The 114,024-nt window shown below is 72.1% G+C and carries 104 protein-coding genes and 3 tRNA genes (2 of these 107 cut by a window edge); 53 read left to right on the forward strand and 54 right to left on the reverse strand.

Annotation, left to right across the window (positions count from 1 at the left end; all coding sequences use genetic code 11):
• Positions 1–46, reverse strand: the 5' portion of a protein-coding gene (locus HUT12_RS00525; protein ID WP_131051717.1) for a DUF6458 family protein. 224 nt of this gene lie to the left of the window's left edge; the window shows 46 of its 270 coding nt (coding positions 1–46); the start codon lies at positions 44–46; its stop codon lies off the left edge, out of view.
• Positions 47–214: 168 nt separating this feature from the next.
• On the reverse strand, positions 215–754 hold the full coding sequence (locus HUT12_RS00530) for a histidine phosphatase family protein (RefSeq protein ID WP_131051718.1): 540 nt from the start codon (positions 752–754) through the stop codon (positions 215–217).
• A gap of 114 nt (positions 755–868) precedes the next feature.
• On the opposite strand from HUT12_RS00530, the gene HUT12_RS00535 reads away from it, so the two are divergent.
• The gene (locus HUT12_RS00535; protein WP_131051719.1) at positions 869–1,153 is read left to right on the forward strand and encodes a DUF6458 family protein; all 285 of its coding nucleotides are present in this window, start codon (positions 869–871) and stop codon (positions 1,151–1,153) included.
• Between the two features lie 67 nt (positions 1,154–1,220).
• Here HUT12_RS00535 and HUT12_RS00540 read toward each other — a convergent pair whose 3' ends face one another.
• Positions 1,221–1,898 (reverse strand): hemolysin III family protein, encoded by a 678-nt coding sequence (locus tag HUT12_RS00540; RefSeq protein WP_131051720.1) that lies wholly within the window; start codon positions 1,896–1,898, stop codon positions 1,221–1,223.
• Positions 1,899–2,232: 334 nt separating this feature from the next.
• Between HUT12_RS00540 and HUT12_RS00545 the strand changes: the two genes are divergently transcribed.
• The 3 genes from HUT12_RS00545 to HUT12_RS00555 are packed head-to-tail and all read left to right on the forward strand — an operon-like array spanning position 2,233 to position 4,635.
• On the forward strand, positions 2,233–2,973 hold the full coding sequence (locus HUT12_RS00545) for an allophanate hydrolase subunit 1 (protein WP_176095604.1): 741 nt from the start codon (positions 2,233–2,235) through the stop codon (positions 2,971–2,973).
• Positions 2,974–3,011: 38 nt separating this feature from the next.
• Entirely contained in the window at positions 3,012–3,902 is an 891-nt protein-coding gene (locus HUT12_RS00550; protein WP_176095605.1) for a biotin-dependent carboxyltransferase family protein, read from the forward strand.
• On the forward strand, positions 3,886–4,635 hold the full coding sequence (locus HUT12_RS00555) for a LamB/YcsF family protein (RefSeq protein ID WP_176092229.1): 750 nt from the start codon (positions 3,886–3,888) through the stop codon (positions 4,633–4,635). Before HUT12_RS00550 ends, HUT12_RS00555 begins: the two co-directional genes overlap by 17 nt.
• Before the next feature lie 68 nt (positions 4,636–4,703).
• On the opposite strand, the gene HUT12_RS00560 is transcribed toward HUT12_RS00555, so the two are convergent.
• The 8 genes from HUT12_RS00560 to HUT12_RS00595 form a co-directional block, all read right to left on the reverse strand.
• Positions 4,704–6,539 carry an NHL domain-containing thioredoxin family protein gene (locus HUT12_RS00560; protein ID WP_176092230.1) on the reverse strand — a complete coding sequence of 612 codons (1,836 nt, stop codon included), beginning with the start codon at positions 6,537–6,539 and terminating at the stop codon, positions 4,704–4,706.
• Between the two features lie 101 nt (positions 6,540–6,640).
• Complete coding sequence (locus tag HUT12_RS00565; RefSeq protein WP_176092231.1) at positions 6,641–9,268, reverse strand: hypothetical protein; 2,628 nt, start codon at positions 9,266–9,268, stop codon at positions 6,641–6,643.
• A gap of 341 nt (positions 9,269–9,609) precedes the next feature.
• Complete coding sequence (locus HUT12_RS00570; RefSeq protein ID WP_162854370.1) at positions 9,610–9,747, reverse strand: hypothetical protein; 138 nt, start codon at positions 9,745–9,747, stop codon at positions 9,610–9,612.
• A 212-nt stretch (positions 9,748–9,959) separates the two neighbouring features.
• Positions 9,960–11,414, reverse strand: coding sequence for a dihydrolipoamide acetyltransferase family protein (locus HUT12_RS00575; RefSeq protein WP_176095606.1), 1,455 nt, complete (start codon positions 11,412–11,414; stop codon positions 9,960–9,962).
• Between the two features lie 5 nt (positions 11,415–11,419).
• On the reverse strand, positions 11,420–12,409 hold the full coding sequence (locus HUT12_RS00580) for an alpha-ketoacid dehydrogenase subunit beta (RefSeq protein WP_131054130.1): 990 nt from the start codon (positions 12,407–12,409) through the stop codon (positions 11,420–11,422).
• Positions 12,409–13,584 carry a pyruvate dehydrogenase (acetyl-transferring) E1 component subunit alpha gene (gene pdhA, locus HUT12_RS00585; RefSeq protein WP_131054131.1) on the reverse strand — a complete coding sequence of 392 codons (1,176 nt, stop codon included), beginning with the start codon at positions 13,582–13,584 and terminating at the stop codon, positions 12,409–12,411. The genes HUT12_RS00580 and pdhA overlap by 1 nt, the downstream gene beginning before the upstream one ends.
• A gap of 639 nt (positions 13,585–14,223) precedes the next feature.
• Positions 14,224–15,009: a hypothetical protein gene (locus HUT12_RS00590; RefSeq protein WP_176092232.1), complete on the reverse strand. Its 786-nt coding sequence runs from the start codon at positions 15,007–15,009 to the stop codon at positions 14,224–14,226.
• Between the two features lie 67 nt (positions 15,010–15,076).
• A complete protein-coding gene (locus tag HUT12_RS00595; RefSeq protein WP_176092233.1) occupies positions 15,077–15,781 on the reverse strand; it encodes an NUDIX domain-containing protein in 705 nt (234 codons plus the stop codon).
• 74 nt (positions 15,782–15,855) lie between these two features.
• On the opposite strand from HUT12_RS00595, the gene HUT12_RS00600 reads away from it, so the two are divergent.
• Positions 15,856–16,917, forward strand: coding sequence for an SPFH domain-containing protein (locus HUT12_RS00600; RefSeq protein WP_176092234.1), 1,062 nt, complete (start codon positions 15,856–15,858; stop codon positions 16,915–16,917).
• On the forward strand, positions 16,914–17,855 hold the full coding sequence (locus tag HUT12_RS00605; RefSeq protein WP_176092235.1) for a hypothetical protein: 942 nt from the start codon (positions 16,914–16,916) through the stop codon (positions 17,853–17,855). Before HUT12_RS00600 ends, HUT12_RS00605 begins: the two co-directional genes overlap by 4 nt.
• 5 nt (positions 17,856–17,860) lie before the next feature.
• Here HUT12_RS00605 and HUT12_RS00610 read toward each other — a convergent pair whose 3' ends face one another.
• The 3 genes from HUT12_RS00610 to HUT12_RS00620 all read right to left on the reverse strand — a co-directional run bounded on the left by HUT12_RS00610 (position 17,861) and on the right by HUT12_RS00620 (position 22,660).
• Positions 17,861–19,081, reverse strand: coding sequence for a hypothetical protein (locus HUT12_RS00610; RefSeq protein WP_131057778.1), 1,221 nt, complete (start codon positions 19,079–19,081; stop codon positions 17,861–17,863).
• A 73-nt stretch (positions 19,082–19,154) separates the two neighbouring features.
• Positions 19,155–20,834, reverse strand: coding sequence for a GTPase (locus HUT12_RS00615; protein WP_176092236.1), 1,680 nt, complete (start codon positions 20,832–20,834; stop codon positions 19,155–19,157).
• A gap of 5 nt (positions 20,835–20,839) precedes the next feature.
• Positions 20,840–22,660, reverse strand: a complete 1,821-nt coding sequence (locus HUT12_RS00620) for a GTPase domain-containing protein (RefSeq protein ID WP_176092237.1) — start codon at positions 22,658–22,660, stop codon at positions 20,840–20,842.
• A 219-nt stretch (positions 22,661–22,879) separates the two neighbouring features.
• On the opposite strand from HUT12_RS00620, the gene dnaK reads away from it, so the two are divergent.
• The 5 genes from dnaK to HUT12_RS00645 all read left to right on the forward strand — a co-directional run bounded on the left by dnaK (position 22,880) and on the right by HUT12_RS00645 (position 27,765).
• The gene (gene dnaK / locus HUT12_RS00625; protein WP_176092238.1) at positions 22,880–24,772 is read left to right on the forward strand and encodes a molecular chaperone DnaK; all 1,893 of its coding nucleotides are present in this window, start codon (positions 22,880–22,882) and stop codon (positions 24,770–24,772) included.
• 48 nt (positions 24,773–24,820) lie between these two features.
• Positions 24,821–25,582: a nucleotide exchange factor GrpE gene (gene grpE / locus HUT12_RS00630; RefSeq protein WP_131055102.1), complete on the forward strand. Its 762-nt coding sequence runs from the start codon at positions 24,821–24,823 to the stop codon at positions 25,580–25,582.
• Positions 25,583–25,667: 85 nt separating this feature from the next.
• Entirely contained in the window at positions 25,668–26,846 is a 1,179-nt protein-coding gene (gene dnaJ / locus HUT12_RS00635) for a molecular chaperone DnaJ (protein ID WP_131055104.1), read from the forward strand.
• A 28-nt stretch (positions 26,847–26,874) separates the two neighbouring features.
• Positions 26,875–27,312, forward strand: coding sequence for a heat shock protein transcriptional repressor HspR (locus tag HUT12_RS00640; RefSeq protein WP_131055105.1), 438 nt, complete (start codon positions 26,875–26,877; stop codon positions 27,310–27,312).
• Positions 27,313–27,492: 180 nt separating this feature from the next.
• A complete protein-coding gene (locus tag HUT12_RS00645) occupies positions 27,493–27,765 on the forward strand; it encodes a hypothetical protein (RefSeq protein WP_131055107.1) in 273 nt (90 codons plus the stop codon).
• 290 nt (positions 27,766–28,055) lie between these two features.
• Here the strand turns inward: HUT12_RS00645 and HUT12_RS00650 are convergent, their stop codons facing one another.
• The 3 genes from HUT12_RS00650 to HUT12_RS32615 all read right to left on the reverse strand — a co-directional run bounded on the left by HUT12_RS00650 (position 28,056) and on the right by HUT12_RS32615 (position 30,040).
• Positions 28,056–28,484 (reverse strand): hypothetical protein, encoded by a 429-nt coding sequence (locus tag HUT12_RS00650; protein ID WP_131055109.1) that lies wholly within the window; start codon positions 28,482–28,484, stop codon positions 28,056–28,058.
• Positions 28,485–28,671: 187 nt separating this feature from the next.
• A complete protein-coding gene (locus HUT12_RS00655; protein ID WP_176092239.1) occupies positions 28,672–29,880 on the reverse strand; it encodes a cation:proton antiporter in 1,209 nt (402 codons plus the stop codon).
• 7 nt (positions 29,881–29,887) lie between these two features.
• On the reverse strand, positions 29,888–30,040 hold the full coding sequence (locus HUT12_RS32615; RefSeq protein WP_236145907.1) for a hypothetical protein: 153 nt from the start codon (positions 30,038–30,040) through the stop codon (positions 29,888–29,890).
• Positions 30,041–30,071: 31 nt separating this feature from the next.
• On the opposite strand from HUT12_RS32615, the gene HUT12_RS00665 reads away from it, so the two are divergent.
• The gene (locus HUT12_RS00665; RefSeq protein ID WP_131055113.1) at positions 30,072–31,187 is read left to right on the forward strand and encodes a hypothetical protein; all 1,116 of its coding nucleotides are present in this window, start codon (positions 30,072–30,074) and stop codon (positions 31,185–31,187) included.
• Here HUT12_RS00665 and HUT12_RS00670 read toward each other — a convergent pair.
• Complete coding sequence (locus tag HUT12_RS00670; protein WP_236145908.1) at positions 31,141–31,446, reverse strand: GntR family transcriptional regulator; 306 nt, start codon at positions 31,444–31,446, stop codon at positions 31,141–31,143. The two genes, HUT12_RS00665 and HUT12_RS00670, sit on opposite strands and share 47 nt — an antisense overlap.
• A 95-nt stretch (positions 31,447–31,541) precedes the next feature.
• Here HUT12_RS00670 and clpB point away from each other — a divergent pair, with 95 nt between their 5' ends.
• The 9 genes from clpB (at position 31,542) to HUT12_RS00715 (ending at position 40,165) form a co-directional block, all read left to right on the forward strand.
• Positions 31,542–34,133 carry an ATP-dependent chaperone ClpB gene (gene clpB, locus HUT12_RS00675; RefSeq protein WP_176092240.1) on the forward strand — a complete coding sequence of 864 codons (2,592 nt, stop codon included), beginning with the start codon at positions 31,542–31,544 and terminating at the stop codon, positions 34,131–34,133.
• A 79-nt stretch (positions 34,134–34,212) separates the two neighbouring features.
• Positions 34,213–34,593 carry a hypothetical protein gene (locus tag HUT12_RS00680; RefSeq protein ID WP_176092241.1) on the forward strand — a complete coding sequence of 127 codons (381 nt, stop codon included), beginning with the start codon at positions 34,213–34,215 and terminating at the stop codon, positions 34,591–34,593.
• Positions 34,594–34,662: 69 nt separating this feature from the next.
• Positions 34,663–35,721, forward strand: a complete 1,059-nt coding sequence (locus HUT12_RS33110) for a hypothetical protein (protein WP_303393472.1) — start codon at positions 34,663–34,665, stop codon at positions 35,719–35,721.
• Between the two features lie 71 nt (positions 35,722–35,792).
• Entirely contained in the window at positions 35,793–36,386 is a 594-nt protein-coding gene (locus HUT12_RS00690) for a DUF4178 domain-containing protein (protein WP_176092242.1), read from the forward strand.
• 215 nt (positions 36,387–36,601) lie between these two features.
• Positions 36,602–37,435 carry a hypothetical protein gene (locus HUT12_RS00695; protein WP_131055687.1) on the forward strand — a complete coding sequence of 278 codons (834 nt, stop codon included), beginning with the start codon at positions 36,602–36,604 and terminating at the stop codon, positions 37,433–37,435.
• A gap of 90 nt (positions 37,436–37,525) precedes the next feature.
• Positions 37,526–38,212, forward strand: coding sequence for a hypothetical protein (locus HUT12_RS00700; RefSeq protein ID WP_131055685.1), 687 nt, complete (start codon positions 37,526–37,528; stop codon positions 38,210–38,212).
• 8 nt (positions 38,213–38,220) lie between these two features.
• Positions 38,221–39,030, forward strand: a complete 810-nt coding sequence (locus tag HUT12_RS00705; RefSeq protein WP_131055683.1) for an SDR family oxidoreductase — start codon at positions 38,221–38,223, stop codon at positions 39,028–39,030.
• 169 nt (positions 39,031–39,199) lie between these two features.
• Positions 39,200–39,730, forward strand: coding sequence for an orotate phosphoribosyltransferase (locus tag HUT12_RS00710; protein WP_131055681.1), 531 nt, complete (start codon positions 39,200–39,202; stop codon positions 39,728–39,730).
• Positions 39,731–39,787: 57 nt separating this feature from the next.
• Positions 39,788–40,165, forward strand: a complete 378-nt coding sequence (locus HUT12_RS00715) for a helix-turn-helix transcriptional regulator (protein WP_007454255.1) — start codon at positions 39,788–39,790, stop codon at positions 40,163–40,165.
• 51 nt (positions 40,166–40,216) lie between these two features.
• Here HUT12_RS00715 and HUT12_RS00720 read toward each other — a convergent pair whose 3' ends face one another.
• The 4 genes from HUT12_RS00720 to HUT12_RS00735 all read right to left on the reverse strand — a co-directional run bounded on the left by HUT12_RS00720 (position 40,217) and on the right by HUT12_RS00735 (position 45,749).
• Positions 40,217–41,155, reverse strand: coding sequence for a DUF368 domain-containing protein (locus HUT12_RS00720; protein ID WP_176092243.1), 939 nt, complete (start codon positions 41,153–41,155; stop codon positions 40,217–40,219).
• Between the two features lie 96 nt (positions 41,156–41,251).
• Complete coding sequence (locus tag HUT12_RS00725) at positions 41,252–43,777, reverse strand: polynucleotide kinase-phosphatase (protein WP_176092244.1); 2,526 nt, start codon at positions 43,775–43,777, stop codon at positions 41,252–41,254.
• Between the two features lie 88 nt (positions 43,778–43,865).
• A complete protein-coding gene (locus HUT12_RS00730; protein ID WP_176095607.1) occupies positions 43,866–45,290 on the reverse strand; it encodes a 3' terminal RNA ribose 2'-O-methyltransferase Hen1 in 1,425 nt (474 codons plus the stop codon).
• A 246-nt stretch (positions 45,291–45,536) separates the two neighbouring features.
• On the reverse strand, positions 45,537–45,749 hold the full coding sequence (locus tag HUT12_RS00735; RefSeq protein ID WP_176092245.1) for a hypothetical protein: 213 nt from the start codon (positions 45,747–45,749) through the stop codon (positions 45,537–45,539).
• Positions 45,750–45,917: 168 nt separating this feature from the next.
• Between HUT12_RS00735 and HUT12_RS00740 the strand changes: the two genes are divergently transcribed.
• On the forward strand, positions 45,918–46,301 hold the full coding sequence (locus HUT12_RS00740; protein ID WP_131055186.1) for a phage holin family protein: 384 nt from the start codon (positions 45,918–45,920) through the stop codon (positions 46,299–46,301).
• Between the two features lie 224 nt (positions 46,302–46,525).
• Positions 46,526–47,551 carry a class II fructose-bisphosphate aldolase gene (gene fbaA, locus HUT12_RS00745; RefSeq protein WP_131055184.1) on the forward strand — a complete coding sequence of 342 codons (1,026 nt, stop codon included), beginning with the start codon at positions 46,526–46,528 and terminating at the stop codon, positions 47,549–47,551.
• Positions 47,552–47,674: 123 nt separating this feature from the next.
• Here fbaA and HUT12_RS00750 read toward each other — a convergent pair whose 3' ends face one another.
• On the reverse strand, positions 47,675–48,955 hold the full coding sequence (locus HUT12_RS00750) for an LOG family protein (protein ID WP_176092246.1): 1,281 nt from the start codon (positions 48,953–48,955) through the stop codon (positions 47,675–47,677).
• A gap of 251 nt (positions 48,956–49,206) precedes the next feature.
• On the opposite strand from HUT12_RS00750, the gene HUT12_RS00755 reads away from it, so the two are divergent.
• Positions 49,207–49,635 carry a DUF3151 domain-containing protein gene (locus HUT12_RS00755; protein WP_176092247.1) on the forward strand — a complete coding sequence of 143 codons (429 nt, stop codon included), beginning with the start codon at positions 49,207–49,209 and terminating at the stop codon, positions 49,633–49,635.
• A gap of 70 nt (positions 49,636–49,705) precedes the next feature.
• On the opposite strand, the gene HUT12_RS00760 is transcribed toward HUT12_RS00755, so the two are convergent.
• Entirely contained in the window at positions 49,706–52,042 is a 2,337-nt protein-coding gene (locus tag HUT12_RS00760; protein WP_176092248.1) for a chromosome partitioning protein, read from the reverse strand.
• 71 nt (positions 52,043–52,113) lie between these two features.
• A complete protein-coding gene (locus tag HUT12_RS00765) occupies positions 52,114–53,112 on the reverse strand; it encodes a hypothetical protein (protein ID WP_176092249.1) in 999 nt (332 codons plus the stop codon).
• 125 nt (positions 53,113–53,237) lie between these two features.
• On the opposite strand from HUT12_RS00765, the gene HUT12_RS00770 reads away from it, so the two are divergent.
• Positions 53,238–54,527 (forward strand): adenylosuccinate synthase, encoded by a 1,290-nt coding sequence (locus tag HUT12_RS00770; RefSeq protein WP_131056071.1) that lies wholly within the window; start codon positions 53,238–53,240, stop codon positions 54,525–54,527.
• A gap of 16 nt (positions 54,528–54,543) precedes the next feature.
• Here HUT12_RS00770 and HUT12_RS00775 read toward each other — a convergent pair whose 3' ends face one another.
• Positions 54,544–55,905, reverse strand: coding sequence for an IS4 family transposase (locus HUT12_RS00775; protein WP_176092250.1), 1,362 nt, complete (start codon positions 55,903–55,905; stop codon positions 54,544–54,546).
• A 368-nt stretch (positions 55,906–56,273) separates the two neighbouring features.
• Here HUT12_RS00775 and HUT12_RS00780 point away from each other — a divergent pair, with 368 nt between their 5' ends.
• The 7 genes from HUT12_RS00780 to HUT12_RS00810 all read left to right on the forward strand — a co-directional run bounded on the left by HUT12_RS00780 (position 56,274) and on the right by HUT12_RS00810 (position 68,310).
• On the forward strand, positions 56,274–57,182 hold the full coding sequence (locus HUT12_RS00780) for a type IV toxin-antitoxin system AbiEi family antitoxin domain-containing protein (RefSeq protein WP_176092251.1): 909 nt from the start codon (positions 56,274–56,276) through the stop codon (positions 57,180–57,182).
• A 158-nt stretch (positions 57,183–57,340) separates the two neighbouring features.
• Complete coding sequence (gene purD / locus HUT12_RS00785; RefSeq protein WP_176092252.1) at positions 57,341–58,591, forward strand: phosphoribosylamine--glycine ligase; 1,251 nt, start codon at positions 57,341–57,343, stop codon at positions 58,589–58,591.
• Positions 58,592–58,961: 370 nt separating this feature from the next.
• A complete protein-coding gene (locus HUT12_RS00790; protein WP_176092253.1) occupies positions 58,962–59,585 on the forward strand; it encodes a sigma factor-like helix-turn-helix DNA-binding protein in 624 nt (207 codons plus the stop codon).
• A gap of 103 nt (positions 59,586–59,688) precedes the next feature.
• Positions 59,689–60,288, forward strand: a complete 600-nt coding sequence (locus HUT12_RS00795) for a hypothetical protein (RefSeq protein WP_176092254.1) — start codon at positions 59,689–59,691, stop codon at positions 60,286–60,288.
• Between the two features lie 121 nt (positions 60,289–60,409).
• A complete protein-coding gene (locus HUT12_RS00800) occupies positions 60,410–61,042 on the forward strand; it encodes an OB-fold-containig protein (RefSeq protein ID WP_176092255.1) in 633 nt (210 codons plus the stop codon).
• A 178-nt stretch (positions 61,043–61,220) separates the two neighbouring features.
• Positions 61,221–63,242 (forward strand): flotillin family protein, encoded by a 2,022-nt coding sequence (locus tag HUT12_RS00805; protein ID WP_176092256.1) that lies wholly within the window; start codon positions 61,221–61,223, stop codon positions 63,240–63,242.
• The gene (locus HUT12_RS00810) at positions 63,235–68,310 is read left to right on the forward strand and encodes a DNA repair ATPase (protein WP_254876691.1); all 5,076 of its coding nucleotides are present in this window, start codon (positions 63,235–63,237) and stop codon (positions 68,308–68,310) included. Before HUT12_RS00805 ends, HUT12_RS00810 begins: the two co-directional genes overlap by 8 nt.
• Positions 68,311–68,427: 117 nt before the next feature.
• On the opposite strand, the gene HUT12_RS00815 is transcribed toward HUT12_RS00810, so the two are convergent.
• The 4 genes from HUT12_RS00815 to HUT12_RS00830 form a co-directional block, all read right to left on the reverse strand.
• On the reverse strand, positions 68,428–68,709 hold the full coding sequence (locus HUT12_RS00815) for a hypothetical protein (protein ID WP_131054693.1): 282 nt from the start codon (positions 68,707–68,709) through the stop codon (positions 68,428–68,430).
• A gap of 186 nt (positions 68,710–68,895) precedes the next feature.
• Positions 68,896–70,458: an AMP-binding protein gene (locus HUT12_RS00820; protein ID WP_131054694.1), complete on the reverse strand. Its 1,563-nt coding sequence runs from the start codon at positions 70,456–70,458 to the stop codon at positions 68,896–68,898.
• A gap of 138 nt (positions 70,459–70,596) precedes the next feature.
• Positions 70,597–71,811 carry an acyl-CoA dehydrogenase family protein gene (locus tag HUT12_RS00825; protein WP_176092257.1) on the reverse strand — a complete coding sequence of 405 codons (1,215 nt, stop codon included), beginning with the start codon at positions 71,809–71,811 and terminating at the stop codon, positions 70,597–70,599.
• A 1-nt stretch (position 71,812) separates the two neighbouring features.
• Positions 71,813–72,265: an SCP2 sterol-binding domain-containing protein gene (locus HUT12_RS00830; protein ID WP_131054696.1), complete on the reverse strand. Its 453-nt coding sequence runs from the start codon at positions 72,263–72,265 to the stop codon at positions 71,813–71,815.
• A gap of 66 nt (positions 72,266–72,331) precedes the next feature.
• On the opposite strand from HUT12_RS00830, the gene HUT12_RS00835 reads away from it, so the two are divergent.
• Complete coding sequence (locus tag HUT12_RS00835) at positions 72,332–72,970, forward strand: TetR/AcrR family transcriptional regulator (RefSeq protein ID WP_176092258.1); 639 nt, start codon at positions 72,332–72,334, stop codon at positions 72,968–72,970.
• A 45-nt stretch (positions 72,971–73,015) separates the two neighbouring features.
• On the opposite strand, the gene HUT12_RS00840 is transcribed toward HUT12_RS00835, so the two are convergent.
• From HUT12_RS00840 to HUT12_RS00870, 7 genes are all read right to left on the reverse strand, one after another.
• On the reverse strand, positions 73,016–73,645 hold the full coding sequence (locus HUT12_RS00840; protein WP_131054697.1) for a DedA family protein: 630 nt from the start codon (positions 73,643–73,645) through the stop codon (positions 73,016–73,018).
• A 25-nt stretch (positions 73,646–73,670) separates the two neighbouring features.
• The gene (locus HUT12_RS00845) at positions 73,671–74,936 is read right to left on the reverse strand and encodes an adenylosuccinate synthetase (RefSeq protein WP_254877015.1); all 1,266 of its coding nucleotides are present in this window, start codon (positions 74,934–74,936) and stop codon (positions 73,671–73,673) included.
• Between the two features lie 140 nt (positions 74,937–75,076).
• On the reverse strand, positions 75,077–76,036 hold the full coding sequence (locus tag HUT12_RS00850; RefSeq protein ID WP_131057759.1) for a hypothetical protein: 960 nt from the start codon (positions 76,034–76,036) through the stop codon (positions 75,077–75,079).
• Between the two features lie 10 nt (positions 76,037–76,046).
• Complete coding sequence (locus HUT12_RS00855; RefSeq protein ID WP_176092260.1) at positions 76,047–77,021, reverse strand: serine/threonine protein kinase; 975 nt, start codon at positions 77,019–77,021, stop codon at positions 76,047–76,049.
• Complete coding sequence (locus HUT12_RS00860; RefSeq protein WP_176092261.1) at positions 77,018–77,776, reverse strand: NUDIX domain-containing protein; 759 nt, start codon at positions 77,774–77,776, stop codon at positions 77,018–77,020. Before HUT12_RS00860 ends, HUT12_RS00855 begins: the two co-directional genes overlap by 4 nt.
• 80 nt (positions 77,777–77,856) lie before the next feature.
• Positions 77,857–78,723 (reverse strand): MaoC/PaaZ C-terminal domain-containing protein, encoded by an 867-nt coding sequence (locus HUT12_RS00865; protein ID WP_176095609.1) that lies wholly within the window; start codon positions 78,721–78,723, stop codon positions 77,857–77,859.
• Entirely contained in the window at positions 78,723–80,093 is a 1,371-nt protein-coding gene (locus tag HUT12_RS00870) for a 3-oxoacyl-ACP reductase (RefSeq protein ID WP_176092262.1), read from the reverse strand. Before HUT12_RS00870 ends, HUT12_RS00865 begins: the two co-directional genes overlap by 1 nt.
• Positions 80,094–80,146: 53 nt before the next feature.
• Here HUT12_RS00870 and HUT12_RS00875 point away from each other — a divergent pair, with 53 nt between their 5' ends.
• Positions 80,147–81,439: an acetyl-CoA C-acetyltransferase gene (locus HUT12_RS00875; RefSeq protein WP_131056420.1), complete on the forward strand. Its 1,293-nt coding sequence runs from the start codon at positions 80,147–80,149 to the stop codon at positions 81,437–81,439.
• Positions 81,440–81,501: 62 nt separating this feature from the next.
• Positions 81,502–82,926, forward strand: a complete 1,425-nt coding sequence (gene purB / locus HUT12_RS00880) for an adenylosuccinate lyase (RefSeq protein ID WP_131056418.1) — start codon at positions 81,502–81,504, stop codon at positions 82,924–82,926.
• Between the two features lie 144 nt (positions 82,927–83,070).
• Here purB and HUT12_RS00885 read toward each other — a convergent pair whose 3' ends face one another.
• Positions 83,071–83,634 (reverse strand): YbjQ family protein, encoded by a 564-nt coding sequence (locus tag HUT12_RS00885; RefSeq protein WP_131051410.1) that lies wholly within the window; start codon positions 83,632–83,634, stop codon positions 83,071–83,073.
• A gap of 23 nt (positions 83,635–83,657) precedes the next feature.
• Positions 83,658–84,338 carry a DUF1986 domain-containing protein gene (locus tag HUT12_RS00890; protein ID WP_131051411.1) on the reverse strand — a complete coding sequence of 227 codons (681 nt, stop codon included), beginning with the start codon at positions 84,336–84,338 and terminating at the stop codon, positions 83,658–83,660.
• 451 nt (positions 84,339–84,789) lie between these two features.
• On the opposite strand from HUT12_RS00890, the gene purS reads away from it, so the two are divergent.
• From purS to HUT12_RS00910, 4 genes are all read left to right on the forward strand, one after another.
• Positions 84,790–85,053, forward strand: a complete 264-nt coding sequence (gene purS / locus HUT12_RS00895; RefSeq protein ID WP_131051412.1) for a phosphoribosylformylglycinamidine synthase subunit PurS — start codon at positions 84,790–84,792, stop codon at positions 85,051–85,053.
• Positions 85,050–85,733 carry a phosphoribosylformylglycinamidine synthase subunit PurQ gene (gene purQ, locus HUT12_RS00900; RefSeq protein WP_131051413.1) on the forward strand — a complete coding sequence of 228 codons (684 nt, stop codon included), beginning with the start codon at positions 85,050–85,052 and terminating at the stop codon, positions 85,731–85,733. Before purS ends, purQ begins: the two co-directional genes overlap by 4 nt.
• Before the next feature lie 67 nt (positions 85,734–85,800).
• Complete coding sequence (gene purL, locus HUT12_RS00905; RefSeq protein ID WP_131051414.1) at positions 85,801–88,638, forward strand: phosphoribosylformylglycinamidine synthase subunit PurL; 2,838 nt, start codon at positions 85,801–85,803, stop codon at positions 88,636–88,638.
• A 4-nt stretch (positions 88,639–88,642) separates the two neighbouring features.
• Positions 88,643–89,395, forward strand: a complete 753-nt coding sequence (locus HUT12_RS00910; RefSeq protein WP_131051445.1) for a 2-phosphosulfolactate phosphatase — start codon at positions 88,643–88,645, stop codon at positions 89,393–89,395.
• 123 nt (positions 89,396–89,518) lie between these two features.
• On the opposite strand, the gene HUT12_RS00915 is transcribed toward HUT12_RS00910, so the two are convergent.
• Positions 89,519–91,705, reverse strand: a complete 2,187-nt coding sequence (locus tag HUT12_RS00915) for a carboxypeptidase regulatory-like domain-containing protein (RefSeq protein WP_343232747.1) — start codon at positions 91,703–91,705, stop codon at positions 89,519–89,521.
• A gap of 204 nt (positions 91,706–91,909) precedes the next feature.
• Between HUT12_RS00915 and HUT12_RS00920 the strand changes: the two genes are divergently transcribed.
• The 5 genes from HUT12_RS00920 (at position 91,910) to amcA (ending at position 96,705) form a co-directional block, all read left to right on the forward strand.
• Positions 91,910–92,272, forward strand: coding sequence for a sterol carrier family protein (locus HUT12_RS00920; RefSeq protein WP_131051416.1), 363 nt, complete (start codon positions 91,910–91,912; stop codon positions 92,270–92,272).
• A gap of 163 nt (positions 92,273–92,435) precedes the next feature.
• The gene (gene purF / locus HUT12_RS00925) at positions 92,436–93,989 is read left to right on the forward strand and encodes an amidophosphoribosyltransferase (RefSeq protein WP_236145569.1); all 1,554 of its coding nucleotides are present in this window, start codon (positions 92,436–92,438) and stop codon (positions 93,987–93,989) included.
• Between the two features lie 64 nt (positions 93,990–94,053).
• On the forward strand, positions 94,054–95,205 hold the full coding sequence (gene purM, locus HUT12_RS00930; RefSeq protein ID WP_131051417.1) for a phosphoribosylformylglycinamidine cyclo-ligase: 1,152 nt from the start codon (positions 94,054–94,056) through the stop codon (positions 95,203–95,205).
• A gap of 191 nt (positions 95,206–95,396) precedes the next feature.
• On the forward strand, positions 95,397–96,515 hold the full coding sequence (amcB, locus tag HUT12_RS00935; RefSeq protein WP_303393511.1) for a cyclophane-forming radical SAM peptide maturase AmcB: 1,119 nt from the start codon (positions 95,397–95,399) through the stop codon (positions 96,513–96,515).
• Positions 96,469–96,705 carry a multiple cyclophane-containing RiPP AmcA gene (gene amcA / locus HUT12_RS00940; RefSeq protein ID WP_176092264.1) on the forward strand — a complete coding sequence of 79 codons (237 nt, stop codon included), beginning with the start codon at positions 96,469–96,471 and terminating at the stop codon, positions 96,703–96,705. The genes amcB and amcA overlap by 47 nt, the downstream gene beginning before the upstream one ends.
• A gap of 142 nt (positions 96,706–96,847) precedes the next feature.
• Here amcA and HUT12_RS00945 read toward each other — a convergent pair whose 3' ends face one another.
• Positions 96,848–97,057 (reverse strand): DUF3073 domain-containing protein, encoded by a 210-nt coding sequence (locus HUT12_RS00945; protein WP_131051420.1) that lies wholly within the window; start codon positions 97,055–97,057, stop codon positions 96,848–96,850.
• Between the two features lie 297 nt (positions 97,058–97,354).
• Positions 97,355–98,437, reverse strand: coding sequence for a Glu/Leu/Phe/Val dehydrogenase (locus HUT12_RS00950; RefSeq protein WP_131051421.1), 1,083 nt, complete (start codon positions 98,435–98,437; stop codon positions 97,355–97,357).
• Between the two features lie 274 nt (positions 98,438–98,711).
• Between HUT12_RS00950 and HUT12_RS00955 the strand changes: the two genes are divergently transcribed.
• Positions 98,712–99,551: a hypothetical protein gene (locus tag HUT12_RS00955; RefSeq protein ID WP_131051422.1), complete on the forward strand. Its 840-nt coding sequence runs from the start codon at positions 98,712–98,714 to the stop codon at positions 99,549–99,551.
• A gap of 252 nt (positions 99,552–99,803) precedes the next feature.
• Positions 99,804–100,013 (forward strand): BldC family transcriptional regulator, encoded by a 210-nt coding sequence (locus HUT12_RS00960; RefSeq protein WP_007073996.1) that lies wholly within the window; start codon positions 99,804–99,806, stop codon positions 100,011–100,013.
• Positions 100,014–100,113: 100 nt separating this feature from the next.
• On the opposite strand, the gene HUT12_RS00965 is transcribed toward HUT12_RS00960, so the two are convergent.
• Positions 100,114–100,494 carry a PPOX class F420-dependent oxidoreductase gene (locus tag HUT12_RS00965; protein ID WP_117229983.1) on the reverse strand — a complete coding sequence of 127 codons (381 nt, stop codon included), beginning with the start codon at positions 100,492–100,494 and terminating at the stop codon, positions 100,114–100,116.
• 55 nt (positions 100,495–100,549) lie between these two features.
• On the opposite strand from HUT12_RS00965, the gene HUT12_RS00970 reads away from it, so the two are divergent.
• Positions 100,550–101,326, forward strand: coding sequence for a bifunctional 2-polyprenyl-6-hydroxyphenol methylase/3-demethylubiquinol 3-O-methyltransferase UbiG (locus HUT12_RS00970; RefSeq protein WP_176092265.1), 777 nt, complete (start codon positions 100,550–100,552; stop codon positions 101,324–101,326).
• Between the two features lie 106 nt (positions 101,327–101,432).
• On the opposite strand, the gene HUT12_RS00975 is transcribed toward HUT12_RS00970, so the two are convergent.
• Complete coding sequence (locus HUT12_RS00975; protein ID WP_131051424.1) at positions 101,433–101,729, reverse strand: hypothetical protein; 297 nt, start codon at positions 101,727–101,729, stop codon at positions 101,433–101,435.
• Positions 101,730–101,922: 193 nt separating this feature from the next.
• On the opposite strand from HUT12_RS00975, the gene HUT12_RS00980 reads away from it, so the two are divergent.
• Both HUT12_RS00980 and HUT12_RS00985 read left to right on the forward strand, forming a co-directional pair.
• The gene (locus HUT12_RS00980) at positions 101,923–102,855 is read left to right on the forward strand and encodes a 3-hydroxyacyl-CoA dehydrogenase family protein (protein ID WP_176092266.1); all 933 of its coding nucleotides are present in this window, start codon (positions 101,923–101,925) and stop codon (positions 102,853–102,855) included.
• The gene (locus tag HUT12_RS00985; protein WP_131051426.1) at positions 102,852–103,598 is read left to right on the forward strand and encodes an enoyl-CoA hydratase/isomerase family protein; all 747 of its coding nucleotides are present in this window, start codon (positions 102,852–102,854) and stop codon (positions 103,596–103,598) included. The genes HUT12_RS00980 and HUT12_RS00985 overlap by 4 nt, the downstream gene beginning before the upstream one ends.
• Positions 103,599–103,664: 66 nt before the next feature.
• Here the strand turns inward: HUT12_RS00985 and HUT12_RS00990 are convergent, their stop codons facing one another.
• Positions 103,665–105,002 carry an ABC transporter substrate-binding protein gene (locus HUT12_RS00990; protein ID WP_131051427.1) on the reverse strand — a complete coding sequence of 446 codons (1,338 nt, stop codon included), beginning with the start codon at positions 105,000–105,002 and terminating at the stop codon, positions 103,665–103,667.
• 154 nt (positions 105,003–105,156) lie between these two features.
• On the opposite strand from HUT12_RS00990, the gene HUT12_RS00995 reads away from it, so the two are divergent.
• A complete protein-coding gene (locus tag HUT12_RS00995) occupies positions 105,157–105,546 on the forward strand; it encodes a hypothetical protein (RefSeq protein ID WP_131051428.1) in 390 nt (129 codons plus the stop codon).
• A 50-nt stretch (positions 105,547–105,596) separates the two neighbouring features.
• Here HUT12_RS00995 and HUT12_RS01000 read toward each other — a convergent pair whose 3' ends face one another.
• A complete protein-coding gene (locus HUT12_RS01000; RefSeq protein ID WP_131051429.1) occupies positions 105,597–106,109 on the reverse strand; it encodes an SRPBCC family protein in 513 nt (170 codons plus the stop codon).
• Positions 106,110–106,294: 185 nt separating this feature from the next.
• Between HUT12_RS01000 and HUT12_RS01005 the strand changes: the two genes are divergently transcribed.
• Positions 106,295–107,209 carry a hypothetical protein gene (locus HUT12_RS01005; RefSeq protein ID WP_176092267.1) on the forward strand — a complete coding sequence of 305 codons (915 nt, stop codon included), beginning with the start codon at positions 106,295–106,297 and terminating at the stop codon, positions 107,207–107,209.
• Between the two features lie 78 nt (positions 107,210–107,287).
• Here HUT12_RS01005 and HUT12_RS01010 read toward each other — a convergent pair.
• The 8 genes from HUT12_RS01010 to HUT12_RS01045 form a co-directional block, all read right to left on the reverse strand.
• A tRNA-Phe gene (locus HUT12_RS01010) sits at positions 107,288–107,361 on the reverse strand.
• Between the two features lie 102 nt (positions 107,362–107,463).
• A tRNA-Asp gene (locus tag HUT12_RS01015) sits at positions 107,464–107,537 on the reverse strand.
• 33 nt (positions 107,538–107,570) lie between these two features.
• Positions 107,571–107,643 (reverse strand) — tRNA-Glu (locus tag HUT12_RS01020).
• A 153-nt stretch (positions 107,644–107,796) separates the two neighbouring features.
• Positions 107,797–108,579 carry a polysaccharide deacetylase family protein gene (locus HUT12_RS01025; protein WP_131051431.1) on the reverse strand — a complete coding sequence of 261 codons (783 nt, stop codon included), beginning with the start codon at positions 108,577–108,579 and terminating at the stop codon, positions 107,797–107,799.
• A gap of 155 nt (positions 108,580–108,734) precedes the next feature.
• Complete coding sequence (locus HUT12_RS01030) at positions 108,735–109,670, reverse strand: MerR family transcriptional regulator (RefSeq protein WP_131051432.1); 936 nt, start codon at positions 109,668–109,670, stop codon at positions 108,735–108,737.
• Entirely contained in the window at positions 109,660–110,238 is a 579-nt protein-coding gene (gene idi / locus HUT12_RS01035; protein ID WP_131051433.1) for an isopentenyl-diphosphate Delta-isomerase, read from the reverse strand. The genes HUT12_RS01030 and idi overlap by 11 nt, the downstream gene beginning before the upstream one ends.
• Positions 110,239–110,254: 16 nt before the next feature.
• Positions 110,255–111,736 carry a phytoene desaturase family protein gene (gene crtI, locus HUT12_RS01040; RefSeq protein WP_176092268.1) on the reverse strand — a complete coding sequence of 494 codons (1,482 nt, stop codon included), beginning with the start codon at positions 111,734–111,736 and terminating at the stop codon, positions 110,255–110,257.
• Between the two features lie 14 nt (positions 111,737–111,750).
• Positions 111,751–112,905, reverse strand: a complete 1,155-nt coding sequence (locus tag HUT12_RS01045) for a polyprenyl synthetase family protein (protein WP_131051435.1) — start codon at positions 112,903–112,905, stop codon at positions 111,751–111,753.
• A gap of 65 nt (positions 112,906–112,970) precedes the next feature.
• Here HUT12_RS01045 and HUT12_RS01050 point away from each other — a divergent pair, with 65 nt between their 5' ends.
• Entirely contained in the window at positions 112,971–113,882 is a 912-nt protein-coding gene (locus tag HUT12_RS01050) for a phytoene/squalene synthase family protein (RefSeq protein WP_131051436.1), read from the forward strand.
• A protein-coding gene (locus HUT12_RS01055; RefSeq protein ID WP_176092269.1) for a deoxyribodipyrimidine photo-lyase crosses the window boundary here: on the forward strand, positions 113,879–114,024 show its start. The gene runs 1,177 nt beyond the window's last position; only the first 146 of its 1,323 coding nucleotides appear in the window; the start codon lies at positions 113,879–113,881; the stop codon falls past the right edge of the window. Before HUT12_RS01050 ends, HUT12_RS01055 begins: the two co-directional genes overlap by 4 nt.

Below are 114,024 nucleotides of genomic sequence, written 5' to 3' on the forward strand. Positions count from 1 at the left end.
GGATCGCGCCGATGGCGATCAGGAAGATTCCACTACCAATGCCCATGTGCGCGGCACTCCCCCGTGCGGTTGCTCTGGGCGTACTCGGACTGGTCAGCGACGGTTACCCGTCCGGCGCGGGGTTACCCGCGCTGTCGACCGGCGAACACGACCCGGCGCGCGGCGCGGTGGTCGGGTGATCCGGCCTTCACTAGTGCGGTGTCGCCCCGGCTGGTCAGCCGCGTGCGGTGTGCCGGACGTCGATCGGGGCCGTACCCCGTCCCAGTTCCGCCCAGGACACCGTGGGTCGGTGCCGGACCATGTCGCTGGTGCGCAGCCCGTCCGGGGCGGCGCCCTGCGGATCGAGCGACTCGGACAAAAGCGAGATGCCGGGATTGTGGGCGATCAGCAGGACGGTGCCGATGGACGGTTCGACCCGGCGCAGCAGGGTCAGCAGGTCCTCCGGATGCGCCTCGTACGCGTCCGTCTCGTAGCGGACGACCGGAAACGGCCCGGTGGGTCCACCCTCCGGCGGCGAGCCGGTCATGCCCATCTCGACGTGGTGCCAGGTCTGCCGCGTACGCAGTGCGGCGGAGCAGATCACCAACTCCGGCAGCAACCCGTGCCGGGCGAGCCACGCCCCGGCAGCCGCCGCGTCGGCACGGCCCCGTGCGCTCAACGGTCGCTCGATGTCCGGTCCGTCCGCCGTGGGCTGTTCGGCCTTGGCGTGCCGTAGCAGCACGAGCGTGCGTTGCTGTCCCGAGGCGTCCGTCATGCCACCAGCTTGCCCGATTGGCGATCTCCGTGCCGGGGTAAGTCCCTCGATGCCGCAACCTCATCCATGGCCGCGGCGAAGTGGAATGCAGCTTCGAGCCGAGGAGACGACGACATGGGCATCGGTGGCAGTATCTTCCTGATCGCGCTGGGCGCGATCTTCGCGTTCGCCGTGGAGGCGGATCTGGGCTGGCTCAACCTGAGCGTCGTCGGCTGGGTGCTGATGCTCGCCGGTGTCGCTGGCCTGCTCGTCACCCTCTACTTCTGGAACTCCCGGCGTCGTCCGGTCGTCGCTCCGGTCCGTGAGGAGCGCGTGGTCGCCGAGCGCGCCGTTCCCGTGCAGGACAACCGGGTGGTGCAGGAGTACCGCGAGGTGCGCCGACCCGACCCGATGGTCTGACCCGTACGAGACACAACGGGGTGGCGGGAACGATCCGCCACCCCGTTGTCGTGCCGTCCGCCTCGGCTCAGGCGAACAGCGCGAAATAGATCGCGATGTGATGGCAGATCGCCGCGACCAGCGTGCAGGCGTGGAAGAACTCGTGATGGCCGAAAACGGTGGGCCACGGGTTCGGCCGACGCAGCGCGTAGAAGACCGCGCCGACGGTGTAGATGCCGCCGCCCACGGCCAGCAGCACCAGGGCGGTGACCCCGCCGTGGTGCAGGATGTCCGGCAGCATTCCCACGGACACCCAGCCGAGCGCCAGATAGAGCGGAGCGGAGAGCCACCGTGACGCGTGCGGCCAGATCAACTTCAGTGCCACGCCGCCCAGGGCGCCGCCCCAGACCACCGAGAGCATGATCACGGCGGCGCGGGTCTCCAGCAGCAGAACACAGAACGGTGTGTATGTGCCGGCGATGAACAAGAAGATCATCGAGTGGTCCATCCGGCGCATCACCTGGTACCCGCGTGTCGACCACACTCGACGGTGATAGAGCGCGCTGGTGCCGAAGAGGCCGCAGACGGTGAGGCTGTAGACGCCGGTACTGACCAGGGGTGTCCAGCCGGGGCGGGCGGCGGCGATCGAGCAGAGCACGATGCCGCAGATCAGTGCGACGAAGAACGCGTACGTGTGCAGCCAGCCGCGCATCCGGGGTTTCCCGATGTCGACCGGCTTGAGCCGGGGACGTGCTGAGGTGGTCACGGAATCAGGTTACGACAGCGTAGGTTACCTTCGGGTAGTGCAACGCGTCACGCCGTCCGACCAGCAGTCGACGCGCCGGTGGGCGACCGTCGGTCAGGATGGCGGGATGCGGATCAGACCGGTCGGCGCGCACGCCCTTTTGCTCGACCTCACCCCACCACCGCCCCCCGAACCCGGCGGCGCCGCAGACCCGAGCGGCGATGTCGGCAACGGCTCCCCGACGGACGGCCTTCCTTCCGGTGGCTCCCCGACCGGTGGCTCCCCGACCGGTGGCTCCCCGGCGGAGGGATCCGCGGCGGGCGAATTCCCGACTGGCGGCGGGACGGTCGTCGACCTGGTGGAGGCGTGGCGAGCCGAGCTGTGGCGTCGCCGCGATAGAGGTGACCTGGTCGCCGAGGAGATCGTCCCGGCGGCCACGACCGTTCTGCTCGACGGCGTGCCGGACCTTGAGGCAACCGCCATCCGCATAGCCGACTGGACCCCCACCCTCCGACCCGCGCCCGCGCCCGCGCCCGGCCTCGCGCCCGCGCCCGGCGCGGACACCCCCACTGCACCGCGTCGATCATGGAGTTGTGGTGGGGACAAAGAGTCACATAACAGGACAGGCTATCGACCACCACTCCATGATCGACGCGGTGAGGCCGCGATGGAGCGTGAGGCCGCGATGGCGGATGCGGCGGGGTGGGGCGGGGGTGGTGGGGTGGTCGAGGTACCGGTCAGCTTCGACGGGGAGGATCTGCCTCGGGTCGCCGAACTCTGGCGGGTGGACGTGCCGGCGGTGGTACGTCGGCTGCGGGAGACCGAGTTCCGGGTGGCGTTCTGCGGCTTCGCGCCCGGATTCGGGTATCTGACCGGGTTACCCGCCGGACTGGCGGTGCCCCGGCTGGCCACACCCCGTGCCCGCGTTCCGGCTGGTGCGGTCGGGCTGGCCGGGCCGTACGCCGGAATCTATCCGACCGCCTCGCCCGGCGGTTGGCTGCTGGTCGGACGGACCGGGCTGACCCTCTTCGACGTGACGGCCGATCCGCCCGCTCTGTTGACGCCCGGTACCCGCGTCCGGCTGGTGCAGGCATGACCGGCGGACCGCCGCTTACGCCGGCCGTGACCGGTGGGATGCCGCTCGCAGGCGGTGTACCGGCGGTGTCACTGCGAGGGGAGATCGAGGTGCTGCGGGCCGGGGCGTTGACCACGGTGCAGGACCAGGGGCGCGTCGGATGGGCCCATCTCGGGGTGCCGCGTTCCGGTGCGCTCGACCCGGCGGCGTTGCGGCTGGCCAACCGGCTGGTCGGCAATCCGGAGTCGGCGGCCGGACTGGAGATCACGCTGACCGGCTGCGACCTGCGGGTGGACCGGGCCACCACGGTCGCGGTGGTGGGTGCCGAGGCGGACATCTGGATCGGTACGCGGCCCGGCGACACCGGACGCCCGCTGGCCGTACCGGGCGGAACGGTGCTCCGTACAGGTCCCGCCCGACGGGGTCTGCGGTGCTGGCTGGCGGTGGCCGGGGGCATCGCGGTCGACCCGGTGCTGGGCAGTCGTGCCACGGACACGCTCGCCGGGCTCGGACCGGCACCACTGCGCGACGGCGATCTGCTGCCGCTCGGTGTCGTGCCGGATCCACCCGCGCCGGTCGACTTCACGGTGCCACCGCCGTTCCCGGCGGAACTGCACCTGACGGTGCGACTCGGCCCACGGCATGACTGGTTCACCCCGGTCGCGCTGGACCGGCTGCTCGGCACGGCGTACCAGGTGAGTCCGTTGAGCAACCGGGTCGGTGCGCGGCTGTCCGGTGCGCCGCTGCCCCGCGCGGTGGCCGGGGAACTGCCGAGCGAGGGCATCGTCCTCGGCGCGGTGCAGGTGCCGGCGGACGGCCAACCGTTGGTCTTCCTCGCCGACCATCCCACCACCGGTGGCTATCCGGTCATCGCGGTGGTGGACGACGTGACCCCACTCGCGCAGGCCCGTCCAGGCACTACGGTCAGGTTTCATGGACCTGAACGCTGACCTCGGTGAGGGATTCGGTATCTGGCCCCTCGGCGACGACGAGGCTCTGCTCAATCTGATCACCTCCGCCAACGTCGCCTGCGGCTTCCACGCCGGGGACGCGCCCACGATGCGCCGGGTCTGCGCCACGGCGGCGCAGCGTGGCGTGGCGATCGGTGCGCAGGTCGGCTACCGGGACCTCGCCGGTTTCGGCCGGCGGGCGATCGCGTACGAGTTCGCCGAGTTGCGCGACGAGGTGCTCTACCAGATCGGCGCGCTCCAGGCGTTCTGCCGGGCGTACCGCACCCGGGTCCGCTACCTGAAGCCGCACGGGGCGCTCTATCACGCGGCGGCGTGCGAGGAGATGCCGGCGGCGGCGATCGTCGCGGCGGTCGACGACTTCGATCGGGACCTGCCGCTGCTCTGCCCGCCCGGCTCGGTGCTGGCCCAACTCGCCCAGGGCGCCGGGATGCGCGTGGTGGCCGAGGGGTTCGCGGACCGCAACTATCTGCCCAACGGTCGACTGGTGCCGCGTACCTCGCCCGACGCCCTGGTCACCGACCCGCAGGAGGTGGCGAACCGGGCGGTGCGGATGGCCACCGAGCGGGCGGTGACGGCCGTGGACGGGAGCGCGATCCCGTGTGTCGTCGAGTCGATCTGCCTGCACGGCGACAGTCCCGGCGCGGTGGCCGCCGCGGAACTCGTCCGCGCCGCACTCATCGATGCCGGAGTGACGCCGACCGCGTTCGGCTGAGAGGTTTGTTAGCAGGGGTCCCCTGCTATACCGCAGGCGTTAACAAGGGGCCCTTCCTTTCACCTCAGTCAGCCGGCGTCCATGCCGCGCAGCACCAGCGGCAGGCGGGTGGGGCCGTCGGCGACCACCCGCACCGGAACTCCCCAGTCCTGCCTGGTCAGGTGGCAGGCCGCGTGCTCCACGTCCGCGTCGCAGGTCGCCGCCTGGGCGGTCACCTGGAGCACGCCGTCGGTCACCGCGCCGTCGATCACCAGCCGGCGGGACAGCTCGGTGCCGGTGCCCGCCCCCTCGACCAGCAGCTCCGGCGGTGACGCGGAGACCACCAGCCGGGTCGACGGACCGTACGTCTCGTCCAGCTTCTGTCCTGGCGCCGGAGTGAAGACGACGTCCAGCACGACCTCCCCGGCGGCCAGGTCGGTCGGCTTGCGTTCGGTGCGGTGCCGGGGGCCGTCGACGGTGTCCGCCCCGGCCGCCGAGAGCGCACCCGGGGCCAACCGGGTGATCCGGTGCGCGGACGACTCCACCACCAGCACCGCACCGTCGGGCGTGAGCACCAGGTCGCTCGGCTCGCCGAGTTCGGTGGCCACCGTGGAGACCTGGTCGGTCGCGGGGTCGTAGCGGCGTACCGCACCGTTGTAGGTGTCCGCGACCAGCACCGACCCGTCGGGCAGCGCGCAGACGCCGAGCGGGTGCTGGAGCAGGGCCTGCGCCGCCGGGCCGTCCACGTGACCGAAGTCGAACAACCCCTGACCCACGGCGGTACCCAGGATGCCGTTCTCGACGTACCGGACGGCGCTGGTCTCGCTGTCGGCCACCCAGAGGCGGGTGCCGTCGGCGGAGACCGAGAGCCCCGACGGCTGCGCCAGCCACGCCTCGGCCAACGGGCCGTCCCGCAGTGCCTCCACGGTGGTGCCGGCGTACATGCCGACGGTGCGCTTGATCGGGTCGAACCACCAGAGCTGGTGGATGCCGGCCATGGCGATGACGATCCGGTCGTCGTACCAGGCGAGGTCCCAGGGGGAGGAGAGGTCGATGGAGAGCGCGTCGTGCGCGTGGTCGTCGACCGTGGAACGCCACTGCCGACCCGTGCCGGCCACGGTGACCACCTCGCCGGTGGCGAGCCGTACGCCGCGCAGCAGGTGGTTGACGGTGTCGGCGACCACCAGGTCGTAACCGGCGACCTCGGCGACGTGCTCGGGCAGCAGGGACAGACCCTGCGGCTCGGAGAAGGTGGCGGCCTCGGCCGGTCCGTCGCCCCGACCCCGGCTCCCGGTGCCGATGGTGCGGGTCACGGTCTCGCCGTCGTCGGCCAGCTCGACCACCCGGTGCCGGGCCGAGTCCGACACCAACAGGCCACCGCCGGGCAGGGCCACCGCCTTGCCGGGGAAGCGCAGCGTCGTCCGCGGCTCGGCCGGCGGCACGTACGGGCCGTCGCCCCGGCGCAGGGTGCCCTTGGCCTCGTGGGTGGCGATCAGGTCGTCGATCAGCCGGGCCAGCCCCTCGGCGTGACCCTCGCCGGCCATGGTGGCCACCACGTACCCCTCCGGGTCGACCACGGCGAGGGTCGGCCAGGCGCGGGCCGCGTACTGCTGCCACATGTCCAGCTCGGGGTCGTCGAGCACCGGGTGGTGCACGCCGTACCGCTCGACGGCGGCGGCCAGGGCGTCGGGGTCCTTCTCGTGCTCGAACTTGGGCGAGTGCACGCCGATCACGACGAGGACGTCGGCGTACTTCTCCTCGAGTGGACGCAGCTCGTCCAGCACGTGCAGGCAGTTGATGCAGCAGAAGGTCCAGAAGTCCAGGACGGCGATGCGACCCCGCAGATCCGCCAGACCCAGGTCCTTGCCGCCGGTGTTCAGCCAGGCCCGGCCCCGCAGCTCGGGTGCCCGTACGCGTGCACTCATGCACCCCATCGTGCCCTACCGGCTGGACCTCGGTGTCGTCCGCGCACACGAACACCGAGGGCGGGACACGGTGACCGTGCCCCGCCCTCGGTGTGACGTGGTCAGCTCCCGGTCGCCGGTTTCAGGCAGAGGAACGGGTTCGAGGAGACGCCGCGAAGCTCCACCAGCGGCATGGTCGGGTCGGGGCAGCTGTCCTTCGTCTCGACCTTGGACACCACCGTGAACGCCTCGTTGTCGCCGCACTGTGCCTCGACGGCGCTGTTGCCGGACCGCTTGACGCAGGTGCCGACCGCCGGGTCGAAGGCCCCTGCCTCGTTCGATCCGCCGATCTTGCCGAGGAGCAGCAGCAGACCGAGCGGGATGGCCAGGATGAGCACGGCGGCGACCAGTACTGCGGCGAGGACCCGACCGTTGCGGACCTTCGGCACCGGAGTCTCCGGAGCCGGTTCGGCCACCGGTTTGAAGGAGTCGAAGCGGCTCTGGTCCGGGTCGGACGGACCGGAGCCGGTGCCGGCGTTCGCGCCCCACGGCGGCGGCGACTGTCCCGGCGGCGGGAACGCCGCGGTGTGGTCGGCGCCCGGCTCGGGGCGCTTGGCACCGTAGGTGCCGCCCGAACGCTCGGACGGGCCGCCGAAGGGCTCGCCGCCCGGAGCCCCGAAACGGTCGCCGCCGGGCGGACCGCCGAAGGGGTCGTTGCCCTGACCGCCGAAGCGGTCACCGGGTGCGCCACCGAAGGACGGAGCGGCACCCGGTCCACCGAACGGGTCGCCACCGGGGTGGCCGCCGAAGCGGTCGCCACCGGGCGGGCCGCCGAACGGGTCGGCGGGACGCTCCGGCTCCGGGTGCGGCTTGGTGCCGTTGACCGGACGGTTGGTCGGCGGAGAGTCGGCGAAGGAGGGCATCCCCGCCGGGAAGGCCGGCGGCGCCGCCGGGGAGCCGGGAGCAGCCGATCCGGAGTAGGAGCCCGGCCCGCCGGCCGGCGGCTCGTGGTCGGCGAAGTGCGGCTCCGGGTTCTGGTCGAACCGGGGTGCCGGCGGCTCGTCCCGTTCCGGGGTCGACTCGCCGGACTCGGAGCGGGCGGGGCGGCCGTACACCCGCGACTGCGGGGCGGGCGGCCCGGCGGGGTGCGGCGGGTGGTCGGCGGGCGGCGTCACCCGGCTGGCCAGCGGCACCGACGCGCTCGCGGAGACCCCACCGGCGGCGGCCGTCGGCGGGGCGGACCAGTCGGCCTCGGGGGAGGTGCGGGGCGCGGGTATGACCGGCGCGGCCGAGGCCTGCGGGTCGTCGTACCGCGGCTCGGGCTGACCCCAGGCCACGCCACCGCCCTGCTGGTCCCCGGGGTGGCTGGTGGGTCCGGACTGGTCGACGCCGTACGCCGCCGGCTGGCCGTAGTCGGCGGGCGGCCCGGCGGCCAGGCTGGCACCGGGCACGCGCTGCTCCTGCGGCGGCAACGGCAGCATGTTGTTCGGGGAGATGCCCGGGGCCGGCGCGGGCTGGTAGATCGGAGCGTCTCCGGCCCGACCCGTCGCGGGCTCGACGTCGGCCCGGTCGGAGCCGGCCTCCGCCGCGCCGCTGTTGCCCCACGCCTCGCCGGGCGCCCACGGCTGCACGTCGGTCAGCCCGGGTCGGTCGGCGGCGGTACGCGAGGGCAGCGGTTCTCCACCGGGTGCCCAGGTCGGGGGCGGACCGGCGTCGGTGGGGCGGGCCGATCCGGTGGCGGGCTCGGACGGGGCCCACGCCGGGGCGGACTGCTCCTGAGGCGGCGTCGACCACTGCGGCCGCTCCTCGGCTGCCGCCCGGGTGCCCGCCCAGTCGGCTGGTGCCTCCGGGTGCGGGGTGGCCCAGTCGGGCTGCGCCGGCCGGTCACCGCCCGGGTGCCAGCTCTCGGCCTGCTGGTCGCCGGGCCAGCCGGCGGCGGGTTCGCGCTGCTGGCCGGTGGCCCAGGCGGGTTGCTCCTGCTGCTCGGGCTGCCACGCGCCGGGTCGGCCCGGCTCGTCGACGCCGGGCTGGTGCGGTGCCAGGTTGGGCGTCGGCACCTGCGCGGTGGCCCGGGCCGGCGGCTCGGCGCGGACCGGTGCCGGCGGGTCGGCCGGCGCCCAGTCGGGCTGGGCCGGCTCGGGCGGGGTCGCCGTGGCGGCCCAGCCCGGAGTGTGGTCGTCGCCTCGTGGCGTGGTGGCCCACTCCGGCTGCTGACCGGCACCCCAGCCGTTGGCCGGGCCGGAGGTCGGCTGGCCGGAGGTCGGTTGGGCGGTGGCCCAGTCGGGCTGCCCGGACGTGGGCTGGTGGGGCGCGGGCTGCTGGGGCGTCCACTCCGGCTGTTGGGGGGCGTCCGATGTGGCGGGGGCGCCCCAGGCCGGGTTCGGCTGTCCGCCGGTGGCCCAGGCGGGCTGGTCCGGAGTGGACTGCGCGGCGGGCGTCGCCCAGGCCGGTGGGGCCTGCTCGGCCTGGCCCGGCCACTGCTGCTGAGCCTGGTCCCAGTTGCCGGGGGGCGGGGAGTCCGCCTGTCGGGTCGCCTGCGCGCTGCCCCACTGGGTGCCCTGCTGGTTCGCCCAGGAAGGCGCGGGTGCGTCGGGTCGCGCGGGCGGTGGGGGTGCCCAGCCGAGGTCGGGGGCGGTTGCGCCGTACCCGCCGTCCGGCTGAGCCGATCGGTCGCCGTATGGCGCCGGTCCGCCGCCCGGCGGCGCCTCGTCCGGCTCCTGGCCGGGGCGGTGCGGGCCCTCGGACGTCATGTGTGCCCCTCCTCCATCACATGTCGGCCGCCGTCGCCGATGGTCTCGGCAGGGCAGCCGGCGGTGCCGGCGTGCCGGCCGTGCCGGCTCCCCGCACCGTATCCCGGTGGCCGCCGATGGGCTCCCGGGGAGCGTTCGTCGTCACCGTCCGTTGTCGATCGGTGTCGAGGTGCTTCTATCGCCTCGACCTCTCTCGGCCGTGGACGACGACCGTGCCCCACCGTACCGGGCGCTGCGGCGGGGCGGTATCCCGGTGTCAATGGCCGGTCGAACGCCGACGACCCGCCCGGGTCACCCGGGCGGGTCGTCGATCTGGAGGAGGTGGTTAACGTCGTGTGGCGTCAGTGCATGTGACGCTGGGCGATGACGAGGATCTCGTCACGGACCGCGGGCGAGTTGGCCGAACGCAGGGCCCGCTCGATGGCACGGGCGCGGCGGCTGGCGTCGCGGCGGCTACGGATTCGCTCGATCATGCTCATGGGGGTTCTCCTCCTGCTATTCGGTTGTCGGCCCCTCGATGCCTCTATTCAACCGCACGCAGGGCGTAAATTCCAGCGATTAGAAGGTGAGCTGAGCCACCAGCCTACGAATCATAGGTCGACTGCCTTCTGTGAAGAGGGTTTCGTCAACCAACGGCAACGGCCGGTGTGCCGGGCGTTCACCCGTGGCACACCGGCCGTCGTGGAGCCGATCAGGTCCAGGCGAGCAGTGCCGCCTCCGGGTCGGCGAGGAAGTCGCCGATGTCGCGCAGGAACTTCGAACCCAGCTCACCGTCGATGATGCGGTGGTCGAAGGAGAGGCCGAGCGTGGTGACCAGACGCGGCTTGACCTTGCCCTTGTGCACCCAGGGCATCTCCCGGACCGCACCGAAGGCCAGGATCGCCGACTCACCCGGCGGCAGGATCGGCGTACCGGTGTCCACCCCGAACACCCCGACGTTGGTGATGGTCAGGGTGCCGCCGGACATGTCGGCCGGCGAGGTCTTCCCGGCCTTGGCGGTCTGCACCAGGTCGGTCAACGCGTCGGCCAGCTCGCGCAGCGTCAGTCGACCGGCGTCCTTGACGTTCGGCACGATCAGGCCCCGCTCGGTGGCCGCCGCGATACCGAGGTTGACGTACTCCTTGACGACGATCTCGTCACCGGCCCACGTCGAGTTGACCATCGGGTGCCGCTTGACCGCCAGCAGCACCGCCTTGGCGACCAGCAGCAACGGCGAGACGCGTACGTCCCGCCACTCCCGCCGCCCGCGCAGCCGGTCCAGCGCCTTCATCGCCCGGGTCACGTCCACGGTCAGGAACTCCGTGACGTGCGGTGCGGTGAACGCGGACCGGGACATGTTCTCGGCGGTGAGCTTGCGTACCCCCTTGACCGGGATGCGCTGCTCGCGGTCGGCGCCGAAGCTCGCCGCCGCCGTGCCCGGGGCGCTGACCGTGAGCGGCTCCGCCGCGGCCGGTGCCGCCGCCCGCTGCACGTCCTCGCGGGTGATCGAACCCGACGGCCCGGACCCGGTCAGGGTGGCGAGGTCCACGCCGAGGTCCTTGGCGAGTTTGCGCACCGGCGGCTTGGCCAGCACCGCACCCGCGAGCCGGCCGTTGCCGTTCACCGTCGGGGCCGGCGCCACCGGAGCCGCCACGGGCGTGACCGGTGCCGGTGCGACCGGGGCGACGGTGGCCTGCGCCGGGACGACGCCCTTGCGGGGACGGCGTTTGGCCGTGGTGGTCCGGGGGCCGTATCCGACCAGGACGGCGGTCCGCCCACCCGGTGCCGGGCCGCCGATCAGGCCCGGTTCCACCGCGCCCTCGGCGGGTGCCACCTCGACGGCGGCCAGCGAGGCCGCCGAGGGGGTGGGCAGGTCGTCGGCGGGCGCGCCGGTCGTCGACGACGCGATCGGCCCGGCGCCCGGGTCGGTGTCGATCGCGATGATCGGCGCACCGACCTCGACCGTGGTGCCCTCCGGGTGGAAGATCGCGTGCACCTGACCGGCCCACTTCGCCGGGATCTCCACCGCCGCCTTGGCGGTCTCCACCTCGACGATCGGCTGGTTCAGCTCGATGGTGTCGCCCACCTTGACCAGCCAGCCGAGGATCTCGCCCTCGGTCAGGCCCTCGCCCAGGTCGGGCAGGTTGAACTCCTTGATCCGGGACATGTCGCTCACCAGCCGAAGGAGCGGTCGACGGCGTCGAGCACCCGGTCGAGGTCGGGAAGGTAGTCCTCCTCCACCCGGGCCGCCGGGTAGGGGGTGTCGAAGCCGGCCACCCGCAGCACCGGGGACTCCAGTGAGTAGAAGCACTCCTCGGTGATCCGGGCCGCGATCTCCGCGCCGAGGCCCACGTTGGACGGTGCCTCGTGCACCACCACCGCGCGGCCGGTGCGCCGCACCGACTCGTACACCACGCCGAGGTCCAGCGGGGAGAGCGTGCGCAGGTCGATGACCTCCAGCTCACGGCCGTCCTCGGCGGCGGCGGTCGCCGCGTCCAGGCAGGTCCGCACCATCGGGCCGTACGCGAGCAGGGTGACGTGGCTGCCGGACCGGACCACCCGTGCCGAGTGCAGCGGGTACGCCTCGGACAGCGGGGCGTCCAGGTCGACCTGCCCCTTCTCCCAGTAACGCCGCTTCGGCTCCAGGAACACGATCGGATCGTCCGAGGCGACGGCCTGCTGGATCATCACGTACGCGTCCTGCGGGTTGGCGCAGGAGACGACCTTCAGCCCGGCGGTGTGCGCGAAGTACGCCTCGGGCGACTCCGAGTGGTGCTCCACCGCGCCGATGCCGCCGCCGAACGGGATCCGGATCACCATCGGGATGTTCAGCTTGCCGCGCGAGCGGTAGTGCATCTTCGCCACCTGCGACACGATCTGGTCGTACGCCGGGTAGACGAAGCCGTCGAACTGGATCTCGCAGACCGGGCGGTAGCCGCGGATGGCCAGGCCGACCGCGGTGCCGATGATGCCCGACTCGGCCAGCGGGGTGTCGATGACCCGCTGGTCGCCGAAGTCCTTCTGCAACCCGTCGGTGATCCGGAAGACGCCGCCGAGCTTGCCGACGTCCTCGCCCATGATGACGACCTTCGGGTCGTTCTCCAGGGCGCGGCGCAGACCGGTGTTGAGGGCCTTGCCGAGGGTGAGCGTCTCCGTGGCCATCAGTGCGCGCTCCCCTCGAACGACTCCAGGTACCGGCTGAACTCCGCACGCTGCTCGTCCAGCAGCGGCGAACCGTTGGGGTAGACGTGCTCGAAGAGCGTGGTGGGCTCCGGGTCCGGCATGGCCAGCACCCGCTCCCGCAGATCCACGGCCTCGCGACGGGCCTGCTCGTCGACCTCGGTGAAGAAGCCGGCGTCGGCGATCTGCTCGCGCTCCAGGAACGCCTTCACCCGGGCGATCGGGTCCTTGGCCTGCCAGGCCTCGACCTCGCTGGCGATCCGGTAGCGGGTCGGGTCGTCGGAGGTGGTGTGCGCCCCCATCCGGTAGGTGTACGCCTCGATCAGGCTCGGGCCCTGCCCGTGCCGGGCGTTGTCCAGCGCGTGCCGGGTCACCGCGTACGTGGCCAGCACGTCGTTGCCGTCCACCCGGATGCCGGGGAAGCCGAAGCCGGCGGCGCGCCGGTACAGGGGGATGCGGGTCTGCCGTTCCAGCGGCTCGGAGATGGCGTACTGGTTGTTCTGGCAGAAGAACACCAGCGGGGCGTTGAACACGCCGGCCCAGACGAACGACTCGTTGACGTCGCCCTGGCTGGTGGCGCCGTCACCGAAGTACGCGATGACCGCCTCGCCGTCGTCGGTGCCGGTCTTGCCGTCCATCGCGACGCCCATGGCGTACCCGGTCGCGTGCAGGGTCTGCGCCCCGATGACGATCGTGTACATGTTGAACTTGAACTCGTTCGGGTCCCAGCCGCCCTGGTCGACTCCCCGGAACAGACTCAGCGGCATGATCGGGTCGATGCCCCGGCAATAGAGCACGCCGTGCTCGCGGTAGGTGGGGAACGCCATGTCCTGGGTGCGCAGCGCCCGACCGGAACCGACCTGGGCCGCCTCCTGGCCGAGCAGGCTCGCCCAGATGCCCAGCTCGCCCTGCCGTTGCAGGGCCGTCGCCTCGGCGTCCAGCTTCCGCACCAGCACGAGGTCGCGATAGAGGCCGCGGTACTCCTCGTCGGTGAAGTCGACGCGGTACTCGACGCCGTCCGGGCCGGTCACACTGTCGACGCGCGCACCCTCGGGGGTGAGCAGTTGTACGAGTTCCGGGTCGCCGGTCGCGGCTTTCCTGGATCGGGGTGCGGCTCGCCGGCCGCGGGGGCCGGCCCCGGGGTCGCCCTTTGCCATCCGTCTCTCCCTGTCGTGTCTGCGTCGGCACCGGGGGGTCACCCGGCCGCGCGACTCGTGCGCCGGCCCCGGCTGGTGCCGGGATCGGTTCCTGGCGGCCACGCTCAGCCCCGGTGGGGGTTGCCGCGCGGCGTGAGCCGGATTCTTGACCGAACCCGGTTCGGGAGCGCCGACGCCCAGTCGCGCCTACCGCGTGGGTGCGCGGAGGTCCCGGCTGCGCTGCCGTCGTGGCTCCATATTCGCATCAGAGGTGAGTCGTCCCACACTCCACCTGCCCCGCGTCTCAGGACGGGTCCGCTTCGTTACCTGAAATACCGGAGTGCCGGGTCGAACGACGCGCGACCGATCCGGTGATGGTTTGCCACCATTCGGGCAGATAAGCGTGTCGACACGCGGTGTGGGGTTGGCTGACGCAGAGTCACTGAACCACGCTGGTCGCGCGGGCCTCCGAAGCAGCTCAGGCGGTCCGCCGGGGCCGCGTCGACGGCCCCGGCCAGGGGTCGACGACGAGGAGTGCGTGGTGTCCGAACCAGGTGAGGGGCCCGGGGGGCCGATCCTCGGCCGGCACCGGGCACCCGGCGGCTACCGCCGGGTGGTGGGCGCCCACCGTGCCGCGCGTGCCGCAACGCCGACGCGGGGTTACCTACTGACCGTGGCGCTGCTCGCCGGGACGGCCTCGATGCCGGTGCTGGCCGCGATCAGCACCGGGTCGGCGACGGTCGGCAGCACCGCACTGCCGGGCAGCAGCACGCCGCCGTTCATCCCGACGCCCTCGGTCGGCCCGGTGGTGATCCCGCCGCCGCCCGCGGGCACCCCGACGACCGGGGTGCCCGCGCTGCCGTCGGTCGGCCCGGCCGCCCCGCCGGGCGACCCCGGGCCGGAGCGGCTCCCGATGCCGGCCGCCCTGCCGTTCGCGCCACCACCGGGCCACCGTCCCGCGCCGCCGGCTCCGATCCCGGCGCCCCGACCGCCCGCCACCACGCCGGCCCCGGTGCCCGCACCGATCCCGGTACCGAGCCGTACGCCGAGGCCCACCCCCTCGCCGAGCCCGTCGCCGCCGACCGCGTCGCCCTCGCCGTCGCCGACCGACGCGCCGTCGCCGACCGACGCGCCGTCCTCCCCGACGACCTCGGCCGATCCGAGCATCTCCACCGACCCGGGCACCACGCCGGACCCGTCGGAGTCCACCGACCCGACCGCCTCGACCGATCCGACCGCCTCGACCGATCCGACGGAGTCGGGTGACCCGCCCTCGGGCGGCCCGACCACCTCGGGTGACCCGCCGTCGGCCGGTCCCACCTCGGAGGGCCCGGCCGATCCGACGGACCCGCCGTCCCGCCTGCTGCCCGAACCGGTGCTGCCGCCCTCCGGCGGCAACGGCAGTGCCCGGTCGCGTGCCCGGATCCGGCTGCGGGGGCGTCGCACGTCTGAGGCGCACGGGTGTACGCCGGAGACCGCCGGGCCCGCGTCCGGGCGCTGAGGACCGGAGGCGTCAGCCCCTGCTGGTGCGGGGTGGGTCGGGTCGCAGCATCGGCGGGTGCAGCATCGCGGCCGGGCCGCGCCGGAACAGTTGGGCCGGTCGGCCGCGTTCGCCCTCGGTGGAGCGGCCGACCGGGACCAGGAAGCCCGGTGTGCTGGTCACCTTGCGGTGGAAGTTGCGCGGGTCGAGGGAGGTCCCCCAGACCGTCTCGTAGACCGCCCGGAGCTGCGCCACCGTGAACTCGGGTGGGCAGAAGGCGGCGGCCAGCGGGGTGTACTCCAGCTTGGCCCGAGCCCGTTCCAGCCCGTCGGCCAGGATCCGCTCGTGGTCGAAGGCGAGCTGACCGGGGGAGAGGCGCGCCAGCGGGAGCCAGTCGGCCGAGGCGGCGTCCGTGCCGGCCACCGGGGTGGCCTGGTCGGGCAGGAGCGCCAGCCAGGCCACGGTGACGACCCGGCCGCGCGGGTCCCGGCCGGGACGGCCGTACGTGCCGAGCTGCTCCAGGTGTCCGGCCGGCTCGGCCAGGCCGGTCTCCTCGGCCAGTTCCCGGGTGGCGGCGGCGGCCAGGTCCTCGTCGATCCCGACGAACCCGCCGGGCAGCGCCCACCTGTGCAGGTACGGCTCGATGCCGCGTCGGACCAGCAGGACGCAGAGCTGCTCCGCGCGCACGGTCAGCACGACCAGGTCTGCGGTCACCGCGAAGGGCGGGTACTCGGCCATCTCTTTATCACCACCTTGACGACAAAGTAGCAGACCCTTTATCGTCGTGTAGACGACAAAGGGAGGCGAGAGTCATGGCCGACGTGACGAGGCGACTGTTCCTGCGCCACCTGCGCGGCACCCCGACCAGCTGGGTGCGTCTGCACGTGGGCGGTCGGGTCCGCCGGGAGGGAGTGGGCCAGTCCTTCTGGTACCGCCCGCTGCGCGCCGTGCTCAGCGAGGTGCCGGTGGACGACCGCGAGCTGCCGCTGCTCTTCCACGCCCGCACCGGCGACTTCGCCGACATCACCGTGCAGGCCACCGTCACCTACCGGGTCGCCGACCCGGCGCTGGCCGCCGGTCGGCTCGACTTCTCGGTCGACCCGCGCACCGGCAGGGCGCGGGCCCGCCCGCTGGACCAGGTGGCCACCCTGCTCGCCGAGCTGGCCCAGCAACCCGCCCTCGACCTGCTCGCCCGGGTGCCGCTGGCCGAGGCGCTGACCACCGTCGCACCGGTCCGCGAGGCGGTCTCCGACGCGCTGGCCACCGAGGCACGGCTGGCCGACATCGGGGTGGCCGTGGTCAGTGCCCGGGTGGTGGCGATCCGGCCCGAGCCGGAGCTGGAACGCGCCCTACAGACCCCCACCCGGGAGGCGGTGCAGGTCCAGGCCGACCGGGCCACGTACGCCCGCCGGGCACAGGCCGTCGAGCAGGAACGCGCGATCGCCGAGAACGAACTCCAGAACAAGATCGAGCTGGCCCGGCGCGAGCAGCAGCTCGTCGAGCAGCACGGCGCGAACACCCACCGCCGGGCCGAGCTGGAGGCCGCCGCCGAGCTGGCCGCCGCCCAGGGCCGGGCCGACCGGGACAAGGTGGCCGACGCCGCTGCCGCCGACCGGGCCCGGGTGCTCGCCGCCGCCGAGGCCGAGAAGGACCGGCTGCTGGCCGCCGCCAAGGCCGAGGGCGTACGCGTCGTCGGGCACGCCGAGGCCGAGGCGGAGGCGGCCCGGCTGGCCGCGTACGCGGAGCTGCCGCCGGACGTGCTGCGGGCCCTGACCGTCCGGGAACTCGCTGGTCAGTTGCCGCAGATCGGTCAGCTCACCGTCACTCCGGACATGCTGACCGACCTGCTCGGCCGGCTGGCACCGGGCCGATGAGCGCGGGTCGGGGGCCCGACGGGTGGGCCGGGCCGGGGCTGGCCCCCCGGGTGGTGGTGGTCAGCCGGCGCAGTGAGCTGGACGAGTTGCTGGCCCGGCACGGCACCCGGGCCGCCGCCGAGTGGTACCTGGCCGCCCGGGGACGGTCGCTCACCGAGGTGATCGACCGGCACGAGGCACTGGCGGCGGCGCTGACCACGGTCGGTGCCGCCGTGCCGGCCGACTGGCGACGCGGCGCGGTGGACCGCGACGACCTGCCGCGCTTCCTCTTCGCGCCGGAGGACGTCGTCGTCGCCGTCGGGCCGGACGGCCTGGTCGCGAACGTGGCGAAGTACCTGACCGGGCAGCCGGTCATCGGCGTCGACCCGGAGCCGGGCCGCAACGCCGGGGTGCTGGTCCGGCACCGGGCGGACGGGCTGGCCGCGCTGCTGCCGGCGGTGGCGGCGCAGCGCGCGGCGACCCGTTCCCGGGCGATGGTCCGCGCCGCGCTCGACGACGGCCAGGAGCTTCTCGGCCTCAACGAGGTGTACGTCGGCCACGCCTCCCACCAGTCCGCCCGCTACCTGCTCTCGGTGCCCGTGGAGGGGCGGGAGCGCCGGGAACGGCACTCCTCCTCCGGCGTGGTGGTGGGCAGCGGTACGGGCGCGACCGGCTGGTGCGCGTCCATCGCGCGGGACCGTCCGGGGGCGCCGCGCCCACCCGCGCCGGAGGAGGCGGCCCTGTGCTGGTTCGTCCGGGAGGCGTGGCCGTCCCCGGTGACCGGGGTGAGTCTCACCGCCGGCCGCCTCGACGACGGCGACCGGCTGGAGTTGACCGCCGAGTCCGACGGTCTGGTGGTCTTCGCCGACGGGCTGGAGGCCGACCGGCTCACGCTCGACTGGGGGCAGCGCCTCACCGTCGACGTCGCACCCCGCCGACTCACCCTGGTCGAGCCGTGAGGCGGTCAGCCGTCGTCGGCGAGACGGTGCCGGTTCGCCTCGATCCAGGCGTCCAGGGCGGCCGGGTCGTCCGGGTCGACGCCGTCGGCCATCAACTGGGCGACGGCGGCGGTCGCCGGGCTGCGCCGCTCACCGGTGGCATAGAGCCGGACGAACTCCGGCACCATCTCCTCGATCGCGGTGTCCGTCGCGCTCGCCCCCGACTGCGGCAGTCCCCGCTTGCGGGCCGCGTACGCGGTGAAGGCGCGCAACACCCGGGGCAGCATCGCCGCGTCGTCCATGTCCAACACGGCCCGCCGGTGCACCCAGTCGAGCAGGAACAGCCCGGCCACGGTGGGGCTCCACCGCAGCGGGTCGGCGTCCGGGAAGGTGGCCGCGTGGTCGAGCAGCAGGCCCAGGCAGAAGTGCAGGGAGGCGAGATCCCCGCCGTCGATGGTGTCCAACCCGGCCTGCGCCGCCTCCGGCGAGGCCAGGAAACGCCGGATCAGGTCGGACCGCTCGGCCTCCGACAGCGGCTCGCCGTCGCCCCGATCCGGTGCCGACGGGGTGGCCGGTAGCACCGCCAGTCGGGCACCGACCAGGGCACGGTCGGTGGCCAGCGAGCCCGCGCCGGGCAACTGCCCCAGACCGTCGGTCACCGCCAGGTGCCGGCCCACCTCGGCACGCATCCGGGTCGGGTCCTCCTCCCGGAACCAGGTCAGCTCGTCGTCGGCGCAGAGCTGCCGGACCTGGTCGAGGATCCGCGCGGCCGGCCCGCCGACGAAGACGTCCTTGGTGATGCCGATGTTGTGGTCGACCAGGGCCACCAGCGCGTGCTCCGGGCCGCCGGTGGCGTCGTCGTAGGCGAAGGTGGCCAGGTAGGAGGTCTGGTCGCCGTACACGTCGCCGTACGCCCAGGTGCCGGTGAGGTGCACCTTGCCGAGCTGGCCGGACCAGGCCGGTGCGGTGGCGCCCGGGCGTACCCGGTCGGCGCCGGTGGCGTCCGGGACCAGGGCGGCGAAGACCGCGCGGACGGTGGTCGCCGCGGCGGTCCGTCGTCGCGAGGTGGCGGCGAGGAACCCGCCCACGAACTCGCGTATCGCCGTCTCTCGGTCGGTCTCGGCCACCTCGTAGACGCTGCCCAGCAGCGCCGCGCCGAGCATCTCCGCGTCCAGCGCCGTATCGAGCTTGGTCACGTCGCGAGCGGCGTGCAGCACCGCGTCGTAGGGGGTCTGTGGCGTGGCCATGACCCGACACTACGCCGCCGCTCGCGCGGGCAGGTGCCGAGCCAACCGACCGGCGTGGCCGGGGCGCCGGCGCTCAGCGGTGCCGGGCGACCTCCAGCACGGTGCGGGCGTCGGCGTGCGCGGCGATGACGGCACGCACCGGCGACAGCACGTACTCCTCGCCGACCTGGCTCATCGCCCTGGTCAGCCGGGCCTCGGCCCGGCGGCGCGCCCGGCCGGCGGCCCACCGGCTGATCGGTCGGGTCAGGGCGGCCAGCAACAGCCCGGCCAGCAACCCGCCGAGCAGCAGCAGCGTCGGCACCGGCACCTCGCCGACCATCGGATGCTCCAGCTCGGGCAGCCCCAGGATCCGCAGCGCGTAGCCGAGGAGCAGCCAGCCCAACCCGGCCACGGCCGCGACGGTCACCACCCACTGCAACCCGCCGACCAGACGCCACCACGTGCGGGGACGGCTCACCCCCAGGTCGGTGCCGGCCAGCGCGTGGTCCAGCGCGTCCGGCAGGTCGGCGAGGCGCGAGCGGGCCGCCGCGCTCACCGCCGCCGGCCAGGCGCTCGGCAACCCCTCCCCGGCCCGCTCGGCCACCGTACGCAGTGCCAGGGCCAGCGCCGACTTGTCGGCCGCACCGGGCTCGGGCACGGACGTCGCGGCGGCCAGAGCCCGCTCGGGATCGTCCGCGACGGGCTGCGGACCGGGCAGGTGCAGCCGACGCAGCGGATCGGGTCGCAGCCGCCGCCAGAACCGCACCAGCGGCCAGCCGGTGCGCGACGCGGCCCGGTGCCGGTATGCCTGCTCGACCGCACTGAGCACGGTCGGCACCCCGGCCACCGCGCTCAACGCCCGGTCCAGCTTGGCCACCGCCGGATCGTCGGCCGGGAGGGCCGACCGGGGTGCCCCGACCATCCCGTCCAACGCGTCGACGACCGCGTCCAGGTCGCCGGTGAGTCGACGCAGTGCCGCCTGCCGCTCGACGACCGTGCGTTCCAGTTCCGCCCGCAGCACCTCGGGGCCGCTCGGGTCGACGATCGTGGTGGCCAGCAACGGCACCCCGTCCAGCCCGTCCGCGTCGAGCAGCCGGCGCAGGTCGGCCAGCACCCGGGGGACCTCGGCCGGGGGCAGCCGGTCGGCCTGGTTGAGCACGACCAGCGTGACGTCCCGGTGCCGCTGGAACTCGCGCAGGTAGGCGGCGTGCACCACCCGGTCGGCGTACTTCTCCGGGTCGACCACCCAGACCACCAGGTCGACCAGGCCGAGCAGCCGGTCCACCTCCAGGCGGTGCGAGTGCTGCACCGAGTCGAAGTCCGGCAGGTCGAGCAGGATCAGCCCGTGCAGGGTGGACTCGTCGTCGCCGTCGAGCAGGCTCTCCCGCACGAAGCGGTGCTTGGGCAGCACACCGAGCCAGTCGAGCAGCCGGGTGCCGCCGTCGAGCGGACCCCACACGCAGGCGTGGGTCACGCCGGTGGTGGGACGGCGTACCCCGACCGGCGACAGGTCCATCCGGGCCATCGCGTTGAACAGGCTCGACTTGCCGCTGCCGGTCGCCCCGGCCAGCGCGACGACGGTGTGGTCGCGGGAGAGCGACAACCGGGTGCCGGCCCGCTCCACCAGGGTGCGTGCCGGGCTCAACGGGGTGTCCGGCAGGTATCCGTCGACCAGGCCGAGGAAGCGGTGCACCGCCTCCAGGCGGGCGACCAACTGGTCCGCGTCCACCCGTCCGTCGCTGATCCGCAACGCCTCGCGGAGGCGTCCCCCCATGCCCATCACGCCGCCGCCCCACTGCGATCGTCCGTGGCGAAGCCGCTGCGCGTCCGGGCCGCCTCCACCTGAGCGGCCGCCTCGCGCAGCGCCGTCGCGTGCCGGGCCGCCGGCCGGGCCTGGTCGGTCCGGTCCAGGTATCGGGCGGCCTCCTCGTCGAGCAGCGCGTGTACCCGGTCCAGCAGGTCCTCCCGAGCCTTCGCGGCCAGCGTCCGCACCGCCTGGTCGCCGAAGATCGCCTGGAGTACGGCCTGCCCGGCGACGGTGGTCCCGGCCCCGGTGGCGACCTCCAGGCCGGTCGGGATGAACGCCGTCGAGGCGAACACCGCGATCATGACGGCCAACCCGGTGGCGTTGACCGCGTACGCCGCCGTACGGGCCACGAAACGCCGGTCACCGCCCTCGGCCCGGACCAGTTCCAGCACCCCGCGTTGCCAGTCCCGGACCAGCCGCTCGGCCCGTTCGGGCAGGTCGGCCGCGTGGTGTGCCAGATCCGGTGTGAGTAGTGCGGCACCCGCCGGATGCGCCTTCCACCCGGTGTACGCGTGCTCGGCCGCCTCGGCGGCCACGCCCCGCAGCAACGTCGTCAACTGGGACTCGATGGCGTCGCGCAACTCCACGGCCGGGGCCGGGCGTCGGCTGAACGCCGCCGTGAGGCGGTCACGCAGCCGTCCGATCCGCGCCTCCAGGCTGCGGAAGAGGTCACTGGTGCCGATGAACTCCTGCCACCGGGCCAACACCTCGCCCCGGAGCAGCCGTCCGTCGCGCAGACCCTGCTCGACCATCCGGTTCGCCGCCCGGTAGGCGGCCAGCACCCGTTCGTCCAGAGCGTCGGCGGCGGTGACCTGCTCGTCGGCGGCGACGGCCAGACTCTCGACCGACGGCGCCAGCGCGGCCAGCGCGCCGCCGAGGGTCTGCCGGACCACCGCCGCGCGGGCGTCCGCGTCGGCGGCCAGCCGGGCGAACCAGTCCGCCAACGGCGCGGTGACCCGGTCCGGCAGCAGCCCCTGGCCGTCGACCCAGGTCTCCGGCAGGACGAACAGCGGCGCCGCGCCGAGATCCTGCTCGGCCAGCATCTCGGCGAGGTGGGCGGCGACCTCGTCGGTGGCCTCGGCGGGCACCCGGTCGAGGACCAGCGCGATGACCGCGCCCCGGGCCCGCGCACCGTGCAGCAGTTCCCAGGGCACGGCGTCGGCGTACCGGGCGGCGGTGGTGACGAAGAGCCAGAGGTCGGCGGCGGCGAGCAGTTGGTTGGCCAGCGCGCGGTTGGCGTCGACCACCGAGTCGATGTCGGGAGCGTCCAGGAACGCCAGCCCGGGGGCCAGGGCCGGGGCGGTGACCAGGTGCAGCGAACGCGGGTCGTCGCTGGGCTGGTTGGTGCGGGTCAGCCCGGGCAGCAGTTCGCCGCGACGGAACCAGGGCGAGTCGGCCGGATTGCAGACCAGGACCGGCGAGCGGGTGGTCGGGCGCAGCACCCCGGCGGCACTGACCCGCGCCTGGACCAGGCTGTTGACCAGGGTCGACTTGCCGGCGCCGGTGGAACCGCCGACCACCACGAGCAGCGGCGCGTCGAGGCGGGAGAGCCGCGGCAGCAGGTAGTCGTCGAGCTGGTCGGCGAGAGCGGCGGCCGTCCGTCCGGCGGGCTCCGCCGAGGGCAGGACCAGCGGGAATCGCGCCGTTCCGATCGCGGCCCGCAGGCTGGCCAGCACGGCGGGCAGGGCGTCGTCCCCGATTGCCGCGGGCCGGTCCTCCCCGCCGGTGGAGCCGGTGCGGGCTGCGACGGCGGGCGTGCCGAAAGGTGAGGCGGAATCGCCGTTCGTCGTCACCGCTAAAGCGTGCCCGACCGACACAAGGTAAGACAACCAGTCGGTATCGAACGGTGACTTGCGCCAACCCGACTCAACCTCGACTTGACGATTCCGGGGGGCGTGGCACTATTGAGTCACGTTCACTCAACTTGAGGTGGGGTCGCTGTGGGCGACACCGCCGGTCAGGGCGACGGGGGGCCCGTCACCTGCACAACGTTACGAAGCGAGGAAGCGAAGATGGCACGTGCGGTCGGTATCGACCTCGGCACGACGAACTCCTGCGTCAGCGTCCTGGAGGGCGGTGAGCCCACCGTCATCGCCAATGCCGAGGGCTCGCGGACGACCCCGTCGATCGTCGCGTTCGCCCGCAACGGCGAGGTGCTCGTCGGCGAGGTGGCCAAGCGCCAGGCGGTGACGAACCCGGACCGGACGATCCGCTCGGTCAAGCGGGAGATCGGCACCAACTGGTCCGTCGACATCGACGGCAAGAAGTACACCCCGCAGGAGATCTCGGCCCGGACGCTGATGAAGCTCAAGCGGGACGCCGAGGCGTACCTGGGCGAGCAGATCACCGACGCGGTGATCACCGTCCCGGCGTACTTCAACGACGGCCAGCGTCAGGCCACCAAGGAGGCCGGCGAGATCGCCGGCTTCAACGTGCTGCGGATCGTGAACGAGCCGACCGCGGCCGCCCTGGCGTACGGCCTGGACAAGGGTTCCAAGGAGCAGACCGTCCTGGTCTTCGACCTCGGTGGCGGCACCTTCGACGTGTCGCTGCTGGAGTTGGCCGAGGGCGTCATCGAGGTCAAGTCGACCAGCGGTGACAACCTGCTCGGCGGCGACGACTGGGACCAGCGGATCATCGACCACCTGGTGAAGACCTTCCGGGGCGAGCACGGCATCGACCTGTCGCAGGACAAGATGGCGTTGCAGCGACTCAAGGAGGCCGCCGAGAAGGCCAAGATCGAGCTGTCCGCCGCCACCACCAGCAACATCAACCTGCCGTACATCACCGCCGGTTCCGCCGGCCCGCTGCACCTGGACGTCACGCTCAGCCGGGCCGAGTTCCAGCGCATGACGCAGGACCTGCTGGACCGCTGCAAGGGCCCGTTCGAGCAGGCCGTCAAGGACGCCGGGATCAAGGTCTCGGACGTCGAGCACGTGATCCTGGTCGGCGGCTCGACCCGGATGCCGGCCGTGACCGACCTGGTCAAGCAGCTCACCGGCCGCGAGCCCAACAAGGGCGTCAACCCGGACGAGGTCGTCGCCGTCGGCGCCGCCCTCCAGGCCGGTGTGCTCAAGGGCGAGGTCAAGGACGTCCTGCTGCTCGACGTGACCCCGCTGAGCCTGGGCATCGAGACCAAGGGCGGCATCTTCACCAAGCTGATCGAGCGCAACACCACCATCCCGACCAAGCGGTCCGAGGTGTTCACCACCGCCGACGACAACCAGCCGTCGGTGCTGATCCAGGTCTTCCAGGGTGAGCGCGAGATCGCCGCGTACAACAAGAAGCTCGGCACCTTCGAGCTGACCGGTCTCCCGCCGGCCCCGCGTGGCGTGCCGCAGATCGAGGTCACGTTCGACATCGACGCCAACGGCATCGTCAACGTGCACGCGAAGGACCTGGGCACCGGCAAGGAGCAGAAGATGACCATCACCGGCGGCTCCTCGCTGCCGAAGGATGACATCGAGCGGATGCGCCGGGACGCCGAGGAGCACGCCGAGGAGGACAAGCGCCGTCGCGACGAGGCCGAGAGCCGCAACGTCGCCGAGGCCCTCCAGTGGCAGACCGAGAAGTTCCTCGCCGAGAACGGCGACAAGCTGCCCGCCGAGAACCGCGACAAGCTGAACGAGGCGCTCGGTGAGCTGCGCGGCGCGCTCGGTGGCAGCGACATCGATAAGATCAAGTCGGCACACGAGCGGCTGGCGCAGGTCTCGCAGGAGGCGGGCTCGCTGCTCTACGCGCAGCAGGCCGAGCAGCCCCAGGGCGGCGAGGCGGGCGGCGCGGCCGGTGCGGGCGCCGGTGCCGGCGCGGCTGGTGCCGGCGCCACCGGCGGTCCGGCCGGCGGCGCGCGGCCCGGCGCGGACGACGTGGTCGACGCGGAGATCGTGGACGAGGACAAGAAGTGACGGTCCTGGCCGAGCCGATCTCCACGGGCAGAGGGATGAGGTAGTCGCATGACGGAGAAGCCACGAGCCGCCGACCCGGGCAGCACCGGGTCGGCGCCGGGTGGCTCGGCGTCCGAGCCGACCACCGGCGAGACGCCGCGTGTCGTCATCCGTAACAACCGCAAGATCAGCCAGAGTCACGAGCCGGAGGGGACGGCGGCGGACGCCGGCTCCGACACGTCGGCCGAGGGGCTGGTCGAGGACGCCGAGGTCGTGGTCGACGCGATCGAGGTCGAGACCGAGGCGCTGAGCGAGCCGACCACCGAGGGCCCGCCCGTGGTGGACTCCCCGGCCAAGCCGGTCGGAAAACCGTCCGAGGCGGCCGGTCGCGGGCTCGGCGCCGAGGTGGAGGCGCTCCGCGCCGACCTGGAGGAGCGCACTCGGGACCTGCAACGGGTCACCGCCGAGTACGCCAACTACCGCAAGCGGGTCGAGCGGGACCGTGCTCTGGTCACCGAGCAGGCGACCGGCTCGGTGCTGGCCGCGCTGCTGCCGATCCTGGACGACCTGGACCGGGCCCGGGAACACGGCGACCTGGTCGGTCCGTTCGGTTCGGTGGCCGAGCAACTCACCACCGCGCTCGGCAAGTTCGGGCTGACCCAGTTCGGCGAGCAGGGTGACCCGTTCGACCCGACGCTGCACGAGGCCGTGGCGCACCAGACCTCGGCCGACGTCACCGAACCCACCTGCGTGCAGGTGATGCGTCGGGGCTACCAGATCGGTGAGCGGCTGTTGCGACCCGCGATGGTCGCGGTCGCCGACCCGGAATAGTGCACGACGGTGACCGGGCCGTCCCACCCGCCGAACTCCGGTGGGCGGGACGGCCCGGAGCCGGAGGTGGGGAGGAGGTGGACGGTTGAGTTCCAAGGACTGGATCGAGAAGGACTACTACGCGGTCCTGGGCGTGGCGAAGACCGCCTCCGCTGACGAGATCAAGAAGGTGTACCGGAAGCTCGCCCGCGAGTCGCACCCGGACCACAACCCCGGCGACCCCAAGGCCGAGGAGCGCTTCAAGTCGGTCTCCGAGGCGTACGCGGTGCTCGGTGACGACGCCAAGCGCCGCGAGTACGACGAGATGCGCTCGCTGTTCGGCTCGGGCGCCTTCCGGCGCGGTGCCCGCCAGGGTGGCCAGCCCGGCGGCATGCCGTTCGACGTCTCCGACCTGTTCGGCAACGCGCAGTCGGCCGGTGGTGGCCGGTTCGCCGGTGGCGGCATCTCGGACCTGTTCAGCTCGATCTTCTCGGGCGGCGCGGGTGGTGGCGGTGCCACCGGCCCGGCCCGTGGTCGCGACATCGAGACCGAGGTGGCGCTCGACTTCGACGACGCCGTCCGAGGGGTCACGCTGCCGCTGACCCTGCGGGCACCGGGAGTCTGCGACACCTGTCACGGCAACGGTGCGAAGCCGGGCACGGTGCCGAGGACCTGCCAGGTCTGCCACGGCGCCGGGGTGAACCACCGCAACCAGGGTGCGTTCAGCCTCGCCGAGCCCTGCCGCAACTGCCAGGGCGCCGGGACCGTGGTCGACGAGAAGTGCCCGGAGTGCCAGGGCACGGGCGGCGTCACCAAGGCCCGTACGCTCAACGTCCGTTTTCCGGCCGGAGTGGCCGACGGGCAGCGGATCCGGCTGGCGGGCCGGGGCGAGCCGGGCGAGCGCGGCGGCCCGGCGGGGGACCTGTTCGTGCACGTCAAGGTGCGTCCGGACGAGCTGTTCGGGCGCTCCGGTGACGACCTCACGCTGACCGTGCCGATCACCTTCACCGAGGCGGTGCTCGGCACCGACCTGCGGGTGCCGACGCTCGACGGCGCGGTGACCCTGCGGGTGCCCGGAGGTACGCCGAGCGGGCGGATCCTGCGGGCCCGGGGCAAGGGCGTGAGCCGTCGGGACGGGCAGACCGGGGACCTTCTCGTCACGCTCGACGTGGTGGTGCCGGCCCGGGTCTCCGACGAGGCACGCGCGGCCCTGGAGACGTTCGCCGCACAGACCCCGCCGGCGGCGCGAGAACATCTCGACGCGCGGGTGCGTCGGAGCGGATGATGGGTGTAGCGGTGCGGAGGTGAACGGGATGGACGGGTTCGTCGGTTCGGATGACCCCACCTATGAAGCCAAGGTGCTCATGATCTCGGTCGCGGCGCGGATGGCGGGGATGCACCCGCAGACGTTGCGCCAGTACGACCGGCTCGGCCTGGTGCAGGCCGGACGGGCGGCCGGTGGCGGTCGCCGCTACAGCGTGCGGGACGTGGTCCTGCTGCGCGAGGTGCAGCGGCTCAGCCAGGACGACGGTGTCAATCTGGCCGGGATCAAGCGGATCATCGGCTTGGAGCGGCTGTTCGAGCAGGCACAGCAGCGGGTCGCCCAGTTGGAGGCCGAGCTGGAGGCCGCGTACCGCCGGTTGGCCGAGCTGGAGTCGCTGGCCCGCTTCCCCGGGCGCGACCTGGTGCCGACCAACCAGACCTCCACGGCCCTGGTGGTCTGGCGTCCCCGACGCAGCCCCGGCCGCTGACGATCGAGACGGCCCCGGTGCGGTGACAACCGTGCCGGGGCCGTCTCGTGTCTGCGTCGGGGCGGCATCGCGTTCGCGGTCCGCACCCTGCGGATTCCGCCCCGTCCCCGGCCCGTCTCCGTTACCCTGGAATCAGGTCCAAACAACTCAATCCGGACTTCGGCGCTGGCAGGGGGAGCCATGACGGACGAGGCGAAGCAGGTGGCCGAGCAGGCGGAACGCCGGCTCGACCGGTTGGCCGAGAACGTCCAACGGCGCTTCGACCGGATCACCAAGGGGCGGTTCGCCGATCAGATCCGCAGCGGCCGGTTCAGCGGCCGGAGCGGCCGGTCCACCGGACCCGCCCCGTCGGGCGGTCGGTCCGCCGGCCCAGGTCAGGGCCGAGCCGGTCACGGCGCCGGTCGGGTACGGACCGACCAGCACCGCCGCGAGCACGGCGGCCCGCCCCGCTGAGGGGCCACAACGTACGGGCCGGGAGCCACGGGGGCTCCCGGCCCGTTCCCGTTCCCGTTCCACCGCACGTCAGGCCCCCGGCCCGTCCGCACCCCACCGCAAGTAACGCCGCCGCCCGGCCCCTCCGACACACGTCAACCCTCCCGAGGCCGGCAGGCGACGGCACGTCCGCCAGTCAGGTGTGGCCCTACCGTGCCCGGCGCAGGGATCAAGCCTGACCGCCCGGAGCCGGGCACGGTAGGGCCACACCCCCCACGGCAACGGTAGGGCCCCACCCCCACAGCAAGCAGCTAAAGCCGCCGCCCCTCGCGCACCAACCCGCCTTCGCACCACTCGCGGTACACGAACAGCTCCGGTCGGGACAGCAGCACCCGGCTGTTGTGCGACCAGGTGCGCATCATCTCGTCGCCGTTGCGCTCGGCCTGGTCGACGAGCTTGCGGAAGCGACGCTTCGGGTGGGCCCGGAAGTTCGTCCGGATCCCGTCGGCGGCATAGATGTAGAGGCAGTGCAGCGCGAACCGGCGGGCCGGGCAGTGCGCGTCCATCGCCAGGTCGAACAACGTCATGATCAGGCGGTCGCCGGAGACGAGCAGGTCCCAGTCGGGTGGCATGGACGTCAACGGCACCGAGTCGGGCTGGTACGCCCACGATCGCAACTCCGCCGGACTCGGGTCGACGGGGTTGGCGAAGCCGTGGAACGTTGATTCCTGCACGCTCACCGGCCAACCTTCCGCTCGCGTCGGCACCGAGGCGTCCGCCCCCCGCGAACCCCGGCTGCTGGGGCGAAACGGTAACGCGGTACCCGTGAGTACGGGTAGCCCCTACGGAAAGCAATTCGGCATCGGTTGCCTGGCCGGGGTGGTCCGGACGGCCGACGATCACTTTCAGTCCCTGTGTCGTCACCGGTCACGGTCGATCCGGCGCTGCCGACCCGGCCTGCTGCGTCGCCGCCCGTTGTCGCGACCAGCGCCTGAACCAGGTGGCGTCGGGCAGTCGGGCCAGCACAGGCCCGGTCACCACGGTGATCAATACGTACGTGGCGGCCAGGGCGGCCAGCTTCGGCGAACCACTGCCGGCGCTCACCGCGAGGCCGGCGATGACGATGGAGAACTCCCCCCGGGGTGTCAGGGTCAGTCCGGCCCGCCAGCGTCCCGGTTCGGTGATGCCGACCCGCCTCGCGGCCAGGTAACCGGTCGCCGTCTTGGTCGCCGTGGTGACCAGTGCGAGCAGTACCGCGGGCAGCAGCACCGGCGGGATGTGCCGAGGGTCGGTGGCGAGCCCGAAGAAGACGAAGAAGACGGCGGCGAAGAGGTCGCGCAGGGGCGTCAGCAGTTCGGTGGCGTGGTGGGCCACCGGCCCGGAGAGCGCGATGCCGACCAGGAAGGCACCGACCGCCGCCGACACCTGGAGTTTCGCGGCGACGCCCGCGACCAGCAGGGTCAGACCGAGTACGCCCAGCAGCAGCGACTCGGGGTGGTCGGCGGACATGGCCCGGGAGACGAGATCGCCGTAGCGGAGTGCCACCACCAGCACGACGACCACCGTCAGGACGGCGACGCCGAGAGCGACCCCGCCTTTGACCAGCCCGACCCCGGCCAGCAGCGCGGTCACCAGTGGCAGATAGAACGCCATCGCGAGGTCCTCGACCACCAGCACCGACAGGACCACCGGCGTCTCCCGGTTCCCGAGCCGGCCCAGGTCCGACAGGATCTTGGCGATCACGCCGGAGGACGAGATCCAGGTGATCCCGCCGAGCACCACCGCCGCCACCCAGCCCCACCCCAGCAGCAGCGCGAACGCGGCACCCGGCAGCGCGTTGAGCACCGCGTCGAGCACCCCTGCCGGTGCCGCCGCCCGCAGGTTGCCGACCAGTTCGTCGGCGGAGTACTCCAGGCCGAGCATCAGCAGCAGCAGGATCACGCCGATCTCCGCACCGATCGCGAAGAACTCCTCGCTGGCGTGCAGCTCCAGCACGCCGCCGTGACCGAGGACCAGACCGGCCAGCAGGTACAGCGGGATCGGGGAGAGCCCGATCCGCCGGCCGAGCCGGCCGAGTAGCCCGAGCAGGAACAACAGCGCGCCGACCTGGATCAGCAGGGTGGTGAAGTCGTGCATCCGAGGCTCAGGCGACCGCTGCGCGTACGGCGGACGACCGGGACGCGCCGAGGGCGTCCCGGCGGCGGGAGGGTGCCCCCAACGAGCGGCCGAGTTCCGTCATCATGTCGTGGCGTACGCCGGTGCCCGGTTGAGCGGTCTGCTCGACGCGTGCTCGCACGGGCTCAGGCTACTCTCGCGACGGAGGCCGTATGACCGCCCGACGAACTCGTTGCCTGGCAGTTCTCCCGCTGTTCACGCTGCTGGCGGGATGCTCGATCGGCGACATCCGGCGCAGCGCCCCCGAACCGCCGCAGGTCACCGCCACCCCCGCGCCGGTCGCGGAGACCCGCACCACCCGCTTGGCCGTCCCGCAGCGGTACGCCCCGCCGCAGATCGAGTTCGTCGACGCCGAGAACGGCTACGCCCTCTTCGCCTCCTGCGACGACCAGACGACCGCTCCGGACTGCCCGGCCCTGCTCTGGTCGACCCGGGACGGTGGCCGCTCCTGGCAGCAACTGCGCCACCCGCAGCCGGACACCACCCAGCAGCGGGACGGCGACGTCCAGCAGCTCTACACCGCCGAAGGGATCCTGGTCCTGCACGCTTCGCCACACGGATGGTGGACGTCCACCGATCGCGGAGACACCTTCCGACACACCCCCGGTGAGGCCCCGCCCCGGGAGTGGCAGGCGGCCCAGGGACGCTTCCAGCTCATCGAGAGTTCGGGAAAGGTGGGCCGCTGGACGGGACGCACGCTCCGCCCGCTGCCGGTCCAGCCGAAGCTGCCGGTGGTGCAATCGGTGTTGGAGAGTGACTGGCGGATCTTGGGTCCGGACGGGGAGCACCGTGGTCCGGTGGTGGCAGCCGGAGTGGACGACGACGGCCGAACGTACGCGGCGCTCTCCCTCGACGAGGGACGGAGTTGGCGGCCGACCCCGGTGGAGTTCGACGGTGCAGTGGGTGTGCTCCGGGTGGTGCGCGTACAGAGTGAGCTGTGGCTGGTCGGCGAGCGGCCCGATCGCACCGGGTTTCCGGCGGTGTGGCGGCATGGTCCCGCCTGGGAGAGGGTGCCTGCCGAGGGGCATCCGGGGACGGGGCAGGCCGTCCCGCTGAGCGACGGAGTGGTGGCGGTGGTCAGCCCGCGAGGTGCGGGCGCGCTGGTCGGTGGCCAGTACGTAGACCTGCCCTGGCCGCTGACCGACAGACATCACCTGCGGATACTCCCCGACGGCACGGCCTTCGCCACAGGGCCTGAGGGCGTCCTGCTCGGCACGGGCTTCATCGGCGACCAGGTCTGGACTGCGGTGACCATCGAGACGGAGTGATCCGCTCCAGAGTCTCGGTGAGTCCGGTCGCGCGCAGGATCATCATGGCCTTGCCGACGACGGTGTCCGAGACGCCGTACTCCTTGCAGAGCTGGGCTCTGCTCGGCAGCTTCGTGCCGGGCGGCCACTCACCTGACTGCCCCTGTGCGGCCCGTCTGCCGCGTTGACAGCACAGGCGGTTCAGCTCGACAGGGCTCCCGGCACACGTTGACCAGTGGCGGAGGATCAGGACGTGAGCAGCGCCCGGTGTCCACCGCACGAAGGAGTGTCGGATGTCACACCTCTGAGGTTGAGTGGAATAGGCTCAACTCTGGTTCTGTCGGTACCAGTGGACACACCGATCCAGGGGAGCCCATGAACACCGAACGCCTCACCACCAAGAGCCGCGAGACCATCACCGGTGCCGTCGCCCTGGCCAACCAGCGCGGGCACGCCACCGTGGAGCCGTGGCACCTGCTGCTGTCGCTGCTGGACACCGAGGGCTCGACCGCTGCCGGCCTGCTGCGCGCCGTCGGGGCCGACCCCGCCGAGCTGCGCCGGGCCGCCCAGCGTGCGGTCGACGCGCTGCCCGCCGCGCGCGGCTCCAGCATCGCGGAGCCCACCCTGGCCCGCGAGTTCGTCAACGCCATCGGTGCCGCCGAGCAGATCGCCCGGCCGCTCGGCGACGAGTACACCTCCACCGAACACCTGCTGGCCGGGCTGGCCCGGGTCGGCGGTGCCGTCTCCGGTGCGCTCACGTCGGCCGGCGCCACCGAGGAGACGCTGGTCGCCGCGTTCCCGACCGTGCGCGGTGGGGACCGTCGGGTCACCACGGCCGACCCGGAGCAGACCTACCAGGCGTTGGCCAAGTACGGCGTCGACCTGACCGCGAGCGCGCGGGACGGCAAGATCGACCCGGTGATCGGGCGGGACTCCGAGATCCGCCGGGTGATCCAGGTGCTGTCCCGGCGTACCAAGAACAACCCGGTGCTGATCGGCGAGCCCGGTGTCGGCAAGACCGCCATCGTCGAGGGCCTGGCCCAGCGGATCGTCGCCGGTGACGTGCCCGAGTCGCTGCGGGACAAGAAGCTCGTCTCGCTCGACCTCGGTGCGATGGTCGCCGGTGCGCAGTACCGGGGTCAGTTCGAGGAGCGCCTCAAGTCCGTCCTGGAGGAGATCAAGAACTCCGACGGCCAGGTCATCACGTTCCTCGACGAACTGCACACGGTGGTCGGCGCGGGCAAGGGCGAGGGCTCGATGGACGCCGGCAACATGCTCAAGCCGATGCTGGCCCGGGGCGAGCTGCGCATGGTCGGCGCGACCACGCTGGACGAGTACCGCGAGCACATCGAGAAGGACCCGGCCCTGGAGCGGCGCTTCCAGCCGGTGCTGGTCGGCGAACCCACCGTCGAGGACACCATCGGCATCCTGCGGGGGCTCAAGGAGCGCTACGAGGTCCACCACGGCGTACGCATCACCGACGCCGCCCTGGTCGCCGCCGCCGCGCTCTCCGACCGGTACATCACCGACCGCTTCCTGCCGGACAAGGCGATCGACCTGGTCGACGAGTCGGCGTCCCGGCTCCGGATGGAGATCGACTCCCGGCCGGTCGAGGTGGACGAGATCGAGCGGGCGGTACGCCGGCTGGAGATCGAGGAGATGGCGCTGGCCAAGGAGCCGGACGCCGCCTCCGCCGTACGCCTGGAACGGCTGCGCAAGGAACTGGCCGACAAGCGTGAGCAGCTCACCGTGCTCTCCGAGCGCTGGCACCTGGAGAAGAGCCACATCACCAAGCTCTCCACCGCCAAGGAGGAGTTGGAGCGGTTGGGTGGTGAGGCGGAGCGGGCCGAGCGCGACGGCGAGTTGGAACGCGCCGCCGAGCTGCGCTACGGCCGCATCCCGGCGCTCCAGACCGAGCTGACGAAGGCCGAGGAGGAACTGGCCCGGTTGCAGTCCGCGGGCGCGATGCTCAAGGAGGAGGTCGGCGCGGACGACATCGCGGCGGTCGTCGCCTCCTGGACCGGCATCCCCGCCGGCCGCCTGCTGGAGGGCGAGACCGCCAAGCTGCTCCGGATGGAGGAGTCGCTGCGCGAGCGGGTCGTCGGCCAGGCCGAGGCGGTGGGCGCGGTCTCCGACGCGGTACGCCGTGCCCGTGCCGGTGTCGCCGACCCGGACCGCCCGACCGGCAGCTTCCTCTTCCTCGGCCCGACCGGGGTGGGCAAGACCGAGCTGGCGAAGGCGCTCGCCGAGTTCCTCTTCGACGACGAGCGGGCGATGGTCCGCATCGACATGAGCGAGTACGGCGAGAAGCACTCGGTGGCCCGGCTGGTCGGCGCTCCGCCCGGCTACGTCGGCTACGAGGAGGGCGGCCAGCTGACCGAGGCGGTGCGTCGTCGGCCGTACTCGGTGATCCTCCTCGACGAGGTGGAGAAGGCCCACCCGGACGTCTTCGACATCCTGCTCCAGGTGCTCGACGACGGCCGGCTCACCGACGGTCAGGGTCGTACCGTCGACTTCCGCAACGCGATCCTGATCCTCACCTCGAACCTCGGGTCGGCGGTGATCAGTGATCTGACGCTCGCCGAGGAGCAGCGCCGGGAGGGCGTCCTCGCGGTGGTCCGGTCGCACTTCAAGCCGGAGTTCCTCAACCGGCTCGACGACATCGTGGTCTTCGCCGCACTCCGGGGCGACGACCTGCGCTCCATCGTGGACATCCAGTTGGCCCGCCTGCGCAAACGGCTGGCCGACCGCCGGCTCTCGCTGGACGTCACCGACGCGGCGCGGGGCTGGTTGGCCGAGCACGGGTACGACCCGATCTACGGCGCCCGGCCGCTGCGCCGACTGGTCCAGTCGGCGATCGGCGACCAGCTCGCCAAGGCGCTGCTCGCCGGCCAGATCCGCGACGGCGACACGGTGCGGGTGGAGCTCGCCGACGCCAAGGACGGCCTGTCGGTGAGCACCGCCTGACCCGTACCCACGATGCCGGAGATCCCCGCCGCCCCCGCCTCAGCGGGCGGCGGCGGGCCGTCCGGGTGAGGATGGAGACATGTTCGGGATCGGGCGCAGGAAGGACCCGGAGCTGACCGCTGCCGTCGCGGCCCTGGCCGCCGCCGGCCGCGTCGCCTTCGGCGGGGTCGGGATCGCGGGCGCGACGCTGCCGGAGACCGAGGCATACCAGCGCGTCGCGGCGATCGCGGCCGACCACCCCGACGAGGTACGCGGGCAGCTCGACCGCCTGCTCACCACCGGCTCCCCGGCAGCCCGGGTGTACGCCGCCACGCTGCTCGAACAGCTCGACGCGGCGGCCGGGCGGACGGCCTGGACCAGGCTGCGTTCCGATCCGGCGGAGGTGGACACCGCCGTCGGGTGCGTGCTGGACCGCACCACGGTCGGCGAGTACGCCGCCCGACGACTCGACGATTCGTGATCCGACGGCCGGTCGGCTCCGTCCGATCGGTGCTGCCGGATCTTGTCCGATCCTCCTACGCTCCGTGCCATGACCGCGACCGCCGAAGATCCGGCCGCCGTACCCCCGCCTCGACCACCCCGCCCCGGCACCGTCACCGTGGCCTTCTGGTTGCAGCTCACGATCGCGCTGATCCTGTTCGGACTCGTCGCGCTGGTGGTCGTCGAGGCGTTCCAGTGGGACGCCGCGATCGACCGGGCGGCGCGCCAGGTGCCCGACGCCGACCCCGACGAGGTACGCGCCGAGCGGGTCAGCAGCGTGACCATGTCGCTGGTCCTCGGCATCCCCGCCCTTGCCCTGGGGCTCTGGATGGCGCTGACCGCGGTCGGCGTCCGCCGGGGCAGCAACGTCGCCCGGGTCATGGTCTTCGCGGCCGGTGGTGCCGAACTGCTGCTCTGCTTCTTCCAGGCGTGCGCCGGTTTCTTCTTCGTCCCGTTCATCGCGTTCGCGGCGTCCGGGGCGGTCGAGATGGAGGAAGGCCCACCACCGGACGACTTCTGGCAGGAGTCGGACTTCTTCGAGGCGCTGTACGGCGAGCCGCGCCTCTTCGAGACGGTGTTCTTCCCGCTGGCCGGTCTCGGCGTCCTGACGGTGGTGACCCTCACCGCGGTGGTCGTGCTGATGTTGGCGATTCCGCCGGCCAACCGCTGGTTCGTGCCGAAGCCCGAGCCGGCCGGGCCGCTGACCGCCGGAGGCGACATCCCGAACGCCTACCTCGCCGGCTACCCACTCCCGACGCCCTACTACCCCGCCCCCGGCTATCCGCTGCCGCCGGGCTATCCGGTCCCGCCCGGCCATCCCGCGCCGTTCGGCGGTCCCGTCCCGACCGGCTACGTCGTGCCTCCCAGCTTTCCGCTGCCGCCCGGCTACCCGGTGCCGCCCGGCTACCCCGTGCCGCCCGGCTACCCCATGCCCGTGCCGCCCGGTTATCCCGTCCCGCCCGGTTATCCCGTGCCGACTGGGCAGCCCGCACCGGCAGGCGAACCACCTGCGTCGTCGGGTGAGCAACCACCGCCGTCGGACGATGACCCGGGTGAAACCGGCCAGGGCGACCGATCGGCCCCGGATCCGGGCGGGAACGGACGATAGTCGACCGGCGACGGCTTAACCCGCGCCGGTCACGGCTACCGTCGTCACCGAAATACCTGGGGAGGTGACGGGTGGACGACGTGACGGCGTACCTGGTGATCGCGCTCGGGTGTCTGCTGGCCGGGCTGGCCGTCGTCGTGCTCGTGGCGCGGCGGCGGGGCCGGCCGACGACCGCGCCCGGTCGGCGCGTCGCGGCCGGGCCGTCGACGGACCCGCGTCGCATCGAGGTCGGTGACATCGTCGAGATCGGTGACCTGTCGTACCGGGTACGCGGATCGATCCGGCTGGTCGAGGGCGAGTGGAGTTGGGCCGAGCACCTGCTCGACGACGACAGCGGGCGTCCTCGCCTGTCGGTCGCCGAGAGCCCGGAGTTCGCGCTGGTGCTCTGGGAGCCACAGCCGGGAAGGGTGCGGACCGTCGGTGTCCCGGCGGTCGATGTCGCCGGGCGACGGTACGACTGGCACGAGTCCGGCCAGGCCCGGTACACCGCGACCGGGCTGACCGGGCTCCCCCCGACCGGGACGATGCGGTACCACGACTACCGGGCACCGGGCGGGGCGCGGCTCACCTTCGAGGCGTACGGCGAGGCGGGCTGGGAGGTCGCGCTGGGCCGCCGGCTGGATGAGGGCGACGTGACGGTGCACCCGCAGGGACGCGGATCGTGAGAGCGACACCGGTTCGGCTCGACAGCGACCCGCGCCGACATCACCGAGGGCGGATCTGGGTACACCGCTCCCGAGCCGGGCGGCTGGTGCGTCCGCTCACCTGCTCAGCGCCGATCCTGGCGTTGCGGAGGAGGACGCGCCGTCCAGACGGCGTCGTGTCGTGCCGGGTTGGCCTGTTGCCGATACGGTGAGTCGCGTTCCAGGGAGGGAGAAAGATGGTCGACCCGAAAAACACCCCGGCCCGGCAGCGGCCGGGTGTGGTGACGATATCCACCTACTTGCTGTTGCTCTTCGCGATCTGCCAACTGATCAGTGTGGTCGTGTCGCTGGCCACGATCGGCACCGTCCGTGAGGTGATGGACGAGGCGTACCGCGATTCCACGGTCGAAGGAGCGGAGAGCCTCGGCGACTTCACCGTCGTCCTCGGCGTCGCCACCGCAATCTTCCTTCTCGTCGTGGCGCTCGCGCTGTTCGGCCTGGGCCTGCTGAACCTGCGTGGCAAGAACGGCGCCCGGATCGCCACCTGGGTGGTCGGCGGCATCATGCTCTGCTGCACCGGTTTCAGTCTGCTCAGCGGGCTGGCCGGCGGCCTCACCACGCCCGGTGCCGAGACCAGCGGCGACATGCCGAGCACCGAGGAGGTCCAGCGCCGGCTGGAGGAGGCGCTGCCCGGCTGGGTCACCCCGGTCAGCCTCCTGCTCGGTGTGATCAGCCTGCTCGCGCTCCTGGCCGCGCTGATCCTGCTGGCACTGCCGAAGGCGAACGAGTTCTTCCGCAAGCCGACCCAGCAGTGGGAGCCGCCGATGCCCGGCGGCAGCTACCCGAGCCAGCCCGGCTACCCGCAGGCACCGGGCTACCCGGGCACCTCGCCGCAGTCCGGCGAGCCGGGCTACCCGGGCACCTCGCCGCAGTCGGCCGAGCCGGGCTACCCGCCCACTCCGGGTCAGCCGCCCGCCGGCGGGCCGGGCGACGGTCCGGGTGGACAGCCTCCCCAGTACGGCGGTCCGGGCCAGCCCGGCGACCAGCCGCCGACCGACCGGCCGAACTGATCGGTCGAACCGACCGCCGGTGAGTTAGGCGCGACTGCGACGGTCCCTCCGAGTAGGTTGCAACCCGAACACCTACCGGAGGGACTCGTCGTGTCGTACCCCGAACAGGCGCCGCCCCGCCGGCCGGCCGTGGTCGTGACGGCCGTGGTGGTGCTGGTCGTGATGGCGGTGGGTGCGTTCGGGTACGCCGTGACCGGCCTGAGTGCCGTCGGCGGCACGGTGTCCCGGTTCCGTGCGGCGGCCGTCGGCACGTCGGCCGACTCCGCCCAGGTCGACGCGATGGTGACCCTGCTGCGGGGTGTGGTGGTGGGAGCGGCCGTGCTGAGCGTGCTCGCGGCCCTGCTCCTCGCCGGCCTCGCGGTGGGCCTGGCCGGCCGGCGACCCGCCGCACGGGTGTCCACGTGGGTGGTCGCCGGTCTCGGGGCGCTCCTCGGTTGCTGCGGCATCGGGGCCCTGCTGATCCAACGCGCCACGCCCCTGGACTTCGGCGACGACCAGGCCGCCGCCGAACTCGTCGCTCTGGTGGCGGACGCCTACCCGTCGTGGTGGATTCCGGTCACTACCACCCTTTCGGTCGGGCAGGTGCTCGGTTACCTTGTGGTAGCCGTACTGCTGGCGATGCCGTCCGCCAACGCCTGGTTCCGTCGCCACCCGGTGCCCCCGCACCACCCCCACCCGCCGCACCACCCGCCGTCCGCGTACCCGCCGCCGGTCGCGCCGCACCAGACCTATCCGCCGCCCGGGGCGCCGCCGTCGTCCCCGTACCCACCGAGGTGAACAGACCCGTGACGCCCGACCAGCCGAGCACCGAGCGATGGGCGTTGATCACCGGGGCGAGCGCGGGAATCGGGGCGGCCTTCGCCGACCGGCTCGCCGCCGACGGATGGCACCTGGTGCTGGTCGCCCGGGACGGTGACCGACTGGCGGCGCAGGCCGCCGAGCTGACCGGCCGGTACGGCGTCGAGACCGAGATCCTGCCGGCCGACCTGTCCACCGACGACGGCTGTGCCGAGGTGGAGCGACGGCTCGCCGCCGCACCGCCGATCGGGCTCCTGGTCAACAACGCCGGCATCAGTCTGAACAAACCGTTCCTCAGGTCGAGCCTCGACGACGAGACCCGCCTGCTCCGGCTCAACGTGCACGCGGTGATGCGTTTGACACTCGCTGCGCTGCTCACGATGACCGAACGGCGGGATGGGGCAGTGATTAATGTCTCTTCCGTCGCGGGTTTCGGTGCGATCATGCCGGGATCGACGTACTCCGCCAGCAAGGCGTGGGTCACGAACTTCAGTGAGTCCGTCGGCCAGTCCGCCCGCCCCTTCGGCGTCCGCGTGATGGCGCTCTGTCCCGGCTACACGCGGACCGAATTCCACCAGCGAGCCGGCATCGACATGTCGAAAACTCCCGAGTGGTTGTGGCTCAACGCGCCCGCCGTGGTGGAAGAAGCCTTGCGTGACCTGCGAAAAGGCAAGTTGGTCAGCGTTCCATCGTGGAAGTACAAGCTGGCTGTCGCCGGTCTGCGGCACGCCCCGCGCGGGTTGCTGGACCGGGTCGCCCGCGACACCCGTGGACGCATCGGCCGCGATCGCGGTTGACCGCGACACGTCGTCGACCGGTACGGCGGCGACGGGTGCGGCATCACTCGATCCGAACCGCAGGTCAACGTAGCGTAGTCGGACATCGCCACTCATCTGTCCCCCGGAAGGGTTGCCCAGGGTGGCCCGTCCACCCGGCACACAGACTTGCGCAGTACCCTCTATCGCCATGGGGGACCACGACGACCTGCGTAAATTCATCTCCGACCTGGCTGTGGTCCATGGCCGGGTAGTGCTCTCCTCCGGGCAGGAGGCCGACTGGTACGTCGATCTGCGTCGCATCACGCTCCATAACCGGGCGGCCCCCTTGGTCGGTCGGGTGATGCGGGAGTTGACCGCCGACTGGTCGTACGACGCGGTCGGTGGCCTGACATTGGGCGCCGACCCGATCGCCATGTCGATGCTGCACGCGACCGGCCGTCCGTTGGACGCGTTCGTGGTGCGGAAAGCGGGCAAGGCGCACGGGTTGCAACGCCGAATCGAAGGCCCCGACGTGACCGGACGTCGGGTGCTGGCGGTGGAGGACACCTCCACCACCGGCGGAAGTGTGATGACCGCCGTCGAGGCCCTTCGCGAGGCCGGGGCCGACGTGGTGGGGGTGGCGGTTATCGTTGATCGTGGTGCCGGCGACGCGGTGCGAGCCGCCGGATTGCCCTATCGGGCGGCCTATACGTTGGCTGACCTCGGCCTTGTGGCGTAAAAGTCTGCCGATTCGGATCTGCTGATATGCAGCCGGATCGATGCTGCTGGTGGAAGGATGGAATACGTGGGAACTGCGTTGGCCGAAATGACTATGCCTCAGATCTCGCCGCTTGCCGGCGAGCCGATCGAACGTGCCGACGCCGAGCGGCTGGCAGGGGTCCTCAAGGCCCTTGCCGACCCCGCCCGGCTGCGGCTGCTCAGCCTGATCCAGTCGGCGCCCGAGGGCGAGGCGTGCGTGTGCGATTTGACCGCACCGCTCGGTCTCTCGCAGCCGACCGTCAGCCACCACCTGCGTATCCTCACCGAGGCCGGCTTGCTGGAGCGGGAGAAGCGTGGTGTGTGGGCCTACTACCGGCTGGTGCCGAGTGCGATCGCGACGATCGCCGACCTGCTGACTCCGCCGCGGAAGCGGGCCACCAAGAAGGCTCGCTGAACCGGAACCGCTTGGTGGCCGCCCAGCCGGGCAGCCACCAAGCGGTGGACGTCAGCGCACCTGCGTCGGCTCGTCGTCGTACGCCTCGGTGAGCGCGCGGGCGGCCCGGTTCACCCGGCGTCGCTCGGCTACCACCATGGCCAGGACCACGGCGAGGCCCAGCAGGAACAGCGCGGTGATGGGCAGGATGCCGTCACCGGGCGCCTGCAGGGTCCGGTCCTCGGACTGCCATGGCCAGAGCGAGCGCAGGCTGCCGATCAGGGCGCCGGACATCACCGCCAGAGTCATCCGACGGTGCTTGTCCAGCAGCCACTGGAGCAGCTTGACGAAGAGCGCCAGGCCGATGACCATGCCTGCGGCGAAGATTGCCAGATAGCCGAAGTCCCGGTCGTTGACGGCGGCGATGGTCGGTTCGTAGAGACCGACGGTGAGCAGCAGAAATGATCCGGAGACACCGGGCATCACCAGCGCGCAGACCGCGAACGCCGCCACGATCAGCAGGATCAGCGGGTGCGGTTCGAGGGTGGCCTGCGGTAGGCCGGTGAGCGTGAACGTGACCGCCACGGCGACCACCAGGGCCACCACCTCTCGGGCGCGCCACGGCTTGCCGACCATCGAGACCGGCACCAGCACCGAGGCGAGCACCAGGCCGAGGAAGAGGCCACGGGTGTGCTCGGGGTAGCCGGTCAGTAACGGCTCCAGCAGCTTCGCGGCGAGCAGCAGGCCGGGCACCATCCCGATCATCAACGGGATCACCACGTCCCAGTGGGCCTGCCGCATCTGGTGTCCCGCCCGCGTCCAGCCACGTCCACGCGGTACGTCCGACGTCGCGTACCGGACGGCGTTCACCACGTGACCGGCGGACACGATCAGCCGTTCGTACACCCCGGTGACCAGCGCGATGGTGCCACCGCTGACCCCTGGCACGGCTTCCGCCACCCCGATGGCCCCACCGCGTAGGACATGGCCTACCCGTTCGCCCAATGCCATGAAGAATCCGTCTCCTGCCTCGCTCGCCCGGTCGCCGGAGCGGCGCCCGCCACGGCCGCCCAGGCTACCGGGATCGCGAGCAATGCCCGGTTGGCGTCAGAGACGGGGGTCCACCGGCTCGGACTCGCAGGCCAGGATCGCGAAGACCAACTCGTGCCGACGCCACAGCGGGGCACCGTCGACCAACGCGTCCACCGCGGCCAGTCCCAGCCCGTGCTCACGCAGCGCCATCCCGCGTTTGCGTCCCAGGGAGCGCTTGCGCAGCGCGGCCAACTCCTCCGGCTCGGTGTAGCCGGGACCGTAGATGATCCGCAGGTACTCCCGTCCCCGGCACTTGATGCCCGGCTGGAGCAGCGAGCCCCGTTCGCTGCGGGCCGCCGGACCGGCGTACGGCTTGACCACCATGCCCTCGCCGCCGGCCCCGGTCAGCTCCAGCCACCAGTGGGTCGCGGTCTGCACCGCGTCCGGGTCGCCGAGGTCGACCACCTGGCGTCGGGTCGGCGTGAAGAACTCCGGGTCCGCCGCGCAGAGCCGGTCGGCCTGGGCCAGGTGCCAGCCGTGGTCGCGGTCGGCGTACCCGGCGGAACCGCCGGCCAGCACCGCGAACGGGGCCAACGTCACCCCGCGTAACCCGTCCGTGGGTCCCACGTACGCCCGGTAGGCGGACGTGTAGGCGAGCACGTCGTCCCGGCGACGGGCGGTCCGGTCGCGCAGCGCGGTCACGTCCAGCCCGCGCGCGGCGGCGGCGTCCAGCGAGTCCAGTGCCGCCGGCAGGGCCGCCCGGCCGGCGGCACCGACCCCGGCGTACTGCTCCCGGATGAGGCCACCGGCCTTCGCCGACCAGGGCAGCAGTTCACAGTCGAGCAACAGCCAGTCGGTCTCCATCTCTGCCCAGAGCCCGGCGGCGGTCACCGCCGCGCGGACCCGGTCGAGCAGTTCGGTGTCGAGCGGTTCGCCGAAGAACGGCCGTCCGGTGCGGGTGTGGACCACCCCGCCGCCCGGTCCGAACGGGCCACCGTTCGGCTCCCGGCAGACCAGCACCACCGCGCGGGAGCCCATGTGCTTCTCCTCGCAGACCACCCGGTCCACCCCGGCCGCCCGGTAGTCGGCGAACGCCTCCGTCGGGTGTTCCAGGTAGCCGTCGACGCGGGACGTCGAGCAGGGCGCCATGGTCGGCGGCAACCAGACCAGCCGGCGCGGGTCGACCGCGAAGCGGCTCATCACCTCCAACGCGGCGGCGGCGTTCTCCGCCGGCACCGTCAACGAGCCGTACGTGTGCTCCACGTGCCGCCGCCCGGCCACGTCGGTCAGCTCCAGCACCTCGTCGGGGCGGGACGGAGCGGCGACGAGCGGGCGCACCGGGGCGTACCACTCGCGTTCCGCCGGCACCGAGACCAGCTCGCGTTCCGGGTAGCGCAGCGCGGTCAGCCGCCCACCGAAGACGCACCCGGTGTCGACGCAGATGGTGTTGTTGATCCACTCGGGCTCGGGGGTGGGGGTGTGGCCGTAGACGACGGTGGCCGCACCCCGGTACTCGCGGGCCCACGGGTAGCGCACCGGCAGGCCGTACTCGTCGGTCTCGCCGGTCGTCTCGCCGTACAGCGCGAAGGCGCGTACCCGGCCGGAGGCGCGGCCCTGGTACTCCTCCTTGAGCCCGGCGTGCGCGACCACCAGCCGGCCGCCGTCGAGCAGGTAGTGGCTGACCAGCCCGTCGACGAAGGTGGCCACCTCGGCGGTGAACTCGGCAGGCTCGGCCGCCAACTGGTCCAGCGTCTCGGCCAGGCCGTGCGCCACCTTCACGTTGCGCCCGCGCAGCTTGCGCAGCAGCTTCTGCTCGTGGTTGCCGGGTACGCAGAGCGCGTGCCCGGCCGCGACCATCCCCATCACCAGGCGGAGCACCCCGGGCGAGTCCGGGCCGCGGTCCACCAGGTCACCGACGAACACGGCGGTACGCCCCGACGGGTGGGTCGCGTCCACCGGGCGACCCGCCTCGTCGTGGTGCAGCCGCCAGCCCAGCCGGAGCAGCAACGTCTCCAGTTCCGCCCGGCAGCCGTGCACGTCACCGACGATGTCGAACGGCCCGGTCAGCTCCCGGCGGTCGTTGAACATCCGCTCGTACCGGATCTCGGCGCGGTCGATCTCGTCGGTGCCGCGCAGGACGTGCACCTTGCGGAAGCCCTCCCGGGCCAACTGGCCGTAGCTGCGACGCAGGTCGCGTGACATCCGGGCGAGCACCTGCCGACCCAAGGTGCGGTCGCTGCGCGCCTCCGTACGCTCCCAGGCCAGCGCCTCCGGCACGTCCAGCACGATCGCCACCGGCAGCACGTCGTGCTCCCGGGCGACGCGGACCAGGCCGGCGCGGGCGTGCGGCTGGAGGTTGGTGGCGTCGACCACGGTGAGTCGACCGGCACGCAGCCGCTTGGCGGCCACGTAGTGCAGCGCGTCGAAGGCGTCGGCGGAGGCGGACTGGTCGTTCTCGTCGTCGGCGACCATCGCCCGGAACGCGTCCGAGGAGAGCACCTGGCTGGGCGCGAAGTGCCGGCCGGCGAACGTCGACTTGCCGGAGCCCGAGACTCCGACCAACGCCACCAGCGCCAGCTCGGGGATGTCCAGGACGCTCATGATCGCTCCTTGGAATAAGGAAGGGCACCTTGTTAACGCCTCCGGTAGAGCAAGGGCCCCCTATTAACTTTCAGATCCGGGTGAACGCTCAGATCCGGGTGAACACGGCGAGCTGGGTGGGAGCGCCCACCTCCGGGTCGTCGTCGCCGACGCCGGACGAGGCGGCCGTGTAGCCGTACGTCGCGCAGACTCGACGTACCCAGTCGGCGAACTCGGCGCGGGACCACTCGAACCGGTGGTCGGGATGCCGGAAGGCACCCGGCGTCAGCCCCTCGTACCGCACGTTGTGCTCGACGTTCGGCGTGGTCACCACGACCGTCGTCGGTCGGGCGTACCCGAACACGCTGTCCTCCAGCGCCGGCAGCCGAGGCGGATCGACGTGCTCGACCACCTCCATCAGCACCGCCGCGTCGTACCCGCGCAACCGGTCGTCCCGATAGGTCAACGCGGACTGCCGCAGCGTCACCCGGTCGCGCTGGCGCTCGGGCAACCGGTCCAGCCGCAGCCGCCGGGCGGCCGACGCGAGCGCCTGGGCGGAGACGTCGGTGCCGACGATCTCGGTGAACCGCCGGTCCCCGATCAGCGTCGCCAGCAACGTGCCCCCGCCACAGCCCAGGTCCAGCACCCGATGCGCACCGGCAGCCACCAGCGCGGCGTGCACCGCCGTCCGGCGGCGCGCGGCCAGCGACGCCCGGGCCCCGCCCGCGCGGGCCGGCACCTCGTCCACGTCGTCGTCCGCCGTCGGCTCGTCGACGGGCCGCTGGGCGGCCAGCCGCTCCAACGCCGCACCGGCCAGCGCCCGCCGGTGCGCCAGGTAGCGGCGGGCGATCAGCGCTCGCTCCGGGTGGTCACCGAGCCAACCCGCGCCCGCCCGCAACAGCTTGTCGACCTCGTCCGGCGCCACCCAGTAGTGCTTCGCGTCGTCCAGCACGGGCAGCAGGACGTACAGGTGGTTGAGCGCGTCGGCCACCCGCAGCGTGCCGGTGAGGGCCAGATCGACGTACCGGCTGTCGCCCCACTCCGGGTACGCCTCGTCGAGCGGGACGGCGGTCGCGGTGACGGCCCAACCGAGCGGAGTGAAGAGGCGTACGGCCACGTCGGCGCCGCCCCGGCAGCGCAGCACCGGCACCCGTACCTCCAGCGGGATGGCCGTACCCGCCAACTCCGGGCGGTCCCGCGACTCGCCGCGCAACGCCGACCGGAACACCCGCGACAGCGCCGAGGCGAGCAGGCTGGACGCGGCGTACTGCCGGTCGTTGACGTACCGCCCGAGGGTGAAGGTCTCCGGCGTGGTGGCCGAGTGGCGGCCCCGACCCCGGCCCTGCGCGGCGAGCTTCGCCGGGTCGACGTCGAGCAGCAGCGCGGCGGTGCAGCGCCGCTCCCCGGCCTCGGGATAGAAGACGTGCGCGGTGCCGACGGGCACGTCGAAGGTGTGCGTGCGGTCGGGGTGCTTGACCAGGAGATGGCCCAGGTCGGTCGCGGGGTGGTGCGTGGTGGTCAGGGTGAGCAGCACGCGGCTCATCGTGCCAGGTTGGTCGATCTTGTGCTCTTGGGTTTTGGCGTTGTCTCGGGGTGGGTTTCCGGGGAGCCCCACCCGCTCCGGGCGGTCAGGCTTGATCCCTGCGCGGGTGGGGCTCCCCGGAAACCTGACGTGTGCATGCGCCGTCGGAGGGCGAGGGGGGCGTGCTGCTCAGAGGGGGAGCTTGCGGGGTGGGCTGCTGGTCAGCGGGGAGTCCAGGGGGAGGGGTGGTGCGGGAGGTCAGCGGTAGTCGTCTTCGTCGGGGGCTACTACGCGGGCCTGCTCCATGGCGTCCCAGTCGGCGACCTCCAGGCCGCGGTGCGGTTCGTCCTCGACCTCGGCGGGGTTGACCACCGTGGCCTGCTCGACCGCGTCGGCCGGCTCGGCCTCCAGGTCGCGTTCGTCAGCGCTGAGGTGGTCGCCGGGGGCGAAGTCCTCGCCGGGCTGGCCCATTCGGTGCCTCCGGGATGTCGGTGGACGGTACCGCTCCACGGTACGGGCTGTGCCGGTGTCGCGCTGGGAACCGGCACGCCACCCGGCGGGGCGAAGAGCGCACCCGGGGTACGGCCGAGTCGGGCGAATCGGCCCACCGGCGGGCCGCCCCGATGCCAGGATGGTCCCGTGGGCTTCCTCATCCGGCTGGTGACGACCGCCGTCGCACTGTGGATCACCACGCTGATCGTGCCGGGGGTCGAGGTGACCGGGCGCACCGGCTACGACACCGTGTTCACCCTGTTGATCGTGGCGTTGATCTTCGGGGTGATCAACGCGGTGCTCAAGCCGTTGATCAAAGTGGTGGGCTGCGTCTTCTACCTGCTGACCCTCGGCCTGTTCGCGCTGGTGGTCAACGCGCTGTTGTTCCTGCTGACGGACTGGATCGCCGGCACCCTCGACCTGCCGTTCCACGTGGACGGCTTCTGGGCCGCCTTCTGGGGAGCCATCGTGATGGCGGTGGCGACCTGGCTGATCAGCGTCGTGGTGCCGGACCGTGCGGACCGTCGGTGAGCCGTCCGGCGCCGGGCCGGTTGTGCCGGGCTGGTCCAGCTACGGGATACTGCCCGCGTAGGACAGCGCGGTCCGGCGCACCAATGGCGATCAGGCGGCCATCCGGCCGACCGCCAACGGAGTTTCGCGCGGCTGCCCGGCCGACCGTCGACAGGCGGCCGAACGGCCGGCGCACGAAGAGCGGCGGCCGCACGGCCGTCAGCGGCAAGTAAGGAGCGTTCGACATGCCCATCGCTTCCCCCGAGGCTTACGCCGAGATGCTGGACCGCGCCAAGGCCGGCCGGTACGCGTACCCGGCGATCAACGTGACGTCGTCCCAGACGCTCAACGCGGCGCTCAAGGGCTTCGCCGACGCGGAGAGCGACGGCATCATCCAGGTCTCCACCGGTGGCGCCGAGTACCTCTCCGGCCCGTCGGTGAAGGACATGGTCACCGGCGCGGTGGCGTTCGCCGCGTACGCGCACGAGGTGGCCAAGAAGTACCCGGTCAACATCGCGCTGCACACCGACCACTGCCCGAAGGACAAGCTGGACAAGTTCGTCCGGCCGCTCATGGCCATCTCGCAGGAGCGGGTCAAGAACGGCCAGGAGCCGCTGTTCCAGTCGCACATGTGGGACGGCTCGGCCGTGCCGGTCGCGGAGAACCTGGAGATCGCCGAGCAGCTTCTCGCCGAGGCCGCCAAGGGCAAGATCGTCCTGGAGATCGAGGTCGGCGTCGTCGGCGGTGAAGAGGACGGCGTCGAGAACGCCATCAACGACAAGCTCTATACCACGGTCGAGGACGGACTCGCCATGGTCGAGTCGCTGGGCCTGGGCGAGAAGGGCCGCTACATGGCCGCCCTGACCTTCGGCAACGTGCACGGCGTCTACAAGCCGGGCAACGTCAAGCTGCGGCCCGAGGTGCTCAAGCAGATCCAGGACGCCGTCGGCGCCAAGTACGGCAAGGACAAGCCGCTCAGCCTGGTCTTCCACGGTGGATCCGGCTCGCTGCTGTCCGAGATCCGCGAGGCGCTGGACTACGGCGTGGTGAAGATGAACATCGACACCGACACGCAGTACACCTTCTCCCGGCCGGTGGCGGACCACATGTTCCGCAACTACGACGGCGTGCTCAAGGTCGACGGCGAGGTCGGCAACAAGAAGCTGTACGACCCCCGGGTGTGGGGCAAGGCCGCCGAGACCGGCATGGCCGCCCGGGTCGCGGAGGCCTGCGAGCACCTGCGCTCGACCGGTACCACGATGACCAAGTGACGTCCTGACGTCGCCGCCGACGGCGGCCGGTTCCTCCCACGGGGCCGGCCGCCGTCGCGTTTCTGGGCTTCGTGCAAGGAGGGGTCCCCTACTAACGCCTGGTGTATAGCAGGGGTCCCTTCCTTACACCGAGAACGGAGCTTTCTCCGCCGACGGTCGGAGGAGCAGACGGACCGCCTCGTGCACGTCGTCGGTGAGGTGCACGGTGCCGGAGAGGTCGCCGAACGGCGACGTGGACAGCAGGGGCTTCAGCAGTGACTCCACCGGCAGTTCCGAGGTCCAGTACTCGCGGTCCAGGAACACGTACGCCCCGCTGGCCCCGTCCGTGCCGTAGTAGGTCTTCGTGGCCGCCTGGAACACCTCCTGCACCGTGCCCGCGCGGCCGGGTGCGAAGACGATCCCGCCCCGGGCCAGCCGCAGGATGGTGTCCTCGCGGATGGCGTTGGAGAAGTACTTGGCGATCCGGCCGGCGAACAGGTTCGCCGGTTCGTGGCCGTAGAGCCAGGTCGGCACCGCCAGCCCGCCACAGTTGGCCCAGTCCAGGTCGCCGGTGGTCAGCGCGGCGGAGTCGGCCCGGTACGCGACGGCCGGTTCGCCGTCGTCCTCCGGTGGTGGCGTGACCGAGCGGCCGAACAGCTCCCGGACCCGCAGCGCCGCCGCCGTGTAGCGGTCGTGGTCGGTGAAGTCGGGTGCGGCGGCGAGCAGGTCGATGGCGGCGGTGAGGTCCTCGGCCGACCGGGTCGACAGGTACGCGCCCAGGTTGGCGGCCTCCATCACACCCGGGCCGCCGCCGGTCACCACCAGGCGGTGGGCCCGCGCCAGCTCCCAGCCCAGCACGGCGGCCGTCCGGTACGGCGCGCTGCCTCGGCGTACGGCGTGCCCGCCCATCACCCCGACGACGGACTGCGGTCCGTGCGTGGCCAGCCAGGCCCGGGTGGCGTCGGCCAGCGCGTTGTCCACGCCGTGGTCGTGCAACCGCTGGCCGAGCGCTTCGCGTACGTCGGGGAGTGCCCCGCCGTGCGCGCGGAAGTGCGCGTACACGCGGCTGTCGTACATCGCCTCGAAGCCGCCCTCGGTGAAGCCGGCGGCCAGTTCCTCGGGGGTGTAGAGGTGCGGTGGCTGGGTCGGGTACGGCAGCCCGGAGAAGGGCGGCACCACGTTCGCGCCGCGCCGGACCAGGTCCGCGCCGACCTGCCGGGAGGCGAAGCGGCAGCCGACGAAGAGGGCTCCGGCGACCTCGATGTCGCTGAGGTCGGGGACCGGGTCCAGGTCCAGCCGGAGCCCCTGGACGGTCAGCCCGACCAGGGTTCCGTCGGCGAGCCGTTGATCGAGTTCGGCCCGGGTCTGGATCTCGTTCAACCAGGTGTGCGGCTCGATGACGTCCGCGGGGGGTGGGGTCGGCACCCGGCCATCCTGCCCGGTTGCCGCAACCGTGCCCGAGCTGACCCCGACCGGCTGGGAAAGGTGGCGGGAGCCCGGCGGCCTGGCCGAGCTCCCGCAACTCCGGTTCCTGGGGAGGCTCCGGTCTTTTAGTTGTAGTGGAAAGGACCGGGCGGTGGCATGGGCCGCAGGCGTGACGGACCTCTCGGCCGTTCAGCCAGCCGGCTCGCCGGACCCCCTCGCGGGCCATGGCCGGAAGCGGGTTGAATGGGACGATGCAGAACCTCTTGCCGGAGCCCCCGGCCACGCTCCTGCCCGCACACGACGAGGCCGACGCCACGCTGGCCACGGCCGAGCAGGACGGCGGCGACGAGGCGTTGGCCGCGGTGGCCGGCCGGTTCCCGACGCACAGCGCCGCCTGGGCGGCGTTGGCCGCCCGCGCCCTCGCCGAGGGCCAGGTCGTCGCCGCGTACGCGTACGCCCGCACCGGCTACCACCGGGGACTGGACCAGCTGCGCCGCAGCGGCTGGAAGGGGCACGGGCCGGTGCCCTGGTCGCACGAGCCGAACCGGGGCTTCCTGCGTTGCCTCTATGTGCTGTCCCGCGCCGCCGACGCGATCGGTGAGGCGGACGAGGCGGCCCGCTGTGCCCAGTTCCTCCGTGACTGCGACCCGGCCGCCGCCGACGCGCTGGCCAGCAACTGAGCGCCCGTCGAGCCGCCGACTCGGGGGAGACGCTCCCCGGGCCGGCGGCCCGACGTGACGCGGTCGGGGTCTAGAGTCCCTCGGCGACCGAGGCGGCGATCTTGAGCCAGGCGTCCCGGGTCGCCGCCGAGAGTTGGGCGTACCGGATCGGCTCTCCGGTGTCGATGAGCCGCTCGTACGGTGCCAGCAACACGCCCCGGGTACGCGCGGCGAAGTGCTCCTGGATCGCGGGCAGGTCGATCTCCTTGCGCGACGGCGGCATGGAGACCACCGTGACCGCCTGCCGGACCAGCCGTTGCCGACCGCTCTGCTCCAGGTGGTCGAGCATCCGGGCAGCGGTCTCGGCCGAGTCGTTACGGGCCGACATGGTGACCACCAGTTGGTCGGTGGCGTCCATCGCGGCCTGCCAGTTCTGGGCCCGGACGTTGTTGCCGGTGTCCACGAAGATCAGCTTGTAGAAGCGGCTGACCACCTCACGGATCTCGCCGAAAGCCGAGGCGGTGAGCATCTCGCCGCCGGTGGCCGACTCGTCGGAGGCGAGGACGTCGAACATCCCCTCGCCCTGCGAGCGGACGTACTGCGACAGGTCACCGACCCGCCCGTGGGCACCGTGGAACTGCCCCAGGTCACGCAGCAGATCCCGGACCGTACGCGAGTGGAAGTCCTGCTGCGCGCGCATGCCGAGGGTGCCCTGGGTCTCATTGTTGTCCCAGGCCAGGACGTACCCGCCGCGCTTCTGGCCGAAGGTCATCGCGAGCAGCAGGATGGCGACGGTCTTGCCCGCCCCGCCCTTCGGGTTGACCACGGTCACCTGCCGGAGCCCGCCGAAGTTGCGGCGGACCGTCTCGATGTCCCGCTTGAGTTCCAGCTCCTGCCGGCCGGGTGGCAGCTTCACCAGGCCGGTCCGATTCACCACCGCCCGTACGCCCATGGTGGCGACCGGGTCGGCCGGGCGGACCTGCCGCCGCCGGGCGAAGTCCTCGGCGGTGGGCGGGACGCCCGGCTCAGCCGGGTTCCAGGCCGGATCGGGGTAGCCGACGGGCGTCGGGGTCGCGCCCGGGTAGGGCAGTTGCGGCGTCGGGGACGTCGTCGTCGGCGGCGCGCCCTGCTGCCAGGGTGCCGGGTTCCAGGCCGGCTGCGGCGGGAACGGTCCGGGCGGCGACTCCGCCTGATGCGGCGCCGGGTACGACGAGCCGTCCGGATACGGCGGCACCGCGCCGGGCTGGGTCGGCGCTACCCCGGGCTGGGTCGGGACTGCCCCGGGTTGCGGCGATGCCGCGCTGGGTGGGGACGGCACCGCATCGGGCTGTGGCGGGAACGGGCCGGACTGGGGCGGTGGTATCGGGACGCCGTGCTGCGGCACCGGCGGCACGACCGCGCCCTGGTGCTCGGGGAACGGACCGACGTGCGGCAACGGGAACGCGTCACGGTGCGGCGGCGGTACCGGGGTGCCGTGCTGCGGTGCGGGCACGGGGTACGTCCCGGCCTGCGGCGGCACCGGCCGACTGGTTCCGACGGCCGACGGCACCGGCGGAGGCGGCTGCATACCGGGGGCCCAACCGGGACGCGGCGGGCCGTCGGTGGTCTGGGCCGGGTCGCTGCCCTCCGGCAGGTTGGCGGTCGGGCGCTGCGGAGGTTGCGCCCAGGGCGACTCCGTCGACGGCCGGGGCGGCGGCGGGGCGTCGCCGAGCGGACGGTCGCCGCCGCCCGTCGAGGTCTCCGCAGTCCCCGCCTCGGTCCCGCCGCCCAGGTCCGGCCCACCGTCGTCCGCAGGCGAGCCGATGTCGGCGGCGGGCCGCAGGTCGGCGTCGGCACGCGGACCGTGGTCGGCCGTCGCGTCCGGCGGCGGGCCTGCGGTGCCAGACGTGCGCTCGTGCGGAGGCGCGAGCGAGGTCGGCCGGTCGAGGGTGAACGGCAGGTCCAGGTCGACCCGGCCGTGCTCCGGCTGCGGCGGTACGGGTGCCCAGCCGGTGGGCGGTGGCACACTCGCGCGCCCGCCGACCACGGGTGGAGGCACGTTCGCCCGCCCGCCGACCACGGGCGGTGGCACGTTCGCCTGCTCGCCGACCACGGGCGGTGGTGTCGGCGCCCATCCCGGCGGCGGACCTGACTCGCCGCCGACACCATTGGGCCCACCGGCGGTCAGTGACGGGTAGTCGGCGGGCGAGGGCGGACCGGCCGGCTGACCGGTCGACGGCAGGTGACCCGGCGGACCGGCGGTCGGCGGCACCGGGTAGGCCGAGCGGCCCGGGGGAACGGGCGGCGCGGCGGGAGGCGTCGGTGGCGTCGCCCATGCGGGCGTGCCGAAGCCCTCGACCTGGTCCGGCGGCCAGAGTGGTTCGATGTCCCGTTCCGGCGCCCCTTGCTGGCCGGGCACGTGCGCCCGGTCGGCGTTCTCGTCCACCACGGTTCCTCCCCCATTCCCTCTGCCGAGGATAGGCCCACCGGCCGACCTCGGCCGCCGACGCGGGGTGGGGGTCAGACCGCCCAGACCGCCCAGGCACCCGACTCGGTCCACCAGGACCGCTTACGGGTCAACTGCCCCTCCACGCCGTCGTCCAGATACGGCAGCGCAGCCTCGTCCCGGGGCAGCACGGACACCGCCCGGCCCCGGGCCCGACGTACCTCCAGGCGTACCCGTCGGCGACCCAGCCGTGACCGGGTCACCACCGGGACCGCCACCGCGACCTCGACCAGCCCGTCCGTCGGGTCGGGCGCGGCGAGCAGGGTGACGTCGTCGAGCCGGGCGTACCCGGCGGCGTTGCCGATCGCGCAGGCCAGCAGCGGGTCGTCGCCGTGGGAGAGCACCGCGTCGTCCACCTCCACCCGACCACGCCAGTGCAACGGGCGCCCGTCCTCGGCGGCGGCACCGAGCAGCGCGCCGTCCAGGGTCACCGAGCCGCCGTCGTTGCGCAGCAGGTCCAGTCGGCGGGGCGTGCCGTCGAGTACGGCGGCGGCCACCGCCGCCGGATCACGGGGCAGGCCGAGCTGCGCGGCGAGGTCCCGGTGCGTGGTGCTGCGGGCCGGATCCAGCGGCAGTACGCCGACGGGCGGCAGGTCCGGCACGGTCCGGCCGTCGGCCAGGTCGGCCGGACGACGACTCGGCGGCGGGGCGTACCGCCGGACCAACCGGCGTATCACGGCCCGCAACTGTGCGTCACCAGCCACTGCCAGCACGAGGCGGACCTTGGAGTCCGGGTCGGGCCAGGTGAGCCCGTCCGGCCGAGGCGGTGCGTCCAGTCGGGCCAGCACCTCGTCGATCTCCGCGTCCGATCGGGCGGTCACCGTCTCGACCCGTGCGCCTCGGGCGGTCAGCGCGTCTGCGCAGGCCAGCACCGGTACGCGCGGCGTCTCGCAGCGTTCCGGCCGGTCCGGGGCGGCCTCGGGCGTTCCGCCGCAACAGGCACCGCCGCTGCCACAACCGGCCCCGGGAGCGTCCCGCTCCGAGCCGAGGGTGAGCAGCACCACGTCGTACACGGGTAGGCCCCTCCTGCCTCTCGGCGCGACCCCTGCCGGTCGTGCCGTCACTACTTGTTAACCTGACACCCCGGGCTCGCTGACACGGTCGCCATCTGGCACCCGAGCCTTCTGGAGGCGAAGAGATGCCAGCGATCGTGCTCATCGGCGCTCAGTGGGGTGACGAGGGCAAGGGCAAGGTTACCGACCAACTGGGTGAGCGGGTCGACTACGTCGTGCGCTACTCCGGCGGCAACAACGCCGGGCACACCGTGATCACCCCTGACGGCCAGAAGTACGCGCTGCACCTCATGCCCTCGGGTGCGCTCTCCCCGAACGCCGTGATCGTCATCGGCAACGGCGTGGTGGTCGACCCGAAGGTGCTGCTGAACGAGATCGACGGGCTCGCCGAGCGCGGCGTGGACGTCTCCCGGCTGCGCATCTCCGGCGACGCGCACCTGATCATGCCGCACCACCGGGCGCTGGACCGGGTGGTCGAGCGCTACCTGGGCAGCTCCCGCATCGGCACCACCGGCCGGGGCATCGGCCCCGCGTACGGCGACAAGGTGGCCCGGATGGGCATCCGGGTGCAGGACCTGCTCGACCCGGGCATCTTCCGCAAGAAGCTGGAACTCGCGCTGCGCGAGAAGAACCAGGTGCTGTTCAAGGTCTACAACCGCAAGGCGGGGGACGTCGACGCCACCATCGAGGAGTACCTGGAGTACGCGGAGCGGCTGCGGCCGTACATCGCGGAGACCCGCGCGATGCTCTGGGACGCGCTGGACCGTGGCGACACCGTGCTCCTCGAAGGTGCCCAGGCCACCATGCTCGACATGGACCACGGCACGTACCCCTTCGTCACCTCGTCGAACCCGACGGCCGGTGGCGCGTGCGTGGGCGCGGGCATCCCGCCGACCGCGATCACGAAGGTGATCGCGGTGAGCAAGGCGTACACCACCCGGGTCGGTTCGGGTCCGTTCCCGACCGAGCTCTTCGACGAGAACGGCGCGCACCTGCGCAAGGTCGGCCACGAGTACGGCACCACCACCGGCCGGGAGCGCCGCTGCGGCTGGTTCGACGCGGTGGTGGCCCGGTACTCGTGCCGCCTCAACGGCGTCACCGACCTGGTCGTCACGAAGCTGGACGTCCTCACCGGCCTGGCCACCGTGCCGATCTGCGTCGGCTACGAGATCAACGGCAAGCGCGTCGACGACATGCCGATGACCCAGACCGACTTCCACCACGCCACGCCGATCTACGAAGAGCACGAAGGCTGGTGGGAGGACATCACCAAGGCGCGGACCGAGGACGACCTCCCCGAGAACGCCCGGCGCTACATCGCCCGCATCGAGCAGCTCTGCAACACCCGCGTCAGCGTCGTGGGCGTAGGCCCCGGCCGCGAGGAAAACGTAACCCGCCACCCCCTCCTCCCCTAACCCCAATGCCGCTCAGTTAGGGCGGTGGGCGGGTTGTCAATGCTGCTGTTTCGAGGATGTTGATGTTGATGGTGGCGTGGTAGTTGGTGCGGTCGATGGTGCCTTTGGCGCGGTGTTTGGAGATCGCGCGTTTGACCACGCGGGGGCTGATTCGGGTGCGGCGTGGGGGTAGCAGGTCGGCCAGGATTGCGCGGCCGATGGTGCCGACGAGGTCGATGACGGTGCCGGCGATGACACCAGCGGCTTGGGTGATCTGGTCTCGGGCGGCGTGGACGGCGATGGTGAAGCTGGCCCGGTCGGGGTTGGTCGTGGGCCGGCTGGCGGTGGCGTCAGCCATTGCCAGCCGGACCGCTTGGTAGGTGGTGAGCAGGGCGTGGACCTCTTGACTGATCCCGTTCGGGGTTCGGGCTCGTAGGACCCGTCCGCCCCGCAGGGTGGACTTCAACTCCAGATATGTCGTCTCGATCTCCCAGCGGTGGTGGTAGAGGGTGACCAGGTCCATGGCCGGGAAGCGGCGCTGGTCGGTGAGGGTGGTGATCAGCCGGTACCGGCCGACGTGGCGTTTACCGTTCATGCTCACGACGATCTCGGCGTCAACGACCCGGACCGTCATCGTGCCGATGACAGACAGCCAGGACCCGTCGCGATGGCGGCGGATGACGGGCAGCCGCCGGTCGTCCTTGTCGCGGATGAGCAGGTCAGCGCCGGTGCTGGCGAACTGTTCGATCATCTGACGGGCGGCGAACCCACGGTCGGCCAGCAGCAGCATGCCTGGGCGCAGGCAGCCCAACAGACGCCCCGCACACGTGAGTTCGCCAGTGCTGATGGGGGTGAACACCGCGTCGATGACAGCGCGGGTGCCGCACGCCACGACGGCGACCAGCCGCAGCATCGGATACCCCGACCCACCGTGGCTGCCCGCCTGACGCGGATAGACCGTCAGGTTAGCCGCCGTATCGGGCACGAACATGCTGGTGCCGTCGATCGCGCACACCAGCAGACCCCGCCACCGGGCGGCCCCCGCCGGCGGACCCGACAGCAACCGGAACAACGCCACCAGCGGCTTGTCCCCGACCCGACGGCGAGCCTGCGACAACGCCGAAGACGTCGGCAGCGCCACCGTCAACCCGTCCAGCCCAGCGACCAACCGAGCCCACACCTGCCGGTAACCGACCTCAGCGAACAGCCCCGCCGCGAGCAGCAGATACACCACCACCCGCGACGGCAGATCCCGCACCCGCGACTGCACACCACCGGCCTCAGCCAGAACGGCATCGACCATCTCGAACGGCACCTGCTGCGTCAACTCACCCAGATGGCCCGGCGCGAACCGCCCCGCAGCCACCCTGATCGTGGACGTGATGGCAGACTGTTCCAACGGCGGGGCTCCCGGTCCAGAGGCTGTCTTGGAGTGACAAACCTCTATACCGAGACCCCGCCGTCCACGTCTACACCCCGCTTGACATCCACCACACCGCCCTAACTGAGCGGCATTGCGCCGTCCACGTCTACACCCCGCTTGACATCCACCACACCGCCCTAACTGAGCGGCATTGCCCCTAACCCCCCCACCCCCCACCTCCCCACCCTCCTCTCCGCGTTGATCAAGAAGTTTTGGTCACGGTGGGAGGTCCCGGGTGACCCAAATCCCTTGATCAACTCCGCAGGCGGCGGAGGTTGTCCACAGGGGGCGGCGGGTTATCCACAGGGGTGGAAAAGTGGGGCTGCGGGCGGTGGGGTGGGGGGATGGGGGAGACGGGACTCGGGGCGCGAAGCGGTGTGGTGACGGTGGAACAGGCGCTGTCGGCGGGGTTCACTCGGGGGCAGATCCGCCACCTGGTCCGGTCGGGGCGTTGGGTCAGGCTGGCCCGGGGGCGCTTCACGCCGTCCACCGAACCTGACCCGTTGGCGCTACGACGGGCCCGGATCCGGGCGGCGGTGGACAGTCTGGGGCCGGAGGCGGTGGCCGTGCTGGGGACCGCCGCCGAGATGCACGGGATCGCCGGGCTGCGTGCCGCGTCCGAGATCCACGTCTCGGTGCCGGTGCAGTGCCCGCGCCCGCAGCGGCGTACGGATCCGGAAATCGTCGTACACCAGTTGACCCTGGGTTCAGAGGATGTCGAGGTGCTGGCCGGTGTGCCGGTCACCACGGCTGTGCGTACCGTCGCCGACGTCATCCTGCGCGCAGACCGGTACCCGGCGGTCTGCGTCCTGGACTCGGCCCTCAACAAGCGGCTGCTCACCGAGGCGGACCTGGCGTCGATCCCCGCTCTGATCGCCGGACGGCGCGGTGCGGTCGCCGCCCGGCGGCACCTCACCGAGACGGACGGCCGGGCCCAGTCACCGTTGGAGACGCGTGCCCGGCTGCGGTGCGTCGACGGCGGTGTCCCGCCGGACGTGCTCCAGGTCGAGGTTCGAGACGAGGACGGCTGGCTCCTGGGCGTCGGTGACCTGGGCTGGCGCCGGGCCCGCCTGATCGCCGAGGCGGACGGCAGAGGGCCGCACGACGGACCGCAGGCGATCTACGCGGACCGGATGCGACAGAACCGTCTGGTCAACGCCGGCTGGCGCATCCTCCGTTTCACCTGGTCCGACACCCTCCACCCCGACTACATCCCGCAAACCGTCAAACAAGCCCTCCGCACCCCCCACTAACCCCGCCGCCCCAGCCTCACGCGGCCCGCCCTGCCCCGCCCGCACTGCCCGGCCCGCCTACCTCGTTGATCAAGAAGTTTGGGCGTCTACACGCCGGAATTGAGACGCGAACTTCTTGATCAACAGGGTCGAGGAGGGTGGTGGGTAGGATGCCGGCTGTGCGTGTTCTGTTGCTGGGTAGTGGTGGACGGGAGCACGCGCTTGCGCTGCGGCTCGCCGAGGATCCGACCGTTGAGCAGGTGATCGCGGCACCGGGCAATCCCGGCATCGCGGGCGTTGCCGAGCTGCGGGAGGTCGTGGCGACCGATCCCGAAGCCGTGGCGGCACTCGCGGTCGAGGTGGCCGCCGACCTGGTCGTGATCGGGCCGGAGGCGCCGCTGGTCGCCGGAGTCGCCGACGCGCTGCGGGCCAAGGGCATCGCGGTGTTCGGCCCGTCGGCCGAGGCGGCGCAGCTGGAAGGCTCCAAGACGTTCGCCAAGGACGTGATGACGGCCGCCGGTGTGCCCACGGCCCGCGCCCACACCTGCACCGACGAGGCGGGTACGGCCGCTGCCCTGGACGAGTTCGGGCCGCCGTACGTGGTGAAGAACGACGGGCTCGCCGCCGGCAAGGGCGTGGTGGTGACCGAGGACCGCGACGCCGCGCTGCGGCACGCCGCCGAGTGCGGTCGGGTGGTCGTCGAGGAGTACCTGGCCGGCCCGGAGGTCTCGCTGTTCGTGGTGACCGACGGCGAGGCCGCCGTGCCGCTGCTGCCGGCGCAGGACTTCAAGCGGGTCGGTGACGGTGACAGCGGCCCGAACACCGGCGGCATGGGTGCGTACGCGCCGCTGCCCTGGGCGCCGTCCGACCTGGTCGATGACGTGATGCGGGACGTCGTGCACCCCACGCTGGTCGAGATGCGTCGTCGGGGCACGCCCTTCGCCGGCCTGCTCTACGTCGGGCTGGCGATCACCGCCGACGGTCCCCGGGTGATCGAGTTCAACGCCCGCTTCGGCGACCCGGAGACCCAGGTGGTGCTCGCCCTGCTGGAGACGCCGCTGGCCGGTCTGCTGCACGCCGCCGCCACCGGCACGCTGGCCGAGCACCCGCCGCTGCGCTGGCACGACGGCGCGGCGGTGACCGTGGTGGTCGCCGCCGAGGGCTATCCGGCCCCGCCGCGTACCGGTGACGTGATCACCGGCGCGGACCGCCCGGGCGTCATCCACGCCGGCACCGCCCGCCGGGCCGCCGACGGTGCCCTGCTCTCCGCCGGCGGCCGGGTCCTCTGCGGTACGGCCACCGGCCCCGACCTGGCCGCCGCGCGCGACGCCGCCTACGAACTGGTACGCGGCATCACGCTGGCCGGGTCGCACCACCGTGGCGACATCGCTTCGTCCGCGATCGACGGCAGGATCACGCTCCCCGCCTGAGCCCTCCGAAGCGGCCCCGGCCAGTCCGGCGGCCTGTCCCTGCCCCGGCGACGTCACCCAATCCGGTGTCGCCTGCGCCCTGACGGTGTCGCCCAGTCCGATGGCTCGCCCGACCCTGGCGGTGTCGACCGGCCCGGTGTCGACCGGCGGGTCGGCTGTCCGGCTGCCCTGATGGTGCTGATCCGGTTCGGCCGGCGAGCCGCCGCGCCGGACGTCGCTGACCGAACGGTCGGCGGTTGTGGTCGACGGGCCGCAACGCAATCACCTCCCCGCAGCGTATTAGTGGCTAGCGCGGTGTCCAGGAACGTTGGCGGTGTCGCGGCGCGGCCCGGTGAACGTTTCTGGACACCGCACTAGGGAGGGAGGCGGGATGGCAGCCGACGAGTTCGAGACGTTCGTCCACCGGTCCGCGCCGGTGCTGCGCCGGTACGCGCGTGCGGTCGCCGCAGACCCGGACCGGGCGGAGGATCTTCTCCAGGAGACCTACGTCCGGGTGGCCGGGGTGTGGCATCGGGTGCTCGCCGACGGCAACCCGGTCGAGTACGCGAAAGTCGAGATGATCCGGCTGCACACCGGTCGGCTCCGGACGCTGGTCCGCCTGCTCCGGCCCACTCCGTCGGCGTCTCCGCCGGTCGCCGACGGCAGGTCCGGCCGCCAGAGCGAACCCGGCCGTGTCGCCGAGAGCGGATCCGATCGCGTGGCCGACAGTGGGCCCGATCGCGTGGCCGACAGTGGGCCCGATCGCGTGGCCGACCTCGGGTCCGAACGCGTCGAGGACGGTGGCCTGCTGCGTCGACTGCTGGCCGGGCTGCCACCCGTGCAACGGGCGGTGCTCGTCCTGGCGTACCTCGACGATCTCGACGACGCAGCGATCGCCGAGGCTGTCGGGCGACGTCCGGCGGCCGTCCGGTCCCTGCGGCGCCGGGCGCTCGACGCGATCCGCCCGGGACTGCCGGCCGTCCGTGCCGGAGCCCTCCCGGAGGTCGTGCGATGACCGGCGCCGTTCCCCGAGGCCGCGCGATGACCGGAGCCGTTCCCCGAGGCCGGAGCCCATCGGGATGTGACGGCATGACCGGAGTCGATCGGGAGGTGGCGCGATGACCGACGTCCGGGATGCTCTTCGGGAGGTCTGGGACGGCGGGCCCGGCGGGGGTATGCCGGGTCCGGATCCGCTCCCGGCGGTGCGGGCCCGCCTGCGTCGTCGTCGCCGGGTCCAGGCCGTCGCCGTGGCGTTGGCGCTCTGCACGGTGGTCGGCCTGGGGGTCTTCACCGTGGTGACGGCCGGTCGACCGGCACCAGCGTCGCCGGCCGCGGCGCCCGCCAGTCCCACCGTGCCCGAACTACGTGGCCTGCCGGCCTATCTGCGGCCGGCCGACCCCGCCGAGGCGGTGCTGCGGATGGCGCGTCCGCAGGCGGTGCCGACCGGCGACCGGGTGGCGTACGAGGGGGACGGCCCGGTGATCCGGGTGGTCGCGGTCTTCGACTTCGAGGCGGCGCTGGGGCTCCCCGGGGTATCCCGCGAGGTCACCGTGGCGACTGCGGCGCAGGTGCTGGCCACGGACGACGTGGCGACCTCGACGGCGTACCTGTCGGCGTGGCTTCCCGACGGGCGTACCCTGTTCGTTTCCGTGACCGGGGACACGCCGCAGGTCCGTGCGGCGACGGTGGACGCTCTCGTGACGGCCAACCTGGGCTGATCTTGGCCGGTCAGACCGGGTGGACCGGCCGATCGGCCCTGACCATGCGGTTGACATCCCGTGTCACGATCATCGTGCCGGTGGCCTGCTCGGGCCGCCGGGTGCGGGGGAGGAGGACAAGGTGACCGGCTTTCTCGGCACGGCACTCAGTTTCCCCACCGTGCTGTTCAGCTTCCTGCTCGTGGTCGTCGTCGGCTACTGGCTGCTGGTGCTGACCGGGGTGCTGGATCTGGGCGACGACCTGGACGTCGACGGCGGACCGGGTACGTTCCTCGCCGGTCTCGGGCTCGGCGGCGTACCCAGTGCGATCATCTTCTCCCTGCTCGTCGCGGTGGCCTGGTTCGTCAGCCTGGCCGGTACCGCGCTGCTCGACGGCATCGGGCTCGGCGCCGGCACCCGGATCGCGGTCTCGATCGGCGTGCTGCTGGCCGCCGCGTTCTGCGCGTACGCGGTGACCCGGCTGGTCGCGGTGCCGTTGGGACGCCTCTTCCCGACCGATTCGGACGCCAGCCGTAACACCTTCGTCGGCCGCCTCTGTGTGGTGCGGACCGGTACGGTCACCGCCGACTTCGGTCAGGCCGAGGTGACGGCGGCGGACGGCTCGTCGGCCGTGGTGCAGGTCCGGCAGCCGGGCGACGAGAAGATGACGGCCGGCACTTCCGCGTTGATCTACGACTACGACACCGAGGGTGAGTTCTTCTGGGTGATGCCCGCCGGGCCCACCTTCGACCCCCTGAGACATGCCCCCGAGTAATCGCCCCTGGTGAGTCCGCTTCCGCGCGGATCACCCCGACCTCGCCCGAGGCGGTCGGTGCGAACCCCCTTCGTCCGGCCCGCCCGCCACGCTGCCCCTGACGTATCCCCTCGAAAGGAGGATGCGCGGCGCCCCGCCCCGGCCCCGTCGCCGGCTGCCGCCGTCCGCGCGCCCAACCATGGAAGTGATCACCACCGGAATCGGTGTACTCCTCGCCGTCGTCCTGCTCGTCGCGCTCGGCGTGGTGTTCATGGTCAGTCGGCTGTTCCGCAAGGTCGAGCAGGGCAAGGCGCTGATCATCTCCAAGATCCGGCGGGTCGACGTGACCTTCACCGGCGCGGTGGTGATGCCGGTGCTGCACAAGGCCGAGATCATGGACATCTCGGTCAAGACGATCGACATCGAACGGACCGGCAACGAGGGTCTGATCTGCCGCGACAACATCCGGGCCGACATCCGGATCACCTTCTTCGTCCGGGTGAACAAGACGAACGAGGACGTCATCAAGGTGGCGCAGGCGATCGGCACCGCGCGGGCCAGCGACCGGGAGACGCTCCAGGAGCTGTTCAACGCGAAGTTCTCCGAGGCGCTGAAGACCGTCGGCAAGCAGCTCGACTTCGTCGACCTCTACACCAAGCGTGACGAGTTCCGCGACCAGATCATCCGGGTCATCGGCACCGACCTCAACGGCTACAGCCTGGAGGACGCGGCGATCGACTTCCTCGAGCAGACGCCGATGTCGCAGCTCGACCCGAAGAACATCCTCGACGCCCAGGGCATCCGGAAGATCACCGAGCTGACCACGCAGGAGCACGTCCGGACGAACGAGTTCCGGCGCAGCGAGGAGAAGGAGATCACCCGCCAGAACGTGGACGCCAAGGAGGCGATCCTCGAACTGGAGCGGCGGCAGGCCGACGCCGAGGCCAAGCAGCAGCGCGAGATCGAGACCGTGCGGGCCCGCGAGCAGGCCGAGACCACCCGGGTACGCGCCGAGGAGCGGCTGCGGGCCGAGACGGCGAACATCCGTACCGACGAGCAGTTGGGCGTCCAGCACGAGAACCGGGCGCGGGAGATCGCGGTCGCGGAGAAGAACCGCGAGCGGGTCATCGCCATCGAGACCGAGCGGATCGAGAAGGACCGCATGCTGGAGGTGATCGGCCGGGAGCGGGAGACCGAGCTGAGCACGATCGCCAAGGACAAGGAGGTGGAGGCCGAGAAGCGGGCCATCGCCGAGGTCGTCCGGGAGCGGATCGCGGTGGAGAAGACCGTGGCCGAGCAGGAGGAGAACATCAAGCGGCTGCGCGTGGTCGAGGAGGCCGAGCGGACCCGCCAGGCGGTGGTCATCCAGGCCGAGGCCGAGGCGCAGGAGAGCCTGGTCAAGGACATCAAGGCGGCGGAGGCCGCCGAGGCGGCGGCGAAGTACAAGGCCCGCGAGGAACTGGTGCTGGCCGAGGCCCGGCAGCAGGCCGCAGAACTGGACGCCCGGGCGAAGATCCGGCTGGCCGAGGGAGTCCAGGCCGAGACCGCAGCGGCCGGCCTGGCCGAGGTGCAGGTCAAGGAGCGCAGTGCCGAGGCCATCGAGAAGGTCGGCCGGGCCGAGGTCGCGGTGGAGCGGGAGAAGGCGCTGCTCGCCGCCGACGCGGTGCGCGAGAAGCTGAAGGGCGAGGCCGAGGGTCTCACCGAGAAGGCCGCCGCGATGGCCGCGCTGGACGACGCGACCCGCGAGCACGAGGAGTACCGGTTGCGCCTGGAACTGGAGAAGGAGGTCCGGCTCGCCGGGCTGGACACCCAGCGGCAGGTCGCCGAGGCACAGGCCGCCCTGGTCTCCACCGGTCTGGAGAAGGCGAACATCGACATCGTCGGTGGGGACAGTGTCTTCTTCGACCGGCTGCTCAGCTCGATCTCGTTCGGCAAGAGCGTGGACAGCTTCGTGGCCCACTCGGACGTGGCGAAGAACCTCGCCCAACCGTGGCTGGACGGCAAAGCCAGCTTCACCGACGACCTGACCCGGATGATCGGCTCGCTGAACACCGCCGACGTGCAGAACCTCACGCTGTCGGCGTTCCTGGCGCAGCAGATGCGCTCCGGCGGTGCCGACAAGGGCAAGCTCCAGGAGCTGCTGAAGGCCGCGCAGCGCCTGGGTGTGGCGGACACCCCGGTCGCCGCCCTCACCGGTTCGCGGCAGCCCGCCGGTGAGTGAGCCGACCGCCGGTCCGGCGACCACCGGGCGTATGCCCGGTGCCGCCGGGCCGGCCCCGGCGGGCCGGTCCGGCGACGGACCCGATCCGGCCGAGGTCGTGTCGGACGGCGGTACCCGGCCCGGGCTGGACGACGGCAGCTACGAGGTGCTGCGCAAGCGCCTCGCCGGGCAGGCCGCCGAGTTGGCCCGGCGGGCCGAGTCGCTCAACGCCCGCCGGCTGGAGGTCTTCGGCAGCACCGAGCTGCGGCTGCTGAGCACCGAGCGGATCCGTACGGAGCACAACTGCGTGCCCCGGGACCTCGTCCCGGTCGGCGGGCTGATGCTGTTCGGCTACAACGTCTTCATCGGCCTGAAGCCGGAGACGACCGTCGACGACGTCTTCTCGCTGCACCGATTCACCCGCGAACAGCGCGAGGGTGAATCGGAGGAGGTCGCCTTCCGGTTCGACGAGGCCGGTCAGGACGAGTTGCCCGGCCTGCTGCGGCACCCGCAGTTCGTCCGGGACTTCAGCGAGCTGTACCGCTACTACCGGCAGGCGCGCCTGCTGCAACTGCGCCGCGTCGACGCCCGGCTGCTGGCGGTGTTCCAGACCGGGCCGCGTACCGAGGACATCCGGGTGCTGCGCTGGCAGGTCGGCGTGGACGGCATCCCGGAGTACCTGGACAGCCGGGGGGAGCGGGACCACGTCTTCCCGCCGAGCCACGACTTCGAGTGGATCGAGACGACCCGGCAGGACCACGTCCTCGGCCGGCACCCGCACATCGACATCGACGGCGAGGTCTTCGTCGAGACGGTGGGCGGCACGCTGACCGTCAAGGTGGAGAACAACACCGAGGTCGGCGAGGGCATCTACAGCGAGCCGGTGGACGAGCCGTTGCAGAGCCTGGCCGACGCCGACGTGCAGTGGGCCCGGGTGGGTCCGCTGATCCTGCTGCGGATCCTGCCGTACAAGGAGACGCAGTGGCGGCACCTGGTCTTCAACACGCTCACCCGGGAGGTGGTCCGCCTCGACGGCATCGGGGTGGCCTGCCAGCGGCTGCCCGAGGACCACGGCATCATCTTCCCGGGCGGGTACCACCTGGCGACCGGCGTCACCCGCACCTTCGACACCGAGGTCGCCGACCTGGAGTTCGAGCGGGTGGTGCGCTCGCCGAACGGTGAGGACGTGCTCTACGTCTTCCACGCCCGGGCCGAGGGGCGCTCGCTGCTGCTGCCGTACAACGCGATCCGCAAGGAGGTGGCCGCGCCGATCCCTTGCCACGGCTTCTCCCTCTTCGACGACGGCACGCTCGTGGTGTTCCGGGCCGTCTCCGAGGAGCCGACCCGGGTCCACCCGATGCAGATCTGGCAGACGCCGTACGTCTCCGACGCGTACGCGGCGGCGCAGCCGGCCGGCACCGGTCCGCTGGAGCGGATCGGCAACGCCGACCTGGTACGCGGCATCTCGGACTGCCTCTCGGCGGCGCGGATGGTGCAGGGCAGCGCCACCGCCGGGGTGTACGAGGCGCTGATCGCGGCCTGTGCCCGGATCACCGACCACTTCCACTGGCTCGGCGAGGACGAGCTGGGTGACCTGGCCACCCCGCTGAGCGGTCTGCGGCGTACCGCCAGCTCCGTGCTGGAGGAGCACGAGAAGGTCCGTACGCTCACCGAGCAGGCCCGCGCCGAACTGGACGAGAGCGCCGAGCAGATCGCCTCGCTGGCCCGCCGGGCCCGGGGCGAGGCGCCGCTGACCGCCGACGACTGGGTCACCCAGCTCGGTGGGTTGCGTCGGGCGCGCGGACACCTGGAGTCGTTGCGCGAACTGCGGTACGTCGACCACGACCGGATCGACGAGCTGGCCGCCCGGCTGGACGAGGAACTGTCGGTCGCCGGTCGACGCGCGGTCGAGTTCCTCCGCCGTGACGAGGCGTTCACCGGCTACCAGCAGGAGGTGGATCGACTCGCCGCGCGGGCCGCCGAGATCGGCACCGTGGCCGAGGCCGGCACCGTCCGCGACGAGCTGGCCGCCCGTACCGACGGCCTGCAGACCATCACCGACGTCGTCGGTGGGCTGGACATCGCCGACGCGACCGTACGGACCGGCATCCTGGGCCGGGTCGGTGAGGTGCTGGGCGCGGTCAACCGGGCCCGGGCAGTGCTCGACAAGCGACGCCAGGAACTGGCCGCGGTGGAGGGCCGGGCCGGTTTCGCCGCCGAGTTCGCCCTGCTCGGGCAGGCGGTGACCGGGGCGCTGGCGGCGGCGGACACCGCCGAACGCTGCGACGAGCAACTCGGCCGGCTGCTGCTGCGCGTGGAGGAGCTGGAGTCCCGGTTCGGCGAGTTCGACGACTTCCTCACCGAGCTGTCGACCCGGCGTACCGACATCTACGAGGCGTTCTCGGCGCGCAAGCAGGCCTTGCTGGACGAGCGGTCCCGGCGGGCCGACCGGCTGGTCGGGTCGGCCGAGCGGATCCTGGTCAGCGTGCAGCGGCGGGCCGGCACGCTCGGCTCACTGGACGAGATCAACACCTACTTCGCGGCCGACCCGATGGTGGGCAAGCTCCGCTCGGTGGTGGAGGAACTGCGTACCCTCGGCGACGCGGTGCGGGCCGAGGAGTTGGACGGCCGGATCCGGGCCGCTCGCCAGGAGTCCGGTCGCGGTCTGCGCGACCGCCTCGACCTGTACGCCGACGGTGGCGAGACGATCCGGCTGGGCCGGCACCGCTTCGCGGTGAACACGCAACCGGTGGACGTGGCGGTGGTGCCGGCCGAGGGCCGCATGGTGGTGGCGGTGACCGGCACCGACTACCGCGCACCGGTGCGCGACGAGGAGTTCCAGCAGACCCGGCGGTTCTGGGACCAGCTGCTGGTCTCCGAGTCGGCGCAGGTGTACCGGGCCGAGTACCTGGCCACGGCGATCCTGGCCGCCGCCGAGGCGGGTCGTGACGGGCTCACCCTGGACGCGCTGCACACCGCGGCGGTGGACGCGAACGGGCTGCGGGACCTGGTGCGGCGGATCGCCGAGACCCGTTACGACGAGGGGTACGAGCGCGGCGTGCACGACCACGACGCCGCCGAGATCCTGCGGATGCTGCTGCGCCTGCACGCCGGTGCCGGGCTGCTGCGTTACCCGCCGGCCGACCGGGCCGCCGCGCAGTTGTTCTGGCGGTACGGCACCGACGAACCGACCCGGTCCGCCTGGACCGCCCGGGCCGCCTCGCTGGCCCGCGCCCGGCAGCGGTTCGGCCGTCCCGAGGGGGAGGACGCCGCCGACCGGCTCGGCGCGCAGCTCGCCGAGGCGGCCGAGACGTTCCTGCGGTCCGCCGGACTCCCGGTGCCGCCCGCTGGGACGGCGGTGGCCGGCGAGTACCTGTTCGAGGAACTGTCCTCACCGCCGGTGCGGTTCGTCACCGGTGGCGGGGCGCGGGCCCTGCTGGACCGGTTCCGCCGGGCACTCGGCGGCCCGCAGTCGCGGTCGTCCCGCGAGTTCGACGACGACCTGCGTGCCCTCGGTGACGACCTCGCCGGCCGTCACCAGCTGGTGGAGGCGTGGCTGACCGCGTTCCTGGCCACCGACGACGGCAACCTGTCCGGGTACGACCTGCCGGAGGCGGTCGCCGTCGAGCTGTGCGGTGCGGAGCCGGCCCGGCAGGACAGCACGGCGACGATGACCGAGACGGTCGGCGGGCTGCTCGGCGCGCACCCCCGCATCGACGGCTCCACGCTCGACGTACGGCTGGACGAGATGCTGGCCCGGACCCGGACGTTCCGCACCGACCTGGTCCCCGCGTACCGGGACTACCAGCGGCGACGCAACGCCCTGGTGGACGCCGAGCGGGACCGCCTGCGGCTGGAGGAGTACCGGCCGAAGGTGATGAACGCCTTCGTCCGCAACCGGCTGCTCGACGAGGTGTACCTGCCGCTGATCGGCGACAACCTGGCCCGGCAGCTCGGTGCCACCGGCGACGGCAAGCGGGTCGACCAGTCCGGCCTGCTGCTGCTGATCTCACCGCCCGGGTACGGCAAGACGACCCTGATGGAGTACGTCGCCAGCCGACTCGGACTGGTCTTCGTCAAGGTCAACGGGCCGGCCCTGGGCACCAAGGTCACCTCGCTGGACCCGGCCGAGGCGCCCGACGCCACCGCCCGGCAGGAGGTCGAGAAGATCTCCTTCGCCCTGGAGCTGGGCAACAACGTGCTGCTCTACCTGGACGACATCCAGCACACCAACCCGGAGCTGTTGCAGAAGTTCATCTCGCTCTGTGACGGGCAGCGCCGGATGGAGGGTGTCTGGGAGGGCCGCACCCGCACGTACGACCTGCGCGGCAAGCGGTTCGCGGTCTGCATGGCCGGTAACCCGTACACCGAGTCGGGGAAGCGGTTCCGGATCCCGGACATGCTCGCCAACCGGGCCGACGTGTGGAACCTCGGTGACGTGCTCTCCGGGCGGGAGGAGGCGTTCGCGCTCAGCTACATCGAGAACGCGCTCACCGCCAACCCGGTGCTGGCACCGCTCTCCGGGCGGGACCGGGGCGACCTGGAGCTGCTGGTCCGGATGGCACGCGGGGACGACTCGGTCCGTGCCGACCAGCTCTCCCACCCGTACCAGCCGGTGGAGCTGGAACAAATGGTGTCGGTGCTGCGCAAGATGCTGCGGGTGCAGCAGGTGGTGCTGGCCAACAACCAGGCGTACATCGCCTCGGCCGCCCAGTCCGACGACGCCCGCACCGAGCCGCAGTTCCAGCTCCAGGGCTCCTACCGGAACATGAACAAGCTCGCCGAGCGGATCGTGCCGGTGCTCACCGACGAGGAGCTGGAGGCGGTGATCGACGACCACTACCTGGGCGAGGCGCAGACACTCGCGGCGGGTGCGGAGGCGAACCTGCTCAAGCTCGCCGAGCTGCGTGGCCGGCTCACCCCGGAACAGGCCGCCCGGTGGGTCGAGGTGAAGGACGCCTTCCAGCGCTCGAAGGCACTGGGCGGGGGTGGCGACGATCCGGTCGACCGCGCGGTGGGCGCGCTCGGCCTGCTCGCCGACCGGGTCAGCGGAGTCGCCGCCGCGATAGGTCGTGTCAGCGAACGCTGAGCTGTCGTGTAAGGAGGGGTCCCCTGCTATGCCGTAGGCGTTAGCAGGGGACCCCTCCTTACATCCAGCATCTCGGATACACGTGTTCTGCCATCCGTCCAGGCGGGGTGCTGCCGGTCATCGCCCCGGCGTGTCGTCACGACGGCTGCCGGACCGGGGGCCGGACGGTCGGCGGGCATACACGGCGGCGACGCCGAACGCGGCCGTCATGATCGTTCCTACCGCCGCGATCCCGGCGATGGCCGTACCGTCGGTCTTGCTGCAACCGCCGAGAACCGCCAACAGCAGCACGGTCAGGAGCGCCATCGCAGTGGTGAGATAGGTGGCGTGCACAGGATGCAGATGTTCCCGTGCCCTCTCGCCCTGGTCGGCCTCCTCGTCACGGCTCGTGGATGCCATTCGTCGTTCCTCCCCCGTAGTCAACTGTGGACGGACTCATCGCTGTCGCCAATTAGACAGAGGGCGATGGGATGTGGTCAACGGGACAAGACGAATGAGAATCCCATGAACATTCAGACCTATCGAACTTAAGGTGCCAAAGTTGCTCGATGCCGGCCGTTTGGCCAGCTGACGCTGCGGGAGCGGTCAGCCGTAGTAGCGGCGTAGTTCCCGGGTGAGCACCTTGCCGGTGGCGTTGCGGGGCAGGTACTTGACGAAGACGACGTCGCGGGGGACGGAGAACCGGGCGAGGTAGTGTCGCACGTACTCGCGGACCGCCTCGGCGTCGAGCGTCTCGCCGGGGTGCAGCGCGAGGAACGCGGTGAGCCGCTGGCCGTACTCCGCGTCGCGGACACCGATGACGGCGGCCTCGCGTACCTGTGGGAGGTGGGCGAGGAGTTGTTCCACCTCGGCCGGGAAGACGTTCTCCCCACCAGAGACGATCATGTCGTCGGCTCGGCCGTCGACGAAGAGCAGTCCGTCGGCGTTGATCCGGCCCAGGTCGCCGGTGTCCAGCAGGCCGTCGTGGCGTTCCCGGTCGGCGCCCGAGGTGTAGCCCTCGAAGAGCATGTCGTTGCCGACCAGGATCCGGCCGACCCGGCCGCTGGGCACCGGCTCGCCGTCGTCGTCGACGATCGCGAGCCGGGTCCCGTGCGGTGGCCGTCCGGCGGTGGTGGGCGCGGTACGCAGGTCGACGGGGGTGGCGATGGAGGCCCAGGACGCCTCTGTCGAGCCGTACAGGTTGTAGAGCACGTCGCCGTAGGTGTCCATGAAGGCTGCCGGGAGACCGCCGGGCAGCGCCGATCCGCTGACGGCCACCACGGAGAGCGGCGGACGGGGATCCGGCGCCGGCACCTCCATCAACCGTTGCAGCATCACCGGCACCGCGAACAGGGCCTGGCAGCGGTGCCGGACCAGGGCGTCCAGGGTGGTGGCCGGGTCGAACCGTCGGTGCAGCACGATCGTGGCCCGCAACGCGAAGCAGACCTGGAGGGCGGCGTACCCCCAGGTGTGGAAGACCGGCGCGGCGATGAGGACGCGGTCCCGAACGTGCATCGGGATGCGGTCGATGATGGACACCAACGGACCGAAACCGTTGGGGATGGGCCGGCGGGCGCCCTTGGGCGTCCCGGTGGTGCCGGAGGTGAGCACGATGATCCGGCCGTCACGGTCGGGTGGGTGCAGCTCACCGGCGAGAGCGGTGACGATCAGGTCCTCGCGGGCCCGTTCGTCGAGGCGGTGCAGGTCGGCGGGGAGCCCGAGGGTGCGCTCGGTGAACTCGTCGTCGTGCACCAGCACCCGGATGCGTTGCTCCTGCGCCACGGTGGCCAACTGCGCGGCGGAGAGACCGGTGTTGACCAGTACGGCGTCCGCGCCGAGCAGGGTGGCGGCGACGATCGACTCGACGAGTCCGGCATGGTTGCGGCAGAGCACGGCGACCCGGTCGCCGGCCTGCACACCGACACCGGCGCGCAACGCGCGAGCCAGCCGCATCGAGCGGTCGAGCAGGTCGGCGTAGGTCAGTTCGGTGCCGTGCTCGTCGACGATCGCGATCCGGTCCGGATCGCGGGCCGCCGCCTGACGTAGTTCACCGGCAAGACTCCAACCCCAGGTACGCAGCGCGTGGAGTTGGGCGGCCACCCGGATCGGCCGGCCCGGAGTGAGCAGGCCCCGCCGGGTCAACGTGGTGACGACGAACGGCAGTCCCATGCCCGGAGTTCTCCTTCCGCAGCCCGATGCCCACCCTTCCGATCTTGCCTGCTGGCGGGGTGGTTCGCCCACGTCGAACCGGCCGGCGCTCACGTACGGAGCACCGGCCGGGTGCCGTCCGTGTCGGACGGCCGGACGTCAGCGGATCTGCATCCCGGAGATCGCCCGGGAGATGACCAGGCGCTGGATCTCGGAGGTGCCCTCGAAGATGGTGTAGATCTTGGCGTCGCGGTACCACCGCTCGACCGGGTGGTCACGGAGGAAGCCGGCCCCGCCGAGCAACTGGACCGCCTTCTCGGTGACCGCTACCGCCACCTCGCCGGCCTTGAGCTTGGACATCGACCCCTCGCCCGCCGTGAACGGCCGGTTGTTCCGGCCCATCCAGGAGGCCCGCCAGACCAGCAGCCGGGCGGCGTCGATCTCGGTCTTCATGTCGGCGAGCGCGAAGGCGACCGCCTGGTTGGTGATGATCGGGCGGCCGAACTGGACCCGTTCCCGGGCGTAGTCCAGGGCGTACTCGTAGGCGGCCCGCGCCACGCCGAGCGCCTGGGCGCCGACGGTGGGTCGGGACAGCTCGAACGTCCGCATCGCGGCCTGGCCGGAGGCGCGTTGCCCGGACCGGGCCCGGGCCAGCCGCTCCTCCAGCGACTCCCGGCCGCCGAGCAGGCACCGGCCGGGCACCCGCACGTCGTCGAGGAAGACATCCGCTGTGTGAGATGCCCGTAGGCCGAGTTTGCGCAGCTTGCGGGTGGCGGAGAGGCCGGCGGTGCCGGGCGGTACGACGAACGCGGCCTGACCTCGCGAGCCCAGCTCGGGGTCGACCGAGGCGGTCACCACGTGCACGGCGGCGATCCCACCGTTGGTGGCGTACGCCTTCTGGCCGCGCAGCACCCACTCGTCGGTCGCCTCGTCGTACTCGGCCCGGGTCCGCATCGCGGAGACGTCCGAACCGGCTTCCGGCTCGGAGGAACAGAACGCGGCGACCGCCGGCGAGTCGACGTCACCGAAGCACTGCGGCACCCACTCGACGAGCTGGTCGGGTGTGCCGCTGCCATAGATCGCGGCGACCGCGAGCGAGGTGCCGAAGATGCTCAGCCCGATGCCGGCGTCTCCCCAGAACAGCTCCTCGCTGGCGATCGGCAGCGAGAGCCCGGTGGGGTCGGCCCAGCAGGTGGCGAGGAACTCGAAGCCGTAGAGGCCGACCTTGGCCGCCTCGCCGATGATCGGCCAGGGAGTCTCCTCCCGGGCGTCCCACTCGGCGGCGGCCGGGCGCACGACCTCGCTGGCGAAGCCGTGCACCCAGTCGCGCAGATCCCGCTGTTCCTCGTTCAGGTCGAGCGAGAATTCGACCATCTCAGGCCTTGGGGATGTCGAAGAGGTTGGCGATGTTGGCGGCCAGCCCCAGGTCACCCTTTGCCTTGAGCTTGCCGGTCATGAACATCATGACCGGGTTGGCGCCACCCGAGACGATCTTCAGGAACTCGACCGGGCCCAGCGTCAGGGCCAGTCGCGGCTCGTGCTGCGGGGTCTCGTTGACCGTGCAGGTGCCGTCGGCGATGACCACCTCGTACGTGTCGGTGCCGCCGTCGGGGGCGCCGGTGATGTTCCAGTGGATCACCGCGTTGGTGGAACCGGCCCGGTCCGCGCGGAAGATCTGCGGCAGTCGCCGGAAGACCTCGCCGAGGATCTTTCCGCGCAGGTCGCCCGACATGATCTCGGCGAGCTTGCTATCCGGGGTGCTCTTGACGAGCTGGGCGAACTCCTTCGGGCCCATGTTGGCGAAGTTGGCCGGGTCGAAGTCAGTCATGGAACGCACCTCTCGAACAGTGGTTACTCAGGCGTAACCCTACGCACCAGTAGGTATGCTCGCAAGGTGTCCGCGACACCCGCCTTCAAGCGCCTCCCCCGGGCCGTACGCGAGCAGCAGATGCTCGACGCCGCCGTGCGGGTCTTCTCCCGGCGCGGCTACCACGGCGCCAGCATGGACGAGATCGCCGAGGACGCCGGCATCTCCAAGCCCATGGTCTACGCGTACCTCGGCACCAAGGAAGAACTCTTCGTCGCCTGCCTGCACCGCGAGGGCACCCGGATGATGGAGGCCATCGCCGGGGCGGCCGTCCCCGACCTGCCCGCCGACGAACGACTCTGGCGTGGCCTGCGGGCGTTCTTCGGCTTCGTCGGCGCACACCGGGACGGTTGGTCGGTGCTCTACCGGCAGGCCCGCGCCGAGCAGCCGTTCGCCCGGGAACTGGCCCAGATGCGGGCCAGGATGGTCGAGGTGGTCGCCGGGATGCTGGACCACGCGCTGCGGGCCGAGGGACGTACCGCTGCCGAGACCGAGTTGGAAGTAGTCGCGTACGCCCTGGTCGGGGCGACTGAGTCGCTGGGTGACTGGCTCGCGGACCACCCTGACGCCGACCCGGAGAAGACCGCGACCCGGATGATGAACGCCGCCTGGCTGGGGGCCGGGCAACTCCTGCGCGGCGTGAGCTGGCACCCGCCCGAGGTGTAAGGAAGGGCACCTTATTAACGCCTGCGGTAGTAGCGGGGTCCCCTGTTAACAGCCGCCGTCCGCACCGCTCGCCGCCCGCCGGTGCGCCCGGTGCCGGAGCCAGCGGATCAGCTCCACCAGCAGCGTCACCGAGACCGAGAGCCCGATGCCGGCCAGGATGCCGTGCAGCGGGTGCTGTTCGAAGGCGAGTCCGCCGAAGATGCCGAGCAGGACGCAGTACACCGCCCACGAGGCGCAGCCGATCAGGTCGAAGAGGAAGAACCGGCGCAGCGGGTAACGGACGGCGCCCATGGCCAGGGTGACCGCCGTCCGCCCGCCCGGGACGTAACGGGCGGCGATGAGGATGACGCCGCCGCGCCGGTCGACCGCCCGCCTGGCCCATTCCGAACCGGCCCGGCGCCGGCTGTCCACCGGTGAGTGGTCGAGCCGGCGCGACCCACCTCCGCGTCCGATCCCGTACGAGATGTGGTCTCCGACGGTCGCGCCGAGCGTGGCCGCCACGACGATCAGCGCCAGGTTCGGCTCTCCGCCGGTGGCGAGCACGGTGACGCTGATGACCGCCGCCTCGGAGGGCACCAGCGGGAAGAACGCGTCGACGGCGGTGAGCCCGAAGATCAGCAGGTACACCCAGGGTGAGGTGAGTGTCTGTCGGAGCAGGTCGAGCGCGGCCTCCATGTCTCCATGCTCAGGGCACGGACTGTTAGGAAGGGGCCCTTCCTCTACACCAGGCGTTAATAAGGTGCCCTTCCTTACGAACGTGCTTCTCGGCAGAGGTGGGTCCGTGCGAGGTGAGGAGCACCGGAGCGCCGAGCGCCTCGCCGATCATCTCGGGCCAGTTTGCCGGACCGGCGTCGTAGAGCGGGCGTGCCCGCAGCAGGCGGGCGGTGAGCGCGGCCTGCCGGTCGAGGTCGCCGGCCGGGCCCGGGAGCAGCCGGTCCAGGCCGTCGTAGCGGCGGCAGATGCGCAGGTCGAGATCACGTTCGGTGAGATCCAGGTGGGTCAGCGCCAGGCCGTCCACCCCGCCCGCGACCGCCAGGGCGTACGCGTGCGCGACGGCGTCGAAGTGACCGAACCGGAAGCGGCCCTGCCAGGGGTTCGTCGCGTTGTGCGGGTCGGTCAGCGGCAGCGACGGGTCCTCGGTGACCAGCGGTCCTGGACCGTGCCGGGTGGTGACGGTCCGCAGCACCCCGATCCGCAGCGCCGATCCGCCCTGCCCGGCCTCGGCCAGCAGAGTCTCGGCGTTGGCGAAGGTGGTGGTGCTCCACGTGGTGTACGGGTGGAAGCCGTGCCACTCGTCCAGCAGCACCCCCTGGGCGCCCTCGAACACGCACGGCCCGGCCCGTAGCGCCCCGGCCAGCCAGGAGCCGTCGACGATCGCCACCCGTTCGGCGAAGGCCCGGTACGCCGGCAGGCAGTCCGCGACCGGTGGGGCATCCAGCGGCCCGAGTTCGGCGGTGAGCCGGTCCCGGAGTGCGGTCAACCGTCGGCGCAGCACCTCCGGGTCGCGGCAGTCGGCGACCCGGGGTGCCTCGTCGGGGTGGGCGAGCCCGTACGCGACAGTCTCGCCCACCCCCTGCCCGCAGGAACCGTGCCGGTCGGCTCCCCGGGCTGTCTCCCGGGCCCGGTTGGCGGCCCGGTGGTACGGGGTGGCCAGCAGCGCCGCCCCGTCCACGGTCAACCGGTCGAACGCGTCGGGCACCCCGACGGCGGCGAGGTGGTCGGCCTCGGCGGCGAGCGCCAGCGGGTCCACCACGACGTGCCGGGACAGGTGGGTGCGTACGCCGGGGTGGAAGGTGCCGGCACCGAACTGCGCGAAGGTGTGGTGTCGGCCGTCGGGCCGGACGACGTTGTGCGCCGCCTGCGCACCCCCGTTGAACCGGACCACGGTGTGCACCGGCCGGGTGGCGCAGAGCCAGTCCACGACCGTGCCCTTGCCGGCGTCGCCGTACCCGAGGTCGACCACGATCGCGTGCTCCGGACCCGGCCCGCCGGCCGAGCCCCCGGTGAACCGGCCCGCCGGACCATCCGCCGGCCCGCTGGCCAACCCGCCTGCCGGGCCGCGCCCGGGTGCCGGGACACCCGGGCGCGTGACGGTCATCGGCTCGTTCACAGCCGGACGACCCCGCCGCCGGTGGTGCGGGTGGCCGGCAGCTCGGCCACCTCGGCGCGGCGCGCGCCGTTCAGCCGGGCCAGCGCCTTCGACACCGTGCGGGTGGCCGTCGAGCCGGTCCGGTCCAGGTCCCGCAGGCCGGTGTCGAGGTCGATGGCCTGCTCGCCGAGGCCGACGGTGAGCGCGATCGTCTCGCAGACCGCGTCGAGGTCGTCCAGCTCCAGGGCGTTCTGGCCGAGCAGGCCGCGCCAGAAGTCGAGCACCTTGCGGTTGCCCGAGTAGTGGCTGCCGGCCGGGAGCAGGTAGTACGTGTCCCAGCGGCGGGTCACCTCGTCGACGATCTGCCGCACCGGCACGTCCTCGCGCGGGTCGTCGCCGATCAGGCGGGCCACCTCGGCGGCCTTGACCGACGGGTACGCCAGCTCGTCGCCGATGATGAAGAGGTAGCCGCGTCGGCCCCGCTTCTCCCAGCTGTCGGTGACCGTCCGTCGGGCCATGTAGTAGAGCGCCAGTTCGTAGGACTCCATCATCTGGCCGCCACCGCCGCCCTCCAGCACGATCCGCCCGAGGTCCTCGTCCATCCGGTTGTCGGACTCGAACTGGCCGATCTGCAACGGCACCCGGTCGCAGGTGGCGTCGCCGATCGCGCCGAACATGATCTGCGGGTCGCGGGCGTACCCCTGGCGCAGCAGCAGTCCCAGCAGTTGCGGCAGCTTGGCCTGGAGGGTGCGGGGCACGTGCCCCATCGAGCCGGTCACGTCGAACAGCACCGTGACCGGGGTCGACCGCGGGTGCTCGGCCGAGTCACGGCTCTCCCGCGTCGCGCCACGGGGGTCCAGTTGCGGGTGCACCACCTTGGCTCCGCTGTCGCTGTACGAGAACGCGCTCTTGCCGGTGGCCCGGCGGTACCGGTCGGCGGCGGTGTACACGTCGGTGGACCACATTCCGCTGCCCATGGCAGCCTCCTTAGGGGGTGAGGGTGAAGGGTCGGAAGGTGCGCGGCCCGTAGAGCCGGTGCAGCACCTCGTCGAGTTCGCCGAGCAGTCGCCAGGCGTCGTCGGGGCGGCCCGACAGCGATCGCTGTCGGCAGCCCGCCGCGAAGGCGAGCAGCTCGTGCGGGGCCCGGTGCCCCATCAGCCAGGTCATGCACCGGGTGGCCATGTCGATGTCGGTGCCCGGCCCGCAGGGGCGACGCCCGGTGACCTCGGCCGGGTACCACTCCTGGTGGTCCGGGACCAGCGCGGGCACGACGCCGCCGGGCTCGGTGGCGAAGCACCAGTCGACCAGCACCACGCCGTGCGCGTCCGGCTCGATCAGCACGTGGGGCGGCAGCACCGCGCCGTGCACGACGCCGGCCCGGTGGGCCAGGCCGAGCGCCACCAGCAGCCGTCGCCACATCCAGGCCACGTCGCGGGCGTCCAACCCGTCCGGGTACGCCTGCCGCACGTCGACCAGGCTGCGCAGGCCGGGTGCGGTGGCGAGGACGGTGACCTGGCGTTCCGCCCCGGTGGCGGGGTCCCGGTGCGCGAACGTGTCGACCAGCCGGGGCACGTACGGCAGCCAGCGGGGGTCGCCGTGGTCGGCGAGTCGGCGCAACGCGCGCTGCTCACGGATCATCAGGTCGTTGTCGCCGACCTCGCGGGGCAGTTTGAGCAGCCGGTCCCCGCCGACGTCGTAGAGGTCGGCGAGGTCACCCGAGTACGCCGGTGCGCCGCAGTGGTAGCCGCGCAGGACGGTGACCCGGCGGGCGCGCCAGCGGGTGGTGACCCGGACGAACGCCTCGGTGGCCTCGGCGCGTACGCCCGGGGCGGTCCGGTCCAGCCGGTCGGGGTGCAGGGCGGTGACCAGTTCCCGGTAGCGGCGTTCCGGTGCGTCGGCGCCGAACAGGTCGTGGTCGTCGCGGGCAGCGGTGACCAGGCGGATCGCCTCGTCGGTCCTCATCGCACCGTCTCCTCCCGGGCGGGCCGCAGCAGCGCCGGGTGCAGCAGCCGGGCGTCGCCGGCCCGGTAGAGGCGGGCACGCGGGCCGCCCCGGCTGCCGCCGCGTTCGGTGTTGGCGCCGGTGCTCTCCACGAAGCCGGGCACGGAGAGCACCTTGCGGTGGAAGTTGCCGGCGTGCAGCGGGTGGCCCCAGACCGTCTCGTAGACGGTGCGCAGCTCGCCGATGGTGAACTCGGGCGCGAGGAAGCGGGTGGCCAGCGGCGTGTACTCCAGCTTGGAGCGGGCCCGCTCCAGCCCGTCGTCGACGATCCGGCGGTGGTCGAAGGCGAGTTCCCGGCCGGGCAGCTCGGCGACCGGCACCCAGCCGGCCTCGTCGGCGTCGGTGCCGGCGGTGGCGTCCGGCAGGTCGGGGGCGAAGGCGAGGTGGGCGATGGAGACGACCCGCATCCGCGGGTCGCGCTCGGGCGCGCCGTAGCTCGCGAGCTGCTCCATGTGGACGCGACGCAGCCGCTCCCCGCCGAGCCCGGTCTCCTCGGCCAGCTCCCGCCGGGCGGCGGTGGCCGGGTCCTCGTCCGGGCGGACGAAGCCGCCGGGCAGCGCCCAGTGTCCGGCGTACGGCGGCTCGGCGCGGCGGATCAGCAGCAGGTGCAGCGCGTCGTCCCGGATGGTCAGCGCGACCACGTCGGCGGTGACCGCCACGGCCGGGTAGGCCCGTGGGTCGTAGGAGGCGAGGAAGTCCTGCTCGTTCACGCTCAATCACTCTCACTCTGAGAACATCTCTATGTGAGAACAACTTAGCGCGAAAAGGAGGGCCGGGCAAGTGCCCGACCCTCACCTCAGCGAATCGTGCCCACCAGATGCGGTCGACCTCGCTGGTCGTGCAGCGCGACGTCCCACCCGGCCAGGGCCGCCGTGGCGCTGAACGCCACCGTGCTCGGCAACGGCACCGGCAGCTTGAACGCCACGTCGACCGTGTACGCCTCGGGCAGCCGGTTCTCCACCGCCGCCAGGCAGCGGGCCTTGCTCCACATCCCGTGCGCGATCGGCCGGGGGAAGCCGAACAGCTTCGCGCCCAGCCGCGAGGTGTGGATCGGGTTGTGATCGCCGGAGACCCGCGCGTAGTCCGTACCCACCCGGGGCTCGACCCGCCACCGCGCGGACGCGGCCGGCGGCGCGGGACGGTCACCCGGGTCGCGCCGTTCGCCGCCACCCGAAGTGCGCTGCAGGCCCAGGTACGTCGAGACGCCGCGCCACACCTCCTCGCCGTCGACCGACCCGACGAGGACCACGTCGACCTGGCGCCCCCGGTCGTGCGGGCGCAGGTGCTCCGCCCACGTGGTGAAGTCCAGCCGGTCGGCCACGGTGACCGGGCGGTGCACGGTGATCCGGTTCGCCACGTGCACCACCCCGGTCAACGGGATCGGGAAGTCCGGTGCGCTGATCAGGCGCAGCGCCAGCGGGAAGCCCACCACGTGCGGGAAGGTCGCCGGCAACCGGTCGGCGAGCCGGAAACCGCACACCCGGTCGTAGTCGGCCAACCGGTCCGGATCCACGGCCACCCGGTCGACGGCCAACTCCACCGCCGGCACCTCGTCCGTCCGCCGCCCGCCGCGCCCCGGCACCGCGCTCAGCAGGGCCTGCCGGTACAACGGCCCGGCCGCCGGCAGTGCGGACAGGGTCACCCGCTCCCGTTGCGTGGCCATCACGCCCCCAGCAGGCTCTGGCCGCACACCCGGACCACGTTGCCGCTGACCGCGCCCGAGGCGGGCCAGGCCAGCCAGCCGATGGTCTCCGCGACGTCCACCGGCAGCCCACCCTGGGAGAGGCTGTTCATCCGGCGGCCCGCTTCACGCAACACCAGCGGGACACGGGCGGTGAGCCGGGTCTCGATGAAGCCGGGCGCGACGGCGTTCACGCTGATCCCCCGGTCACGCAGTGCCGGGGCCAGTGCGTCGACCAGCCCGATAACACCGGCCTTGCTGGTGGCGTAGTTGGTCTGGCCCCGGTTGCCGGCGATCCCGGCGATCGAGGAGACGCCGACGATCCGCCCGCCGTCCGGGATCACCCGGTCCAGCAGCACGTCGTTGATGCGTTCCTGGCTGGACAGGTTGACGTCGATGACCTGGTCCCAGCGGTCGGCGTCCATCCGGCCCAGGGTCTTGTCGCGGGTGATGCCGGCGTTGTGCACCACCACGTCCACCCGGCCGTGTCGTTCGGCCAGGTGGTCGGCGAGCCGGGCCGGCGCGTCGGCGGCGGTCAGGTCGAGCTGTACGGCGCTGCCGCCGATCTCGTTGGCGACGCCGGCCAGCGCGTCCCCGGCGGCCGGCACGTCCAGCGCCACCACCGTCGCCCCGTCCCGGGCCAGCACCCGGGCCAGTGCCGCGCCGATGCCCCGGGCCGCGCCGGTGACCAGCACCACCTGCCCGTCCAGCGGGCGGTCCCAGTCCACCGGTGCGCTCGCCCGGCCGGCACCGACCCGGATCACCTGCCCCGACACGTACGCCGAGCGGCCGGAGAGCAGGAACCGCAGGGTCGCGTCCAGGCTGGTCCAGGTGCTCTCGTCGGCCTGCCGCGTGACGTGGACCAGTTGGGCGGTGATGCCCCGGCCGAAATCCTTGCCGATGCTGCGGGTCAGCCCCTCCAGGGCCCGCTGGGCGGTCGCCTCACGCGGCGTGTCGCACTCGGCGGGCGGGGTGCCCAACACGATCACCCGGCCGCTGGGCTGCACCGCCCGGGCCTGCGGGTGGAAGAAGTCGTGCAGTTGCCGCAGCCCGGTCGAGTCGGTGATGCCGGTGGCGTCGTAGACCAGGGCGGAGCTGGTCGGCGTACGGCCGGAGGTGGGGTCCGGTGCGGCGGTGGCCGGATCGCGCAGGGCGAGCCCGGCGCCGGTCAGGATCCTGCCGACCGGCTCGGCGAGCCGGCCCCCGGTGGAGGTGCCGAGCAGGACCGGCCCGGGGAGGATCGGCTCACCCGGCGCATGTCGGCGAAGTCGTGGCGGATCGGGTAGTCCGAGGCGCTTGACCAGCGCTCGACCGGCGCTCGACTGGACAAAACTCGCGTACCTGTCGGTCATAGGCGTAGCCTACTGGCGGGTAAGGTACGGCAACACTCCTGAGGAGGCGGATCGTGCAGAAGGTTCGACGGGTCGCGGTCATCGGCGGCAACCGGATCCCCTTCGCCCGCTCGAACTCGCGGTACGCCAGCGCCTCGAACAGTGACATGCTCGGCGCCGCCCTGGACGGGCTGGTCGCCCGCTTCGGCCTGGCCGGGCAGCGCGTCGGCGAGGTGGTCGCCGGAGCCGTGCTCAAACACGCCAAGGACTTCAACCTGACCCGCGAGGTGGTGCTCGGTTCGAAGCTCGACCCGCGCACCCCGGCGTACGACATCCAGCAGGCCTGCGGCACCGGCCTGGAGGCCGCGATCCTGGTCGCCAACAAGATCGCCCTCGGTCAGCTCGACGTCGGCATCGCCGGCGGTGTCGACACCACCTCCGACGCCCCGCTCGCCGTCAACGAGGACATGCGGCGCACGCTGCTCCGGCTCAACTCGGCCCGGACGCTGGGCGAGCGGCTGCGGATCGCCGCCAAGCTGCGCCCGGCCCAGCCGTTCCAGCCGGAGGTCCCCCGCAACGCCGAGCCGCGTACCGGGCTCTCCATGGGCGAGCACGCCGCGCAGACCGCGCTGCGCTGGAACATCGACCGGCAGGCCCAGGACGAGCTGGCGCTGCGCTCGCACCAGCGGCTCGCCGCCGCGTACGACAAGGGGTTCTTCGACGACCTGATGACCCCCTACCTGGGGCTCACCCGCGACGGAAACCTCCGCGCCGACACCACGCTGGAGAAGCTCGGCACGCTGCGGCCGGTCTTCGGCGCCAAGGGCCCGGACGCCGAGCGGGCCACCATGACCGCCGGCAACTCCTCGCCGCTCACCGACGGCGCCTCCACCGTGCTGCTGGCCAGCGAGGAGTGGGCAGCCGCACACCAACTGCCGGTGCTGGCCTGGTTCACCTGGTCGGAGACGGCGGCGGTGGACTTCGTGCACGGCGACGAGGGCCTGCTGATGGCCCCCGCGTACGCGGTGCCCCGGATGCTGGCCCGGGCCGGGCTCACCCTCCAGGACTTCGACTACTACGAGATCCACGAGGCGTTCGCCTCGCAGGTGCTGGCCACCCTGGCCGCGTGGGAGTCGCCGGAGTTCTGCAAGGACCGGCTCGGTCTGGACGCCCCGCTCGGCACCATCGACACCGACAAGCTCAACGTGCACGGCTCCTCGCTGGCCGCCGGGCACCCGTTCGCGGCCACCGGCGGCCGGATCGTGGCCACCCTGGCCAAGCTCCTCGCCGAGAAGGGCAGCGGCCGGGGACTCATCTCGATCTGCGCGGCCGGCGGCCAGGGCGTGACGGCGATCCTGGAACGCTGACCTCCGGGTTGTCGGCCGTACCCGGTCGGGGCGGGCGGCGGCGGCATCGGGAGAATGGCGGGGTGACGACGATCCCGAACGTGCTCGCCAACCGGTACGCCTCGCCCGAGCTGGTCGCCCTCTGGTCGCCGGAGGAGAAGATCCGGCTGGAACGTCGCCTCTGGCTGGCCGTGCTCCAAGCCCAGCGGGACCTCGGCGTGCCGGTGCCCGACGGGGTGGTCGAGGCGTACGAGCGGGTGCTCGACGACGTCGACCTCGACTCGATCGCGGCCCGGGAGCGGGTCACCCGGCACGACGTGAAGGCCCGCATCGAGGAGTTCAGCGCGCTCGCCGGGTACGAGCACGTGCACAAGGGGATGACCTCGCGGGACCTCACCGAGAACGTCGAGCAGCTCCAGGTGCGTCGCTCGCTGGAGCTGATCCGGGACCGGGTGGTGGCGACGTTGGCCCGGCTCGCCTGGCACGCCCACGAGTACGCGGACGTGGTGATGGCCGGGCGCTCGCACAACGTCGCGGCGCAGGCCACCACGCTGGGCAAGCGCTTCGCGTCGGCCGCCGAGGAACTGATCATCGCGTACGAGCGACTGGAGGACCTGATCTCCTGGTACCCGCTGCGCGGGATCAAGGGGCCGGTGGGTACCGCCGCCGACCAGTTGGACCTCTTCGACGGCGACGCCGAGAAGGTGGCCGAGCTGGAGCGGCGGGTCGCCGAGCACCTCGGCTTCCAGCGGGTGCTGGACAGCGTCGGGCAGGTCTACCCCCGGTCGATCGACATGGCCGTGATCGCCGCGCTGGCGCAGGTGGCCGCCGCACCCTCCTCGCTGGCCACCACGATCCGGCTGATGGTCGGGCAGGAGTTGGCCACCGAGGGCTTCAAGCCGGGCCAGGTGGGTTCCAGCGCGATGCCGCACAAGATGAACACCCGTTCGTCGGAGCGGGTCAACGGCTTCGCCGTGATCATCCGGGGGTACCTGTCGATGGTCGGCGAGCTGGCCGGCGACCAGTGGAACGAGGGGGACGTCTCCTGCTCCGTGGTCCGCCGGGTGGCCCTGCCGGACGCCTTCTTCGCCGCCGACGGGCTGTTCCAGACGTTCCTCACCGTGCTCGACGAGTTCGGCGCGTACCCGGCGGTGATCAACCGGGAGTTGGAGCGTTTCCTTCCATTCCTGGCCACCACCAAGATCCTGGTGGCGGCGGTGCGTCGGGGCGTGGGCCGGGAGACCGCCCACGAGGCGATCAAGGAGCACGCGGTGGCCGTGGCGCTCGCCATGCGTGAGCAGGGTGCGCCCGACAACGACCTCTTCGACCGCCTCGCCGCCGACCCCCGGCTGGGCCTCACCCGCGCCGAGATCGACGCCCTGGTCGCCGACCGGGCCGCCTTCGTCGGCGCCGCCCCCGCCCAGATCCAGGCGGTGACCACCCGGATCTCCAAGATCGTCCAGTCCCACCCACACGCCGCCACCTACACCCCCCCACCAATCCTCTAACCCCCTCCCCCCTACCCGCCGACGCAGGCGTTGATCAAGAAGTTTGGGTCGCCCAGGAGTGCTCCGGAGGACCCAAACTTCTTGATCAACGCCACCGGCCGACTCAGGGCGGTGGGGTGGGTGGGTGGGTGGGGTGGATGGGTGTCAGTCGCGGGTGGGGGTTTCGGCGGCGGAGCTGAGGTTGGGAGCGCTGGCAGGCTCGGCGATGCCGCCCGGGGTCTCGGCGAAGGACGGGTCCTGGGCGGTCTCGGCCGCTACGAGGGGCTGGTCCGGCGGCATCACGTCGGGCATCTTCGGTGCCACGATCACGGCGGTGCCGTAGGCGCAGATCTCCATCCACATCTCGCCGCAGTCGCGGCTGTCGAACCGCATCCCCACGACCGCGTTCGCGCCGAGCCGTCGGGCCTCCTCCCCGAGCCGCGCCACGGAGTCGGTACGCCAGCGGGTGAGGTTGTCCGGTGCGGACGGGTCGTACGCGCCACCGCGCAGGTTCTTCACCCCCTCGCGGTAGGGGTTGCGGGTCCTGGCCATGGAGGAGACCACTTCGCCGAGGATCTGGCGGATCTCGTAGCCGGGAAGTTGGTCCGTCGTCACGACCAGCACGTTTCTGATGCTGGCAGTCGATGCGGGTCGCCAACGCGAGGGTTGTTCACCTGAACGGATGCTGCAAAACGACGCGGCGCGGACGGCGGGCGCGCAGCCCACCATCCGCGCCGACCGGGCGCTAACCGTCAGACACCGGCCACCGAGGTGATCCAGGCACGGTTGAACGCGACACTGCCGTAGTTCTGGATGTTCACCCCGTCGGCCGTCGAGGCGACGCCGACCTGCGCGCCGTTGTAGAACTGCGGACCGCCCGAGTCGCCCCGCCAGGCGTTGCCGTTGATCCGGGTGCTCCGGATCGCCTGCCCGCCGTACGCGTCGGTGACGCCGGTGCTGGTCACCCGGACCGACGCGGTCTTGAGCTGGGGGGAGGCCGCGCAGCCGCTGTAGCAGGTCCGGCCCCAGCCGTAGATCGAGTTGGTGGAGTTGACCGGCGGGTTGCTGCTGGCCAGCGTGACGTAGCTGGTGCTCACCGTGCTGGAGAGCCGCATCAGGGCCAGGTCGTAGCGGCCGTAGGTGGCGCTGACCGTGCGGGTGACGCCGCCGGAGGAGAGGTACACGCTGCCCACCCGGACGGACATGTTGCTGCCGATGCAGTGCTGGGCGGTGAGCACCCACTGGGGCGCGATGATCGTGCCGGAGCAGGTGAACGAGCCGTTGCTGAACACCGCTGCCGCCCACGGCGCGGAGGAGACGGTGCTGCCGCCGATGATGTACGGGCTGACGGGGGAGGCGACGGCGCCGGAACTGGCGCCGACGACGCCGACCATGGCTGTGGCGAAGGCCACGATCAGGGATCGGATGCGCATCGGTAGGGCTCCTTCGGGGTGTGGCGACCCGGGTTGACCGAGTCGATCTGCGCTGGCGGGAGGGGGTGAACCGCCACCGCGACGACAGTTAATCGACGTCTGACGATGTACCGTAGGGCCCGGTGAGGTGTTTCACAAGAGGTTCATCGAAACAGCCGGATGTAACAGTCGGATTCGCTGGCGTCGGGGAAGGGGGGCCGGATCGGGCCGATCAGGGCCCGTCGACCGCCTGGAGGGGGGTGAAACCTGCCCGGACCGGGCCGTCCGGCAACGAACCCGTATCGAGACTGCAACGAACCCGTATCGGTCCCGAAGGCCCCACGCGGGTACGGTCGGACACCGCCGGGACCGCGTCCGGCCGGTGCGTCTGGCGCCGTATCTGCCAGGTAGGCTGGCTGCGCTCGCCCGTTGTGGGTCGGCACCCAACTGCGTACACAGTCAGGAGTGCCCAGTGCCTCGCGTCGTCGTCGACGTCATGCTCAAGCCCGAGATCCTCGATCCTCAGGGCCAGGCCGTCGCAAACGCGCTGCCCCGGCTCGGCGTCAACGACGTCGCCTCGGTACGGATCGGCAGGCGGATCGAGATCGACTTCACCGGTGAACCGGACCTGGACCGGGCCCGGGAGATCGCCGACAAGTTGCTCGCCAACCCGGTCATCGAGGACTTCACCGTCCACCTGGTCGAGGCCGACGAAGCCGCGGACGCCCGCTCGTGACCGCCCGGGTCGGTGTGGTGACGTTCCCCGGCTCGCTCGACGACGGGGACGCGGCCCGGGCCGTCCGGATCGCCGGCGCGGAGCCGGTCCGCCTCTGGCACGGGGACGCCGAGCTGCACGGGGTGGACGCGGTCGTCCTGCCCGGCGGCTTCTCCTACGGTGACTACCTGCGGTGCGGCGCCATCGCCCGGTTCGCCCCGGTGATGGAGAAGATCGTCGACGCCGCAGCCGGTGGTCTGCCGGTGCTCGGCATCTGCAACGGCTTCCAGATCCTCTGCGAGGCGCACCTGCTGCCCGGCGCGCTCACCCGCAACCAGCACCTGCACTTCCGCAACCGGGACCAGGTCCTGCGGATCGAGGCGACCGGCACGGCCTGGACGAACGCGTTCCAGCCCGGCCAGGAGGTGCTGATCCCGGTCAAGAACGGCGAGGGTTGCTACGTCGCCGACCCGGCGACGCTCGACGCGCTGGAGGCCGAGGGTCGGGTGGTGGCCCGGTACCTCGGCGGCAACCCGAACGGGTCGCAGCGCGACATCGCCGCGATCACCAACCCCGCCGGCAATGTGGTCGGCATCATGCCGCATCCCGAGCACGCGGTGGAGGCCCTCACCGGCCCCTCCCTCGACGGCCTCGGCTTCTTCACCTCGGTGCTCAAGCACCTGGTGGGGGCGCCGGCGTGACCGTCGGCTGCGGGATCAACGGTCAGCTCACCCGCCTCCCCGGCGGCGAGCGCAACGAGGAGATGTCATGACCACGCATCCGGACCCGGTACGGGAGACCCCGGAGGCATACCCGGCCGCGCCGGTCCAGCCGAACCCGGCTGCCGCCGCGTCCCCGGTCGCCCCGCCCCGGCACGCCGCCGCGCAGGAGGCCACCGACTGGACCGGCGGGGTGGACACCGTCCCGGCCGCCGACGGCAGCCCGGACGAGCTCCAGCCCTACGCCGAGCTCGGGCTCCGCGACGACGAGTACGACCGGATCCGGCACATCCTGGGCCGCCGGCCGACCCAGTCCGAGCTGGCGATGTACTCGATCATGTGGAGCGAGCACTGCTCCTACAAGTCGAGCAAGGTGCACCTGCGCCAGTTCGGCGAGAAGGCCCCGCCCAGCGACCGGCTGCTGGCCGGCATCGGGGAGAACGCCGGTGTGGTGCAGATCTCCGACGAGCTGGCGGTGACCTTCAAGGTCGAGTCGCACAACCACCCCAGCTTCGTCGAGCCGTACCAGGGTGCCGCCACCGGCGTCGGTGGCATCGTCCGCGACATCCTGGCCATGGGTGCCCGCCCGGTGGCGGTGATGGACCCGCTGCGCTTCGGTGCCGCCGACCACCCCGACACCGCCCGGGTGCTGCCCGGCGTGGTGGCCGGAGTCGGCGGGTACGGCAACTGCCTCGGTCTGCCCAACATCGGCGGCGAGGTCGTCTTCGACCCCTGCTACCAGGGCAACCCGCTGGTCAACGCGCTCTGCCTCGGCGTCCTGCCGGTCAGTCGCCTGCAGAACAAGGCCGCCGTCGGCCCCGGCAACGTCGTGGTGCTGATGGGCGCCAAGACCGGCCGGGACGGCATCGGCGGTGTCTCCGTGCTGGCCAGCGCCACCTTCACCGAGGGCAGCGAGAAGCGCCGCCCGTCGGTGCAGGTCGGTGACCCGTTCATCGAGAAGCTGCTGATCGAGGCGTGCCTGGAGCTGTACGACGCCCAGCTCGTCGCCGGCATCCAGGACCTCGGTGGCGCCGGGCTGACCTGCGCGCTCACCGAGACCGCCGCGGCGGCCGGCACCGGCATGCGGGTCTGGCTGGAGCGGGTGCCGCTGCGCGAGCCGTCGATGGAGCCGCACGAGATCCTCGCCAGCGAGTCGCAGGAGCGGATGCTCCTGGTCGTCGAGCCGGACAAGCTCGACGCCGTGCTCAAGACCTGCGAGAAGTGGGGCGTCCTGGCCACCGCCATCGGCGAGGTCACCGCGCCGCAGCAGGACGGCCAGCCCGGCCGGCTGCTGATCACCTGGCGGGACCACCTGGTGGTCGACGTGCCGCCGGGGTCGCTGGTGGACGACGGCCCGGTCTACGCCCGCCCGATGCGGGAGCCCGCCGACCTGATCCTGCTCCAGGCCGACCGGGCCGAGACGCTGCCCCGGCCGACCGACCCGGACGCGCTGCGCGAGACCCTGCTGCGCATGATCGCCTCGCCGAATCTGGCCGACAAGACCTGGGTCACCGAGCAGTACGACCGCTACGTGCTGGGCAACACCGTGCTCGCCCAGCCGGAGGACTCGGGCGTGATCCGGATCGACGAGCAGACCGGCCTGGGCGTGGCGCTCTCGGTCGACGGGAACGGCCGGTACGCCCGGCTCGACCCGTACCACGGCGCCAAGCTGGCGCTGGCCGAGGCGTTCCGCAACGTCGCGGTCACCGGTGCGACGCCGATCGCGGTCACCGACTGCCTGAACTTCGGTTCGCCGGAGGACCCGGGCGTGATGTGGCAGTTCGCCGAGGCCGTACGCGGTCTGGCGGACGGTTGCGCCGAACTGGGCATCCCGGTCACCGGCGGCAATGTCAGCTTCTACAACCAGACCGGTGCGGCGGCAATCCACCCGACTCCGGTCGTCGGCGTGCTCGGTGTGCTGGAGAACGTGGCCGAACGGGTGGCGTCCGGCTTCGTCGCGCACCCCACCAACGAACACGACCAGCTCTTCCTGCTCGGCGAGACGCACGTCGAGCTCTCCGGCTCGGAGTGGGCCTGGGTCACCCACGAGCACCTCGGCGGCGTACCCCCGCAGGTCGACCTGACGCGCGAGAAGCAGCTCGCCGGGCTGCTGGCCGCCGCTTCCCGGGTCGGTCACCTCAGCTCCGCGCACGACCTCTCCGACGGTGGTCTCGCGCAGAGCCTGGTGGAGTCCTGCCTGCGCCACAACGTCGGCGCGCGGATCGCAGTGCCGGAACGGTTCGAGGGCGGCTCGATGCCGTTCGTCTTCCTGTTCAGCGAGTCCGCCGGTCGGGTGCTGGTCTCGGTGCCGCGCGGGCACGAGAAGGCGTTCACCGCGCTCTGCGCCGAGCACGGTGTGCCGTGGGAGCTGATCGGGGTCACCGACTCCACCGCCGCCGCACTCGAGGTGCACGGCCAGTTCCGGGTCGAGCTGGACGAGCTGCGCGAGGCGCACACCGGCACCCTGCCCAAGCTCTTCGGGGGCGTGCAGCCGTTCGAGGTGACCGCGCCGGAGGCCGTCGGGACGTCGGCCCAGGCCGACGTCGCCCCGACCGCCGACGCCGCCGAGGCGGCTCCGGTCGTCGAGGCGGCACCGACCGCCGACGCGACGCCGGAGACCGCCGACGTGGTGGACGAGGTGGCGGTGGCGGACGAGGTGCCGGCGACCGACAGCCCGGTCGTCGCATCCGAGGAGCCGACGACGGCGGGTGCCGAGGACGAGGACGAGTCGGTGGCCGAGCGGCCGGCCGAGCGGGCGACGCCGCCGGTCCGGGCTAACGCCGCCGGTGAGACCTCGACGGCCGGGAACGCGCCGGTCGACCAGGCCGGCGCCGAAGCTCCGCAGCCCGGTGCCACTGAGCAGCCTGCCGCGTCCGACGAGCGCTGAGGCGGTGGCCTCGGCCGTCTTCGCCCAACCCGGATCGGGAGCCCGGTTCGACTGGGGCCTCGCGGGAGCGGCCGAACTCGGCCGGGTCTGCGCGGCACTGGTGGTGGTGGACGTGTTGTCGTTCACCACCACCGTCGAGGTTGCCGTCGGCCGGGGGATGCGCGTGCACCCGTTCCCCTGGGGCGCCCAGGCCGCCGACTACGCACAGCGGATCGGTGCGGTGGTCGCGACCGGTCGGCGGCAGACCGCGCAACATCCGTGGTCGCTGTCGCCTGCCGCGTTGAGCCGGGCACCCTTCGTCGCCGAACTGGTGCTGCCCTCCCCGAACGGATCGGCCATCAGCGCCGCCGCCAGCGCCACCGGCCTGCCGGTGGTGGCGGCCAACCTGCGTAACGCCCGCGCCGTCGGGAGTTGGCTGCTGCGCCAGGGGTACGGCTCGACCATCGATCCGATCGGCGTGGTCGCCGCCGGTGAGCAGTGGCCGGACGGCTCGCTCAGGCCGGCGGTGGAGGACCAGCTCGGTGCGGCCTGCGTGCTGGACGCCATCTCCGGAGTGCCGGGTGGTCTGTCGGTGGAGGCGGCAATGGCACTCGCCTCGCTGGCCAGCACGCCGGATGTGCCTGCGGCGGTCCGGGGTTGCGTGTCCGGTCGCGAGCTGATCGAGGCCGGTTTCCCCGACGATGTCGAGGTCGCGGTACGGGTCGACGCCTCCGATGTGGTCCCGCTCCTGCGGCAGGGCGTCTACTCCGCCGCCTGACCGTTCCGACCGATCACTGCGGACACGTGACCGATCCACCATCGACGAAGAGCCGTGGACCTTCCGGTCCACGGCTCTTTCTCGTCGGTGCCTCCGCGTCAGCGGGATACGAGGTCCGGGTGGTCAGTCGTCCATCCAGTCCAGCCGGCGACCGCCCCGCTCCTGTCCCGGGCCGTCCGGCCGACCGCGACCGCTCTGCGCCGGATCGCTGTGGTAGCCGCCACCCTGTTGCTGCTGCTCGTAGTCGTTGTCGTAGCCACCGCGCTGGCGTGGCGGTTCCTGGCCGTAGCCGCCGCCCTGGCCGTAGCCGCCCTGCTCGTAGGCGTTGTCGTAGCCGCCGCGCTGCTGCGGTGGTTCCTGGCCGTAGCCGCCGCCCTGGCCGTAGCCACCCGGGGCGTAACCGGTGGGCTCGTTGTAGTTGTCGTAGCCGCCGCGCTGCTGCGGTGGTTCCTGGCCGTAACCGGCGCCCTGGCCGTAGCCGCCGGTCGGCTCCGCGCCGTGACCGTAGCCGCCGGTCGGCTCACCCCGGCCGTAGCCACGGGTGGCGTCGCCGCCCTGACCGTAACCGCCGGTCGGGTCTTCCTGGCCGTAGCCCCGGGGGGTGTCACCGCCGCCCTGGCCGTAACCGCCGGGCCCGCCCTGGCCGTAACCGCCGGTCGGGTCGCCCTGGCCGTAGCCTCGGGTGGCGTCGCCGCCCTGGCCGTAGCCACCGGGCTCGCCCTGGCCGTAGCCGGCACCACCGGGCTCGCCGCGACCGTAGCCACCAGGCTCGGGCTGGCCGTAACCCTGGCCGCCCTCCGGCTGGTAGACGCCGGTCGCGTACGGGTCGGCAGGCGCCGGGTAACGGGTGTCGTCGCCCTGGTAGCGGCCGGTCGGCTCGTCGTACCGCTCGCCGTAGCCGGCGGCACCACCGGCACCGGCCGGCGGGTACTCCGACCCACTGCCGCCCGCGCCGTAGTCACGACTGCCGTAGCCGCCACCCGAGGACGGGCTGGTGCCGTAGCCCCCGCCCGAGGAGGGTGCGTTGCCGTAGCCACCACCGGAGGACGGGGCGTTGCCGTAGCCCGGACCGCCGCCGTAGCCGCCGCCCTGCTCGTCGCCGTAACCGCCCGACCATGCCTGCTGCCCCGAACCGCCCGCCGCGCCGTACGGCTGCGGAGGCGCACCGTACGGGTCCGGCGGGACGTCGTCGACCACCGGCTGGTGCATCATCGTCGGCGCGTTGGCCAGGCCCGGACCGCCCACCATGGTCGGATCCGGAGCGGAGCCGACCCGGTTCACCACCCGGGTCTGGTCGTCCGCCCCGGCGAACGAGCCACGGGCTGCGGGAACCGCACCGGCCGGTGCCCCGGCGACGGGCTCACCGTCGGGATCGGGGTCCTCGTTCTCCTTGCGCTTCATCCAGAGCAGCACGATCGTGCCGACACCGATCGCCACGAAGAGCCCGCCGAGCAGGATCAGCAGCCAGTTGCCGAAGCCGCCGGAGCTCTCGTTGCCGGCCGGGGCCTGGGCGGCGGGAGCGTCGCCGGGAGGCGCGTCCGTCTCGTCGGTGGCGTCGTCCGCGAACGGGTCCTCGGTCGGCTCCGCCGACACACTCTCCGAGGGGGTGGCGCTCGGGCTGGCCGAGGTCTCGATGGCGAGGGTGATCCGTCGCCCGGTGATCTGCTGGCCGGCGTTGGCGGTGAAGCTCACCGTGGCCCGGATGTCGTCCTTGCTCGCGCCGATGTCGACCCGGCCGGGCGCGATCGGGTTGCCGCTGTTGCCGGTGAAGCGGAAGTTGCCGTTGCCGTCGCTGGTGGTGTCCCGCTGACGGCCGGCGCTGTCCACCAGCAGCACGTACGCGTTCGGCACCCCGTCACCGGAGCGCGCCACGACCTTGCCCGCGATGGAGCGCACTGTCTGCGGCGCCTGGGAGGTGGGCGCGGGGTTGGGCCCGCGCACCGTCATGTCGCGCTCGTCGCCGCCCTGGTCGCCGCCGGCCCGGGCGGAGACCCGCACCTTGCCGGAACGCTCCTGACCGGCCGCCACGTCGCCCGCGACCAGGTTGACCGTGATCGAGACCTCTTCGTTGGGCCCGACCACGCGCGCGGGGATGTTGCAGTCGCCCTGGCAGCTCAGCCCGTTGAAGACGTTGACGGAGATGTTGAACGGAGTCGGCAGCTCGTTGTTGTTCTTGACGCGGAACGTCATCGACGTCTGCTGTCCGGACTGGAGAGTGCCGTTCGGCAGGTTGGTGATCTGGACGTCCGGGTTCGCGGCGAGTGCGGGTGTGGCGGGGACGGCGAGCAGGGCACCGACAATCAGCGCCACGACCACACCGGCCCGCTTTTGCCAGGCTCGTCGGTGTGTTGACACGTCCACCGCCTTCCGGACTGACCTCCTCGTACCGGCGAGCGCCGGCCGAAGGAACATCACGGTACGAATACGCCGTCGGCAACTATGCCTTGTCGGGTCGGATCGGCGCGACCCAGGGCCATCGTGACGCGCCGGGCGACCGCGCCGTATCGTCCCGTCGTGTCCTCTCCGTACATTAAGTCCGCTGCGGTGGCCGCAGTGTTGTCGGCGCTCGACGAGGGGCGCGCGCCCGAACGGCCGGTGCTTCGTGCGGCGGTCAGGGCCCTACTGGCCACCCTCGCGGAGCGTGCCCCCGGCCGATCGGTGGAGGTGCGTGTCCCACCTTACGGTGCAGTTCAGTGCGTTCCGGGGCCACGACACACCCGCGGTACTCCGCCGAACACGGTGGAGATGGATCCGCAGACATGGGTCCTTCTCGCCACCGGACGGCTCGACTGGGAGTGGGTCGTCACGGAGGGTCGCGTACGGGCGAGTGGCGCGCGAGCGGATCTGTCCGCGTACCTGCCGCTCGAACTGGAGTGACGCGTGTGGCGCGATGACACTACGCCGCATCAGTGTGACTGTATGTGGCGACATGGATTCGCGTACACTGTCAGGCGACGACAGTGTGGTTCCGGCCGATGCAGCGCGGAGCGGCCCCGGTGGCTCCGACAGGCCAGTCCAGACCAGCAAGAGGGAGCGGCAGGTGCCCCGAGGCGACGGCCGGCTGAGCCACGACCTTGATCCCCAACGACCAGGCCCCCAGGACGCGTGTGGCGTCTTCGGTGTCTGGGCGCCGGGGGAAGAGGTCGCCAACCTGACCTACTTCGGGCTGTACGCGTTGCAGCACCGTGGGCAGGAAGCGGCCGGGATAGCGGTCAGCGACGGCTCCGGCGTGGTGGTTTACAAGGATCTCGGCCTGGTCGCCCAGGTCTTCGACGAGCCGACGTTGGCGAGCCTGCGCGGGCACGTCGCCATCGGCCACACCCGATACTCGACCACCGGTGCCTCGACCTGGGAGAACGCCCAGCCGACCATCCGGGCCACCAGCTCGGGCACCACGATCGCGCTGGCGCACAACGGCAACCTGGTCAACACCGCCGATCTCCAGCGTGAGGTCGCCGAGCGTGGCCTGGGCACCGACGGCTCGACCAACGACACCTCGCTGGTCACCATGCTGCTGGCCAGTCGCCCGGATCTCTCCGTCGAGGCCGCCGCGCTGGAGGTGCTGCCGCAGTTGCGGGGCGCGTTCAGCTTCGCCTTCATGGACGAGACCACGCTGTACGCCGCCCGGGACCCGCACGGCGTGCGTCCGCTGGTGCTCGGCCGCCTGGAGCGGGGCTGGGTGGTGGCCAGCGAGACGGCGGCGCTGGACATCGTCGGCGCGAGCGTGGTCCGCGAGGTCGAGCCCGGTGAGTTGATCGCGATCGACGCCGAGGGGCTGCGCTCCAACCGGTTCGCCGCGCCCGAGCCCAAGGGCTGTCTCTTCGAGTACGTCTACATCGCCCGCCCGGACGCCACCATCGCCGGACGCAACGTGCACTCGGCACGGGTGCAGATCGGCCGCCAGTTGGCCAAGGAGCACCCGGTCGAGGCGGACATGGTCATCCCGGTGCCCGAGTCGGGCACGCCGGCCGCCATCGGCTACGCCGAGGAGTCCGGCATCACCTACGGCGCCGGCCTGATGAAGAACCCGTACGTCGGTCGTACCTTCATCCAGCCGTCGCAGACCCTGCGTCAACTCGGCATCCGACTCAAGCTCAACCCGCTGCGCGAGAACGTACGCGGCAAGCGCCTGGTCGTGGTCGACGACTCGATCGTGCGGGGTAACACCCAGCGCGCGATCGTCCGGATGCTCCGCGAGGCCGGCGCGGTGGAGGTGCACGTCCGCATCTCCTCACCGCCGGTCTCCTGGCCCTGTTTCTACGGCATCGACTTCGCCACCCGCGCCGAGCTGCTCGCCAACGGCCTCGACAACGAGGGCATCCGGCGTTCCATCGGCGCTGACACGTTGGGCTACGTCTCGCTGCCCGGTCTGATCGCCGCGACCGAGCAGCCGAAGACCCGGCTGTGCCGGGCCTGCTTCGACGGGGAGTACCCGATCGAGTTGCCCGTCGGGAACCTGATCGGCAAGCACGTGCTCGAAGGGATCAGCCGCCGGGTCGCGAACCGCGTCGACGACGACGTCGACACCGGTGAGCAGGCCGGCACGACGCCCCGCACCGACGTGACGATGTCGGCGACCACACACCGCCCGTAGCACCATCCGGCTGCGGCGCCGGTCACCGCCGACGCGGCCGCCGAGAACCACTAAGGGGAGAACCGTGACGCACGTGTCCGAGCGCAGCGGCGCAGGAAGCAGCCCGACCGGCGGCGGCGACCGTCAGTCCTGGACGGCCGGCACCGGCCGCCCCGCTCGCAAACGTTCCGTCTCGTACGCGGACGCCGGCGTGTCGATCGAGGCGGGCGACCGCGCGGTCGAGCTGCTCAAGTCCAAGGTCAAGCAGACCCGACGGCCGGAGGTGATGGGCGACCTCGGCGGCTTCGCCGGCCTGTTCCGGCTGGACACCACGAAGTACAAGAACCCGATCCTGGCCTCCTCCACGGACGGCGTCGGCACCAAGCTGGTGATCGCGCAGCAGCTGGACATCCACGACACGGTCGGCATCGACCTGGTCGCGATGGTCGTCGACGACCTGGTGGCCTGCGGCGCCGAGCCGCTGTTCCTGCTGGACTACATCGCCACCGGTGAGGTCGTGCCGGACCGGGTCGCCGAGATCGGCGCCGGTATCGCCGACGGTTGCCGGTACGCGGGCTGCGCGCTGCTCGGTGGGGAGACCGCCGAGCACCCGGGTGTGCTCCGCCCCGACGAGTACGACATCTCGGCCACCGGCGTGGGCGTGGTGGAGGAGAGCGAACTCCTCAGCCCGGAGCGGGTCGAGGTGGGTGACGTGGTGATCGCCATGCGCTCGTCCGGCCTGCACTCCAACGGCTACTCCCTGGTCCGGCACGTGCTGCTGGGCGCCGGCCGGATGCGGCTGGACGTGGTGATTGACGACTTCGGCCGGCAGCGCACCCTCGGCGAGGAGCTGCTGACCCCGACCAAGATCTACGCGCAGGACTGCCTCAAGCTGATCGCCGAGGCGGAGGTGCGGTCGCTGGCCCACGTCACCGGCGGTGGCATCCCCGGCAACCTGGTGCGCATCCTGCCCGAGCACGTGGACGCGGTGGTCAACCGCTCCACCTGGAAGCCGCAACCGATCTTCGACCTGATCCAGTCCAAGGGGCGGATCGACGACCCGGAGATGGAGGCGACCTTCAACATGGGCGTCGGCATGTTCGCGATCGTCTCGGCCGAGGACGCCGACCGCGCGCTGGCCACGCTGACCGGTCGCGGGGTGGACGCGTGGCAGGCCGGCGAGATCATCGAGGGCACCGGTGAGGTGCAGATGATCGGACAGCACACTCGCGGCTGATCATCTGACACCGATCGTCCAACCACCTGGTCAGGGGTTCACCCAAGTGGCCGTCGCGGCCTAGCCTTAGAGGCTGCTTCGCCTTTGAGGCGCTGCTTCGGAAGCTGTGGGTGCGCCAGTGCCGTGGTGTGCCCGGTAGCCGTCAACCGGTGAGGAGGGCGATGGCTGCACGGGGACGGTCGTTGCGGGGGATGCGGGGTCTGGCCGGCGTCCCGTCGTACGTCGTGATGCAGCCCACCACCCTCTGCAATCTGGATTGCGCGTACTGCTATCTGCCGTTGCGCGCGGCGGACCGGCGGATGCCGGTGGCGGTGGCGGAGGCGGTGGCCGCCTCGGTGAACCCGTGGGCCGCCTCCGGGCGGTTCTCGGTGGTCTGGCACGGCGGGGAGCCGCTCGCGGCGGGCCGGGAGCGACTGGCGGCGCTGATGGCGCCGTTCGCCGCCGAGGTGGAACACCATGTGCAGACCAACGCCACGCTGATCGACGACGCGTGGTGCGAGTTCTTCGTGACGCACCGGATCCGCGTCAGCGTCAGCGTGGACGGGCCCCGGGCGCGTAACGGGGACCGGGTCACCCGGGCCGGTCATCCGGCGTACGACCGGATCGTGCGGGGTGTGGCGACGTTGCGCCGGCACGACCTGCCGTTCTCGGCGCTGGCCGTGGTGAACGACCCGTCGCCGGAGCGGGCGGCGGAGTTGTACGCCTACTTCCTCGACCTCGGGTGCGAGGTGCTCGGGGTCAACATCGAGGAGACCGAGGGCGTCAACACCCGTGACAACGCTCACGACGCCGCCGCGGTGACCGGTTTCTGGGCCGAGCTGGTCGCGGCCTGGCGACGCGAGCCACGGATCCACCTGCGGGAGGTCGAGTGGTCGCTGCGGTACGCCGCCGCGGTCCTGGACGGCACGGCGGACGACCTGTTGCCGGCCAGTCTCGACCCGATCCCCACCGTGGCGCACGACGGCGCGGTGGTCGTGCTCTCACCGGAGCTGGCCGGATTCACCGATCCGCGCCACGGCGACTTCAGCAGCGGGAACGTCCTGGCCACACCGTTGCACTCGATTCTCGCCGGTGCGGCCGGCACGGGCTGGGTCGGTGAGTTCCTGAGCGGGGTGGAGGCCTGCCGCTCGTCCTGCCCGTACTTCGGTTTCTGTGGCGGAGGCCACGCGGCCAACCGCTACTTCGAGCTGGGCCGTTTCGACGGTACGGAGACCGAGCACTGCCGCAACAGCAAGATCCGCCTACTGGAGGGAGTGTTGGATCATGCCCGAGACCACAGGTCACCGGGAGCCCGAGCGGGTGACGGGTAACGAGGCCGACCGGGTCACCGACCGGGTGCGGGAGGCCGCTGCCGGGCTCACCGCACTGCTCCAGGAGGCGGAGGCCGCACGACGGCTACGAGCGGAGGTGACGGGCGGCGACGGGGCGAGCGCGGTCTGCGCCTGGAACCACTTCGAGAACATCCCGACGTTCTACAACTGGAACAACCGGCCTCGCTGACCGGCCGGAGTCGAGGGCCCGCCACGTTCCCGGATTACCTCCGGGCGTGGCAGGCCCTTGAGCGTCGGGTGGTACGCCGCCGCGTGCCGGGCACATACGTGAGCACGCGGGGAGTTACCGCGTGCTCGGATGTGACCGGGGGTCAGCGGGTGGGACGGACCCAGGTGTCCGGGTCGTCCTCGGCGTGGTCCTCATCATCGTCGACGTACTCTTTGTCGTCGTCGAAATGGTGGTCCGACTTGCCGCTGCCGCCGAGTTCTCGCTGCAAGGCGGCGAGGTCGGTGTTCGGGGAGTGATACTTCAGCTCCCGGGCCACCTTTGTCTGCTTGGCCTTAGCACGGCCGCGCCCCATGGCTCGACCCCCTCGCACAGAATGCGGGGCAGCCCGAAGGCGGGCCCCGATGACGTCAGGCATCTCTCGTGGCTCTTACGGTACATGGGGATGCCACCGTTCGGCACCTCGGGTTACCGCTGACCGCCGCCGCGCGTGGCGGTCAACCGGTCGTCACCCATTGTACCCGGTAAGGAGCGATGCCGGGAACGGTCCTGACACGGGGTAAAACTCCATGAACGCGTCGTATTTTCAGTTTAGCCGGATGCGCCCGTTAAGGGCGGGAGCAACGCGGCCCGCCCTCAACGTACGGCGAGGTCACCGCAGGTGGATCGCGCGCAGCCGGCCGATGTCGGCCATCCGCCGCTCCGCCAGCCGGTCGGCCGCCACGGCGGGCGGGACACCGTCGGTGTCGGCGAGCCGGAGGATCTCCCGCGTGGTGTCGAAGATGCGGGTCGCCCGCAGCTTGGCGCGGTCGAAGTCGAAGCCCTCGATCTCGTCCGCGACCTGGATCACACCACCGGCGTTCACCACGTAGTCCGGCGCGTAGAGGATGCCCCGGTCGGCGAGCAGCTTCTCCACGCCCGAGTGGGCGAGCTGGTTGTTCGCCGCACCGGCGACCACCTTCGCCCGCAGCGCGCCGACCGTGTCGTCGTCCAGGGCGCCGCCCAGGGCGCAGGGCGCGTACACGTCGATGTCGGCGGCGGCCAGCGCGGACGCGTCCTCGACGAGCGTCACCTCGGGGTGGGTGGTCCGCGCCCAGTCCAGCGCGCGGGGGCTCACGTCGGTGGCCACCACCTCGGCGCCGTCCTCCAGCAGGTGACCGACCAGGTACTTGCCGACCTTGCCCAGGCCGGCCACACCGACCCGCCTGCCGTGCAGCGTGGGGACCCCCCAGACGTGCTCGGCCGCCGCGCGCATGCCCTGGAAGACGCCCCAGGCGGTGAGGATCGAGGAATCGCCGGCGCCGCCGTGCTCGACACTGCGGCCCGTGACGTACCGCGTCTCGCGGGCGATGACGTCCATGTCCGGCACGTACGTGCCGACGTCGCAGGCGGTGTAGTAGCGCCCGCTCAGCGACTCCACGAAGCGGCCGTACGCGCGCAGCAGCGCCTCGCTCTTGATCTGCTCGGGGTCACCCCAGATGACCGCCTTGCCGCCACCCAGGTCCAGCCCGGCGAGAGCGTTCTTGTACGCCATGCCGCGGGACAGGTCGAGCACGTCGGCGAGGGCGGCCTCCTCGCTCGCGTACGGGTAGAAGCGGGTGCCACCCAGCGCCGGGCCGAGCGCGGTGGAGTAGATCCCGATGATCGCCTTCAGGCCGGTCTGCTTGTCCTGGCAGAACACGACCTGCTCGTGGCCCGTGGATCCCGGGTCGTCGGAAGTGGCGAATACGCCCATGACTGGCTCCTGTGTCGGCGGGCGTCCTTGTGGGACGCGGACCTCGGTCGAGCCGGCGGGGATGCTGCCGGTGGTGCGAGCCTAGTATCGACGGGCGCTCCCCGGCCCCTCCCGGGCGTCCACGTCCCGCCCAGCGGGCGTACGCACCGGGCGTCCCGACGCCCGCGCCGTAGGGCGCGACGAGGGCGCCGGACCCCCGTTTCGGCTCGCCACGCGGTACCGGCCGGGTGACGCCGAGCAACGCTCGGCTTGCCGTTCGTGGGAGGATCGCGCCGTGCCGTCGCTCTTCGCCTCATACCTGCGCGTGTACGAGCCGCTGACCGCCTTCGATCGCGATCGTCAGGCGTACTGGCGGCGCTACGTCGAGCAGGGGCGGGCGGTGGCGCCGGTGGAGGGACCGGTACGGCAACGGACCTCGGTGATCGAGGCGCTCGGTGCCGGCTGGACCCGGCTGCCCGACCTGCCCGACGAGGCGTACGTGCTGGAGACGGACGAGACGCTGCTGGTGTGCCCGTGGAACCTGCGCATCCGGGTGGCCGAGGCCGCGCTGAGCGCCCGGGACGGGGTGCCGGCGGTGCTCGCCGACGCGTTCGTGCCGCCGGTGCTGGCCGGGCAGGCCAAGGCCGTGGTGGAGGACTGGCGCAGCGGGGCCCGGGTGCTGGAGCACGGCGTACCCCGGGTGCACGAGCAGATCGCCACCTGGGGGGTGCCGCTGCGCTGGTTCGTGCTCTTCGAGGCGCAGGAGCGTCACCACGTGACCGCACCGGAGCGTCGTGCGTTGCGCTTCCGGACGGAGATCTCGAAGGCCCGCCGCCGGTCGTCGCGTGCGCTGTCGGTGCTGCGCAAGTCGGTGGGGGAGGCGCCCATCACCGAGGCGGTCGAGGAGGCCGCCCGGTGGCTGGAGGAGTTCCACCCCCGCTCGGTGGTGGAACTGGACTACGGGGGTCTGGTCGAGTTGCTCTCCGACGAGACGCTCGCCGAGGACGACTCGGCGGAACTCGTCGCCACGGGACTCGCCGGACTGTCGCGTGGTGAGGCCGAGGAGGCGTCTGCGGCGTACGACAAGCTCGTTGCGCGCTGGCGGGCCGTGCAACTTCTAGAACGCTGCAACTAGTCCGCTTTTGCCCAAATTTCGGGCTGCAACATGAGGCGTGCTCGTAGTTGTTGCGTCACGAACCGTGACTATGAGTCCGAATAAGGTACTTTCTGGCGTGTAATAGTCGTATAAATCGGGCATGGTTCATCCGTCCGTCTAGGGACGTTCGGCCGTTCGGCCCATGTCGGACATCGGGGACTAGCCGGACCATGGGAGACGCGTCGGCCGGCGGGACCCCGGCCGATGTCTCTACATGTGGAGGAGTGACCGATGGCATCGCGAACGCACGAACCAGAGCCGCTACTCACACCGGCCGAGGTGGCGTCGATGTTCCGTGTCGACCCGAAGACGGTGACCCGCTGGGCGAAGGCCGGCAAGCTGAGCGCCATCCGGACCCTGGGCGGCCACCGCCGGTATCGCGAGTCCGAGGTCAGGGCGCTGTTGCAGGGGCAGATCCCGCAGCAGCGTCAGGGGGACTGACCGGCTGGTAGATAGCAGAGACACCACGAAGGGCGACGGATTCTCGAATCCGTCGCCCTTCGACATGTCCCGACCCGGCGGCCGGGTCGGCGTACCGGCCTCAGCCGGTCAGCTCGACCCGGATCCCCACCGTGCCGCCGGTGCCCCGGCGGAGTCGGCTGCCGAGCAGCGTCAGCCGCCCGATCACTCGGTACTTCTGCTTGATCAGCCCCCGGATGCGATCGGTCGCTCCGGGGTCGTAGAGGCTCGCCCGGGCGGGCACCGCCTCGCCATGGGGTCGACCGCGCACGTCGCACGGCGCCACCGTGACATCCCCACTGCGCCGGATCCGCTTCACCTTGCCGGCATCCGCCGCAGACCACACCGCCAGGGCGTCGCCGTCGCGTACCGCCCAGACCGGGGTCGGCACCGCGCGGCCGTCCTTGCGGAAGGTCGTAAGGAGTATGTACTTCTCCGCCGAGAGGCGGTCCAACGTGGTCACGCCGCCCAGGATACGGGCGTCGCGCGCGACTGAGCAGCCCGTTAGCGTTAAGGACGTGACGGGGGAACCACGGATCGGTGACGTCTTCGGAGAACTGCTGCGCGACGCGCTGGCGGTGGCGACCGGGGTCGGTCCCCGGCCGCTGGCCGGCGGGCGGCTGCCCCGACCGGTCATCGAGATCATCGAACGGGACGACGGGCTGGTCAACGGCGCGCCCGCCGCCCACTACCTGGCCGGGCCGCAGGAGTGGCAACCACACGACCACCGGGCCGTGGACCGGGTGCGGGGCGCGACACTGGACGTCGGCGTCGGCGGCGGCCGGATCGCGCTGCTGTTGCAGGAGCGCGGCGTACCCGTGACCGGGCTGGACGTCTCGCCCGGCGCGCTCGCGGTGTGCCGTCGTCGGGGCGTACGCGATCTGGTGCACGGCACGGTCGACGAGCACTGCGCCGACGGGCGGCGCTACGACACGTTCCTGTTGCTCGGCAACAACCTGGGCCTGTTCGAGGGTCGGGAGCGCGCACCCGCCTTCCTGGCGGCCCTGGCCGCGATGGCCAACCCCGGGGCGCAGGTGATCGCGCACGGCACCGACCCGTACGGCACCACCGATCCGCTGCACAGCCGCTACCACGAGCGCAACCGTCGACGGGGCCGCCTCGGCGGGCAGCTCCGGCTGCGGCTGCGCTACCGCGAACTCGGTACGCCCTGGTTCGACTACCTGGTCTGCTCGCCGGGCGAACTCGCCGACCTGGTCCGGGGCACCGCCTGGCGACTGACCGACGTGGACGACCGGGACGCCCCGTACTACCTCGCCACCCTGCGCCTGAGCTGAGCGCCGAGGGCCGCCTGAGCTGAGCGCCTGGGTGCCGCCGGATGTTAGGAAGGGTCCCCTGCTATGCCTTAGGCGTTAGCAGGGGACCCTTCCTTGATCCGAAGGCTTAGACCTGGACGGTCGGGGGGAGCTGCTCGGGCGGCAGGCCGCCGTCGCCGTCGACGACCTCGTCGGGCTGACCGTCCTCGTCGATGTCGACCATCGTGACGTCCACCTTGCCGTCGCCGTCGGTGTCGAACTGGAACAGGTCGGCCTTGCCGTCACCGTCGGTGTCGACCACCCAGACGTCGGTACGGCCGTCGTTGTTGGTGTCGGCGCGCAGCAACTCGATGCGCTCGTCGCCGCGCGTCTCGACGGTCTCCTGGGTGCCCGAGTCGCCCGTGGTCTCCGGTGCCTGGCTCATCTGTTCGTCCTTCCCTTTGGCTGTCGGCGGTCTGTACCCGATCCCGTCCGCCCCCACGCATCGGGCCCGGTCGGTGCTGCATAGGGTCGCAGCATGACTGAGCGGAGCGTACGGGCCGGTTGCGGCGTTGCGGCGATCCCGCGCGTCGACGGCGTCGGAGAGCGTGTCGTCGTCACCCTGCGGTGGTGGCACCATGACTGAACGATTCGTGGTGGTGGGTGCCGGCACCATGGGCCTCGGCATCGCGTACGTGGCGGCCGGCGCCGGCCACACGGTGGAACTGGTCGAGGTGGACCGGGAACGCGGTGCGGAGGCAATGATCCGGCTCGCCGAGCTGTGGGACCGGGGCGTCCGGCGCGGCAAGTTGACCGTGGGGCAGGCCGCCGCGAACCAGGAACGCGTCACCCTGCGGGCGGGCCTGGCCGAGGTGGCTGCGGAGCCACAGGTGATCGTGGAGGCGGTGCCGGAACGGCGCGACCTGAAGCGGGCCGTGCTGGCCGAGGCGGAGGCGCTGCACCCGGCCCTGTTGGGCAGCAACACCTCCAGCATCCCGATCGCCGAGCTGGCCCAGGGACTGCGCCGGCCCGAGCGCTTCTGCGGGCTGCACTTCTTCAACCCGGTCTGGGCGATGGCGCTGCTGGAGATCGTGGTCGGCGCGGCCACCGCGCCGGAGACCACCGCCGCCGCCGTCACGCTCGCCACCCGGCTGGGCAAGGACCCCGTGGTGGTACGCGACATGCCGGGCTTCGCCACCTCCCGGCTCGGGGTGGCCCTCGGTCTGGAGGCGATCCGGATGGTCGCCGACGGGGTGGCCGACCCGGCCGACATCGACAAGGCCATGGTGCTCGGCTACCGGCACCCGGTCGGGCCACTGGAGCTGACCGACCTGGTGGGTCTGGACGTACGCCTCGACATCGCCCGCACCCTCCAGGCCGCGTACGGGGACCGGTTCGCGCCGCCACCGCTGCTGACCGAGATGGTGGCGGCCGGTCGGCTGGGCAAGAAGTCGGGGCAGGGCTTCTATCACTGGGTCGACGGTGTGCGTACGGACGGCACGGCGCGGCCTGAGACGGGCGAGGGGACGCCGGGCGCGGCTTCCGCCGACCGGACGGGCGCGGTCCGATGAGCGGCGGGCTGCGGGTCGAGGAACGCCCGGACCGGCTGGTGGTCACACTGGACCGGCCGGAGAAGCGCAACGCCATCGACGCCGACCTGATCGCCGCGCTGCACGAGGTCTGCGCCGACCTGGAGGCCCGTCCCCGGATGCTGTTGCTGACCGGCGGCACCGACGGGATCTTCGCCGGTGGGGCGGACATCGGTCAGCTACGCGAGCGGGGCCGCCTGGATGCGCTGGCCGCGATCAACTCGGCCGCCTTCGCCCGGATCCGGGCGCTGCCGATGCCGACCGTGGCGGCCGTCGACGGTCCTGCGCTGGGCGGTGGCGCCGAGCTCGCGTACGCCTGCGATCTGCGGGTCTGCACCGAGCGGGCGGTCTTCGGCCAGCCGGAGGTGCGGCTCGGCATCCTGGCCGGTGCCGGCGCGACGCACCGGCTGCCGGCGCTGGTCGGTGAGGCTCGGGCCAAGGAACTGCTGTTCACCGGTCGCCGGGTGGACGCGGCGGAGGCGTCCCGGATCGGACTGGTCAACCGGGTGGTGGCGGGGCCGGAGGAGTTGCTGCCGGCGGCCCACGCGCTGATCGACGAGATGGCGAAGGGCTCGGCGCTGGCGCTGCGGCTGACCAAGCTCGCCGTGGACGCACCGCCCGCCGCCCATCCGCACCTGGACCTGGTCAGCCAGGCGGTGCTCTTCGAGGACGACGAGAAGTACCGCCGGATGACGGATTTCCTGGACCGGCGTCGCGGTCGCTGAGACCGACCGCAGAGACCACGACGGCCGCACCGGAACCCTCCGGTGCGGCCGTCGCTGTCGGATCGGTCAGCGGCCCAGCGCGGCCAGCGGCACGTCGGCGTCCGCCAGCGCCCGGATCACCGCGGCCGACTCGCTGAAGCCGATGAGAAGTACGGCGTCGGCACCGAAATCCTTGATCTGCTTGGCACCGTCACTGAAGTTGATCGGTGCGGCGTCGGCACCCTCGCCCGGCTCGTAGCCGAGCAGCGTCACCTTGTCGCCGCCGAACCCGGCCCGCTCCAGTTCGGCCCGGACGGCCTCTTGGAGGCCCTCGCCGTAGGCGTCCTTACGGGCCACGATGGCGATCTTCTGCGGCCCGTCGCGGAGGATCACGTCGGCCAACGCCCGACCCTGGAGGCTGTCCGGCGGCGCGGTACGGAAGTAGAGGCCCTTGTCCTCCGCGTCGGTCAGCGACGCGGCGGTGTTCGACGGGGAGAAGAGGATGCGGCCGGCCGCCACCACGTCCGGCAGGACGGCGGCTGAGATACCGGAGGCGCCGGCCCCGATGATCACGTGCACCCCGGCACCGACGTGGCTGGCGACCGTCCGCTTGGCGACCGTCGGGTCCGTGCCGTCGTCGCCGTCGATCCAGACCACGTCCTCGTCGAGCACACCGCCGGCCGCGTTGATCTCCTTGATCGCCAGGCCCACACCGGCTGCGATCGGCGGGTACGCCAGGGCCAGGTCGCCGGTCTTGGGCAGCAGACCGCCGAGGACGAGCGGCGCGCCGCTGGGCTGCTGGCTGCCACGCGGCGGCGCCTTCGTGCTCGCCGCCGACTCGTCCCCGGCGCCGACGAACTCCGTCTTGGCGTCGTTGAGCTGCTGGTTGTCGAAGTGCAGGGTGGCGTAACTGGCGGTGGCGGGCTCACCGGCGTCGGTGAACCCGGCGCGGGTGATCGACACGCTGCGGTACTCGATGTCGTCGCCGTCGCGGGCCAGCCGCAGGCACTGGGCGGGGGTCTCGCAGCGGGTGCCCTCGTTGGTGACGCCGACGATCTGCCGGGCGATGGCCGCCGGGTTGGTGCTGCCGGCGAGTTCCGTCGCGAGCGCGCTGATCACCACCGCGTCGTACGCCTCGGCGGCGTAGAGGAAGTCGTTCAGCCCCGGGTCCATGGACCGGAGCCGGTTCTTGAAGTCCTCCGGCAGCGGAGTCAGGGGAGTGGTGCCCTTCATGCCGTCGACGAGGTTGGCGCGATCCTGCAACTCTTCCGGGTACGAGTTGAGCATGTTGCCGTCCGTACCGTAGAGGCGCACCTGGTCGGCGCCCGCCTCCTCGGTCTGGTCGTTCCCGCATGCGCTGGTGGCGAGCAGGAGGGTGGCGCAGGTGGCCATGATGGCCGCCCGCAAGCCGCGTGACATGTGCATCGTCGTCCTTCCTACGGCGAAGGTCCGCTGCGCAGACTAACGTGCCGTGACGCACGGCGGGACCGTGGAGGCGTGTCTATCCGCAGGTCGCCCTCCCTAATTACGGAGAGTTACCATCGGTGGTCGCTTGACCGGGCCCCCTACCGTGCGGTGGGTGACCGACTCGCCACAGCAGACGTACGACGACGCCTCCGCCATCCTCAGTTCGGCGCTCGACGGCGACTCCGACGGTGTGGTCGGGACATTCGACGCGGTGGTGGACCGGGCCGGCCTCGTCGGGGCGTACGACGTGGCGTGGTGCCTGGCCGCGACGATGGTCGGTGATCCGGTGCCGCCCGGCGCCTGCGCGCTCGACTTCCCCGAAATCGACCAGGCCGAGTACGACGCCCGCTGGGTGGCCCGTTTCGTCAGCGCGTACGCCAACTCGGACCTGGACACCGCCCGTGCCCTGTTCGGTGCGGCGGTCGCCGACGGGCTGCTGCCGGAGTGCCTGCTGACCCTCGCCGGTTCGACGGTGGCCACCCTGCGGCACCGGTCCGCCTGAGCCGCAGCGCCCGGCGGCACCGGTCCGCCTGAGCGACAACGGCAGCCCGTTCAGGTGCCGGACTGGACCACCGTGGTGGCGTACCGGGACAGCAGCTCGTGCCAGCCGGCGGTCAGCGCCTGCCGGTAGCCCTCCGCGGCCTGGCCGTGCCGGTCGAAGTGCCGGTGCGCGACCTCGACCAGGGTGCCGGAGCCTTCCGGCGTGAACAGCACCTCGACCTCGCTGGCCTGCGCCGGATCGGGCACCGGGGCGCGGTCCGCCCCGATCTGCCAGGTGAACACCAGCCGCCGGGGCGGATCCCAGGTCAGCACCCGGCCCCAGTCGCTGCGGAAGCCGTAGGGGCCGATCTCATAGAGCATGCCGCCGGCCTGCAGCTCCATGCCAAGCTCGGCCAGGGCCTCCGGGCCGGACCAGGTGTACTCCATCACCCACCAGTCGGCGAGCCTGCTGGTGAACACCGCGTAGGCCTGCTCGGGGGCGGCCGGGACGACCAGGGCGCTGTGGATCGTGAACCGCTCGTGATCCTGTCGGATGTCGATCGGATCAGTAATCCCCTGTCCCATAGGCCCGGACCATACCGGCTCATGCCCGCGTGCGCAGCTTCCCGCAAGGCCGAGACCTGCCGGAAGATCCGCTTACGGGTCGATTCCGGTCCGCCACGGACATCGGCGGATGGCGGCCTCCGGAGCGGGTATCCGCGGCGCGATGCCGCCGGGGTGGTCCAGGGCGGTGGGGCGGAGCGGAGAGCATGGGCGAACAGCCGCAGGCGTCGGTACCCGGGTCCGGACAACCGCACGAGCCGCGCCTCGGGACGGGGCACCGGGACCGTCCCGGCGCAGGCGGCGGCGAGCCGGCACGGGTGGAGCCGGACGTCCTGTTGGACGTGCCGAGGGTGTCGGTCGACTCGCTCCGGCTCTCCGTCGACGGATTGGAAGCCGACCTCTCCCTGCGGGCCCGGGTGGCCGGTCTGCTGGAGGTCGACGCCGGTGCCCGCATCCGCCTGGAGGGTGTGGACCTGGACGTCACCGGGGTGCAGGCCCAGGCTCTGCTCAAGGTACGCCTGGAGAAGCTGGTCACGATCCTCGACCGCGCGCTCACCACGATCGACCACCACCCCCAGGTGATCGACGCGTCCCGCCGGTCGAGAGATGCGAGGGACGAGCACCCCGGCCCCCCGCCGACCAGACCCACTGACAGTTCGCTGGGCGGGTACGCCACGGACCGTACGGGTGGATCACCGGCCGGTCGGGGTGCGGGGCGCGAGGGCCAGGCCGTCGGTCGGACCGCCGACGGGGTCGGTGAGGTGCCGGAACCCGGGATCGGACCACCGGGCGGAGCCACCGACGACCTCGGACAACAGGTGGGGGCGATCGGGGCGGTGGCCGGCAGGGCACGTGGCGACGCCGGTGCCGGCCCGGACCGGACGAGGCCACGCGACATCCAGCGGGACGGGCAGCGGGAAAGGTCGCAGGACGGGCCGCGTCACACCCCGCCGGGCGGGGCCGGGACGGAGCCGGGAGCGGGCACCACCGAGTCGAACGGACCCGAGCCGTCGGCGGCCCGGCAGTTGGCCGAGCAGACCGGGGAGAGCATCCTGCAGGCGGGGCGCAGCGTGTGGGACGCCATCCAGAGCGGATTGGCACAACGTCGCCAGGACGGCTGAGCGGCGTTACCGGGGAAAGCAAAACACCGACCGGCGTTTCCGCTGGTCGGCGTTGCTGTAGCCCGGCGAAAGGCTATGTGGCCAGGGGCGGGGTCGAACCGCCGACCTTCCGATTTTCAGTCGGACGCTCGTACCAACTGAGCTACCTGGCCGTGGTGCTCGGCTCATGCTACCCGTCCCACCGGGTCCCCGTCGGGAGGGTCACATGCCCCGATACGCAGAACGCCGCGCGAGGTGCGCGGCGTCAGCGCTTGCGGTCCTGACGGGACTTGAACCCGCGACCTCCGCCTTGACAGGGCGGCGAGCACTCCAACTGCTCCACAGGACCTAGCTGGTGTTGCATTCGACCGAAGTCGAACCGTGCCCCCAACGGGATTCGAACCCGTGCTACCGCCTTGAAAGGGCGGCGTCCTGGGCCGCTAGACGATGAGGGCGGCCCCGCTATCATTGCACATTCGCAACGTGAGCGGACTTGCTCCCATCCGGCCCCGCCGGAGGCTTGGAAAGCATACGTGATGTCTCACCGGTCGGCCAAACCGGTGTGGCTACCGCCGCAACGTCTCGTAAAAGTGCAGCTCAGAACGGGTCTATCCGAGCTTGGTGATGCCGAGGTCGCGCTTCAGGGCGGCGATCACCCTGGTGCAGGCGGCGAGCGTGGCGGCCCGATTGCCGCCTCCGTCGTGCAGCAGCACCACCGCGCCGGGCTTGGCGCTGCGCTTCACCCGCTTCTCGATCGTGGCGGCGGTCGGCTTGGCCCAGTCCTGCGGGTCCACCGTCCAGTGCAGCGACCGCATGTCCAGCTTCTTGGCGACCCGCACCACCTCGGCGGTCCACCGGCCGCCGGGCTGGCGGTAGAACGGGATCTCCGCGTCGGGCACCGCCCGCCGGATCTCCTTGTTCGTCCGGACCAGGTCGGCGCGGATCTCGGCGACCGGCCGCCGGGCGAGGTCGAGGTCGTGGTTCCAGCTGTGGTTGCAGAGCTGGTGCCCCTCCCGGACGATCCGCCGGAGCAGGTCGGGATGCTTGCGGACCTGGGCGCCGACCACACAGAAGGTGGCGGTGACGCCCGCCTTCTTCAGGCGGTCGAGCACCTTGGGCGTCCAGGTCGGATCGGGTCCGTCGTCGAAGGTGAGAGCCACCCCCTCGGCCCCGGTGGTGCGGACCAGCCCGGCCGGCAGCTTGGCCGGCAGGGCCCGCAGTGGGGGCTTGGGCGGGGCCAGCGTCGGTGACGGCGAGGGCTCCGGGGGCAGGGCGGCCGACGGAGGAGGGCTGGACGGGGTGGTCGCCTGGGGCGACTCGCCGCCACCGCCGCAGCCGGTCACCAGGAGGACCAGGCTCGTGACACACGCGAGCAGGACACGGGTACGCATCGTTCGCTCCCGAGAGGGGTTCGGGTTCGACGGACTGCCCGACGCTAGTTCACCCGATTTGAGTAGACAAACGCCGGGTCAGGACGCCACCGCTTTCCGTGCCGACCTAATGCCGTGAACCCCTATGGAAGCCTGCAAAGGCCCCGAAATTTCTCTCAGGATGCGGCCGAACGGTCGAGCGAGTCGCGTACGGCGACGATGAGCGAGACCGCTTCGGTCAGGTCGATCGGCCGGACCACCCCGGCCGGCAGACTCTCGGCCCGCCACCCCGGTCCCGCCGCGAGGACCAGCAGCGGTCGACGCGGAACGGTCAGCAAGGCGCTGAGCTGGGTGGCATCGGCCGTGGCCCGGGTGTGCGACCAGACCACCACGGCGGCCGGTCCGGTCCGGTCGATCGCGTCCAGCAGCGCCCTCACCGGGACCCGGGCGCCGAGCATCCGGTGCGCGACACCGGCCTCGGCCAGCGCGGCGGCCAGCGCCTCCAGGGGCAGGCTGTGCTGCTCCTCGTCGGCGCAGGACAGCAGGATGCGCGGCGGCCCGAGGACGGGACGGGTGGCCGCCGCCAAGGCGAACGCCGCCGAGACACAGCGCGACAGCAGATGCTCCACCTCGATCAACACGTCTGTCGCGGCGTGCCGTTGCCCGATGCCGGCGAGCACCGGGCGCAGCAGCCTGTCCCAGGTGCCGATCACACCCTCGGTGGCCAGGCTGCGTGAGATCGCCTCGTTGATCGCGACCGCGTCCAGCCGCATCGCGGCACGCGCCAGGCCGCGCGCTGCCGGACCGGCGCGGCCCACCGGAATGGTGTTGCCTCCGCCGTCCCGCGCGGTCCTCGACCGGGCGACACCACCCGCCGCCGTGGCGGGAGCCTGCCGGGCCCATCGCGCCGCCTCCGCCGGACTGAGCCCCTCGCCGGTGAGCCGTCGCATGACCTCCAGCCGGGCGAGGTCGGCCGTCGTGTAGCGGCGGTGGTGTCCGGGTACGTGCTCGCTGGGCCCGAGGCCGTAGCGCTGGTGCCAGGTGCGCAGCGTGGTCACCGCGACGCCGAGTCGTCGGGCGACCGCCCCCGCGCTCAGTGCCTCATCGGCCACCCGGCCGCTCCGGCCCGTCGCCGGCCGGGGCCGAGGGGTGGAGCAGACGGTCCACCACGCCGACCAGCCACGGCGCGTACGCGTCGGGGTCACGGTCGAGCTCGGCGGCCAGTGCCGCAGGGTCGACCCAGCGCAGCTCGGCGACCTCCGCAGGCTCGGGACTCAGTGGTGTGTCCGGCGAGAACTCGCCACGCAGGACGTGGTCGTACTCGACTTCGACCCGACCCGTGGACGGGTCCTCGGCGCGGTACACGTGCACGCCGACCTCGGTCAGCACCACCGGGCCGACGCCGAGTTCCTCGTGTAGCCGGCGGTTGGCGGACTCGGCCACGTCCTCACCGGGCTGCGGGTGACCACAGCACGTGTTGGCCCAGCGCAGCGGGAACCGTGTCTTCGCCGCAGCCCGACGCTGGAGGAGGATCCGGCCGTCCGGCGAGACGAGCAGCACGGAGAAGGCACGGTGCAGTTGACCGGGGGTCTGGTGGGCGGCGGACACGGTGGCCGACCCGATCCGCCGGCCCGAATCGTCGACCAGCTCGACCAGGTGGGCTTCCCGCGACAGTGACATCAGAGCCATCCTTCGTTCAGCGGCCACGGCCGGTGATGCGACCGGCGGCCAGCTTGCCCGAGATGAGCACCATGGGAACCCCGACGCCGGGCTGCGTGCCCGAGCCGACGAACACCACGTTGGACAGCGACGGGTGCAGGTTCGACGGGCGGAACGGACCGGTCTGGAACAGGGTGTGCGCGGCGGCGAACGGCGTGCCGGCGGCCATGCCCTGCTCCGCCCACTCGGCCGGGGTGACCGCCCGGAGCACCTCGATGCCGTCGCCGAAGCCGACGTAGCCGCGTTCCTCAAGGGTGGCGACGAGCTGGTCGGAGTAGCGGGCGGTGAGGTCGCCGCGCCACTCGAAGGGTGCCCGCTCCAGGTTCGGCACCGGGGCGAGCACGTAGTAGGTGTGCCGTCCGGCAGGCGCGACCGCCGGGTCCGTCCGGCTCGGGTTGGTGACCAGCAGGGACGGGTCGCTCATCAGCTCACCGCGTCGGATGACCTCGTCGAACGTGCCCTTCCAGGAGCGCCCGAAGTGGATGTTGTGGTGCGCGATGCGCCGGTAGCCCTGGGTCGAGCCGACGTGCAGCACGACGCAGGACGGCGAGTAGGTCAGGCGGCGTTGCCGGGTCGCCGGCAGCAGGTCGCGGTAGGCCACCGGCAGGTCGGGGTTGAGGACCACCACGTCGGCGGGGACGAACTCGCCGTCGGCGGTCAGCACGCCGGTGGCCCGGCCGTGGGCGGTCTCCACCCGGGTCACCGTGGTGCCGTACCGGATCTTGACGCCGTGCTTCTCGGCGGCGCCGGCCAGCCCGCGCGAAACCGCGTGGATGCCGCCGCGCGGGAAGAAGACCCCGGCGACCGAGTCGAGGTACGCGATGACCGCGTAGATGGCCAGCGCGTCGTGCGGGGCGAGGCCGGCGTACATCGCCTGGAAGGAGAAGATGCGCCGGGTACGCGGGTCGCGGAAGAACTGGTCGATCTTGGTCTGGAGCCGCCGGAAGGCGCCGGTGGCGACCAGCTTGAGCAGGTTGGCGGTGAGCAGGTCGGTGGGGGCGTCGAGGTTGCGCTCGATGAAGTCGGCCCGCTCCAACCGCCACAGGTTCCGTGCGAAGTCGACGAACCGCAGGTAGCCGTCGGCCTCGCGGGGCCCGCAGACCCGGGAGATCTCCGCCGCCATCCGGGCGGTGTCGGTCAGCACGTCGAGCGTGGAGCCGTCCGGGTAGTAGGCGCGGTACGCCGGGTCGAGCGGCATCAGGTCGACCCAGTCGGACAGCTCCTCGCCCACCGCGCCGAGCGCCTCGGCGATCAGGTCGGGCATGGTGAGCACGGTGGGGCCGGTGTCGAACTCGTAGCCGTCCACGCTGAGCCGTCCGGCCCGTCCACCCGGCACCGGCTCACGTTCCAGCAGGGTCACCTGCCGCCCGCTGCCCGCCAGGTGCAGTGCGCAGGCCAGGCCGCCGAGGCCCGCTCCGACGACCACGACCTGATCCGTACGCCCGTCCACGGTTCGCACCGAGAACCTCCCCATCATGCTCTCCGGTGGGTGGCCACAGTCGCGAGACCGGCCAACGCCACCCGTGCCGTCTCGTCCACGGCGACGGTGTCGAGCGCCGCCAGGGCCTGGTCGACCCGCTCGTCGATCATCCGCTCGATCCGGTCCACCGCGCCGGTGTCCACCACCACCTCAGCCAGCCGGGCGACCTGGGGGGTGCTGACCGGGTCGCCGGTGCCGTCCAGTTCCCGCAGCTGCGTCGGAGTGGCCATCTCCCGCGCCAGCACGAGCAGCGCGGTCGGCTTGCCGGTGCGCAGGTCGTCGCCGGCCGGCTTGCCGGTGGTGGCCGGGTCGCCGTAGACGCCGAGCAGGTCGTCGCGGAGCTGGAACGCCTCGCCGACGCAGAGGCCGTAGGCGGTGTACGCCGCGGTCAGGCGGCCGTCGCCGGTCACGCCGGCCAGGCTGGCGCCGAAGAGCAGCGGACGCTGGACCGTGTAGCTGGCGGTCTTGTAGCGGGCCACCCGCAGGGCCCGGTCGACCGACCAGCTCGCCGGGTCGGCCTCGCCGAGGATGTCGAGGTACTGCCCGGCGACCGTCTCCACCCGCATCCGGTCGTACCCGCGGCGGACCGCGAGCAGCCGGTCCGGGGGCAGGACGGTGCGCGAGAGCAACTGGTCGGCCCAGACCATGCAGAGGTCGCCGATCAGCACCGCGACGGCCTCCCCGAAGCGGCCGGAGTCGCCGTTGCGGCCGGCGGCGGCGTGCTGGGCGGCGACCGCCATGTGTGCGGTGGGTCGGCCGCGACGGGTGGCGGACGCGTCCATCACGTCGTCGTGCACCAGCGCGAAGGTGTGCAGCAGTTCCAGGGTGGCCAGTGCGGGCAGCACCGGGGCCAGCGGTTCGTCGCCGCCCACCGCGCCGCGCCATCCCCAGTAGGCGAACGTCGGTCGGACCCGCTTGCCGCCGACGAGGACGTAGTCACGTGCCGTTGCGGCGAAACCACCCATCGCCGCGTCGATTTCGGCAAGCGCGTCGACCTCGGCGTTCAGGAAGTCGGTGAGGGTCTCATCGACGGCGGCGACGAGATCCCGGGTGTAAGCGGCCAGAACGGCCCGGATCGGATCGTCGTTCCCGACCGGCTGCTCAGGCCCCACGCGAAGCAGGTTACCGGTAAGTCGGTCGCTGGCCATGCGGCTGAGCGTACCCTAAGGTTTCAAGTTGCGTCGATTGGTGCGTCGATTTTCGAGGAGGGCTCGTGGAGACGGATCTCAGTGCCGCCTACGAGAGGTGCCGTGAGCTGCACAAACGCCACGGGCGTACCTACTATCTCGCCACCCGGCTACTACCCGCATGGAAACGGCGTCATGTGCACGCCTTATATGGATTCACTCGGTACGCGGACGAGATCGTCGACCAGACAGAGGAGCTGCCACCGCCGGCGCGTGCCGCCCGGCTGGACGACTGGGGCGGCCGGTTCATCGCCGGACTGCACGGCGAGCAGGTCGACGACCCGCTGCTCCCGGCGGTGCTGCACACCATCGCCGTGTTCGACCTGGACCGGGAGGACTTCGCCGCGTTCCTCAAGAGCATGGCGATGGACCTGACCGTGACCTCCTACCGCACCTACGCCCACCTGCTGGACTACATGGAGGGCTCGGCGGCGGTCATCGGCACCATGATGCTGCCCATCCTGGGCAGTTCCGCCCCGGCGGCGGCCCGGGAGCCGGCCCGTCAACTGGGCTTCGCGTTCCAGCTCACCAACTTCGTCCGGGACGTCGCCGAGGACCTGGACCGGGGGCGGACGTACCTGCCGGAGGAGGACCTGGCGGCCTTCGGCCTGACCCACGAGGACCTGCTGGCCTGCCGTGCGGCGGGACGGGCCACCGAACCGGTCCGCGAGTTGATCCGGCACGAGGTGGATCGCGCCCAGACCCACTACGCCGCCGCGGCACCCGGAGTGCTCCTGCTCGACCCCGCCTCGCAGGCGTGCATCCGCACCGCGTACGCGCTGTACGGCGGGATCCTCGACGAGGTCGCCGCCCAGGACTACGACGTGTTCGTCCGGCGGGCCACCGTGCCCCGGCGACGCCGGATGGCGGTCGCCTCGCGTGCCCTGCTCACCCCGGCCGGCACGCCGGTCGAGCTGCCCGGGCCTCGGCTGCGGTGAGCGTGCGTACCGCCGTCGTGCTGTTCACCCGCGACCTGCGGGTGCACGACCACCCTGCGCTGGCGACGACCTGTGCCGCCTTCGACCGGGTGGTGCCGTTGTACGTCCTGGACCCGGCGTTGGCCGGACTGTCGCCCAACCG

This window comes from Verrucosispora sp. NA02020, from assembly GCF_013364215.1.
Classification (GTDB): domain Bacteria; phylum Actinomycetota; class Actinomycetes; order Mycobacteriales; family Micromonosporaceae; genus Micromonospora.

Excerpts from the sequence above, each read along its gene's own strand:
- HUT12_RS00530 (WP_131051718.1), bottom strand. The coding sequence starts at position 754 with ATGACGGACGCCTCGGGACAGCAACGCACGCTCGTGCTGCTACGGCAC.
- HUT12_RS00535 (WP_131051719.1), top strand. The coding sequence starts at position 869 with ATGGGCATCGGTGGCAGTATCTTCCTGATCGCGCTGGGCGCGATCTTC.
- HUT12_RS00550 (WP_176095605.1), top strand. The coding sequence starts at position 3,012 with ATGCCGCTCGCAGGCGGTGTACCGGCGGTGTCACTGCGAGGGGAGATC.
- HUT12_RS00555 (WP_176092229.1), top strand. The coding sequence starts at position 3,886 with ATGGACCTGAACGCTGACCTCGGTGAGGGATTCGGTATCTGGCCCCTC.
- HUT12_RS00560 (WP_176092230.1), bottom strand. The coding sequence starts at position 6,539 with ATGAGTGCACGCGTACGGGCACCCGAGCTGCGGGGCCGGGCCTGGCTG.
- HUT12_RS00565 (WP_176092231.1), bottom strand. The coding sequence starts at position 9,268 with ATGACGTCCGAGGGCCCGCACCGCCCCGGCCAGGAGCCGGACGAGGCG.
- HUT12_RS00570 (WP_162854370.1), bottom strand. The coding sequence starts at position 9,747 with ATGAGCATGATCGAGCGAATCCGTAGCCGCCGCGACGCCAGCCGCCGC.
- HUT12_RS00575 (WP_176095606.1), bottom strand. The coding sequence starts at position 11,414 with ATGTCCCGGATCAAGGAGTTCAACCTGCCCGACCTGGGCGAGGGCCTG.
- HUT12_RS00580 (WP_131054130.1), bottom strand. The coding sequence starts at position 12,409 with ATGGCCACGGAGACGCTCACCCTCGGCAAGGCCCTCAACACCGGTCTG.
- pdhA (WP_131054131.1), bottom strand. The coding sequence starts at position 13,584 with ATGGCAAAGGGCGACCCCGGGGCCGGCCCCCGCGGCCGGCGAGCCGCA.
- HUT12_RS00595 (WP_176092233.1), bottom strand. The coding sequence starts at position 15,781 with ATGGCCGAGTACCCGCCCTTCGCGGTGACCGCAGACCTGGTCGTGCTG.
- HUT12_RS00600 (WP_176092234.1), top strand. The coding sequence starts at position 15,856 with ATGGCCGACGTGACGAGGCGACTGTTCCTGCGCCACCTGCGCGGCACC.
- HUT12_RS00605 (WP_176092235.1), top strand. The coding sequence starts at position 16,914 with ATGAGCGCGGGTCGGGGGCCCGACGGGTGGGCCGGGCCGGGGCTGGCC.
- HUT12_RS00610 (WP_131057778.1), bottom strand. The coding sequence starts at position 19,081 with ATGGCCACGCCACAGACCCCCTACGACGCGGTGCTGCACGCCGCTCGC.
- HUT12_RS00615 (WP_176092236.1), bottom strand. The coding sequence starts at position 20,834 with ATGGGGGGACGCCTCCGCGAGGCGTTGCGGATCAGCGACGGACGGGTG.
- dnaK (WP_176092238.1), top strand. The coding sequence starts at position 22,880 with ATGGCACGTGCGGTCGGTATCGACCTCGGCACGACGAACTCCTGCGTC.
- grpE (WP_131055102.1), top strand. The coding sequence starts at position 24,821 with ATGACGGAGAAGCCACGAGCCGCCGACCCGGGCAGCACCGGGTCGGCG.
- HUT12_RS00640 (WP_131055105.1), top strand. The coding sequence starts at position 26,875 with ATGGACGGGTTCGTCGGTTCGGATGACCCCACCTATGAAGCCAAGGTG.
- HUT12_RS00645 (WP_131055107.1), top strand. The coding sequence starts at position 27,493 with ATGACGGACGAGGCGAAGCAGGTGGCCGAGCAGGCGGAACGCCGGCTC.
- HUT12_RS00655 (WP_176092239.1), bottom strand. The coding sequence starts at position 29,880 with ATGCACGACTTCACCACCCTGCTGATCCAGGTCGGCGCGCTGTTGTTC.
- HUT12_RS00665 (WP_131055113.1), top strand. The coding sequence starts at position 30,072 with ATGACCGCCCGACGAACTCGTTGCCTGGCAGTTCTCCCGCTGTTCACG.
- clpB (WP_176092240.1), top strand. The coding sequence starts at position 31,542 with ATGAACACCGAACGCCTCACCACCAAGAGCCGCGAGACCATCACCGGT.
- HUT12_RS00680 (WP_176092241.1), top strand. The coding sequence starts at position 34,213 with ATGTTCGGGATCGGGCGCAGGAAGGACCCGGAGCTGACCGCTGCCGTC.
- HUT12_RS33110 (WP_303393472.1), top strand. The coding sequence starts at position 34,663 with ATGACCGCGACCGCCGAAGATCCGGCCGCCGTACCCCCGCCTCGACCA.
- HUT12_RS00695 (WP_131055687.1), top strand. The coding sequence starts at position 36,602 with ATGGTCGACCCGAAAAACACCCCGGCCCGGCAGCGGCCGGGTGTGGTG.
- HUT12_RS00710 (WP_131055681.1), top strand. The coding sequence starts at position 39,200 with ATGGGGGACCACGACGACCTGCGTAAATTCATCTCCGACCTGGCTGTG.
- HUT12_RS00715 (WP_007454255.1), top strand. The coding sequence starts at position 39,788 with ATGGAATACGTGGGAACTGCGTTGGCCGAAATGACTATGCCTCAGATC.
- HUT12_RS00720 (WP_176092243.1), bottom strand. The coding sequence starts at position 41,155 with ATGGCATTGGGCGAACGGGTAGGCCATGTCCTACGCGGTGGGGCCATC.
- HUT12_RS00725 (WP_176092244.1), bottom strand. The coding sequence starts at position 43,777 with ATGAGCGTCCTGGACATCCCCGAGCTGGCGCTGGTGGCGTTGGTCGGA.
- HUT12_RS00735 (WP_176092245.1), bottom strand. The coding sequence starts at position 45,749 with ATGGGCCAGCCCGGCGAGGACTTCGCCCCCGGCGACCACCTCAGCGCT.
- fbaA (WP_131055184.1), top strand. The coding sequence starts at position 46,526 with ATGCCCATCGCTTCCCCCGAGGCTTACGCCGAGATGCTGGACCGCGCC.
- HUT12_RS00755 (WP_176092247.1), top strand. The coding sequence starts at position 49,207 with ATGCAGAACCTCTTGCCGGAGCCCCCGGCCACGCTCCTGCCCGCACAC.
- HUT12_RS00770 (WP_131056071.1), top strand. The coding sequence starts at position 53,238 with ATGCCAGCGATCGTGCTCATCGGCGCTCAGTGGGGTGACGAGGGCAAG.
- HUT12_RS00780 (WP_176092251.1), top strand. The coding sequence starts at position 56,274 with ATGGGGGAGACGGGACTCGGGGCGCGAAGCGGTGTGGTGACGGTGGAA.
- HUT12_RS00790 (WP_176092253.1), top strand. The coding sequence starts at position 58,962 with ATGGCAGCCGACGAGTTCGAGACGTTCGTCCACCGGTCCGCGCCGGTG.
- HUT12_RS00795 (WP_176092254.1), top strand. The coding sequence starts at position 59,689 with ATGACCGACGTCCGGGATGCTCTTCGGGAGGTCTGGGACGGCGGGCCC.
- HUT12_RS00805 (WP_176092256.1), top strand. The coding sequence starts at position 61,221 with ATGGAAGTGATCACCACCGGAATCGGTGTACTCCTCGCCGTCGTCCTG.
- HUT12_RS00815 (WP_131054693.1), bottom strand. The coding sequence starts at position 68,709 with ATGGCATCCACGAGCCGTGACGAGGAGGCCGACCAGGGCGAGAGGGCA.
- HUT12_RS00820 (WP_131054694.1), bottom strand. The coding sequence starts at position 70,458 with ATGGGACTGCCGTTCGTCGTCACCACGTTGACCCGGCGGGGCCTGCTC.
- HUT12_RS00825 (WP_176092257.1), bottom strand. The coding sequence starts at position 71,811 with ATGGTCGAATTCTCGCTCGACCTGAACGAGGAACAGCGGGATCTGCGC.
- HUT12_RS00830 (WP_131054696.1), bottom strand. The coding sequence starts at position 72,265 with ATGACTGACTTCGACCCGGCCAACTTCGCCAACATGGGCCCGAAGGAG.
- HUT12_RS00840 (WP_131054697.1), bottom strand. The coding sequence starts at position 73,645 with ATGGAGGCCGCGCTCGACCTGCTCCGACAGACACTCACCTCACCCTGG.
- HUT12_RS00850 (WP_131057759.1), bottom strand. The coding sequence starts at position 76,036 with ATGGGCAGCGGAATGTGGTCCACCGACGTGTACACCGCCGCCGACCGG.
- HUT12_RS00855 (WP_176092260.1), bottom strand. The coding sequence starts at position 77,021 with ATGAGGACCGACGAGGCGATCCGCCTGGTCACCGCTGCCCGCGACGAC.
- HUT12_RS00865 (WP_176095609.1), bottom strand. The coding sequence starts at position 78,723 with ATGGCCACGCAACGGGAGCGGGTGACCCTGTCCGCACTGCCGGCGGCC.
- HUT12_RS00870 (WP_176092262.1), bottom strand. The coding sequence starts at position 80,093 with ATGACCGACAGGTACGCGAGTTTTGTCCAGTCGAGCGCCGGTCGAGCG.
- HUT12_RS00885 (WP_131051410.1), bottom strand. The coding sequence starts at position 83,634 with ATGGTGGGCTGCGCGCCCGCCGTCCGCGCCGCGTCGTTTTGCAGCATC.
- HUT12_RS00890 (WP_131051411.1), bottom strand. The coding sequence starts at position 84,338 with ATGCGCATCCGATCCCTGATCGTGGCCTTCGCCACAGCCATGGTCGGC.
- purL (WP_131051414.1), top strand. The coding sequence starts at position 85,801 with ATGACCACGCATCCGGACCCGGTACGGGAGACCCCGGAGGCATACCCG.
- amcB (WP_303393511.1), top strand. The coding sequence starts at position 95,397 with ATGCGGGGTCTGGCCGGCGTCCCGTCGTACGTCGTGATGCAGCCCACC.
- amcA (WP_176092264.1), top strand. The coding sequence starts at position 96,469 with ATGCCCGAGACCACAGGTCACCGGGAGCCCGAGCGGGTGACGGGTAAC.
- HUT12_RS00945 (WP_131051420.1), bottom strand. The coding sequence starts at position 97,057 with ATGGGGCGCGGCCGTGCTAAGGCCAAGCAGACAAAGGTGGCCCGGGAG.
- HUT12_RS00950 (WP_131051421.1), bottom strand. The coding sequence starts at position 98,437 with ATGGGCGTATTCGCCACTTCCGACGACCCGGGATCCACGGGCCACGAG.
- HUT12_RS00960 (WP_007073996.1), top strand. The coding sequence starts at position 99,804 with ATGGCATCGCGAACGCACGAACCAGAGCCGCTACTCACACCGGCCGAG.
- HUT12_RS00975 (WP_131051424.1), bottom strand. The coding sequence starts at position 101,729 with ATGAGCCAGGCACCGGAGACCACGGGCGACTCGGGCACCCAGGAGACC.
- HUT12_RS00980 (WP_176092266.1), top strand. The coding sequence starts at position 101,923 with ATGACTGAACGATTCGTGGTGGTGGGTGCCGGCACCATGGGCCTCGGC.
- HUT12_RS00985 (WP_131051426.1), top strand. The coding sequence starts at position 102,852 with ATGAGCGGCGGGCTGCGGGTCGAGGAACGCCCGGACCGGCTGGTGGTC.
- HUT12_RS00990 (WP_131051427.1), bottom strand. The coding sequence starts at position 105,002 with ATGCACATGTCACGCGGCTTGCGGGCGGCCATCATGGCCACCTGCGCC.
- HUT12_RS01000 (WP_131051429.1), bottom strand. The coding sequence starts at position 106,109 with ATGGGACAGGGGATTACTGATCCGATCGACATCCGACAGGATCACGAG.
- HUT12_RS01005 (WP_176092267.1), top strand. The coding sequence starts at position 106,295 with ATGGGCGAACAGCCGCAGGCGTCGGTACCCGGGTCCGGACAACCGCAC.
- HUT12_RS01025 (WP_131051431.1), bottom strand. The coding sequence starts at position 108,579 with ATGCGTACCCGTGTCCTGCTCGCGTGTGTCACGAGCCTGGTCCTCCTG.
- idi (WP_131051433.1), bottom strand. The coding sequence starts at position 110,238 with ATGTCACTGTCGCGGGAAGCCCACCTGGTCGAGCTGGTCGACGATTCG.
- HUT12_RS01045 (WP_131051435.1), bottom strand. The coding sequence starts at position 112,905 with ATGGCCAGCGACCGACTTACCGGTAACCTGCTTCGCGTGGGGCCTGAG.